Origin of the sequence: Prescottella equi (assembly GCF_020171745.1) — a bacterium.
In the GTDB taxonomy this organism is placed as follows: Bacteria; Actinomycetota; Actinomycetes; order Mycobacteriales; family Mycobacteriaceae; genus Prescottella; species Prescottella equi_A.
Genome location: NZ_JAIVAH010000006.1, coordinates 1 through 115343, shown reverse-complemented (window position 1 = coordinate 115343; position 115343 = coordinate 1). Strand labels below are relative to the sequence as shown.

The 115343-nt window shown below is 68.1% G+C and carries 85 protein-coding genes and 1 pseudogene (1 of these 86 running past the window's edge); 52 read left to right on the top strand and 34 right to left on the bottom strand.

Going from position 1 to position 115343, the window contains the following annotated elements:
* The 6 genes from LCL87_RS04960 to LCL87_RS04935 all read left to right on the top strand — a co-directional run.
* A protein-coding gene (locus tag LCL87_RS04960; protein ID WP_225017295.1) for a glycosyltransferase crosses the window boundary here: on the top strand, positions 1 to 417 show its 3' end. The gene continues 546 nt to the left of window position 1, outside the view; the window shows 417 of its 963 coding nt (coding positions 547–963); its start codon lies beyond the left edge, outside the window; its stop codon occupies positions 415 to 417.
* 110 nt (positions 418 to 527) lie between these two features.
* Complete coding sequence (locus LCL87_RS04955) at positions 528 to 1421, top strand: nitroreductase family protein (protein WP_225017293.1); 894 nt, start codon at positions 528 to 530, stop codon at positions 1419 to 1421.
* 18 nt (positions 1422 to 1439) lie between these two features.
* The gene (locus LCL87_RS04950) at positions 1440 to 2777 is read left to right on the top strand and encodes a hypothetical protein (RefSeq protein ID WP_225017291.1); all 1338 of its coding nucleotides are present in this window, start codon (positions 1440 to 1442) and stop codon (positions 2775 to 2777) included.
* A complete protein-coding gene (locus LCL87_RS04945) occupies positions 2770 to 4014 on the top strand; it encodes an MATE family efflux transporter (RefSeq protein ID WP_225017289.1) in 1245 nt (414 codons plus the stop codon). The genes LCL87_RS04950 and LCL87_RS04945 overlap by 8 nt, the downstream gene beginning before the upstream one ends.
* A 125-nt stretch (positions 4015 to 4139) precedes the next feature.
* Entirely contained in the window at positions 4140 to 5348 is a 1209-nt protein-coding gene (locus tag LCL87_RS25745) for a polysaccharide pyruvyl transferase family protein (RefSeq protein ID WP_225017287.1), read from the top strand.
* Entirely contained in the window at positions 5345 to 6358 is a 1014-nt protein-coding gene (locus tag LCL87_RS04935; protein WP_225017285.1) for an acyltransferase family protein, read from the top strand. Before LCL87_RS25745 ends, LCL87_RS04935 begins: the two co-directional genes overlap by 4 nt.
* A gap of 68 nt (positions 6359 to 6426) precedes the next feature.
* Here the strand turns inward: LCL87_RS04935 and LCL87_RS04930 are convergent, their stop codons facing one another.
* Positions 6427 to 8100 (bottom strand): DUF4012 domain-containing protein, encoded by a 1674-nt coding sequence (locus tag LCL87_RS04930; protein WP_225017283.1) that lies wholly within the window; start codon positions 8098 to 8100, stop codon positions 6427 to 6429.
* Between the two features lie 256 nt (positions 8101 to 8356).
* On the opposite strand from LCL87_RS04930, the gene LCL87_RS04925 reads away from it, so the two are divergent.
* Positions 8357 to 24706, top strand: a complete 16350-nt coding sequence (locus LCL87_RS04925) for a non-ribosomal peptide synthetase (protein ID WP_225017281.1) — start codon at positions 8357 to 8359, stop codon at positions 24704 to 24706.
* 72 nt (positions 24707 to 24778) lie between these two features.
* Positions 24779 to 26197, top strand: a complete 1419-nt coding sequence (locus LCL87_RS04920) for a tyrosine-protein kinase domain-containing protein (RefSeq protein ID WP_225017279.1) — start codon at positions 24779 to 24781, stop codon at positions 26195 to 26197.
* Positions 26198 to 26785: 588 nt separating this feature from the next.
* Here LCL87_RS04920 and LCL87_RS04915 read toward each other — a convergent pair.
* Positions 26786 to 27307, bottom strand: a complete 522-nt coding sequence (locus tag LCL87_RS04915) for an arsenate reductase/protein-tyrosine-phosphatase family protein (RefSeq protein WP_225017277.1) — start codon at positions 27305 to 27307, stop codon at positions 26786 to 26788.
* Between the two features lie 95 nt (positions 27308 to 27402).
* On the opposite strand from LCL87_RS04915, the gene LCL87_RS04910 reads away from it, so the two are divergent.
* A complete protein-coding gene (locus LCL87_RS04910; protein ID WP_237691756.1) occupies positions 27403 to 28569 on the top strand; it encodes a DUF7159 family protein in 1167 nt (388 codons plus the stop codon).
* 11 nt (positions 28570 to 28580) lie between these two features.
* Here LCL87_RS04910 and LCL87_RS04905 read toward each other — a convergent pair whose 3' ends face one another.
* The 4 genes from LCL87_RS04905 to LCL87_RS04890 all read right to left on the bottom strand — a co-directional run bounded on the left by LCL87_RS04905 (position 28581) and on the right by LCL87_RS04890 (position 32233).
* Positions 28581 to 29909: a YibE/F family protein gene (locus LCL87_RS04905; protein WP_225017273.1), complete on the bottom strand. Its 1329-nt coding sequence runs from the start codon at positions 29907 to 29909 to the stop codon at positions 28581 to 28583.
* Positions 29910 to 30193: 284 nt separating this feature from the next.
* Positions 30194 to 31456, bottom strand: a complete 1263-nt coding sequence (locus LCL87_RS04900; RefSeq protein ID WP_225017271.1) for a pyridoxal phosphate-dependent aminotransferase — start codon at positions 31454 to 31456, stop codon at positions 30194 to 30196.
* Positions 31457 to 31546: 90 nt separating this feature from the next.
* On the bottom strand, positions 31547 to 31714 hold the full coding sequence (locus LCL87_RS04895; protein ID WP_225017269.1) for a hypothetical protein: 168 nt from the start codon (positions 31712 to 31714) through the stop codon (positions 31547 to 31549).
* 96 nt (positions 31715 to 31810) lie between these two features.
* Entirely contained in the window at positions 31811 to 32233 is a 423-nt protein-coding gene (locus LCL87_RS04890; RefSeq protein ID WP_225017267.1) for a TIGR03668 family PPOX class F420-dependent oxidoreductase, read from the bottom strand.
* A 48-nt stretch (positions 32234 to 32281) separates the two neighbouring features.
* Between LCL87_RS04890 and LCL87_RS04885 the strand changes: the two genes are divergently transcribed.
* Complete coding sequence (locus LCL87_RS04885; RefSeq protein ID WP_225017265.1) at positions 32282 to 34228, top strand: prolyl oligopeptidase family serine peptidase; 1947 nt, start codon at positions 32282 to 32284, stop codon at positions 34226 to 34228.
* A 105-nt stretch (positions 34229 to 34333) separates the two neighbouring features.
* Here LCL87_RS04885 and LCL87_RS04880 read toward each other — a convergent pair whose 3' ends face one another.
* Together LCL87_RS04880 and LCL87_RS04875 are read right to left on the bottom strand one after the other, a co-directional pair.
* Positions 34334 to 35293 carry a type IV toxin-antitoxin system AbiEi family antitoxin domain-containing protein gene (locus LCL87_RS04880; protein ID WP_225017263.1) on the bottom strand — a complete coding sequence of 320 codons (960 nt, stop codon included), beginning with the start codon at positions 35291 to 35293 and terminating at the stop codon, positions 34334 to 34336.
* A 235-nt stretch (positions 35294 to 35528) separates the two neighbouring features.
* Positions 35529 to 38723, bottom strand: coding sequence for a (Fe-S)-binding protein (locus LCL87_RS04875; protein ID WP_225017262.1), 3195 nt, complete (start codon positions 38721 to 38723; stop codon positions 35529 to 35531).
* Between the two features lie 509 nt (positions 38724 to 39232).
* Here LCL87_RS04875 and LCL87_RS04870 point away from each other — a divergent pair.
* The gene (locus tag LCL87_RS04870; RefSeq protein ID WP_225017260.1) at positions 39233 to 39868 is read left to right on the top strand and encodes a DUF8020 domain-containing protein; all 636 of its coding nucleotides are present in this window, start codon (positions 39233 to 39235) and stop codon (positions 39866 to 39868) included.
* 75 nt (positions 39869 to 39943) lie between these two features.
* Here the strand turns inward: LCL87_RS04870 and LCL87_RS04865 are convergent, their stop codons facing one another.
* The 4 genes from LCL87_RS04865 to LCL87_RS04850 form a co-directional block, all read right to left on the bottom strand.
* On the bottom strand, positions 39944 to 41260 hold the full coding sequence (locus LCL87_RS04865) for a S1 family peptidase (RefSeq protein WP_225017258.1): 1317 nt from the start codon (positions 41258 to 41260) through the stop codon (positions 39944 to 39946).
* 162 nt (positions 41261 to 41422) lie between these two features.
* A complete protein-coding gene (locus tag LCL87_RS04860; RefSeq protein WP_225017256.1) occupies positions 41423 to 42802 on the bottom strand; it encodes a S1 family peptidase in 1380 nt (459 codons plus the stop codon).
* Between the two features lie 82 nt (positions 42803 to 42884).
* On the bottom strand, positions 42885 to 45386 hold the full coding sequence (locus LCL87_RS04855) for a LuxR C-terminal-related transcriptional regulator (protein ID WP_225017249.1): 2502 nt from the start codon (positions 45384 to 45386) through the stop codon (positions 42885 to 42887).
* Positions 45387 to 45389: 3 nt separating this feature from the next.
* Entirely contained in the window at positions 45390 to 47078 is a 1689-nt protein-coding gene (locus tag LCL87_RS04850; RefSeq protein WP_225017348.1) for an Hsp70 family protein, read from the bottom strand.
* Between the two features lie 412 nt (positions 47079 to 47490).
* Between LCL87_RS04850 and LCL87_RS25740 the strand changes: the two genes are divergently transcribed.
* The 3 genes from LCL87_RS25740 (at position 47491) to LCL87_RS04835 (ending at position 53518) form a co-directional block, all read left to right on the top strand.
* On the top strand, positions 47491 to 49983 hold the full coding sequence (locus tag LCL87_RS25740) for an IniB N-terminal domain-containing protein (RefSeq protein WP_510850693.1): 2493 nt from the start codon (positions 47491 to 47493) through the stop codon (positions 49981 to 49983).
* A 146-nt stretch (positions 49984 to 50129) separates the two neighbouring features.
* The gene (locus tag LCL87_RS04840; RefSeq protein ID WP_225017247.1) at positions 50130 to 51974 is read left to right on the top strand and encodes a dynamin family protein; all 1845 of its coding nucleotides are present in this window, start codon (positions 50130 to 50132) and stop codon (positions 51972 to 51974) included.
* An 8-nt stretch (positions 51975 to 51982) separates the two neighbouring features.
* Positions 51983 to 53518 carry a dynamin family protein gene (locus LCL87_RS04835; RefSeq protein WP_225017347.1) on the top strand — a complete coding sequence of 512 codons (1536 nt, stop codon included), beginning with the start codon at positions 51983 to 51985 and terminating at the stop codon, positions 53516 to 53518.
* Here LCL87_RS04835 and LCL87_RS04830 read toward each other — a convergent pair whose 3' ends face one another.
* The gene (locus LCL87_RS04830) at positions 53519 to 55318 is read right to left on the bottom strand and encodes a penicillin-binding transpeptidase domain-containing protein (protein WP_225017245.1); all 1800 of its coding nucleotides are present in this window, start codon (positions 55316 to 55318) and stop codon (positions 53519 to 53521) included. It lies immediately after the preceding gene.
* A 123-nt stretch (positions 55319 to 55441) separates the two neighbouring features.
* On the opposite strand from LCL87_RS04830, the gene LCL87_RS04825 reads away from it, so the two are divergent.
* The 7 genes from LCL87_RS04825 to LCL87_RS04795 all read left to right on the top strand — a co-directional run bounded on the left by LCL87_RS04825 (position 55442) and on the right by LCL87_RS04795 (position 59858).
* On the top strand, positions 55442 to 56338 hold the full coding sequence (locus LCL87_RS04825) for a LysR family transcriptional regulator (RefSeq protein WP_225017243.1): 897 nt from the start codon (positions 55442 to 55444) through the stop codon (positions 56336 to 56338).
* On the top strand, positions 56335 to 57222 hold the full coding sequence (locus LCL87_RS04820) for a serine hydrolase (RefSeq protein ID WP_225017241.1): 888 nt from the start codon (positions 56335 to 56337) through the stop codon (positions 57220 to 57222). Before LCL87_RS04825 ends, LCL87_RS04820 begins: the two co-directional genes overlap by 4 nt.
* Positions 57223 to 57321: 99 nt before the next feature.
* On the top strand, positions 57322 to 57990 hold the full coding sequence (locus LCL87_RS04815; RefSeq protein WP_225017239.1) for a HemK2/MTQ2 family protein methyltransferase: 669 nt from the start codon (positions 57322 to 57324) through the stop codon (positions 57988 to 57990).
* Entirely contained in the window at positions 57983 to 58189 is a 207-nt protein-coding gene (locus LCL87_RS04810) for a CDGSH iron-sulfur domain-containing protein (RefSeq protein ID WP_225017237.1), read from the top strand. Before LCL87_RS04815 ends, LCL87_RS04810 begins: the two co-directional genes overlap by 8 nt.
* A gap of 222 nt (positions 58190 to 58411) precedes the next feature.
* Positions 58412 to 58651: a hypothetical protein gene (locus LCL87_RS04805; RefSeq protein WP_225017230.1), complete on the top strand. Its 240-nt coding sequence runs from the start codon at positions 58412 to 58414 to the stop codon at positions 58649 to 58651.
* A gap of 32 nt (positions 58652 to 58683) precedes the next feature.
* Positions 58684 to 58830, top strand: coding sequence for a hypothetical protein (locus LCL87_RS04800; protein WP_225017228.1), 147 nt, complete (start codon positions 58684 to 58686; stop codon positions 58828 to 58830).
* A gap of 17 nt (positions 58831 to 58847) precedes the next feature.
* Positions 58848 to 59858 carry an iron-containing redox enzyme family protein gene (locus LCL87_RS04795; protein ID WP_225017226.1) on the top strand — a complete coding sequence of 337 codons (1011 nt, stop codon included), beginning with the start codon at positions 58848 to 58850 and terminating at the stop codon, positions 59856 to 59858.
* A gap of 22 nt (positions 59859 to 59880) precedes the next feature.
* On the opposite strand, the gene LCL87_RS04790 is transcribed toward LCL87_RS04795, so the two are convergent.
* Positions 59881 to 61296: a phytoene desaturase family protein gene (locus LCL87_RS04790; RefSeq protein WP_225017224.1), complete on the bottom strand. Its 1416-nt coding sequence runs from the start codon at positions 61294 to 61296 to the stop codon at positions 59881 to 59883.
* Entirely contained in the window at positions 61293 to 61865 is a 573-nt protein-coding gene (locus LCL87_RS04785) for a hypothetical protein (RefSeq protein WP_225017222.1), read from the bottom strand. Before LCL87_RS04785 ends, LCL87_RS04790 begins: the two co-directional genes overlap by 4 nt.
* A gap of 253 nt (positions 61866 to 62118) precedes the next feature.
* Between LCL87_RS04785 and dnaK the strand changes: the two genes are divergently transcribed.
* Genes dnaK through LCL87_RS04765 form a run of 4 tightly spaced genes read left to right on the top strand, consistent with a single transcriptional unit; the run spans position 62119 to position 66176 of the window.
* Positions 62119 to 63957, top strand: coding sequence for a molecular chaperone DnaK (dnaK, locus tag LCL87_RS04780; RefSeq protein WP_225017220.1), 1839 nt, complete (start codon positions 62119 to 62121; stop codon positions 63955 to 63957).
* The gene (gene grpE / locus LCL87_RS04775; RefSeq protein ID WP_225017218.1) at positions 63954 to 64526 is read left to right on the top strand and encodes a nucleotide exchange factor GrpE; all 573 of its coding nucleotides are present in this window, start codon (positions 63954 to 63956) and stop codon (positions 64524 to 64526) included. Before dnaK ends, grpE begins: the two co-directional genes overlap by 4 nt.
* A 34-nt stretch (positions 64527 to 64560) precedes the next feature.
* Positions 64561 to 65733 carry a molecular chaperone DnaJ gene (dnaJ, locus tag LCL87_RS04770; RefSeq protein WP_225017217.1) on the top strand — a complete coding sequence of 391 codons (1173 nt, stop codon included), beginning with the start codon at positions 64561 to 64563 and terminating at the stop codon, positions 65731 to 65733.
* 35 nt (positions 65734 to 65768) lie between these two features.
* Positions 65769 to 66176 carry a heat shock protein transcriptional repressor HspR gene (locus LCL87_RS04765; protein ID WP_225017214.1) on the top strand — a complete coding sequence of 136 codons (408 nt, stop codon included), beginning with the start codon at positions 65769 to 65771 and terminating at the stop codon, positions 66174 to 66176.
* 81 nt (positions 66177 to 66257) lie between these two features.
* Here LCL87_RS04765 and LCL87_RS04760 read toward each other — a convergent pair whose 3' ends face one another.
* Positions 66258 to 66467: a hypothetical protein gene (locus tag LCL87_RS04760; RefSeq protein ID WP_225017212.1), complete on the bottom strand. Its 210-nt coding sequence runs from the start codon at positions 66465 to 66467 to the stop codon at positions 66258 to 66260.
* Positions 66468 to 66812: 345 nt separating this feature from the next.
* Here LCL87_RS04760 and LCL87_RS04755 point away from each other — a divergent pair, with 345 nt between their 5' ends.
* From LCL87_RS04755 to LCL87_RS04735, 5 genes are all read left to right on the top strand, one after another.
* Positions 66813 to 68027: an ABC transporter substrate-binding protein gene (locus LCL87_RS04755; RefSeq protein WP_225017210.1), complete on the top strand. Its 1215-nt coding sequence runs from the start codon at positions 66813 to 66815 to the stop codon at positions 68025 to 68027.
* 46 nt (positions 68028 to 68073) lie between these two features.
* A complete protein-coding gene (locus LCL87_RS04750) occupies positions 68074 to 68931 on the top strand; it encodes a branched-chain amino acid ABC transporter permease (RefSeq protein ID WP_225017208.1) in 858 nt (285 codons plus the stop codon).
* Between the two features lie 2 nt (positions 68932 to 68933).
* Positions 68934 to 70757 carry a branched-chain amino acid ABC transporter ATP-binding protein/permease gene (locus tag LCL87_RS04745; protein ID WP_225017206.1) on the top strand — a complete coding sequence of 608 codons (1824 nt, stop codon included), beginning with the start codon at positions 68934 to 68936 and terminating at the stop codon, positions 70755 to 70757.
* Positions 70757 to 71476 (top strand): branched-chain amino acid ABC transporter ATP-binding protein, encoded by a 720-nt coding sequence (locus tag LCL87_RS04740; RefSeq protein WP_225017204.1) that lies wholly within the window; start codon positions 70757 to 70759, stop codon positions 71474 to 71476. Before LCL87_RS04745 ends, LCL87_RS04740 begins: the two co-directional genes overlap by 1 nt.
* A 96-nt stretch (positions 71477 to 71572) precedes the next feature.
* On the top strand, positions 71573 to 72472 hold the full coding sequence (locus tag LCL87_RS04735; RefSeq protein ID WP_225017202.1) for a TIGR03619 family F420-dependent LLM class oxidoreductase: 900 nt from the start codon (positions 71573 to 71575) through the stop codon (positions 72470 to 72472).
* Positions 72473 to 72539: 67 nt separating this feature from the next.
* Here the strand turns inward: LCL87_RS04735 and LCL87_RS04730 are convergent, their stop codons facing one another.
* Together LCL87_RS04730 and LCL87_RS04725 are read right to left on the bottom strand one after the other, a co-directional pair.
* Positions 72540 to 73415, bottom strand: coding sequence for a TIGR03619 family F420-dependent LLM class oxidoreductase (locus tag LCL87_RS04730; RefSeq protein WP_225017201.1), 876 nt, complete (start codon positions 73413 to 73415; stop codon positions 72540 to 72542).
* 72 nt (positions 73416 to 73487) lie between these two features.
* Positions 73488 to 73739, bottom strand: coding sequence for a hypothetical protein (locus tag LCL87_RS04725; protein WP_225017199.1), 252 nt, complete (start codon positions 73737 to 73739; stop codon positions 73488 to 73490).
* Between the two features lie 150 nt (positions 73740 to 73889).
* On the opposite strand from LCL87_RS04725, the gene LCL87_RS04720 reads away from it, so the two are divergent.
* Entirely contained in the window at positions 73890 to 74594 is a 705-nt protein-coding gene (locus LCL87_RS04720; RefSeq protein WP_225017196.1) for a PadR family transcriptional regulator, read from the top strand.
* Positions 74595 to 74630: 36 nt separating this feature from the next.
* Here the strand turns inward: LCL87_RS04720 and LCL87_RS04715 are convergent, their stop codons facing one another.
* From LCL87_RS04715 to LCL87_RS04700, 4 genes are all read right to left on the bottom strand, one after another.
* The gene (locus LCL87_RS04715; protein WP_225017194.1) at positions 74631 to 75422 is read right to left on the bottom strand and encodes an IclR family transcriptional regulator; all 792 of its coding nucleotides are present in this window, start codon (positions 75420 to 75422) and stop codon (positions 74631 to 74633) included.
* A gap of 198 nt (positions 75423 to 75620) precedes the next feature.
* On the bottom strand, positions 75621 to 76553 hold the full coding sequence (gene bphC / locus LCL87_RS04710; protein WP_225017193.1) for a biphenyl-2,3-diol 1,2-dioxygenase: 933 nt from the start codon (positions 76551 to 76553) through the stop codon (positions 75621 to 75623).
* 43 nt (positions 76554 to 76596) lie between these two features.
* The gene (locus tag LCL87_RS04705; protein WP_225017191.1) at positions 76597 to 77778 is read right to left on the bottom strand and encodes an acyl-CoA dehydrogenase family protein; all 1182 of its coding nucleotides are present in this window, start codon (positions 77776 to 77778) and stop codon (positions 76597 to 76599) included.
* 41 nt (positions 77779 to 77819) lie between these two features.
* Positions 77820 to 78986: a 3-ketosteroid-9-alpha-monooxygenase, oxygenase component gene (locus LCL87_RS04700; RefSeq protein WP_225017189.1), complete on the bottom strand. Its 1167-nt coding sequence runs from the start codon at positions 78984 to 78986 to the stop codon at positions 77820 to 77822.
* 257 nt (positions 78987 to 79243) lie between these two features.
* Here LCL87_RS04700 and LCL87_RS04695 point away from each other — a divergent pair, with 257 nt between their 5' ends.
* The 4 genes from LCL87_RS04695 (at position 79244) to LCL87_RS04680 (ending at position 83613) form a co-directional block, all read left to right on the top strand.
* Positions 79244 to 80053, top strand: a complete 810-nt coding sequence (locus LCL87_RS04695; RefSeq protein WP_225017187.1) for a mycofactocin-coupled SDR family oxidoreductase — start codon at positions 79244 to 79246, stop codon at positions 80051 to 80053.
* Positions 80053 to 80886, top strand: a complete 834-nt coding sequence (locus tag LCL87_RS04690; RefSeq protein WP_225017185.1) for a mycofactocin-coupled SDR family oxidoreductase — start codon at positions 80053 to 80055, stop codon at positions 80884 to 80886. The genes LCL87_RS04695 and LCL87_RS04690 overlap by 1 nt, the downstream gene beginning before the upstream one ends.
* Before the next feature lie 10 nt (positions 80887 to 80896).
* Complete coding sequence (locus tag LCL87_RS04685; protein ID WP_225017183.1) at positions 80897 to 81721, top strand: SDR family NAD(P)-dependent oxidoreductase; 825 nt, start codon at positions 80897 to 80899, stop codon at positions 81719 to 81721.
* A 314-nt stretch (positions 81722 to 82035) separates the two neighbouring features.
* Entirely contained in the window at positions 82036 to 83613 is a 1578-nt protein-coding gene (locus LCL87_RS04680) for an AMP-binding protein (protein ID WP_225017181.1), read from the top strand.
* Positions 83614 to 83689: 76 nt separating this feature from the next.
* Here LCL87_RS04680 and LCL87_RS04675 read toward each other — a convergent pair whose 3' ends face one another.
* The 6 genes from LCL87_RS04675 to LCL87_RS04650 all read right to left on the bottom strand — a co-directional run bounded on the left by LCL87_RS04675 (position 83690) and on the right by LCL87_RS04650 (position 89391).
* Entirely contained in the window at positions 83690 to 84415 is a 726-nt protein-coding gene (locus LCL87_RS04675; protein WP_225017179.1) for a hypothetical protein, read from the bottom strand.
* 173 nt (positions 84416 to 84588) lie between these two features.
* Positions 84589 to 85350, bottom strand: coding sequence for an FAD-binding oxidoreductase (locus LCL87_RS04670; RefSeq protein ID WP_225017177.1), 762 nt, complete (start codon positions 85348 to 85350; stop codon positions 84589 to 84591).
* 46 nt (positions 85351 to 85396) lie between these two features.
* The gene (locus tag LCL87_RS04665) at positions 85397 to 86251 is read right to left on the bottom strand and encodes an NmrA/HSCARG family protein (protein WP_225017175.1); all 855 of its coding nucleotides are present in this window, start codon (positions 86249 to 86251) and stop codon (positions 85397 to 85399) included.
* Positions 86252 to 86311: 60 nt separating this feature from the next.
* Positions 86312 to 86815 (bottom strand): nuclear transport factor 2 family protein, encoded by a 504-nt coding sequence (locus LCL87_RS04660; protein ID WP_225017173.1) that lies wholly within the window; start codon positions 86813 to 86815, stop codon positions 86312 to 86314.
* Positions 86812 to 88029 (bottom strand): ABC transporter substrate-binding protein, encoded by a 1218-nt coding sequence (locus LCL87_RS04655; RefSeq protein ID WP_225017171.1) that lies wholly within the window; start codon positions 88027 to 88029, stop codon positions 86812 to 86814. The genes LCL87_RS04660 and LCL87_RS04655 overlap by 4 nt, the downstream gene beginning before the upstream one ends.
* Before the next feature lie 198 nt (positions 88030 to 88227).
* The gene (locus tag LCL87_RS04650; protein WP_225017169.1) at positions 88228 to 89391 is read right to left on the bottom strand and encodes an FAD-binding oxidoreductase; all 1164 of its coding nucleotides are present in this window, start codon (positions 89389 to 89391) and stop codon (positions 88228 to 88230) included.
* A gap of 244 nt (positions 89392 to 89635) precedes the next feature.
* On the opposite strand from LCL87_RS04650, the gene clpB reads away from it, so the two are divergent.
* Positions 89636 to 92188: an ATP-dependent chaperone ClpB gene (gene clpB / locus LCL87_RS04645; RefSeq protein WP_225017167.1), complete on the top strand. Its 2553-nt coding sequence runs from the start codon at positions 89636 to 89638 to the stop codon at positions 92186 to 92188.
* Between the two features lie 67 nt (positions 92189 to 92255).
* On the opposite strand, the gene LCL87_RS04640 is transcribed toward clpB, so the two are convergent.
* On the bottom strand, positions 92256 to 93200 hold the full coding sequence (locus LCL87_RS04640) for an alpha/beta fold hydrolase (protein ID WP_225017165.1): 945 nt from the start codon (positions 93198 to 93200) through the stop codon (positions 92256 to 92258).
* A gap of 149 nt (positions 93201 to 93349) precedes the next feature.
* On the opposite strand from LCL87_RS04640, the gene LCL87_RS04635 reads away from it, so the two are divergent.
* Together LCL87_RS04635 and LCL87_RS04630 are read left to right on the top strand one after the other, a co-directional pair.
* Positions 93350 to 93493 carry a hypothetical protein gene (locus LCL87_RS04635; RefSeq protein WP_225017163.1) on the top strand — a complete coding sequence of 48 codons (144 nt, stop codon included), beginning with the start codon at positions 93350 to 93352 and terminating at the stop codon, positions 93491 to 93493.
* Between the two features lie 100 nt (positions 93494 to 93593).
* The gene (locus LCL87_RS04630) at positions 93594 to 93992 is read left to right on the top strand and encodes a DUF1801 domain-containing protein (RefSeq protein WP_225017161.1); all 399 of its coding nucleotides are present in this window, start codon (positions 93594 to 93596) and stop codon (positions 93990 to 93992) included.
* A 38-nt stretch (positions 93993 to 94030) separates the two neighbouring features.
* On the opposite strand, the gene LCL87_RS04625 is transcribed toward LCL87_RS04630, so the two are convergent.
* The gene (locus tag LCL87_RS04625) at positions 94031 to 95248 is read right to left on the bottom strand and encodes an alpha-hydroxy acid oxidase (RefSeq protein WP_225017159.1); all 1218 of its coding nucleotides are present in this window, start codon (positions 95246 to 95248) and stop codon (positions 94031 to 94033) included.
* Positions 95249 to 95322: 74 nt separating this feature from the next.
* Positions 95323 to 96993, bottom strand: coding sequence for a thiamine pyrophosphate-binding protein (locus LCL87_RS04620; RefSeq protein ID WP_225017157.1), 1671 nt, complete (start codon positions 96991 to 96993; stop codon positions 95323 to 95325).
* A 256-nt stretch (positions 96994 to 97249) separates the two neighbouring features.
* Here LCL87_RS04620 and LCL87_RS04615 point away from each other — a divergent pair, with 256 nt between their 5' ends.
* Together LCL87_RS04615 and LCL87_RS04610 are read left to right on the top strand one after the other, a co-directional pair.
* Positions 97250 to 98005, top strand: coding sequence for an IclR family transcriptional regulator (locus LCL87_RS04615; protein ID WP_225017155.1), 756 nt, complete (start codon positions 97250 to 97252; stop codon positions 98003 to 98005).
* Positions 98006 to 98087: 82 nt separating this feature from the next.
* Positions 98088 to 98269 (top strand): annotated as a pseudogene (locus LCL87_RS04610) (ATP-binding cassette domain-containing protein); the annotation flags it as partial.
* A 228-nt stretch (positions 98270 to 98497) separates the two neighbouring features.
* Here the strand turns inward: LCL87_RS04610 and LCL87_RS04605 are convergent.
* Entirely contained in the window at positions 98498 to 99997 is a 1500-nt protein-coding gene (locus LCL87_RS04605; RefSeq protein WP_225017153.1) for an MFS transporter, read from the bottom strand.
* A gap of 581 nt (positions 99998 to 100578) precedes the next feature.
* On the opposite strand from LCL87_RS04605, the gene LCL87_RS04600 reads away from it, so the two are divergent.
* The 3 genes from LCL87_RS04600 to LCL87_RS04585 all read left to right on the top strand — a co-directional run bounded on the left by LCL87_RS04600 (position 100579) and on the right by LCL87_RS04585 (position 104576).
* On the top strand, positions 100579 to 101214 hold the full coding sequence (locus tag LCL87_RS04600; RefSeq protein WP_225017151.1) for a TetR family transcriptional regulator: 636 nt from the start codon (positions 100579 to 100581) through the stop codon (positions 101212 to 101214).
* Positions 101215 to 101425: 211 nt separating this feature from the next.
* Positions 101426 to 103768 carry an arylsulfatase gene (locus tag LCL87_RS04595; RefSeq protein WP_225017149.1) on the top strand — a complete coding sequence of 781 codons (2343 nt, stop codon included), beginning with the start codon at positions 101426 to 101428 and terminating at the stop codon, positions 103766 to 103768.
* A 643-nt stretch (positions 103769 to 104411) separates the two neighbouring features.
* Entirely contained in the window at positions 104412 to 104576 is a 165-nt protein-coding gene (locus LCL87_RS04585) for a periplasmic substrate-binding domain-containing protein (RefSeq protein ID WP_225017147.1), read from the top strand.
* Positions 104577 to 104706: 130 nt separating this feature from the next.
* Here the strand turns inward: LCL87_RS04585 and LCL87_RS04580 are convergent, their stop codons facing one another.
* Positions 104707 to 106332, bottom strand: coding sequence for a flavin-containing monooxygenase (locus tag LCL87_RS04580; RefSeq protein ID WP_225017145.1), 1626 nt, complete (start codon positions 106330 to 106332; stop codon positions 104707 to 104709).
* Between the two features lie 264 nt (positions 106333 to 106596).
* Here LCL87_RS04580 and LCL87_RS04575 point away from each other — a divergent pair, with 264 nt between their 5' ends.
* The 7 genes from LCL87_RS04575 (at position 106597) to pyrE (ending at position 112174) form a co-directional block, all read left to right on the top strand.
* Positions 106597 to 106980, top strand: coding sequence for an RNA-binding S4 domain-containing protein (locus LCL87_RS04575; protein WP_510850692.1), 384 nt, complete (start codon positions 106597 to 106599; stop codon positions 106978 to 106980).
* 95 nt (positions 106981 to 107075) lie between these two features.
* Positions 107076 to 108641, top strand: coding sequence for a DHA2 family efflux MFS transporter permease subunit (locus tag LCL87_RS04570; RefSeq protein WP_225017143.1), 1566 nt, complete (start codon positions 107076 to 107078; stop codon positions 108639 to 108641).
* On the top strand, positions 108625 to 109209 hold the full coding sequence (locus LCL87_RS04565; RefSeq protein WP_225017142.1) for a TetR family transcriptional regulator: 585 nt from the start codon (positions 108625 to 108627) through the stop codon (positions 109207 to 109209). Before LCL87_RS04570 ends, LCL87_RS04565 begins: the two co-directional genes overlap by 17 nt.
* Before the next feature lie 102 nt (positions 109210 to 109311).
* Positions 109312 to 110205: a DUF5666 domain-containing protein gene (locus tag LCL87_RS04560; protein ID WP_225017140.1), complete on the top strand. Its 894-nt coding sequence runs from the start codon at positions 109312 to 109314 to the stop codon at positions 110203 to 110205.
* A 62-nt stretch (positions 110206 to 110267) separates the two neighbouring features.
* Positions 110268 to 110939 carry a TtfA family protein gene (locus LCL87_RS04555; RefSeq protein WP_225017345.1) on the top strand — a complete coding sequence of 224 codons (672 nt, stop codon included), beginning with the start codon at positions 110268 to 110270 and terminating at the stop codon, positions 110937 to 110939.
* A 70-nt stretch (positions 110940 to 111009) separates the two neighbouring features.
* Complete coding sequence (locus LCL87_RS04550; protein WP_225017138.1) at positions 111010 to 111555, top strand: LemA family protein; 546 nt, start codon at positions 111010 to 111012, stop codon at positions 111553 to 111555.
* An 85-nt stretch (positions 111556 to 111640) separates the two neighbouring features.
* A complete protein-coding gene (pyrE, locus tag LCL87_RS04545) occupies positions 111641 to 112174 on the top strand; it encodes an orotate phosphoribosyltransferase (RefSeq protein WP_225017136.1) in 534 nt (177 codons plus the stop codon).
* Between the two features lie 77 nt (positions 112175 to 112251).
* Here the strand turns inward: pyrE and LCL87_RS04540 are convergent, their stop codons facing one another.
* Positions 112252 to 112761: a hypothetical protein gene (locus LCL87_RS04540; protein WP_225017134.1), complete on the bottom strand. Its 510-nt coding sequence runs from the start codon at positions 112759 to 112761 to the stop codon at positions 112252 to 112254.
* 155 nt (positions 112762 to 112916) lie between these two features.
* Here LCL87_RS04540 and galT point away from each other — a divergent pair, with 155 nt between their 5' ends.
* Positions 112917 to 114032 carry a galactose-1-phosphate uridylyltransferase gene (galT, locus tag LCL87_RS04535; protein WP_225017132.1) on the top strand — a complete coding sequence of 372 codons (1116 nt, stop codon included), beginning with the start codon at positions 112917 to 112919 and terminating at the stop codon, positions 114030 to 114032.
* The gene (galK, locus tag LCL87_RS04530; protein ID WP_225017130.1) at positions 114029 to 115207 is read left to right on the top strand and encodes a galactokinase; all 1179 of its coding nucleotides are present in this window, start codon (positions 114029 to 114031) and stop codon (positions 115205 to 115207) included. The genes galT and galK overlap by 4 nt, the downstream gene beginning before the upstream one ends.
* Positions 115208 to 115343: the final 136 nt, after the last annotated feature.

Here is a 115343-nt window from a genome sequence, read left to right as displayed (position 1 = left end):
ACGTTCCTTCTCACCGGTAGGGCCCCGGACAGTTGGCGTGAGGCTGCGCCGGCAAACGTCTCGTTCACCGGTTACCTCTCGAATGAGGACTACGACGAGACGATGCGGCGTGCGAGCGTTGTGCTCGCTCTCACTACCCGCGACCACACGATGCAACGCGCCGGCTACGAAGCCCTGATGTGGGGCGTGCCCGTGGTGACATCGGATTTCGCCTTGCTCCGCGACTACTTCGGCAACGCCGCTCTGTACTCGGATTGCTCGGCCGGTGACATTCGCGACAAGGTACTGCAGGCCTTCGAGCAGAACGCTCAGCTTCGTGAGAACTCGGCGCGTGTACTCGAAGAGCGCATCTTCGAGCAGGACCGTCAGATCGACAACGTTCGCCGCGTCATCACCCAGCCGGCAGGGGCCCAGTGAATCCCCGGGCATGGTTGGCAGGCCGGCCGACGCTCCGTCGTGGGCGTGATCAGGTAATGCTTGCGGCGTCGTACTGGGTTGACTGGCGACGCTTCCGCACGCATTCCGGTATGGCCGATCGAGGAGCCCGTGGGCTGCGCGCCGAGATCGTGATGGACGCACACAGGCTCGAGAAGGGGTTGGCCCTGCCACGGCCGCGTGAGTGGTTCGGACGCGACGTGATCGGACGATTGCTCGACAACACCGAGAGGGTCTGCGCCCGCGCGCCCTTGGACGAGGTGGACCAATACGTTGTGACCGCCGCGGTGGGTGCCCTCGACGCCTACTTCGGTTCGAACGATTCGACAGGCGGCGCGGCCCCGGACTGGGTGAGTGAGGCACGGGATCGGGCGGCAAAGCTCGCGGCCAACAACCCGGCCCGTGTCGATGCGCAGCTCGGAGGCGTCGAACCGATCGGGCCGAGTGCGGCTGAGGCGAGCGGTGTGACCGCCGAGTCGTTTGCCAAGTTCGTCCGTTCCCGACACAGTGTGCGCAATTTCGCGCTCGACGTCCCCAGCCGTTCGGTCATCGAGGACGCGGTTGCGTTGGCCGCAACGTCGCCCTCGGTGTGCAATCGGCAGGGGTCCCGCGTGCGAATCTTCGAACGTGGACCGCAAGCCGATGCTGTTCTTGCACATCAGAACGGCAATAAAGGTTTCGGTCATACCGCGAGCCATGTATTGGTCGTTTCCCAGGATATCGAGGCCTTCGTGGCACCTGGTGAGCGAAGTCAGGCATTCGTCGACGGCGGCATGTTCGCGATGTCCCTGATGTACGCGTTGCATGCGGCTGGTCTGGGCACGTGTGCGCTGAACTGGAGCAGGACCGCCGCAGACGACAGGCGACTGCGGGCGGAACTGTCCCTGCCTCCCAACGAAGTCGTGGTCACCCTGATGGTCGTCGGTGCACCGGCAGGAGAGATTCTGGTGACGCGATCGCCTTCCCGTCCGGTAGTGATCTCGTGACCGGACAGAGGTTCTGAGGTGGCATTGGCGAGCGCCGTCCACGAACACGCCGTCGCGTCCGGCGATCCGGCGGAAGCTGGTCCGCCGGTCAAGCAGAGTCTGGGTCGAGTGGAGACCTGGCTTGTGGCCATTGCGATGGCGGCGGTGCCGACGTCGGCCGGATCGGCTCGCGGACTTGTCGTGCCGGGGCTGCGCCTTTCGGAAGTCCTGACAGTCGCACTAGGCGTGTGGTGCCTGATCCGGCTCGGCCCGAGGCTGAGAACATCAGGCCCCGCTTTCGGTGCAGTGTTCGCTTTCGTCGGAGTCAGTTTCGTAGTCGGTCTGACGAGCGCGGTCCACCGTTCGGATCTGCCGTTGTCGTTGCTCGTCCAGGATGCTATCGGCGTCGCCCAGTACCTGATCCTCTTCGTGATCGCGTTCAACTTCGCGAACTTCGCCCTCGTGGCGGAGAGGTTCGTCCAGGTCCTGATCTGGTGCGGCGGCGTGATGGGCACGATTGCTGTTCTCCAGCTGGCAGGGTTCCAGCCCAGCCGGGACCTCGGCACCTTCGTCACCGGAAACGTTCACATCGCTGATCCTCTGTTGTGGAAGGCGCCGCGAAGCTTCGGCCTCTTCTTCGCCTGGCATGCGCTGGGGGGCTATCTGGCGCTGGTGCTGATCCTCGGCATTGCAGTGATGGCCGGAGGACTCGGCATCGTCCGTGCGAGCAAATGGATGTGGCTTCCGATCGGAGCAACCCTCGCCGGGCTCCTGACCACCCTGACCTTTGCGCCGATCGCGGTGGGGCTCGGTGGCGCGGCCGTCGTGGCGCTCCTCCGCGGCAAGCTGACCTACCTGTTCGTTGCCACAGTGGTCTCACTGATCGTCTTCTTCGAGACTCCCGTAGGACAGGAGCTGAACTCGCGAGTCATCGCGCAGAGCGCGAACAGCGGTGGGGAGCTTCCGCAGACGATTGCGTATCGCCTCAACGTCTGGCAACGAGACTTTCTGCCGATCATCGGGGAGCACTTCTGGACCGGTTACGGTCCGACATCGGAGGCGGACGCGGTCTTCGCGTACCCCGAGTCGATGTACATCGCTGTCCTCCTGCGCGGAGGTGTACTGCTGCTTCTCGCGCTGATCGTTCTGTTGATCGTCGCTGTGGTCGTCGCCTACCGGGGTGCCGGCGCATCGACCCCGGAATGGCGTTCGGCGGGTGCTGTAGCGACCGCCGTTGTCGCAGCGACGCCGTTCCTGGTACTTGCCATGGTGATTCATCCCTACCTCAACGACGCGGGAGTTTCACAGCTGTTCTTCCTCTTCGTGGGAGTGGCGGCGGCTGCCGCGGCGAGTCGTCGGCGGTCACGCGATGGCTGACCTGCAGGCGACGCCGACATCCAAGTTGCGGAAGATCGCCAGGCTCGGCTCGTCGGTCGCGGCCCAGACAATCGCCAGTCTCGCGTCGCTGCTCCTTGCGGTGGTGGTTGCGAGGTCGTTGGACCAGACGATGCTCGGGGTGTTCTCGCTGATCACGGCGACCACGGTCATCATGCTCGGCGTGGTGCGGGCATTGTCCACCGAGTTGATCGTCTTCCGCGACGCCACCGCCGAGGATGCCTACGGCACAGGGCAATACGACGGATGTACCAGTGCCAACCTCTTGCTGGGTTGCGCTGGGGGAGTTCTCGTGGCCGCGAGCGGATTCGTGTTCACGGATTTCTCGGCCGCGTTGCTCGTTGCGGGCGCGATCGTACCGATGACGACGCTGCAGGACCACTGCCGATTCATTCTGATTCACGAGCGACGCTCGACCGCGGCGCTCGTGACCGATGTCGTGTTCTTCGCAGCTCAGGCGATCGGACTGGTCGTTGCTGCCGGCTCACTGGATCTTGCGCACTACCTCGTGCCCTGGCTCGCAGCCGCGACGATTTCTGCCCTGCTCGGGTTGTGGTTGTGTCCCGTACGAGTTCGTATTCGCGACGGGGTTCGGTGGGTGCGTGTGACCTGGCCGGGTGGACGCGCGTACCTCGCCGACTTCGTGACCACCAACGGCGTCAGCCAGTCCGCGATGTACATCGTTTCGGCGTTCGGAGGGGCCGCCGCAGCAGGTGCACTCCGGGGTGCGCAGATTCTGCTTGCGCCACTCCAGCTCATCTTGCGGGGCGGGCTGGTGGCACTGGGTTCCGAAGCTTCACTGCTTGCTCGGAAGGGGCGCCACCGTGCGCTCTTCGTGCTGGCGTGTGGATACTCCGCTGCGGGTGCTGTCGGCTCGGCGGTCGTCGTGGCGACGATGTACCTGGCGCCTGATCGCCTCGTGGTCGGACTGCTCGGTGAGACGTCGGATGCGGCGATGGCCGTGCTGCCGTTCGCCGGTGCCGCCTCCGCGGGCCTCTGCATCGCGATGGGTGCCGGCCTTGCGCTCCGTTCCGTCGGTCTCATCCGCAAAGTCGTGCGGGTGAAAGTGATCTTCGCACCGCTCTCGCTGGTTCTCGTGATTCTGGGTAGCTGGTCGGCGGGTGCTGCAGGCTCCCAGGCAGCGCTCGCCGCGGCGGAAGCTGGTCGGGCTGTGGGTAGTTGGCGGGAGTTCGCACTCTGGAACAAAGGACGGAAATGACTTCGGGGACGACGGAGAATATGCGCGCAGCCATGCGGCGGTCAGCGCGCGGGACTGTGGTGCGACTGCGTGACTCGCGGCTCTGGTACCGGATCCTGTGGGATCACGACCGTATGGTCGCGCGGGTGATTCGTCTCCTGGACCGGGATGAAACGAACTCCAGCGACACGACGGTGGTGATCGGTGCAACCGGCCACGGGAACATCGGCGACCAGGCGATGCTGGAAGCGGTCCTCGACAACACGCCTGGCGAGATCGTCGTGATCCTCGACTCCCATAGCGCTGCGGAGATTCCCGAACGGAACCGGTCCAGGACGACCGTCCTGGCGCTGCCGAATCTCATCGACGGGCAACCATGGACCCGTACCCGCGACGTCGTCCGCTTCGTGCGCTTGATCCGCCGTTGTCGGCGTCTGCGGGTCATCGGTGCGGACCTCATGGACGGTTTGTACAACCCGACCGGATCGATCGCCCGTAGCAGTTGTCTACGAACAGGATCGGACTTCGGCGTGGAGGGCCGCGTCCTCGGCTTCAGTTGGTCCGACGCGGCGCATTCGTCGGCCCGGCGAGCTCTCGCCGATGCGGGACCGATGGTGACGTGCATGGCGCGAGAGCCTCTCAGCGCGGAGAGACTGCGCGCCAGTGGGATTCCGAACGTGGAGTCCGTCGCCGACACAGTGTTCACGCTCGATGGAACGAGCCCCTACGCGCCGTTCGACGAGTGGTTCGACGGCGTCGCGAACGGCCGCCGGATCGCGCTGGTCAACATGAGCGCGCTGATCGGTAGCCGAATCGACCAGACCGCCGAGTACCGCTCGATCCTGTCCGAACTGGACCGTCTCGGCTACGCCGTCGCGCTCGTACCGCACGTGATGCGTGAGTCGGGTGACGACAGCCACGAGATCGCGAAACTGTCGGCTGTCGACCTCCCGGCGGGCACTCTCGTCGTCACCGAGTTGCTGTCCCCGTTGCAGATTCGGCATATCGCCGGCCACGCGGACCTGGTGATCACGGGTCGGATGCACCTGGCGATCATGAGTATTGCCCGAGGCGCACTGCCCATCACTCTCGGTACCCAGGGCAAGGTCGAAGGCTTGTACCGGCTGTTCCGCGTCGGCAATCTCGAGATCGAGCCCAGCACAGGGTTCGGTGCGAGGGTGGTCGAGACGATCGCCGGGATCGACGCTCGTCTCGAGTCGCTTCGTGAGCTCCTGGACGAAGACCTGCCGACCGTGCGTGCCTTGGCCGACCGCAACTTCGGTGCGGATTCGGTTGGCGACGCTGGGAACCGGATCGTGTGCGCGGCCCCGGGCGAAGAAAAGGTTGTCGGATGACGCAGACCCTCCCCAAGGGGGCAACCCGCGTCGGTTGGGTGGACGTTGCCAAAGGCGCGGCGATCACCCTCGTAGTACTCCATCACAGCATCCTCTTCCTCGAGGCTGTCGGATTTCCGATGGGGCCCATCACTCAGGCGAACAACGTGCTGGTGACAATTCGAATGCCGCTGTTCTTCCTGGCGTCGGGCTTGTTCGCGTGGAGCCCCGTCTCGGGGACCTGGCGAGGGCTGTGGTCCCGCAAGATTTCTCTGCTGCTGTGGGTCTACGTCGTGTGGTCCGTGATCCGATTCCTGTTCTTTTCCGTCGTTCCCTGGCCACTCCCGGAGAACGACGCGGGAACGTGGTCACGCCTGGCATCGATCTTCGTGCTGCCCTCCGGTGGGTTGTGGTTCGTGTACGCCTTGGCGATCTTCTTCGTCATTGCGCGGGCGACCCGAACGATCTCGCCGTGGATCCTGCTGTCCGTCAGTGGTGTGCTGTCCGCTCTGGTCGGGGCGGGACTTCTCACCACAGGTGTCTACGAGTGGGACAACATGGGGATGTACCTCGTGTTCTTCCTGGCCGGCTGCCATCTACGGTCGTCCATCGTCGACCTCGTAGGACGGTTCACCCTCCCGCGTTGCGCCACGATAGTGGTCGTCTTCGTCGTCGCCTCCGTGGTTTCGTACGTCTGGGACCTCCAGGATGTCCCGGGCGTGCGTCTCGCGGTGAGCGTGATAGGCGTTACCGGAGCTCTGGTTGTCGCTCGCTATGTCTCGGGATCGCGAGCGGGCGACCTGCTGAAGTACCTCGGCCGAAACACCCTGCCGATCTACCTCGTCCACTACCTGTTCATCGCCGCAGTCGCGACCGCGCTTCCGGAGTTCGGCGGCGGATCGATCGTGATCTCGGGCGTTCTGACACTTTCCGTCACCGCCTGCGCCATCGCAGTTTCCCTTGCGGTGTATCGCGTGACGAAGGGTGTTCCGGGACTGTACGACGCTCCTGCGTGGCTGAGCGGCCGTTGATCTCGGCCTCGACTTCCGCCCGCCCTGCACGCGTTACGTGCAGGGCAGGCGGCGCCGTCGTATCTGGGCTAGTCGCAGCGCGGCACATCCGCCGTGACCGTGGCCGGTGCCACGAGGGGCTGGAGCGGAGTGCTCGCGGTACCCGCCGCGGTCGGTTCGTTCAGCTCGAAGGTGACCGTTCGGGTGGCACCACGTGGTACCTCGACATCCACGGTGTAGACAGGGTGCCCCAGCTCGCTCCCGGTCAGTGCGAAGAGCGGCGTCTGCTCGGTACTCGCCTTGATCAACTTCGCTCCCCGAGTTGCGTACAACGACAGAAGCATTCGAGCAGTACCGGGCTGTGCGTTCGAGCTGTTGTCCACCATGCCGGCAACGTAGTCGGGCAATGTCGTTTCCGGTGTTTCGTTTCCGAGGGTCACGGTCACTGTCGACCTGCGCGTATCGGCTTCGCAGGTGCCGGCCGAATACACGATGTCGCGGGTGAGGTAGTAGTCCAGCTTGTTACCCGCCGCGTTGTTCACGACGACGTTGGCGTAGGGCGCCGCGTCGTCCGGCACGGTGTATCCCAGGGGTGTCGTGGCAATGATCTCCTGCTCGTCCGGATGCGCGCTCCAGACTGCGATTCGACGCTCGGAAACTGCTTTGCCGAGCGCCTCGAGCAGGCCGCTCGGATTCTTGACATCGCTGGTCATCTTGGCGACCACGCGTGCGGCCAGTTCCTGCAGGTATGCCTTGCGGGCGTTGTTGTCGTCCGCGAAGCGAACGTAGGCGGTCGACTCGGTGAGCTCGACGACGTTGTCGCCTGTCACGACCTCGCCGTCGGACATCTTGACCGGTCCGATCACGTCGAGGATGTATCCGAGGGCAACGGGGTCGGTGGCGATTGCACCGTCCACGACGGTACCGCTCTCCTGCTCCCAGATCGACTGCCAGATGCGGCCCGCATACGGAAAGTGCGGGCTCAGGTTGCTGTTTCGCCAGTCCGTTGTGGCACGGTGGCGGCCGTAGAGGCGTTCGAAGTCGGGGCCGAGGTCGATCGGTCGCTGTTTCAGCGAGATCTCCTTGTTCGCGGCCATCTCGTCGACCCGTACCGTACCGTCACTCGCGGCGAGGACGGCGAAGCCGCCGATCAGTCCACCCGTACCACGGGCCTCGGCGTTGGTTTGGAACGCCATGAAGTAGCGTCGATCGCCGTCCTGGCCGAGCATGCCGGGCAGCAGCTGTGCGGCCGTTCGGGTGTTTGCGAGCATGGCGGCGAGATCGTGAGCCTGTCGCTGCAGCTCGATTCGAGCATCCTCCACTGCCCCGATGATGTCGGACTTCTCGATGGTATCGGTGTGATCGGCGAGGAGGGTTGCGGCAGCCGCAGCTCGCTCGAGTGCCGGACCGGCGGCAGTCAGCTGCGGCAGATCCACCCGGCCACCCGGATCCAGCAGTTCCCGGGGCGCGAGCGCCGAGCCCGCATCCATCGTCGGCGGGAGTACATTACTGGTGAGATCGGATGCAGCACTCGCGATCTGGTCGACACTGGTGAAGGTGGAGCCCAGGAACGGAATGCCCTCGGCAACCGACCACATGAGCGAGCCTGTGGTGTCCGCAGCGTCGGCCGCGTGCTGATCCGCACGCTCGGCAGCCGTGCGGGCGCCTTCTGTATCGCCCTTGAGCAAAGCGGTTTTCGCGATCATGATCTGGTCGCGAGCGGCCGTGAGTTCGGATTGCGTGTGGAACGCGATGTATGCCATCCAGCTGCCGTAGGCGACTATTGCGGTGGCTGTGACGCCGAGTCCGATGAGTATCGGACGTCGATGGCGGGAAGTGAAGCGGGGCAACGTGATGGACTCCTGTCGAACGTGTCGCCGAAGCGGGTCAGTGGGAAATCGACTCGAGGCGTCGCTGATACGAGATATCGAGAACACGCTAACCACACCGGGGGCTGGTCGACAACTCTTGGACGCCACCGAGACTGTGTGTCCGCCGGTCTCGGCGAGGGAGGGAATCATGACGGATCTTGAAGCAGCTCAGGAATACTCGGCGCACACCAGTGAACTGTTCCCGTTGTCGGAGGCGCAGCTCGGAATCTGGTACGCGCAGAAACTTGCTCCCGAGGTCCCCTACGTGATGGCGCACTACGTGGAGATTCGAGGCGCTCTCGACGTCGACATGCTGGCGCGTGCCACCGATCGGGCCGCCAGGGAGATCGAATCTGGGGTCCTCCGCCTCTGCGAGGTGGACGGCGAACCTTTCCAATTCGTGCACTACAACGTCGTCGACGGTCTGCGGTACATCGATTTTCGCCGTGCTGCCGACCCGGTGAGTTCAGCGCACGAATGGATGGATTCGGATCGCTCGGTACCGATGGACATGGCCGTCGACCGATTGATCGCCGCTACGGTGCTACACCTGGACGACGACCACTTCTACTGGTACGGCAAGGTGCACCACGTTGCGCTCGACGGGTATGGCGCGACGAACCTCATGAACCGCATCGCGCAGCTCTACACGCATGAGCACCGAGGTGAACCCTTTCCGGCGCCGACATGTTCGAGTCTGGACCAGCTCCATTCGCAGGAAGAGGCCTATCGGAATTCGACGCGTTTCTCGCGCGACCGCAACTTCTGGTCTTCGCGGATCGCGGCGATGCCCGTGCCGGCAACTTTGGCCGGCGGCACCACGAGGACTCGGCCTGCGCCACTCGCTCTGGTCTCCAGCGCCCGGACATCAACCGTCTCGACAGTGGATCGCTCGTTGGCGCCGTGGGTGATTGCGGCGTGGGCGGCGTATCTTGCCCGGAAGGCGGATCGGCGGGACGTACTCATGGGTCTTCCGGTGTCGTCGCGCACGACGGCGGTGGCCAAGCGGTCCGGTGGGATGTTGTCCAACGTGGTCCCTCTTCGAATGCGGATCGAGTCCGACACCACTGTGCGTGCACTCGTCGACGACGTCTCTGCCGAGCTGACTGCGGCGCTGCGTCACCAGCGTTACCGGTTCGCCGAGTTGTCCGAATCACCTTCGCGCGCATTCGGGTCCCTGGTGAATATCATGCTCTTCCGCCGCGATGTCAGAGTCGGTGACAGCATGGGCGAGTTCCACGTGCTCGCCACGGGACCTGTCGACGACGTCTCGCTGAACATCTACGACGGTGTGCCGGGCGAAGCAGTGCGCATCGATCTCGAAGCCAATCCGGCTCGCTACTCGCGTCGGACGATCGATCGTCACCTACGCCGATTTCTCGAGTTCCTCGAAAGGTTCCTCGGTGCGGGCGACGCGGAGAGGGTCGAAGGCATCGAACTGGGCTTGTCCGACGACACGGCGCGTGTGGTGGGCGGAGAAGCCGTGCCGGCACTGCCACTGTCGAGCATCCTGACTCGATCGGCCAGGCTCACTCCGTCGGCGCTCGCGATCCGGGCCGGCGCCGACGAGTTGACGTACGCGGAACTCGACATGCGATCTGCGCGCCTCGCGAGGCTGCTCGTCAGATCGGGTGTCGGGCCGGAAACCGTGGTGGCGCTCGCACTTCCGCGCTCGATCGAGCTTGTTGTCGCGGTCTGGGCGGTGGCGCGGTCCGGGGCGGCGTTCATGCCGGTCGATCCGACGCTCCCGTGGAACCGTCGGCGCTACATCCTCGAAGACAGCCAGGCCGCAGTCGGGATCCGCAACAGCGCGACCGCGATGCCCGATGGCCCCTTCTGGATCGATCTCGATTCGCTCGAGACCGCCGAGTATCTGGCGGATGCCGGTGGTGACGCCGATGAAGGGGACGCAGTCCCCGCGCGGACCGACCCCGCTGCAGTTGCCTATGTGTTGTACACCTCGGGTACCACGGGGCGGCCGAAGGGAGTCGCGGTAACACACGCCGGCCTCGCCAATCTGGCTGCGGAGGTTCGTAGTCACTACAGAGGTTCCGCCTCCGCCCGAGTTCTCCACTTCGCGTCACCGAGTTTCGACGCAGCGATTCAGGAATGGCTTCTCGCGTTCACATCCGGTGCCACGCTGGTGATCGCGCCGGACGAAGTGTTCGGTGGTACAGCGCTGCGCGATTTCCTTCTGGACGAGAGGATCTCGCACTTCATCTCGTCACCGGCTGTTCTGTCGGTGACCGACGGGACGGGACTCCCGCACCTGGAAGTTGTCGATTCCGGAGGTGATCGCCTCGCGATGCCGGTCGTCCGGGACTGGGCGGTCGGACGCACGATGCTGAACGCCTACGGTCCTACCGAGACGACCGTGTTGGCAACTCTGTCGTCTCCGTTGGACTCGGCGGGGCATGCACCGATCGGTCGGCCCCTGCGCGGTGTGACCGTGACCGTGCTGGACCGGCACCTACGGATGGTTCCGGAAGGTGCAGTCGGTGAGCTGTACATCGGTGGTGTGGGTCTGGCACGCGGGTATCACCGTCGTCCGGGGTTGAGCGCCGAGCGTTTCGTCGCCGATCCGTATGGCGTGGGCGGCTCTCGCATCTACCGGACGGGAGACCTGGTCCGTTGGGGCGACGACGGACAACTGGACTTCGTCGGGCGCGTGGACACCCAGGTGCAGATTCGAGGTTTCCGGGTGGAGCTCGGCGAGATCGAATCGGTTCTCGAGGCGCATCCGTCGGTCACCCATGCCGCGTGCACGACTCGAACCGGCCCCGACGGTCATCTCGAGATCCTTGCCTACGTCACTGCCCCCGGAAGGGCCCCGGGCGACCTCGACGAGCTCCGTGGTTTCGTGGCAAAGAATCTCCCGCACTACATGGTTCCGGCCTTCGTCGCGGTGTTGCGGGATCTGCCGATCACCGCGAACGGCAAGGTCGACCGAGGCGCGCTCCCGGATGTCGTGGCGATTCAGGCTCGCACGCGCACACCTTTGTCCACGCCCACCGAGATCGCCGTGGCCGACGTCTTCGGCGAGATTCTCGACGTTGCGGTCGATTCGGCGGTCGATGATTTCTTTGCGCGTGGGGGACACTCCCTGGCGGCCACTCGTGTGGGAGCTCGTCTGGCAGAGCGTCTGGGCGTCGCCGTCGGGGTCAAGGACGTCTTCGATCACTCGACTGTGAGTGCTCTGGCCGCTTTCATCGACGGCGGAGCAGCCACCGCCGATCGAGGGGGGCTGCCGACCACGTTCGAGAACCGCCCCGACGTGCTGCCACTGTCGCCGGCACAGGAACAGATGTGGTTCCTGAACCGACTGGATCCGAGCGCGGTGGGCTACCACGTCCCGGTCGCAATGCGGCTGCGAGGGCGACTGGACCTGCGTGCCCTGCGGGCTGCTTTCCGCGACGTGATCAACCGACACGAGATCCTCAGAACCGTGTACCCGGATACCGCCGGGGGCCCGGTTCAGAAGATCCTGACCACGGAACTTGCCGTGCCCACGCTCGAGGTGGTCGACGTCGATGCGGGCGTCGCCGGCGGACTGGATGCCGTGGTGCGCGAACGATCCCTCTTCCGCATCGATGTACGCGTGGATGTCCCGATCGCGGCGCGTCTGTTCCGGATCGGCCGTCACGACCACGTGTTGCTTGTCGGCGTGCACCATATCGCGGCAGACGGTTGGTCGACGGCACCACTTACCGATGACCTGGTCAGAGCGTACGAATCACGCGCTGTCGGAAAGGAACCGGTCTGGGCCGACCCGGTAGTCCAGTATGTCGACTACGCGCTGTGGCAGCAGAAGATGCTCGGGTCGATCGACGACGAGCGCAGTCGGCGATCGCGTGCCCTCGCATTCTGGCGAGACGAACTCGCCAACCTGCCGGGCTCCCTGCAGCTTCCCTTCGACCATCGGAGGATCCGAGACTCGTCCGGTCCGGCAGCGATCGAGCGTGCACGTCTGGATCCCCGCACCGTCTCCGCGCTCGAAACGCTTGCGACCGCACACCGATCGAGTCTGTTCATGGTCGTTCATGCGGCTCTGGCCGTGCTGCTCGCTCGGGTCGGCGACACCGATGATGTCGTGATCGGTGTTCCGGTCGCCGGGCGTGGTGCGCCGGCGCTCGACCGCGCCGTCGGTATGTACGTCGTGACCGTGCCACTGCGAACCCGTGTCGCGTTCGGTGACGCCTTCGTAGATCTGCTCGACCGAGTGCGGTCGGTCGGACTCGAGGCGTTCGCGCATTCGATTCTGCCGTTCGAAGACCTGGTGGCCGACATCGTTTCCGAGCGGATTCCCGGTCGGCACCCGGTCTTCCAGGTCGTGCTGGCCTTCCAGAACCACCTCCAGCCCTCGACCGGCCTCGCGGGGATCGAGGTCGAACACATCGATGTCCCCGCCGTCTCTGCTCGATTCGATCTCGAGTTCACGCTCGATCCGCTCGAGGACGGCAGCGTCGACCTGACTGTCACCTACGCGTCTGATCTCTTCGACGCGGAAACGGTGCGGTCTCTGACGGTGGGCCTCACGAGCGTCCTGGCTGCCGTCGTGGACGATCCACGTGCCCTGATCGGAGACATCTCGGTCGGGGCCTGCGGTCCGACGAGCGGGGAGCTTCCGTCTCCTCAGTCCACCCTTGTCCCGGATCTGCTTCTGCCATCGATCGATCGATGGGTCGAAGCATCGCCGAACGCGGTGGCCGTCGTGTCGCGGGACGACCAACTGACCTATCGCGATCTCGACCGGCGGTCGGCCGCGCTGGCGGCCTGCCTGACGGGTGCAGGGGCGGGCCCCGGGCGACTTGTCGCGGTCGCGGTCCCGCGGGGCTGGGAATTCGTCGTCGCAGTGCTCGCGGTGTTGAAGACCGGGGCTGCTTACCTCCCGTTGGACCTGGCGAATCCTGCTCGGCGCCTGCGGGACATGGTGGCCGACGCGGGGCCTGTCTGTGTCGTCACCACGTCGGTGTCGGTCGGCCGGATCGCAGGAATCAACATCCCGGAGGTGGTGCTCGACCCCACGGCGGAGGCCGACGGCCGTCCCGCGCACATCCCGACCCGGGACGAGGCGGCGTACGCGTTGTACACGTCCGGTACCACCGGCCGCCCCAAGGCGGTGGTGGTCACCCATGGCAACATCGCGTCCCTGGTCGCTTCGGCAGTCGGTCGTCTCCGGCCTCACGTCGCCGGAGTCTGGACGCTTTTCCACTCCTTCGCGTTCGACTTCGCCGCTTGGGAGCTGTGGGGTGCATTGTGCAGCGGGGGAACGGTCGTGATCGTCGATGCGGACGTCGCTCGCAGCCCCGAGGAGTTCGTGGAGTTGCTGGAGCGGGAGAAGGTGACCATCCTGTCCCAGACCCCGGCGGCCTTTCACGAGTTGACGCGGGTTGCACCGCACCTGCCTGCTTCGGTCGAGCAGGTGGTGCTGGGGGGCGAAGCGGTCGACATCCGCCGCATTCGTAGATGGCAGTCCGTGGCGGGTCCGACTCGTCCGCGCCTGATCAACATGTACGGAATCACCGAGACGACTGTTCATTCGAGCTTCATCGTCCTCGACGACGAGTCGACCGCTGTGGGCAGTCGGATCGGTAGCCCGATCGGCCGGCCACTGCCCGGCGTCGACCTCGTCGTCCTCGACGCACGCCTCCATCCGGTGCCGATCGGGGTCGCCGGCGAGCTGTACGTCCGTGGCGAGCAGGTTGCGCGCGGATACCTCGCCCGGTCGGCGATGACCGCGGGGCGCTTCGTGGCAGACCCGTTGGCGCGGAACGGAACCCGAATGTACCGGACCGGTGATCGTGCGCGCCGGCGCGGTGACGGTTCGCTCGAATACCTGGGCCGAACGGACCGGCAGGTGAAGGTTCGTGGTGTTCGAATCGAGCTCGCTGAGGTCGAGGCCGGGTTGCGGCGTCTGCCCGACGTCGAGGAGGCGCTCGCGGTGGTCCGGACTTCGGACACCGGAGGGATGCTGGTCGGCTATGTGACAGCTGTGTCGGGGCACACCCCGGATCCGGAAGTCGTGCGTGCGCGTTTGCGCACCGAGCTGCCGGACTACCTGGTCCCGGCTGTGATCGTCGTGCTCGAGCAGTTCCCCATGACGCCCAACGGCAAGCTCGATCGGGAGGCGCTTCCCGATCCGGCGATCCTCCCGGTCGCGCCGACGGAGCGCCCTCGGACCGCGCTCGAAGTCCACATCGCTGAACTCGTCACAGAACTGACCGGTGTCTCGGCGGTCGGCAGCGGGGTCAGCCTCTTCCGATTGGGGGCGGATTCGCTCGCCCTCGCTCGGCTGGCATCCCGACTGAGTGCACTCACGGGGCGCCGGATCGGCGTCCGTGAAGTATTCGAACATCCGACCGTGGAGCAGCTGGCGCGCGTGGTCCGGGGACCGGGCGATTCGTTGCCGACGCCGACGCGCGAGGTGCGACCCGAACGCGTCTCGCTCGCACCGGCGCAGGCGCGGCTATGGACGATCAACCGAATCGCCCCCGAGTCCGGGGCGTACAACCTTCCGATTGCGCTGCGGCTGAACGCCGAAACCGATCTGACGGCATTGAGGATCGCGTTCTCGGATGTCGTCCGGCGTCACGAAGCTCTTCGAACGGTGTACCCGCAAGACGCCGAGGGGACGTATCTCCACGTCACGGACGACGTGGTGATCGACCTCCTTCCTCGGCCGGTGGGTGACCTGTCCGCCAAGTTGGCGGACACTGTTGCCAGGGGCTTCGACCTCACTACCGAACTCCCGTTTCGGGTGTCGTTGTTCGACGACGGTTCTGCGGGCTTCGTTCTGGTGCTCGTCGTGCACCACGTCGCGGCCGACGGATGGTCGGTGCGAATTCTGGCGTCCGATCTGGTCGCGGCCTATCACGCACGGCTTCGCGGGACCGAACCGACGTGGTCTCCGGACCCACTCCAGTACATCGATTTCTCACTCTGGCAGCACCGAATCCTCGAAGGTCGAGGCGGATCCGACGGCGCTGCCAATGCTCAGTTGGCGTACTGGGTTCATGCACTCGACGGGCTGCCGGAGGAATCGACGTTCCCGGCGGATCGGCAGCGTCCACCCATCCAGACCGGAGCCGGAGCGACATTCGAGTTCTCCATCCCGCGCTTGCTGCACGGACGAATTCGTGAACTCGCCCACGACCACGACGTCACTCTTTTCATGGTCGTTCAATCGGCGTTGACACTGCTGATTCACCGTTTCGGCGGGGACGCGGACGTCGCCATCGGCACCCCCACTGCCGGGCGTGGGCATCCGCACTTCGACGACGTGGTGGGCATGTTCGTCGGAACACTGGTGCTGCGGGTCCGGTTCGATCCGGCAGCCGGATTCGACGATCTGCTGCGGCGGGTGCGGCTCGTCGACATCGATGCGTTCGCGAACGCCGACGTTCCCTTCGACAGGATCGTGGACGCGGTCGGTGGGTCGGATTCGCTGTCCAGGCATCCGCTGTTCCAGGTGGCGCTGTCGTTGGAGGACCCGGCGGTGCTCGAACTACCCGGTGTCGAGATCATCGAGCTTCCGACTTCCACCACGTCCTCCAAGTTCGACATGCAGTTGACGATTGCTCCGGTGGACGACGGCGGCGTCGACTGCCGCCTGGACTATGCAACCGACCTGTACGACGCGTGGAGCGCACGCGCGATCGCGGACTCGCTGGTTCGGGTACTCGAAGCTGTGACGGCGGACGCGGCAGCGCCCGTCGGCTCGATCGACCTGACCGATTCGGATGTGCCATCTGTGTACTCGGGTCCGTCGGCAGAGTCGATCCGAACTCTTTCCGAAATCCTCGATTCCGGCGTGACCGTCAACCCCGACGGGGTGGCCGTGCGCCACGGCGACGACGAGTTGAGCTACCGCGAGTTGGATGCGTACGCGAACCGTCTCGCACGGCTGCTCCTTGCCTCCGGCAGGCTTCCCGAGGACGTCGTGACGGTGTTTCTGCCGCGTTCGCTCGAGTCGGTGATCGCGTTGTGGGCATGTGCTCGAGCGGGTGTGGTCTACAGTCCGGCAGATCCGTCATTCCCCCGAGATCGGATCGAACGGCAGATCCGTGCCACCGGTGCGGCGGCCGGCCTGACGTTGCGCCGCTACCTCGAAATGCTGCCGTCGGATCTCGAATGGATCTGTCTGGACGATGAGAACTTTCGTGTTCGGCTCGACGAGATGTCGCCGTTCCCTGTCGTCGCCGGCAGGGATCGGCCGCGGATCGAACTCGACCATGCGGCGTATCTGGTATTCACTTCCGGATCGACCGGGAGTCCGAAGGGCGTGCTCGCAACCCATCGGGGACTGTGCGCCTTCGCAGAGGAGCAGCGCGAGAGATACCGGGTCCATCGAGATTGTCGAGTGCTCCACTTCGCGGCGCCCACGTTCGACGGTGCACTTCTGGAGATACTCCTCGCCACCGCGGCAGGGGGGACACTCGTCGTTGCACCGTCCGAGATCTACGGTGGATCTCAGCTCGTGGACTTCATCGGTGGCGAGCGTATTACGCATGCCTTCGTCACCACTGCAGTGTGGTCGGACCTGCCGGCCCGCCCAGAGGACCTTCCCGAGCTGAGGACACTCGTGGTGGGCGGTGATGTGCTTCCCCAGAGTGTGATTCGTGCCTGGGCGCCCGGCCGCGACATGTTCAATGCCTACGGTCCCACGGAGACGACAATCGTCACTGTCGTCGGCGACCCTCTCGATGCGAACAGTCCGGCAACGCTGGGAGGTCCGATCCGCGGGGTGACCGCGCTGATTCTCGATACACGTCTGCACGCGGTCCCCCCGGGGGCAGTCGGAGAGCTGTACCTGGCCGGGGACCAATTGGTGCGTGGCTACCATTCGGCGCCCGGGGCCACGGCCTCCGCGTTCGTGGCACGGCCGGGCGGGGCACCCGGTGAGCGTATGTACCGCAGTGGTGATCTGGTCCGGCGGACGGCGCTCGGAATCGATTTCGTCGGCCGGGTGGACAGGCAGTTGAAGATCCGCGGGTATCGGGTCGATCCGTCGGAGATCGACGCTGTGCTCCTCTCCCATCCCGAGGTTCGTGTCGCCGTCACGACGGCCGGTAAGGCGAGCGCCGGCGACCGGAGCCTCGTGTCCTATGTGGTTGCGTCGCCGGACACCGATCTCGATTCGGTGCGGGAACTCGCGCGGCACCGATTGCCTGCAGCACTCGTCCCGGCATTCATCGTCCGCCTGGACACGCTTCCGGTGACGAACCACGGCAAGGTGAACTACGGTGCCCTCCCCGCGCCGCACTTCGACGGTGGTGCGGGCCGATCACCCAAGGGCGTCGACGAGATCGCGGTCGCACAGATTTTCTCGGAAGTCCTCGGTGTTCCGGTTACCGGAGTCGACACCGACTTCTTCAGTTCCGGAGGGAACTCCCTCAGTGCAACGAGGGTGGTCGGAAGACTGCGCGACGACCTCGGACGGGATGTGACGGTCCGAGACGTCTTCGAATCCCCGACGGTGCGAGAACTGGCGGTCCGCATCGGAACGGCGCGGACGGCTGTGCCCTCGCCGCTTGTCCGAGATCGACCGGCACTCGTGCCTTTGTCTCCGGCACAGCGGCGTTTGTGGATCCTTCATCGAATGGAGCCTGACTCGGGGGCGTACAACATCGCCTTCGGTTTGCGACTGCGCGGCGACCTCGACTCGGGAGCCCTAGCGGCCGCACTCGTCGACGTGTCGGAGCGGCACGAGGTGCTGCGCACGTTCTATCCGGAGGGAGAAGACGGTCCGCACCAAGCAGTTCGGCCCCGGACCGAGCACACGCTGCCCATCCACGAAGTGGAGGCGACGGAGGTGCACCGTCGGGCGAGGGCATTGACGGCAGCGCCGTTCGATCTGGAGTCGGAGGTTCCCGTCCGCTGTGTTCTGCTCCGGATCGCGAGTGACCACCATGTGCTCGTTGTCGCCGCCCACCACATCTCGTTCGACGGGTGGTCCACCGCGCCGTTGGCCGCGGACATCGCTCACGCGTACGCGGCTCGGATGGAGGGGCGCCCCCCGCTCTGGTCGGATTCTCCGATCCAGTACGCCGACTACACCATCGGCAGGTACGAGCAGCTTGGTGAGATTTCGGATCCGACATCCTGCGGGGGCCGCGAACTGGCCTTCTGGCGGAAAGCGCTCGAGGGGGCGCCGTCCGAATCGACTGTGCCCGGAGACCGGCAACGGCCGGAAGTCGCAACGTTTGCCGGGGGCACGCACCGTGCGTCGGTGTCGGCTCACCTGCACCGGGAGATCGTTCGATTGGCGACCACGCACCGAGTGACGGTGTTCATGGTCGTGCATGCTGCCCTGGCCGTGGTGACGTCTCGGCTCGGCCGCAGCCGCGACGTCACGATCGGGACGGCACTGTCCGGACGTGGCGAGCCACGATTGGACTCGGCGGTGGGCATGTTCGTGAACACGGTCGCGCTCCGGTCGGACGTGGACCCAGCGGGGTCGGTGACCGATCTGCTCGAGGCAGTGCGGGAGCGCGATCTCGCTGCGTTCGAACATGCGGACTTGCCGTTCGAGCAGGTTGTCGAGTCGGTGACTCCGCAGCGTTCGTCCTCGTCTCACCCGCTGTTCCAGGTGATGCTCGCGTTCCAGAACTTCACGCCGGCGTCGAACGATTTGGCCGGCCTGGCGATCGACGTGGTCGATCTCGCGATCGAGAGTGCACGGTTCGACCTCGAATTCGCGGTGACCGAACAGTTCGGGTCGGACGGTCGGCCGGGCGGACTCGACGTCGTCGCCGGCTACGCGAAGGACCTCTACGACCCAGATACCGTCGGGCGGATCGTCGAATCGCTGACAGCGGTCCTCGCGGCTTTCGTCGCTGACGCATCTCGGCCCATTGGCGATATCGCGTTTCCCTCAGCAGTGCCAAGACAGTGGGGAGAGACCGTCGCAGACTCGGTGCTGCTCCCGAGCCTGATCGCCTCCGGCATGTCCGCGGGCGAGTCCGCGGTTGCCCTCCGCAGCGACGGCTGGGAAATGACCTACTCGGAACTGGACGAAGCCACGAATCGACTGGCGCGGAGGCTCATTGCTCGCGGTGCGGGCCCCGAGCAGGTGGTTGCGCTGTGTTTCGGACGGTCGCCGGAGTGGGTCGTTGCGATGTGGGCGGTGGCCAAGACTGGTGGCGCGTTCGTCACGATCGACCCCGAATACCCTCGCGAACGCATCGACTTCATGCTGGCGGACAGCGGCGCCGCTCTGATCCTCGACACTCGGGATCCGGATCTGATCGATGCGTTCGTGGGATCCGAGCCGGCAACCGCTCGGCGCGGTTCGGCGGAACCGATCACCGATGCCGACCGCACGACGCCCCTGCGTCCCGGCCACGCCGCCTACCTGGTCTACACGTCCGGAACCACGGGTCGCCCGAAGGGCGTGTGCGTTACTCACACGGGCCTGGCCGCGCTCGCGTCGCTGGCGACGACTGTGTACGAGGTCGATGCGAGATCACGTGTTCTGCAGAACTATTCGGCCAATTTCGATGCTGCGCTACTGGAGGTGCTGCTGGCCCTCACGACGGGCGCCACTCTGGTGTTCGCGCCCGATGGCGTGTTCGGTGGACGGGACCTGAGCCGATTCCTGCGTGAGGAACGCATCACCCATGTCCTCTCCACGCCTTCCGCGCTCTCCACGGTGGCCCCCGGCGGACTGTCGGCGCTCCGGGTCGTGGCCGTGGGTGGTGAGCCGTGTCCGCCAGAGCTCGTACGGGAATGGTCGGCTTCGCTGGGCGAGATAGTCAATGCGTACGGGCCGAGCGAGACCACTGTGGTGGCGGCGCTGGGCCGAATCCGTGGGGGATCCGCGGTCAAGGTCGGGCGCCCGTCGCCAGGGGCCGGAATCGTGGTACTGGACGAACGACTGCATCCCGTCGCGCCCGGCGTTCTCGGAGAGTTGTACGTCTCTGGATCGAGTGTGGCACGTGGATATCTCGGAGTTCCGGCACTGACGGCCGCTCGCTTCGTCGCCGATCCCGGCGGCTCGGGTGACAGGATGTATCGGACGGGAGACCTCGCCCGCTGGGACAAGTACGGTGACCTCGAGATCGTCGGCCGTGCGGATGACCAGCTCAAGGTGCGTGGGCATCGCATCGAGCCGGGAGAGATCGATGCCGCCCTGGCCGCTGTCGACGGAATCATGTTGTCTCGTACCGTCGGTGCCGGTGACATGTTGATCTCCTACGTGGCGCTGCACCCGACGATCCGTCTCGACCCCATTGCGATCCGGTCCGCCGTCGGGAAGAAACTCCCGGCGCACCTCGTGCCCGATCAGGTGCGCGTGCTCGATTCGATGCCCATGACGCCCAACGGCAAGATCGACGTGGCGGCATTGATCAAACCTCTTGCCGTCGAGGATCGGCCCATCGCGCCGGGCGATCCTCTGCAACAAGCGATCGCCGAGGTGTTCGCCGATGTTCTCGGCCTTCGGCCGGTCGGGATCGATCAGGACTTCTTCGCACTCGGTGGGAACTCGTTGTCGGCTACGCGGGTAGTGGCACGAATCGAGGCTACGACCGGACGGATGATGACGGTCCGTGACCTGTTCGACGGGCCGACGGCGCGCGAGTTGGCGGAGGCAGTGAGCCGGACGCGGCCCGAGTATGCATTCCCGCTCGCGCGACGTCCCCGACCCGAGCACATCCCGCTGGCGCCGCAGCAGCGACGGCTCTGGATCGCGAGTCGGCTCGAGCCCCGTTCCACCGCGTACAACAGCGCCTTCGCCCTACGGGCGGGCGCCGAGATCGAGAGCTGCGCGTTCGAACGTGCGGTCGCCGACGTACTGGAGCGTCACGAGATTCTGCGGACGATCTATCCCGACCGGGACGGTGTGCCGTACCAACGGGTGCTGGCCTGGCCGAAGGTCCCGATCGTTCACAGTGCAGCCCGCCCCGTGCCGAAGCCGTTCGACGTGACGGCAGAGGTGCCGCTCCGGATCACCGTCGTCGCAGAGTCCAACGGAACGACGCTGCTCGTGTTCGAGTTCCATCACATCGCGGTCGATGGGTGGTCTATGGTGCCGTTCGGACGCGATCTGACGCATGCCTACCGGTCGCGGCTGGCGGGTCGAGCTCCGGACTGGAGCCCGCTTCCTGTGCAGTATGCGGACTACAGCCTGTGGAGTGCAGAGCTGCTGGGCTCGGAGTCGGACCCCGCGTCGACTGCGGCCCGGTGCATCGCCTTCTGGCGAGATGCCCTACTAGGCCTCGGAGACCGGCTACCGCTGCCCTGGGACGCGGTGCGATCCGGACCCCCATCGCTGCGGGGCGCCTCGATCGACCACTCATGCGACTGTGACGAACTTGCCCTGGCCCGCGCTGCCCGCGTACACGGCGTGAGTGAGTTCATGGTCGTGCATGCGGCGTGGGCCGCGGTTCTCGCTCGATTCGCCGGAACGTCCGATGTCGTTGTCGCCACACCGACAGCAGGCCGGGGGCGCCGGGAACTGGACGATGTCGTGGGCATGTTCGTGGGGACGACGGTGCTCCGTACGCCTGTCGACACTGCCGGGTCCGTCGCCGAGTTGTTCGCCTCCGTGCGTGATGCCGATCTGGCGGCATTCGAGCACAGCACCCTGCCGTTCGACGCGGTCGTCGAGGCGGTCCGTCCGGCGCGGTCGGCGGTGGCCCACCCACTCGTCCAGGTGATGCTCACCTACGGTGCGCCCACCGGGCCGGTCGAGACGGATCTCGCCGAACTGGGTCTCGAACCGGTGGTGGTCGAGAGCGACAGCATTCGATTCGATCTGGAACTGGACGTTCACTCCGGGGAGACGGGATCGCAGGTTCGGCTGCGTTACGCGACGGACGTGTTCGCCGAATCGACCGCTGAACGACTCGTCGATGCGTTCGACCGCATGCTGACCGTGGTGTGCACCGATCCGTCGGCAATCGTCGGCGACGTGGATCTCGACGGATCCGGCACCGGCCGGTCGGGTGATGCGGCGGATCGTGCCGACGCCCCCTCGGCCACGCTCTCCGAGGTCCTGCGGGATACCGTGGCCGCGCACCGGTCCGATACGGCGATCCGCTTCGAAGACCGGGAATACACGTACGGTTGTCTCGACGAATGGTCGGATCTTCTCGCCTCGCGAATGGCTGCAGCGGGCGCCGGGCCGGAGGCGACGGTCGCACTGGTCCTGGACCGATCGCCCGAGTTCGTGGCGGCTCTGTGGGCAGTTGCAAAGACCGGGGCCGCGTTCGCCGCTCTCGATCCGAAACAGCCCGGCTCGCGGATAGCGTTCATGCTCGCGGACTCTGGCGCGGTCATGGTCGCTACGACCGCGGACCATGCGTCTTCTCTCCCGACCGACCTCCCTCGGATCGAGTGTGCTCGCTCCGGAGGGGTGCCTCCGGAACCGATGTCCGCCCCACGGGTGCACCCGGACCAGACTGCGTATGTCGTCTACACGTCGGGGACGACAGGCAAGCCCAAGGGCGTTTCGGTCTCTCATCGTGGCGTCTCTAATATGATTGCTGCGCAACGCAATTTGTACGAAGTGACGAGTTCGTCGAGGGTGCTGCACGTGGCATCACCGGGATTCGATGCCGCGATCTTCGAACTCGTCATGGCTGCCGCCAACGGGGCTGTGACGGTGATCGCCGCGGCACACGAGTTCGGCGGTGCGGGCCTGCGTCGACTGCTGGCGGCCGAGCTGGTCAGCCATGCAGTCCTCACTCCCGCCGTGTTGGCGACGCTTGATGAAGTCGGGCTCGACGCGCTCCGTGTCCTCGTCAGCGCCGGCGACGTCTGCCCACCGGAGCACGTCCGACGCTGGGCGAGAGGGCGACGCTTCTTCAACGCGTACGGACCCTCCGAGGTCACTGTGATGGCCACGGGTACTGCAGCATTGACCGCGAACGATGCGAACGGCATCGTGCCGATCGGGCAGGCGATTCCCGGTGTGCGCACGACCGTACTCGACCGCCGGTTGCGTGTGGTGCCGACGGGCGCGGTGGGTGAATTGTACTTGGGTGGTGCCGGGCTCGCACGGGCGTACCTGGGACTGCCCGGGTTGACGGCATCCCGGTTCGTCGCCGATCCGTCCGGTCGCACCGGCGAACGCCTCTACCGGACAGGGGACTTGGTTCGGTTCGACAGCAGGGGAGAGCTCTTGTTCGTCGGCCGTTCGGACTCCCAGGTGCAGGTTGGCGGTGTCCGAGTCGAGACGGAAGAGATCGACGCGGTGCTGATCGGGCACCGGAGCGTGCGTGCGACCGCCACGATCCTCCGAGATGACCGACTGGTTTCGTTCGTCGTCACCGACGATCCCGACGAGGACCTGCGAGCGTGGGCGATGTCCAGGCTGCCAGGGCGTCTCGTGCCCTCGCGGATCGTCGAGGTCGGGGCGCTACCCCTCACCATGAACGGAAAGGTCGACCGCGCAGCACTCGCCACCGTCGAATGTGTCGACCAAACGATCTACTCCGCACCGGAGGGGGCGTTGGAGCTGACCATCGCGGACGTCTTCGGCGAGGTTCTGGACGTGAGAGAAGTGGGGCGTGACACCGGGTTCTTCGACGCCGGAGGTACATCCCTGAGCGCGCTACGCGCCGCGCATCAGCTCAGTGACCGCCTCGGCTGTGAGATCCCGGTCTCCTGGCTGTTGCCTGATGCCACTCCGGCAAGCCTCGCCGAGATGGTCGAACGTGGGGTCGCAGAACCGGTGCAGGCGCTCGACATCGTTCTGCCGCTGTACACGTCCGGTGAACGCGGAGCGATCCTCTGTGTGCATCCCGCCGCGGGGGTCGCGTGGAGCTTTGCCGGACTGTCGAGACACCTCGGCGGGGGATGGTCGGTGTACGGACTGCAAGCTCCAGGACTTGCCTCCGGGCAAAGCTATCCGCGAGCCATAGACGATCTGGTGGACCGATACGTTCTCGAGATCCGCGATGCAGTACCGCACGGGCCCTACCGATTGTTGGGTTGGTCCCTCGGCGGAGTGATCGCCCATGCCATCGCGACCCGGCTGCAGGAACAGGGAGAGTCCGTGGTGCTTCTGGCCATGTTGGACAGCGTGATAGATGTCGAGCAGTCCGTGGACTCCGTGGACCTGGACATGGCGGGACTGGTCCGTGAGCTGGAGCCCTCGGTCGTGATCGGCAGTAGCTCGCGAGAAATCGACGGCGCGTCTGCTGCCGCACTTCTCCGTGAAGCCGGAAGCCCGTTCTCGTTCCTTCGACCAGCGACGATTACTGCAATGCACGAGAACTCGCTACTCGCAGGTAATTTGGTTCGCCGCCATCGACCGCGCACATTCGAGGGCGATCTCGTATTCTTCACTGCAGCGAACGACTCTCGTGGCGGAGTCGCTCCGCCTCGGCAGTGGGATCCGTACGTGTCGGGTTCCGTCCGGGAGACGCGGATCGATTGCACTCACGCTGAGATGACCACTCCGGCCGCACTGTCGGAGATCGGTCGTGTTCTGGCCGCCGAACTGGAGGATCGAGGCCAGGCAGAGCGTTCCAGGTCGGAGGTGTCCGGATGACGTGACGTCGCGTGCGGGGACGAACTGACGATTACGAGCAGGCGAGGGCCTGACCTGACAGGAGTGTATGGGGTGGAGATTCAAGATTACGTCCGCATCGTGGCGGCACGGTGGCGAATAATTGCGGTTACCACGGTGGTCGCGATCCTGGTGGCATTGGTCGCATCGTTGATCTCGACACCGATTTACGCCGCGAAGGCGCGGTTGTTCGTCTCCACGAGTGGTTCGTCGGTCATGGAGGCCATGCAGGGCAATCAGTTCTCGCAGCAGCGAGTTTCGTCCTACGCGAAGTTGGCCACCGGACAGGAGGTTGCTGCGGGAGCGATCGCCGCGCTCGGCGTCGATCTCAGTCCTTCGCAGTTGGCGTCACGAGTAAGGGCAACCCCGGTGGTCAACACCGTGCTCTTCGACCTCGAAGTCAGTGACGCCGACCCGGCCCTCGCACAGCAGTTGACGAACGCAGTGGCTACTTCGCTCACCGCCAAGATCGAGGCGCTCGAATCGAACTCGACCGGCCAGTCGTCCGTTGCGAAGGCAACTGTCGTCGAGCCGGCGAAGGTTCCGTCGACACCGGTGAGCCCGAAGACCAAGAGGAACCTCGGTCTGGGATTCATCATCGGCCTCCTGGCCGGCGTGATTTTCGCCGTCGTTCGTGATCGCCTCGACAACACCGTGAAATCGCGGGAGACGCTCGACGAACTTGCAGGTGTCGGGATGGCGGGTTCGGTTCCCTTCGACAAGGAGCGGGAGCAGAAGGCTGCCATTTCGTTCCAGGACGGGTACTCGTCCAGTGCCGAGGCGTTCCGTGAGCTGCGGACCAACCTGCAGTTCCTCGAGGTCGACAATCCGCCGCGGGTCATCGAGATCACCAGTTCGCTTCCTGGTGAGGGCAAGACCACCACGGCGATCAATCTGTCGTTGGCTATGGCCGAGGCGGGATATTCGGTCTGCCTGGTGGACGCCGATCTGCGGCGACCACGGGTCGCGAAGTATCTCGACCTGATCGGATCCGTCGGCATGAGTACGGTCCTCTCGGCTCAGGCCGACCTGGACGATGCTCTCCAGACGAGCGCCTTCGCGAATGTTTCCGTCCTGGCCGCAGGTTCGCTTCCGCCCAACCCGAGTGAGCTGCTCGGATCAACCCATGCAGAGAAGCTGTTCGACGAGCTGCGGGCCAAGTTCGACTTCGTCATCATCGACGCCTCTCCACTGCTGCCGGTAACCGATGCCGCAGTGTTGGCGGTCAAGGTCGACGGATGCCTGGTTGTAGTGCGTCACGGGAAGACGAAGCGTGAGCAAGTGTCCCGGGCGATCGGCAACCTTCGAAGCGTCGGTGCCACCGTGCTCGGCACGATCCTCACGATGACACCTTCGAAGGGCCAGGGGAGCTACGAGTACACGTACTACTACGACGCCGACATGCCGGTGGAGAAGGTCTCGGTCGATCGAAAGGTGGAGCCCGCCGAGGTGGCGGCGCCCACCGCCGGCTAGCTCGAGAATGTGGGCTGTCACGGCTCGTCTCCGGATTCATCGGCGACGAGTCGTGACACTCCGCTGCGATGTTCCTTCATACGGGCCGGGAGCCGTACCGGAGATGAACGTACTGAGAGAGCCCCGACCGCGCGTTCTGCGGTCGGGGCCCTGTCGGCTACGGCTGTCCTCAGCCGATGGCGCTCAGACCGCCTAACCGGCTCACGAACGTGCCGAACTCCGTCAGGACACCCCCGACGCTGCCGAAAAGGAAGTCGATCAATGCAAAATCGCTGGAAGAACTCATGATTGCTCCTTCGTAAGGGTCAACTCGACCTCGACGCGGTGCCGAGGCCGTCGACTGTGCGCTGGGTGATCGATGAGACCGCCCAGCGTGCAGCACTGCTCGGGGCACAGCCACGCGAGAATGTTGAAGGTGAATCAAGCCCCGACGGCGCCCTGGTCGGAAGTCCGGATACCAGGACATCGCATCGTCCGGATGCGATGGCCTACACCGTAATCGACGGGGCGGTTCGTGTCATGCACTCGGACAGAAAGGATTGGCTCCCGGAGTCTTCGGTCCCTGTATCCAGGGTACTTCGGCGGTACTCAGCCGTTGGAACGGAGGTTTCGCAGAAGGCCCTCCAACGCTCGCTCGATGAGGTTGCCGGCGTCTTCGAATACGCTTGTGCTCTGCCTGATCGGATCCGGGACGTCGATCATGCCAGCGCGTGTGACGGCGGCTCGCGCGGCGGCGAATTCGGCGACGGTCGCAGGCCCGATCGCCCGCGCGATGTGCGCCGCCTCCAAGAGCGTGAACGTACGTTTGAGTTGGCGCGGGCTGATCTTGAGCACGGCGTCGCGATGCGCCTCCGTCATCGTCAGGACCAGGTCCGCCGACGACGCGATGACCGGATTGATCTGACGTGCAACGAAACCGGCCGGCGATCCGCCGAGATCGGAAAGAACCTGTGCTGCTTTGGGTTCCATCGGTGACCCGACCACTGCGCGGGTTCCGGCACTCGACGCTGTGATGTCGACGCTGTCGGTGCCCGCGGACCACGCCGCGCTGAGCCTCTCGGCGATAGGTGACCGGCAGATGTTTCCGGTGCACACGAAGAGCAACTGCATGCCGCTGAGTGTAGGTCCGACTGTATAGACTCGGCTTGTTCAGTTCGCACCGGGTTCGAGCGTCGACCGGGTGCGCCCTCGATCGAAGGCGGCTCATGGGTGGGGTTCTGGGAGTGTCGGTGGGATCCGGATTCGTCCGGATCGTGCGCCGCCGATCGCCCGATGCCCACAGCGCCGCCGGATTGCTCGAGCGCCGGACGCTCGTGGTGGACGACCACAACCCGGAGACGCTGGCCGCGGAGTCGATCGGTGTCCTGCTCGCGGGCGACGAGGAGTCCGGATCGCTGCCGTCTGTCGGCATCGCGTACACCGACGAGTCGCAGGCCGCGGCCCTGGATGCCGCGCTGCGCCGGGAGGGGATCACCGACTGTCGGCTGATTCCCGAACTGTCCGCGCTCCTCGCGTATCTGGGGGCCACGCGGGCTCTCGCCGGATTTGCCGCTGTCGTGGTACTCGATCTCGGGCGGTCGGGCACGACCGTCAGTGTCGTCGATGTGGAGACGGGGAGTGTCCATGCCGCCGAACGGATTGCCGCCGACGCCGCGGGAATCGAGGAAGCCGTCGACCTCGCGGACGAACTGCTGACCCAGTCGGGCCGTGGTGCCGATGCGGTAGTACTCGTCGGTGGGGGTGCCCACGTCGCGGGGGTTCGTGAGCATGTCGCCGATCTGGCGGGACTTCCCGTCGTCGTGCCGGACGATCCTGAGTTGTCTGCGGCGTCCGGTGCGGCGCTACTCGGCAGCGGTGGGCGGGCCGCGGCCACGCCATCGCAGGGACCGGAAGCCCATCGACCGATAGCGCGTCGACCGAAAGCGCATCGGCGCGGATCACGCGGCGACGTGTCCCGCCGTCAGGTCCGCAGTGCCGGGGCGGCCGGGGTGATGCTCGCCCTGCTTGCCGTCATCGGTTTCGGACTCGGCTACGGCAGAACTCTTTTCGGATCCGCGCCGGACGAATCGGAGGGCAAGCCGATGACGTCGTCGGTAACGGTCGCGAGTGTGCCGCCGTCGGTTCCTCCGTCCACTCCTCCTGAGGTTCCGGTGTCGACTCCGGAATCCGCCCCGGCGGAGATGCCGCGGACCGCACCTGTGGGTGACACGCTCCCGGTCGTGAACGGCACGGATCGGCCGGCCCGGCCTGTGCCGTCCGTACCGGATTCCCTCGATGCCGTCCTCGACGCTCTCACCGGACTGCCGCTCCCGCAGCTGCCGCCGCTCGAGTCGTTGCCGCTGCCGCCGGTACCGCAGATCCCTCGACTCTGATTCGTCGTCGGTCAGCGCGCGTGGCGTCCGCCGCGGCGTCGCGCGGGCGGGTTCGCACTGCTGCGGGGGCGTGCGAGCAGCGCCGCGATCGCGGTCGTGAGCGGCACCGAGAGGGCGAGGGCGATACCGCCCACCGACGAGCGCACGATCTCGATCGCGACGGCGTCACCGGTCAGCACGTCTCCGATCGATCCGCCGGCCACGCTGAAGAGCAGCAGTAGGGGGAGCGCGCCACCGGCGTACGCGAGCACGAGCGTGTATACGGTGCTCGCGATGTGGTCGCGTCCCACCCGCATGGCCGAGGCGAAGATGGTGCGTCGCGTGGCGGATTGGTCCATCGACGCGATCTCGAACGCGGCGGACGCCTGTGTGATCGTGACGTCGTTGAGGACACCCAGCGAGCCGATGATGAAGCCCGCCAGCAGGAGTCCGGTGATGCTCACGTGCTGGACGTAGGCCTGGACGTCGGCGTTCTGTTGCTCCGAGAGTCCGGTGAGGTGCGTCATCCGGATCGCGATCACCGACAGCACCGCCGCCACCAGCATGGACGCCAGCGTGCCGAGGAGCGCCGAACTGGTGCGCAGGTTCACCCCGTGTGCCAGGTAGAGCACCGCGAAGAGAATCGCGGCTCCCGAGACGAGGGCGACCGGCATCGCGGGTTTGCCGTCGAGCAGCGCCGGCAGTGTGAAGACCACCAGGACGCCGAAGGCGATACCGAGTCCCAGCAGCGCACGCACGCCGCGCCACCGGGCGACCGCGACGATCGCGACGACGAAGGCGGCGACGACGAGGAGCAGCGGGAAGCCCCGGGCGTAGTCGTTGAACGAATAGATCGGGGCGCCGGACGAATCCGTCTGCCGCACCAGCCGGAGGTGTTCGCCCACGCTCAGATTCGGCTGCCCCGGACCGGGCACGATCTCGAGGAGCGTGCGTGTACCGGCGTGGGGCCCGGAGTCGATCGTCACGACGCTGCGGTGGCAGTCGAACCCCGCTCCCGTGTCCGGCGGCGGGGCGGGTTCGCCCGGGAACGCCCGACCGGCGGACGGGCTGCCGCACGGCGCGATGTCCTGCGCGACGACGGTGCCGGCCTCGGTCGTCACGGCGCCGCCGCCCGAGTTCTGGAACGGCAACGGAATTTCGATCTGCTGTTTGTTCGGCCAGAGGAACACAGCCCCGGCGACGACGGCGATCGCAATGGCCACGAGCAATCCGACGACGACGCGGGCCGCGGTCGGTCCGACGGGTGCCGGTCCGTCGAAGTGTCCGTGCCCATGCCCATGCCCGTGTCCGTGCCCACGATCGGGGGTCTGCTCGCGACGGGAGAACAGTTCGGATGTCATCGGATTCGTCTCCGCACCGGACCAGGCTAGCGAGGACGGCGGTAAGCGTCGGTGGCGGGGAGCAGGGGGGGTCGTCCCCGCCACCGGTACCTCGCCGCCCAGGGGGGGAGGGGGCAAGACGAGGCGCTTACGGGCACACGATGGTGCCAATCGGTCAATCTACCTATAGCGCAGCAATCTCGCAGTATTGGGGGTCAAGTATTCGTGTCGTGTCAGCTCGTAACGACACGACGCGCGGGCGCCCCGCCCGGGACAAGGCCCGAACGGGACGCGCGGCGCGCCCGCTACTGCTTGTAGCTCGACAGGAAGTTGCCGAACCGCTCGATCGCGACCGCGAGGTCGCGCGCCCACGGCAGCGTGACGATGCGCAGGTGGTCGTGGTTGGGCCAGTTGAAGCCGGTGCCCTGGACCATGAGGATCTTCTCCTGCAGCAACAGGTCCTGGACCAGCTTCTCGTCGTCGTGGATCTCGTACACGTTCGGGTCGAGGCGCGGGAAGGCGTACAGCGCGCCGCGCGGCTTCACACACGAGACGCCGGGGATCATGTTGAGCCGCTCCCACGCGACGTCGCGCTGCTCGAGCAGACGCCCGCCCGGGAGGATCAGATCCTCGATGCTCTGGTGGCCACCGAGCGCCACCTGGATGGCGTGCTGACCGGGCACGTTGGGGCACAGGCGCGTGGACGCGAGCAGATCCAGGCCCTCGAGGAAGCCCGCCGCGTGCTCCTTGGGGCCGGTGATCGCGACCCAGCCCGACCGGTAGCCGGCGACGCGGTACGCCTTCGACAGTCCGTTGAACGTCAGACAGAGCATGTCGGGCGCGAGCGTCGCCAGCGAGATGTGCTTGGCGTCGTCGTAGAGGATCTTGTCGTAGATCTCGTCCGACAGCAGCAGCAACTGATGCCTGCGGGCCAGGTCGACGAGCTGGGTGAGCACCTCCGCCGAGTACACCGCGCCCGTCGGGTTGTTCGGATTGATGACCAGCAGCGCCTTGGTCTTGTCGGTGATCTTGGACTCGATGTCCGCGATGTCCGGGTTCCAGTCGTTCTGCTCGTCACACAGGTAGTGCACCGGCGTGCCGCCGGACAGGCTCGTCATGGCCGTCCACAGCGGGTAGTCCGGCGCGGGGATGAGCACCTCGTCGCCGTCGTCGAGCAGGGCCTGCATCGTCATCGTGATGAGCTCGGAGACGCCGTTGCCGAGGTAGATGTCGTCGACGTCCAGCTCCGGGAAGCCGGGCACCAATTCGTAACGCGTGACGATCGCACGCCGCGCCGAGAGGATGCCCTTCGACTCCGAATAGCCCTGTGCGTAAGGCAGAGCCGCGATCATGTCGCGCATGATCACATCGGGGGCCTCGAAGCCGAACGGCGCCGGGTTACCGATGTTGAGCTTGAGGATCCGATGCCCCTCCGCCTCCAGTCGCGCGGCGTGCGCGTGTACCGGCCCTCGGATCTCGTACAGCACGTTCTGCAGCTTGGTGGACTGCTCGAGAGCGCGGTGCGGCCGACGGGGACGGGCGGTTTCTGGAGTGCTCACGGCCTCCATACTTCCACTCGAGCGCAAACGGATATCGGAGGGTGCGCTCGGGGTCCGTCGCAAATCGCCACAAACGTCGCACGTGCGACGTGGGCGGGGTCAGATGCAGATGGGGTACACCAGCGATCCGAGCGGGATGACGAGGCACAGCCCCACCGACCCCTGCGCGGGCGTCGCTTCCTCGGCCGATGCCGCCGGTGCGGCGAACGCGGCCAGCGAGAGCGTCATCGCGAGCGCGGCGAGAATTCCGGCAATCCTGCGTGTCATGAGAAAACCGTCCTTCCAGGACGAAATACAGACAGGGTCCCTTCATCGTGAACCCGATGTGCCCTGTGTCACAAGGGTGTCCGACGTGCGAATCGACTACGACGCCGACCATTCACGCCAACCGGACACCCGCACGGCGATCACAGGGCCGGTCGGCCGCATCGACCGGTACTGGCCGTACTTCGCCACCAGCGCGTCGATCCCGGCGGCGCCGACGTCCGAGTCCGGATCCAGTACCTCGGCGGCACCGTCGACCCGGATCCACCACAGGCGCGACCAGTCGTCGTCGTAGTGGTCGACGAGCAGGCCGACTCGCCCCGTGGCGGCGATGTTCGACAGCCGACGCAGACGCCGGGTGGTCTTCGGTTTGTCGTCCACCGCGGTGTAGACGACGTCGCCGAGCACGGCGAACACGACCGGGACCAGGTGCGGCGCGCCGTCGGCCGACACCGTCGCCATCCGCGCGACCGGTGCGTCGACGAACCGCGCGGGCAGGTGCCCGGGCATCTCCGGAGCCATGAGGAAACGCTACGTCGTGGGAGCACGTCCGTGGCTAGGGTTGTCCGCATGACGACTGCCGCGCACACCACCGCCCCCTTCGGATCGTGGATCTCGCCGATCAGCGCCGCCGACCTGGCCGCGAGCGGGCACCCGGTGGACGGTGGGCGATTCGTCGGCGACCAGGTCTGGTGGTCGGAACTGCGTCCCACCGAGGGCGGACGCACGTCGATCCGGCGCCGCGGCGACGACGGCGAGGTGATCGACGTGCTGCCCGCGCCGTGGAACGCGCGCACCCGCGTCCACGAGTACGGCGGCGGCGCGTGGACCGTGACCGACGGCGGGGTGCTGGTGTTCGCCGAGTTCAGCGACCAGCGGCTGTGCCGGTTCGACCCGCGCACCGACGTCGCGCCGGTGCCGATCACGCCGATCCCGCCCGCCCCGTCCGCGGACCGCTACGGCGATCTCGCGATCGTCGGCGACGAGGTGTGGTGCGTCCGGGAGCGTCACGTCGGGGGAGCGGTGCTCCGCGACATCTGCGCGGTGCCGCTCGACGGGGCAGCCCAGGACGATCCGGCCGCGGTGCGGTCGATCGTCGGTGGCTCCGACTTCCTGGCCTACCCGCGGCTGTCCCCGGACCGCACGCGTCTCGCCTGGATCGCCTGGAATCACCCGCAGATGCCCTGGGACGGAACCGAACTCCGCGTGCTCACCCTCGCAACAGGCGAGGTCGACGTCCTCCTCGGCGGCACCGAGGAGTCGGTGCTGCAACCCGAGTGGGCCGACGACGAGACCCTGCGGGTGATCAGTGACCGGAGCGGGTGGTGGAACCTCTACCGCGTCGCCCTGTCCGGCGAGGTTGCACCGGTCCGCCCTATCGATGCGGACTTCGGTGCGCCCCTGTGGCAGTTGGGTGCGGTGTGGCACGTCGCGCTCGACGCCGGCACCCTGCTCACCACCCGGACCGTCGGCACCGACACGCTCGCGCTGCTCGACCCGGCCACCGGAGCACTGCGCGACATCGAACTCGAGGACATCTCGTCCGTGCAGATCTGCGACACCCGAGGCCGTCGAATCCTGCTGCGCTGCGGCGGTGCCCGCGTCGCGTCGGGTCTGCGGTTGCTCGACCTCGGTGCCGGCACGCTCACCGACGTCCGACTGTCGGTCGACGACCTGCCGGACGTCGAGTACCTGCCGGAGGCGCAGTCGCTCACCTTCGAGGGTCCCGAGCGTGAGGTGCACGCTCTCGTCTACGCGCCGCGCAACCCGAACTTCACTGCACCCGAGGGGGAACTGCCGCCGTACGTCGCGTTCGTGCACGGCGGTCCCACCGCGCACGTCGCTCCCGCGGTGCACCTGGTGTACGCCTACTTCACCAGTCGGGGCATCGGCGTCGTCGACGTCAACTACGGCGGCTCGAGCGGATTCGGGCGCGAGTACCGCAACCGACTGCGCGGGCAGTGGGGCATCGTCGACGTCGAGGACACCGTCGCGGCGGTCCGCGGCCTCGCCGATGCCGGACTCGCGGACCCGGACCGTCTTGCGATCGAGGGTGGTTCGGCCGGCGGTTGGACGGTGCTGTCGGCGCTCACGACGGCGGATGTGTTCGCGTGCGGCGTCTCGTACTACGGCGTCGCCGAGCTGATCGAGTTCGTCAAGGAGACCCACGACTTCGAGTCCCGCTACATCGACGGCCTCATCGGCCCGCTGCCCGAGGCCACCGACCTGTACGTCCGGCGCGCGCCGGTCAACAACGTCGACGGACTCTCGTGCCCGGTGCTGCTGTTGCAGGGCCTGTCCGACCCGATCGTCCCGCCGTCGCAGGCCGAGCGTTTCCGTGCCGCACTGCTGGACAAGGGGATTCCGCACGCCTATCTCGCCTACGAGGGGGAGGCGCACGGCTTCCGGCGCGTCGAGACCATCGTCAGTGCCCGGGAGGCGGAGCTGTCGTTCTACGGTCAGGTTATGGGCTTCGAGACGCCCGGAGTGCCGCGGCTGGAGCTGTGGCGGCCGTAGTGCGGTCGTCGTCGCGTGGTCACGCGTCACACACCTTTTGCCGGCATGACACACGATTTCGATGGTGAAAGGGTGTGTGATGCCGGCATTCGGTGTGTGATCCGGTCACGGCCGCGGGGTGTGTTCGACGCGTCCGGTCGGCGGCGGTGAGAGCCGCGCCCGGCTGACGGCGTCACGGATCCGGCGGGCGACCAGGTTCGGGATCTCGAGCTCGTCCCAGATCCACCGCACCACCTGCCAGCCGGCATCCCGGATCGCGTCCTCACGTAGCTTCTCCGCCCACACCACGTCAGCCGGAACCTGTCCGTCCGGTACGAGGCGGCCGTACTTGCCACGCCCGTCGAATTCGCCCACCACACCGAGCTCCTCGAAAAGGAAGTCCACTCGTCCCAGATGATCGCCGTTGGAGGCGTAGAGGTTCGGCTGGCAGTCCGGGACCGGCAACTGCTCGCGCAACATCAGGACCCGACTGCGGGATTCGCCGACGCTCTCGGACCGACCGTCGAGTTGGTCGAGGACCCGGAGGACGCGCCGACGTCCGGCATGGGGAGCGATCGTGTCCGCCGCGGCAGCCACATCGTCGGACGTGATTCCCGTCGCATGCAGCGCGTGATCGCCGACGACGACGGCCTGCTCGAACGGCAGTGTCCGCGCTAGATCCGCCACCGTCCGGGCCACGGTCGTCACCGTGAGTCCGTCGACCTCGGTGATCTCGTCGGGCCGCAGTGTCGCGGAGTGGACGTGGCGGTGCCGGGTGCGTCGGCCGCCGGTCGGACGGCTACGGGTCAGATGCGCGACCGCAAGGGGGGTGTTCCACAGATCCAGCCCATGGATGACGGCCGCGGACTGGTGGCTGAGAACCGCGTCCTTGGATGCAGCCCGCAGGGTTTCCGCCGCCCGGATCCCGTGCCGTTCGTAGGCGTCCAACGCATCGAACTCGGCCCGCGGTGCGTACCGACCCGGCCGGAGCCGTCGCCACGTCCCGGTCCGGCATTGCCGCTGCAGTTGATGGTCGGCGGCCCCGCGTTGAAGGGCCTCGCCGCGTCGGATGATGTGTGAGTCCACATTCGGCATCGTGCCGCCGTCGGCGTGGGGTGGACGTCGCTGATGCTGGTTCAGAGGCTGGGCTGTGGATGACCGAGGACCTGTGGATGGTTCGACGGCACACCAGTTTTCTCGAGTTCACACACATTCTCCACCCCGAATTCGTGTGTGATGCCGAGAAAGGGTGTGTGGCATCGGGGATGTGCAGAAACGACTGCGCCCCCACCTCGAAGGGTGGGGGCGCAGTCGGATCGAACTACTTCTTGCGGCCGGGGGCCTTGGCGCCGGCCTTGAAGCCCAGCGCGCCGGGCTTGGCCTGCGGCGGAGGCGGCGTCGACGCCTCCTGCTTGGGCGCCGGAGCCTCGGCCGGTGCGGCCTCGGCCTGCGGCTCGGCAGGCTGTTCGGGCTCCGAGACGGGCTCGGCAGCAGGGGCAGCCGGGGCAGCCGGGGCCGGTGCAGCGGCAGCGGGAGCGGCCTTGCGGGCGCCCGGTGCCTTCGCGCCGGACTTGAAGCCCAGTCCACCGGCCTTCGCCTGCGGCACAGGCTTGGCCTCGGCAGCCGGTGCCGCCGGAGCCTCGGCGGCCGGAGCGGCCGGAGCCTCGGCGGCCGGAGCCTCAGGCTCGGCAGCCGGAGCGGCAGGCGCGGCGGCCTTGGCGCCGGGAGCCTTCGCCCCGCCCTTCATTTGCAGGCCCTTGCCGCCGGGTGCCTTGGCCCCGCCCTTCATGGCGAGTCCGCCGGGCTTGGCGGCAGGTGCCGCGGGTGCGGCCGGAGCCTCGGCAGCAGGTGCCTCCGCAGCCGGAGCAGCCGGTGCCGGTGCGGCAGCCTTCGCGCCGGGAGCCTTGGCGGCGCCCTTCATCTGCAGGCCCTTGCCGCCGGGTGCCTTGGCCCCGCCCTTCATGCCCAGTCCGCCGGGCTTGGCGACCGGTGCGGCCGGTGCCTCGGCAGCGGGAGCAGCCTCGGCGGCCTGTGCGGCGGCCTCGGCCTTGGCACCGGGAGCCTTGGCGGCGCCCTTCATCTGCAGGCCCTTGCCACCCGGAGCCTTCGCGCCGGGAGCCTTGGCCAGACCCTTCATCTGCAGGCCCTTGCCGGCGGGGGCAGCCTGGGCGGACGGGGTGGCCGCGGCCTCCTCGACCTCCTGTACCCGCTCGGCTTCCTTGACCTCGGCTACAGCCTCGGCGGCGACCGGTGCCGCGGCGACCGGAGCCTTCTCCCGCGGCTCGACCTTGAGGTTCGCGGTCAGCTGCGCGGAATCGAGACGCGTGACGGTCTCGAGCATCATCTGCGCGACGTCGACGACCTCGACGCCCTCGCCCTGGCCCTGCTCCTGACGGGCGGTGACGCCGTCGGTGAGCATGACGCGGCAGAACGGGCAGCCCGTCGCGATCTTCTTCGGCGACGTGGTCAGGGCCTCGTCGACGCGATCGATGTTGATGCGCTTGCCGAGCTGCTCTTCCATCCACATGCGGGCGCCACCGGCACCACAGCACATGGACCGCTCGCCGTGACGCGGCATCTCCTTGAGCTTGGCGCCCGACGCCTCCATCAGCTCACGCGGCGCGTCGTACACCTTGTTGTGACGGCCCAGGTAGCACGGGTCGTGGTAGGTGACGTCCTCGTCGAGCTTGGCGACCGGGACCAGCTTCTTGGCCCGGACCAGGCGGTTGAGCAGCTGCGTGTGGTGGACGACCTCGTAGACGCCGCCGACCTGCGGGTATTCGTTGCCGAGCGCGTTGAAGCAGTGCGCACACGTGACGACGATCTTGCGCTTGTTGTCCGGGGTGCCGTCGAACACCGTGTTCAGCAGTTCGATGTTCTGCATCGCGAGCTGCTGGAACAGGAACTCGTTGCCCGCGCGGCGAGCCGAGTCGCCGGTGCAGGTCTCGTCGGCGCCGAGGACCATGAACTTCACGCCCGCGGTCGCGAGGAGTTCGGCGACGGCCTTGGTGGTCTTCTTCGCGCGGTCCTCGTAGGCGCCGGCGCAGCCGACCCAGAACAGGTACTCGTAGTCCTCGAAGGAATCCGCGTCCTGGCCGTAGACCGGGATCTCGAAGTCCATCTCGTTGATCCAGTTGAGGCGGTCCTTGGAGTTCTGGCCCCAGGGGTTGCCCTTGTTCTCGAGGTTCTTGAACAGACCCGCGAGCTCGGACGGGAACTCCGACTCGATCAACACCTGGTAGCGGCGCATGTCGATGATGTGGTCGACGTGCTCGATGTCGACCGGGCACTGCTCGACGCACGCGCCACACGTGGTGCACGACCACAGGGTCTCGGGGTCGATGATCCCGCCGAGTTCACCCTCGACCGATTCGCCGACGAGCGGACGCTCGGCCTCGGCGCGGGCGGCCTCCGGGATGGCTGCGAGCTTGTTCTCGAGGGCGTTGCCCTCGGCGTCGACCAGGCCGACCTCGTCGCCGCCCATATCCTTGCGGCCGCCGGCCAGCAGGTACGGGGCCTTGGCGTAGCCGTGGTCGCGCAGCGACATGATGAGCAGCTTCGGCGACAGCGGCTTGCCGGTGTTCCAGGCGGGGCACTGCGACTGGCAGCGGCCACACTCGGTACACGTCGTGAAGTCCAGCCAGCCCTTCCACGAGAAATCCTCGATCCGGCCGGCACCGAGCGTGTCGGTGTCGGGGTCGACGTTCTCCATGTCCAGGGCGCGGCCCTTCGACATCATCGGCTTGGCGGCACCGAGGGCGACGCCGCCGTCGTCCTCACGCTTGAAGTAGATGTTCGGGAAGGCCGAGAAGCGGTGCCACGCGACACCCCACGTGATGTTGCGGCCGACCACGTACAGCCAGATCATGCCGGACATCAGCTTGACGAACGCGAAGCACGAGACCATGACGGCGCTCGACGGCAGCAGCTCGGCGACGCGCATCGTGAAGAAGTCGGTCCACGGGTTGGAGTGACCGGTCATCGCGATGCGGCCGGCCTTCACCATGATCATGCCCAGACCCTCGACGAGCACGACGACCTCGACGAAGTACGCGGCGCCGAAGCGGGAGCCGCCGAAGCGGGACAGCCGCTCGGGGATGCGCGGGTGGTTGAGCTGGCGGATCACGATCAGCGTCAGGATGCCGACCACGGTGCCGATGCCCAGGAGCTCGTCCCACAGGTGCCAGACCCACGTGTTACCGAACAGCGGCCAGTGGAACTCCGGGTTGAACGTCTGGCCGTAGGCCTCGAACCACAGGAGGAAACCGCCCAGGAAGCCGATCATGACGAGCCAGTGCGCCCAGCCCACGGTGCGGAACTTCTGCATCCGGGTGTGCGCGATGAACTCGACGATCATCTGCTTGAAGCGCGGGAAGAACGGGCGCCAGCGGTCGGGCGCGGACTGCCCGATCTGCACGGTCTTCGCCATCCGCCAGGCCCCGCTGAGGAACGAGGCCCAACAGACAAGGCTCAGCAGTACGCCGACGGTGCCCAACGTAATCGTCAGGGCATTCATGTCGAAGCCTTTCGTTTCGGGGCAGCACACGTGCCGCCTGTGGGTCAGCCCACAGATCCTAACCGCTCACAAGTTACCCGCCGGTAACTTATCGCTTCTACTAATCGGTAACATAGCGCGTAGCGCGGTTTCCTGCATCTTTACCCCCGATTGTGGTGTCCGGTGGGTGTGGTGGTGCTGTTGACGCAGGTGTCGCCAGGCGGGCTGAACCTCGCGATCCGGGATCTATTCAGTTAACGGTATGTGGTGCCGCTGTGACTGGTGTCGCGTAGGTAGTCCTAACTCGTCCGGGCGGGGTGAAATCTCGCGCACATTCGGACGTTTGTTCATCGAATGGAGCGGATTCATTCACTGATCGAATTGCGTATTCCTGAGTTATGCTTCGCCCGGAATTGGGTGTTCTTCCGCCTCGTTCGCGCAGGTGGGGAGGCATCGACGCTTCCGTGATCGGGAGATCGAAATCGGTCGGGGGGCCACTGTCGGTAGCCACAGAATGGAATGACCGTCCTATGAAGCTGAAGAAATTTGCCGCGACGTCGGCACTCGTGATTGCCGCGATGGGGGTTGGGGCCGGCACGTCGTACGCGGATCCGACTCCGGCACCGAACCAGATCGGTTACCAGGCCCACGTCGACGGGCGCAGCGTCGTGACCGTGCTCGACGCCGGGGGATTCCACGTCACCTCGGACGGCAAGTTCGTCGAGATCCGCAACGACGGCGGTCAGGTGCTCCAGAAGCTGCCGCTGACCTACCGGATCGGGGACCGCGAGTTCTCGATCGCTCCCGTCATCGAGGGCCGTCAGCTGACGCTCACCCCGGAGACCGATCCGGCGAAGGCGACCATGACCGACATCGCCGGCCCGACTCTGCCGCCGCTGCCGATCGACCTCTCGATGCTCGACAAGCTGGCCGAGGGCGTCGACTCCGCGGTCACCGTCGGTTCGTTGATCGGCACGATCGTCGGTGCACTGATCGGATGTGTTGCGTCCGGTTCTGCCGCTCCTGCAACATGCATGGCGGGCATCACCACCGGCGCTGGTATCGGAGGCGTCATCGGCACCATCGTCGCCGCCGGACCCGTACTCGCCTACAACGGCTTCCAGGTGTATCAGACGATGAACGCCCCGGCCCCCGCCGCGGGCTGATCGAGTAGACAGAGCAGAACAAGAAGAAGGGGTTCGCTTCCCGGAGGAAGCGAACCCCTTCTTACTTGTATGGAGTTACGACGTGCGGACCTTCAGCCCCGGATTGGCACCCAGGATCGAATTGATCGGCGTCGCCGACAGCACCGGCCCGGCGCCGCCCGTGGCCTGCTGGACCGCGGTGGCGTCACACGTGCCGACGCCGGCGAGGTTCGAGGCGCTCGAGATGCCGAGGGCCTCGGTGCCGGTGATGATCGGGCCACCGCTGTCGCCGCGCAGGGCGCAGATGTTCATCTTGAAGCCGTTGTCGATGACACGATCGCGGACCTTGATGGATCGGCCGACCTCGGTCACGGTGCCGCAGTTGAAGCCCGTGGTGTTGCCGGCCTTGCACGCGGGCATGCCGACGACCGGGTTCGCGGTGCCGGTGATGCGCAACGCCTCCGCGTTGGGAACCCGGACGAGGTTGTTCGCCAGCAATGGCGCCGACGCGGCATTCGGCCGGATGATCGAGAAGTCCAGGCCCTGGAGGACGGTCTTCTCGAAGGTGCCGACGGTCGGACCTGTCAGATTGCCCACCATGGAGTTGGCGACGGAGGCGGACTGGCTTCCCGCCGACGCCGGGTTGGGGTCGCAGTGTCCGGCGCTGATGTTGACGGGCGCCCCGGCAGCATCGACGGCGTTGAAACCGAGCGAGCACTGCAGGCCGTCGCCGCCACTGCGGGCTTCGTAGGCGTCGCCGCCGAGGAGTTCGTCGGTGCTGAAGTATGCAGCCTGGACACCGGTCGGTGCGGGTTCGAGAGAGCCGAGCGCCGGGCCGAGGACCACACGCGCCGCTTCGCGGAGGGCGGGGGGCAGCAGATCGAGCAGGGGCTCGGCAGCATCCTCGGTGCGGACGACGACCGTGTTGGCGGCGATGTCGACGGAGACGCCGTGGACGAGGTTCGCGATCTCCGGCGGCAGCGTCGCGATCCAGTCGGTGAGCGCGGTGTGGTCGGCGTCGAGTCGCTGCGCGCTGCGTGCGACGTCCTGCGGCGTGAAGCCGGCCTGCGTCACTGCGTCACGGAGAGCGGTGCTGTTGGTCCCCGTCACGCCGACGACGGGGATGCCCGCCGCGTCGAGCCAGGTGCCACCGAACGCGTCGGGGAATTCGACGCCGGCCATCGCCGCGAACTCGGCGAGCCTCTGCGCGGCCTCCGACCGTTCGAGGTACTGGCCGGGGGTCAGCTGCAGATCCCGCTGCAACGCGTCGATCAGTTCGATCGGCAGGTGCGCTGCCTGATCGGACACGCCGGAGGTGTCGGGCCCGGGAACTGCCTGGGCGACGGCAGGAGTGACGAGAAGAAGTGCTGCGGAACCGAACACCGCGGCACGACGTGCGAGCGAGCTTCGCATGTGGGCCTTTCTATCGTCTGCCCTGCGGCCCTGGACCCCGAGGCACGCAGAGAGGAACACCCGGCAGATGCGGGTGTTCCGAGTCGCGTACGACTATATGGTCCGTGGACCGAAGTGCCCACCCGATTCGCCCGATTACTGTGGGCAATTCGCCAATGTCCGTCAGCGATCGGCTGTTCCGGTACGCACCGTCAGTCCGGCACCGAGTCCGCCACCGGACGTCGCGTTCGCAGACTCGAGGATGCTCTGGATCGGAATGCCGAGATTGGTGGCCCCGCCGTCGAACGCGTAGACGAGGTTGGCGTCGCCGCAGGACGGCGCGTCGGTGCTGTTGGATCCGCTGGTGATACCGAGCGCCAGCGTGCCGGTGACGATCGCCCCGCCGCTGTCACCGCCGAGGGTGCACGCGGTGCCGGAGAAGCCGCGGACCACCCGGATGTCGTTGGGGGCGACCGCCAGCAGTGCCTCGACCCGCTCGGCCGTCACGACACCGCACGTGAACGACGACGTCTGCCCGGACTTGCAGATCGGTGCTCCCACGACCGGGACGGCCGTGCCGGTGATGGTGAGGGCGCTGCCGGCGGCGCCGCGGACCACCGGGCGGTCCAGTCCGACACGGACACCGGTGTCGTTGAGGCGGATCAGCGAGTAGTCGAGGCCGTCGACGTCGCCGACCTCGGAGCGCGCGAAGCGGCCGATCTCGAGGCTCGCGGGGACGTTGGCGCGATCGGGCAGGAACACGCTCGCGCTACGGCCCGGCGCGGGGTCGCAGTGGCCCGCACTGATGTTGACGGCGTTTCCGCCTCGGTCGACGGCGTTGAAGCCGAACGAGCACACGCTGATGCCGCCCTCTGGAGTGTCGGCCAGCGGCTGCGGGGACGTGATGTACGTGTCGCCGCCCAGCGGTCCGCGCGCGACCGGCACCGGGCCGAACGACTGCACCTGCACCTTGACGTTGGCGAGCAGCGTGGGCAGGTCGAGCGCGCGGCCGACGGGGCTGTTGGCGACGTCGACGACGATCTGGTTGTTGAGGACGTCGACCGTCGCGCGGCCGATCTGGGACGAGATCTCGCGCGGCAGGTCGGTGACCCAGTGGTTGAAGTCGGCGAGCGACTTCTCCAGGCCTTCCGAGGACACGGCCGCCATCTGGGTCCGGTAGCCGTCGCGCGCCGCGGTCAGAGCGGCTTCGGTGGTGGTCACCGAGACGACGGGGTGTCCGTCGAGGCCCATCCAGGCACCGGCGAACTCGTCCGGCCGTTCGGCGCGGAAGTCGTCGGCGTACGAGACGAGTTCCTGCGCTCGGGCGGCGCGGTCCAGGTACTCCTGGGGGCTGATCTTCAGATCCCGGGTGATGGCCTCGACCAGCTCGGCGGGCAGTTGGTCCGCCGACAGCTGAGAGACATCGGACCCGGAGGAAGTGGCCGGTTCGGCCTGCGCGGACGCGGTGAACGGTACGAGGACGAGGAGCGCAGACGATCCGACGACGGCGACGCGGCGGGCGAACGAATGCACAGCGGCGCGCGGCGCCAGCGGGATACGCATTGAATTCCTTCGGGTCTTCGGGATCAGCTGTCAACAATAGGGCACGTTGCGGCCGACCCGCCGGGGAACAAAGTCCCGAAGTTCAGGATGCGGACGTTTCCGGGCTGCCGTGGCCGAGCGCCCGCAGCATCGACAGCAGTTCCGACCGCGAGTTGGCGCCGAGGCGTCGCCGGATCCGCGCGACGTGATGCTCGACGGTCTTGGGCGCGATGTAGAGGCGGGCGCCGATCTCGCGGTGAGTGAGGCCCAGGACGAGCAGTTCGGCGACGTCGGCCTCCCGCTCGGTGAGAGTGCCCACCGCCGGATCGGTGGCGGCGATCTCGCCGCCGGACTGCGCTGCCGCGGCGCCGCGCAGCGAACGCGCCACCTGGAGCAGCGTCGTCGCGCCGCGGGTGTCGGATACGCGCAGGGCCGCTTCGCCTGCGAGTCGTGCTCCGTCCCAGGGAAGTCCGATGCGGTCGAGGGTGCGCGCTGCGGCCTCCACCTCGGCCGCATCCGCCTCCTCGCGCAGCACGCGCAGCCACACCCGGCCCGCCGCGGCGAGCCCGGCGGCGTACGAGCTGACCTCGGCCGACGCGGCCAGTGCCCGCGCGTGCGGGAGCAACGCAGCCGGATTCTCGCCGAGGATCGCGGCCTGCACCCCGTACCAGTGCAGCGCGGCACCCCACAGCGCGGGTTCGCCGAGCCGGACGAGCAGCTCCTGTGCCTGCTCGACGAGATGCAGGATGCGTTGCTCGTCGCCCAGACGGACCGCGGCCAGCCACAGTTCGCCCAGCGGCAGGAGACCGAAGAGGTCGGCCGAGTATCCGGCGACGACCGGCTGTGCCTGCATCCATTCGCGCTGCAGCGCACCGACATCGCCCTGACGTCGGGCGAGACCGATTCGCAGGCCGTGCAGGAAGAACGATTCCCGGGCGGGGAGTGCCCGGTCGGTGGGCAGGGCGTCGAGGATCGCGGCTGCACCGGCGAGGTCGCCGCCGATCATCGCGGTCCACGCCGACAGGACCAGGTGGCGGGATCGGGTGACGCCGGCGGCGGGATCGAGTTCGAGGGCCTGCCGCAGCACTACCTCGGCGTGGGCGAGTTCGCCCGAATGCAGGCACAGCAGTGCCGTCACGGCGGGTGCGGTATCCGGAAGGATGCGGCTGCGCGCGCTGTTCGACAGCATCGTCATCGCGCGGGTGAGCGAATTCATCGCCATGGCACCGGATCCGGCGATCGACTGGGCCAGGCCGTCGGCGAGCAGCGCGGTGCCGGCCGCAGTGGATGTGGGCGGGCCCTGGTGTCCGCGCGCCAGCATCGCCGCGGCGGGCTCGGGGCGTCCGGCAGCGAGCAGTACGGTTGCGGCGATCGTCGCGTCGACGCCGGCGCGGTCCGGCCCCAGCCACTCGTACAGGTCGGCGCTGTGCCCCAGCTCGCCGCGTTGGGCGGCAATACTGGCCGAGACTCGCACGGCCGCAGTGAGTTCCGAGCGGTCGAGGTCGTCGGCCCGGGTGAGCAGGGCATCGGCCAGCGCGTGCGCTGTGTCCAGGTTGCCGCTGAGGGCACCGGCCTCGCAGCGGCGCAGGGCGAGGGCGTCGGCGTCCGCGCCGGCCAGGATCGCGGAGTCGTAGATCGCGTAGGCCTCCGACGGATCGGCCGAATGGGCTCGGGTGCAGAGGAAGTCGGCAAGGCGGGGATCGTCCAATCCGGATTCTGCGAGCGTACAGGCGGTTTGCACGTCGAGCGTGCCGGCGTCGAGACGCGTCGCGAGCAGCCGGGTCTGCAGGTCGCGCAGCCGCGTCACGCCGACAGCGGATGCCAGCAGCGGGCGGGCGAGGGGCAGGACGGTATCCGATCGCGTCACCACGGAACTCGCGCGGACCCGGTCGGCCAGCGCCTGGCCCTGCGTGGGTGACACTTCCAGGGCCGGGGCCAGGTCGCCGCCGTCGGTGCCCCGTCCGTGCAGGTACAGCGACAGCGCGGCGACGAGATCGCCGTCGAGGTGTTGCAGCACGTCCTGCAGGTGCGAGGTCACCGCCGCGAGGACGGCCGCTTCGCCGTGCCGAACCGCGGTCAGTCCCGCGTCGACGTGGGCGAGTGCGCCCCCGGTCCAGTCGTGCAGCGACCGGGCGAGCGCGGGCGTGAGTTCGAGGCCCCGGGCGCGGGCCCGGTCGGCGATGTCGGCGGGAGTGAGAGCGCCGAGATCGAACACCGAACCCAGTGTCTGCATCGTGGTGCCGAGGGCGCACAGCGCCGGGTCGTGCGGCCTTGGCTCGGTGGCGACGACGATGCAGCGGTCGCCGTTCTGGACGAGGCGATGCAGCGTGGTCACGTCGTCGGTGGACAGGGTGTGCGCGCCGTCGACGACGAGCATCGTGTCGCCGGTCTCGGCGGCGGCGACCGTGGTGACGACGTCGAGGCCCTGCGCGATCATGCGTTCACGAATGGCACTGAGCACCAGTGACTTACCGCTCCCGGAGCGGCCGCGAACCAGGACGATTCCTGTCGATTCCGAACCGACGGTGTCGAGAAGGTCCTGCGCCCCCCGGATCCCGGCGAGGACGTCGGTGCCGGGTGGGCTGGTGGTGGGTCCGGTCGGCATCGGCTACTTACCGATCAGCAGGCCGGTCACCGGATCCACGACGGCCCCGACGACTCCGCCGACGCCGTTCAGGACCGCTCCGACGCCCTTGCCGAGTCCCTCCGCGGCATTGCCGAACCCGGTACCGATCTGGGCCGGGGAGGGGCCCTGGACCGGAGCGGGCGCGGTGCCCCCACCGGCTGCCGGGGGAGGGGTGTACACGGGCTGGGTGGGAGTGTTCGGTGCCGGGTTGTCCGCGGTGGGTGCCGTCGCCGAGACGTCTCCGGGTGCGGGAGCCGGGTCCGCGGCACTCTGCGGCAGTGCCCGTCCGGTCGGGTCGACGCCCGAGGCGGCGGAACCGCCGCGCGCGGCGACCGTCGCGGGGCTCATGGTGGTGCCGCCTCCGGTGCTGCCGACGACGGTCACGGTCCCGTGCGGCGAACTCTCTCCGGTGGGGGCTGCGCCGGTCCCGGCCACGGCGTTCTCGGCGAGCGGCACCGACGATGCCGGTGGAGTGGACTGCGCGGGAGCGGGATTGGCGGCGGTGCCGATCGACAGGCCACCCGCGGCGAGCACGCCGATCGCGGCCGCCGACGACGCGATGATCGCGATCCGGCGCCGGACGTTCGAGCCGCTGCGGGTCGAGTGCAGGCGGGACGGAAACACCGGGTTCAGCGGTTCGGAGGGGCCGCCGTCGCGCGTGCCGGCCGCGGGTGCCGCGGAGGCCGGGAGGCTGGTGGCGGTGACGCGGGTGCCGGCGTCGGCCGCGAGCAGTGCGGCGCCGAGGGCCGCCGTGTGCGCCGGGTTCGGTGCGGCAACCACCGTCAGTCCCAGTTCGGACGAGACGAGTTCGGCGACGAGCGGGATGGCGCCGCCGCCCCCGGCGAGCAGTACGTGGTGCACGTCGCCGGTCTCGACGTCGGCGGCCCGCAGCGCCTCGCGGATCAGGTCCAGAGACGTGGTCAGCGGCGCCCGGACGAGGTCCTCGAGTTCGGATCGGACGAGTCGTACGTCCGTCTCGAGGTCGGGCAGCGTGACCGGGATGACGGTCTCGGTGTCGGTGGACAGGGCCTCCTTGGCTGCGGAACAGTTGCGCCGCAACGCCGTCAGACCCTCGACGACCGCAGGATCGAACGGGTCGAATCCGGCTGCCTTGCCGGTGAGGTCGTCGAGCACGTGTCGGGTGACCAGGTGATCGAACTGTGCGCCGGTCACGTCCTCCGACCGGAGCGTCCGCCCGAGCAGTCCCGCCTCGGCGCCGGTGCGCATCACCGAGACGTCGAGCGATGCGGCGCCCAGGTCGTACACGACGACGACCCCGTCGTCCTGCGGGCCGCGGGTGGACTCGAGCCAGCGCAGGCAGGCAGTGGCCTCGGACGCCAGGATCACCGGCGGCAGGCCGATGCGCTCGAGTGCCGCCTCGAGTGCTCGAACCGTGTGGCCGTTCCACGATGTCGGATGGGTGACGACGATCGGCGTCCGCTCGTCGGGGGCCGAGCCGTCGTCCGCGCGGATCTCGTCGGCGAGGCACGTCACGGCCGCCGCGAACAGGTCCTCTCCGGGATGGGCTCGACCGTCGGGACCGAGAAGTCCGACCGGATCCCCGACCCGTTCGACGAAGCCGGTGAGGCCCGGTCGACTCGTCCCCGAGGAGCCGAGCGTCGCGGTGCCGTCGGGGGACAGCTGGACGATCGTCGTCCGGGACGCGATCACCGAGGCGGTACCGTCTTCCCCCGACCCCCCAGACTCGCCCGACCCTCCGACACGAGTGACCGCGGCGTCCGAATTGGCCGTTCCGACAGCAATTCCGAGCCCTGCGATCATGTCGTTCTCCGATGCTTTCGGGGCGGGGTGCGGCACCGCCGGTGGTAAGCCGATTGTCGGCGGCGCGGCACCGAGCGTTACGGGAATCGCCTGCGGCCGCCGCAGGTTGGGGGCTCTCCCCCTATCTGCCGACGATCCCCTATACGGGGTCGACGGGGTCCCCCTCGCGGCACTCGGGGGGATCTGCCCCGTTACCCGCCGGCCGCCGAATTCGTAGCGTGGAAGGCAATCTCGCCGCGGTTCCCCGTCGGTCCTCACGGAATCTGTGGCAGCCTGCTTTTCTACTGTCAGGAGCTTTCCCATGGCCAGCAACGCGGTTCTCGACTTCATCCTCCGGCTCCTTCGCGACGAGGAGGCCGCCGCTGCGTACTGCGCGAATCCGCAGGCGTCGCTCACGGCGGCGGGTCTCGGCGACCTGTGCCACGCGGACATCGCGGCCGTCGCGCCGATGGTGGCCGAGTCAGGACTGTTCGGAAACGCGGCCGGCGACCTCGGCGCGATCCTCGCGGCGGGTACCACCGCGGCCGGCACCCTCGGTGCGGCTACCGGCGGCGGCCTCGGTCTCGGCGGCGGGCTCGGCGGCAGCGCCGGTCTCGGTCTCGGTGCCGGAGCGGGTCTCGGCCTGGGGGCCGCGGCCGGTGGTGGCTTCTCCGGCGACTTCGACTTCGGCGGCGACATCGCCGCCGCGCTCGGTGCGGCGCTCGCGGCCGGCGGCTCGATCGGCGCGCAGTTGGGTGCCGCGCTGGGCGGTGCCTTCGAGGCCGCCCTCGGTCTCGGCGGCGGCCTGGATCTGGGCAGCCTGACGGACGTCGGCGGCTCGATCGACCTCGGTGGCGCGCTGGCCACGGCCCTGGGCGGTGTGCTCGACGTGAACGGGTCGCTCGTGACCGATCTCGGTACCGCGCTGAACGCTGCGTTCGCGGGCGTGGGCAGCCTGGATCTGGATGGACTCCTGTCGGTCGACGGCGGGTTGAGCGCCGCACTCGAGAGCGCATTCGGGATCGGAGGTGCGCTGGGTGGGGAGCTCGGCGCCGCCCTCGGTGCGCTCCTGGATGCGGCAGTTGAGGCCGGCGCTGAGCTCGGTGGGGGGCTCGGCGCCGGTTTCGACGCCGCACTCGACAGCGCATTGGCGCTCGGCGGCAGCCTCGGTGGTGCACTCGGCGGCGACCTGGCGGGCCAGCTGGGTGCGTCGCTGAGCGGCCTGCTCGAATCGGCCCTGTCGATCGGTGGATCGATCGGCGGGGACCTCGGTGCCGCGCTGGGCGGCGCCCTCGAACTGGGCGGCATGGTAAATGTCGCCGACCTCGTGAACATCGACGGCGCACTGGACCTCGGCGCCTCGCTCGGCGGTCTGCTGGGCGGCTCGCTCGGCGTGGACGGCGCCCTCACCGCGGAACTCTCCGCCGCGCTGGGCGCGGCCCTCGACGGTCTGGGCAGCCTGGACCTGACCGGCCTGCTCGCGACCGGCGGCGGTCTGACGGCCGCGCTCGAGAGCGCGTTCGGCATCGGCGGCGACCTGGGCGCGCAGCTGGGTGCGGCCTTCGGCGGCGTCCTCGACGGCGCGGTCGAGGCCGCCGGTGGTCTCGGTGGCTCGCTGGAAACCGCTCTCGGCGGCGCCCTCGGCATCGGCGGTGACCTGTCGGCGGCACTGAACGGTGCGCTCGAGTCGGCGCTGTCGGTGGGCGGCAGCCTGGGGACCGAGCTGGCCGGCAACATCGGCGGCGACCTCACAGCGGCGCTCAGCGGCGCGCTCGAATCCGTGCTCGCCGCAGGCGGTTCGGTCGGTGCGGACCTCGGCGCCGCGCTGGGCGGTGCGCTCGAGGGCGGGATCGGCGGAAGCCTCGACCTCGACGGCCTGCTCGGTGCGGGCGGGGATCTGGGCGCCGCGATCAGTGCCGCGCTGGGCGGTGCCCTCGACGTCGACGGTGCGCTCACAACGACGCTCGGCACCGCGCTGAACAGCGCACTCGCGCTCGGCGGCAGCCTCGAAGTGGGTGCCGGCGCCGACCTCGGCGGACTGCTCGAGGGCGCGTTCGGAGTCGGCGGTTCCGCGGGTGCCGACCTCGGTGCGGCCCTGGGTGGAGTGCTCGGCGGTGGCCTCGAGTCCGGCGGCTCGCTGGACCTGGGCAGCGTGCTCGCCGGGGATGGCGGGTTCGGCGCCGAACTGGGCGGTGCGTTGAGCGGACTGCTCGGCGGCGGCGGCTCCCTGGGCGGCGACCTGGGCGCGGCGCTCGACGCGGCGATCGGTGCCGGCGGCGGGCTGGGCTCGACCGGAGACCTGGGTGGCCAGTTGGGCGGCGGCGTCGACCTCGGCGGGAACCTCGCGGGCGACATCTCCGGCGCGCTCGACTCGGCGCTGGGTGGTGGCCTGGGTGCCGGACTCGGCGCCGGTCTGGGTTCGACCGCCGGTGCGGATCTGGGCGCGAGTCTCGCCGGTGCCCTCGACGGCGCGGTGGACGCCGCGACGACGGCGCTCGGAAACGCCCAGATCGGTGGCGACTTCGGTTCCAGCGCGGGCTTCGACGCGGGCTTCGACGCCGGGGCCGCGGGGACCGGCATCTCGGGCACGGGCGACATCGCGGCCGACCTGACCGGTGAGGTGAACTCCGCGCTGCAGGGCGCGCTCGACGCTGCCGGAAACGCGTGGTCCTCGATCGACGTCGACGCGTTCGGTTCGGGCCATTCGGATGCCGGCCTGTTCGCGAACGGCCTCGGTGACCTGGGCGGACACATCGATCCGGTCGTGGTCGATCCCGCTGCGCTGCTGGATCAGGGACACGATCTGCTGCCGTGACGGCCGGACACGGTCTGTAACGAACGGGGTCCCGTACGCGCTAAGGCGAACGGGGCCCCGATTCGTATCCAGCGGAGCGGCGGATCAGTCAGTACGCGGACGTCGGTGCGCGTGCAGGTCGGAAGAGAAGCGGGGCAGCGGGACTCATGGACAACGTCGATAGCGCCACCTCGGAATCAGCCCTCACGAGCCTGCTCGATCGGACGTCGGAGATCGCGGCGTCCGCGGCCAGGGCGGATCTGGTGGATCGTCTCGCCGTGGTCCGGCGCCGCGTCGTCGACCCGCGGTTCCGCGTCGTCGTGGTCGGTCAGTTGAAACAGGGCAAGAGTCAGTTCGTGAACTCGCTGCTCAATCTGTCGGTGTGCTCGGTGGGCGACGACGAGACCACCGCGGTGCCGACGGTGGTGCAGAACGCCGAGCACGCGTCCGCGGAACTGGTCCTCGCCGAGCCCGGTGGCGAGACGCGCCGGGTGGACGTGCCACTCACGGAACTGGATTCGGTGACGCCGTCGACCCCGCTCGCTCAGGGCCGCGAGGTGCTGCGGCTCGAGGTGAACGCGCCCAGCCCGCTGCTCGCGGACGGGCTCGTGTTCGTCGACACTCCCGGCGTGGGTGGTCACGGAAACCCGCACGCGGCAGCCACTCTGGGGCTGCTGCCGGGAGCCGACGCGGTGCTCGTGCTCTCCGACGCCAGTCAGGAGTTCACCGAACCGGAGATGGCGTTCCTGCGGCAGGTTACGGGTTTGTGCCCCGCGGTGGCGTGCCTTATCACCAAGACCGACCTGTACCCGCACTGGCGGCGGATCGTCGACGCGGACGCCGAGCACCTGACCCGCGCGGGAATCGACGTCCCGCTGCTGCCGATCTCGTCGCTGCTGCGCTCGCACGCACTGCGCCTCGACGACCAGTCGCTGCACGACGAGTCCGGGTTCGCGGCACTGTACGACTTCCTCCGGGAACGGGTCATCGACCACGCGGCGGGCGGACTGCGCCGGGCCGTCTCCCTCGACGTCCACTCCGTCGTCGAACACCTCATGCTCTCGCTGGGCAGCGAGCTTGCGGCGCTGCGCGATCCGGCGAAGGGGGCCGCGGCCGTCGCCGAGTTGCAGCGCGCGAAGGCCGTCACCGAGGAACTGCAGAAGAAGACGTCGCGTTGGCAGCAGACGCTCGCCGACGGCGTCGCCGATCTCGCGTCGGACATCGATCACGATCTGCGCGATCGGCTGCGGCAGGTGACGCGGGAAGCCGAACGCGCCGTGGACGAGTGCGATCCCGGCAAGGAATGGGACGAGCTGGGGGAGTGGCTCGAACAGCAGATTGCGCAGTCGGTGGGCGACAACTTCGTGTGGGCGCACGAGCGCGCGCTGTGGTTGGCGGAGGTGGTGGCCGAGCACTTCGCCGACGCGGGCACCGTCGAGCTTCCGCACCTGGACGTCGGCGACCTCGACAGCGTGCTCGATCCGGTGGTCGCACTGTCGGACCTCGAGTCGGGTCGCATCGGCATCGCCCAGAAGGTGCTGGTCGGCATGCGCGGCTCGTACGGCGGCGTGCTGATGTTCGGTCTCATCACGACGCTGATGGGCATGACGCTGCTCAACCCCGTGTCGGTGGGTGCCGGTGTTCTGCTCGGCACCAAGGCCTATCGCGACGACCGGGAGACCCGGGTGGTGAAACGGCGCGCCGACGCCAAGGTCGCGATCCGGCGCTTCACCGATGACGTGAGCTTCCAGGTGGGCAAGGAGTCCAAGGACCGGTTGCGGCTGATCCAGCGCCTGCTGCGTGACCACTTCACGGCCATCGCGGAGCAGACGCTGCGTTCGCTCGCGGACTCGTTGCGGGCCGCTCAGGAGGCGGCGAAGGTCGAGTCGACCGAGCGCACCCGGCGCACCGGTGAGGTGGAGCGGCAGATGGCCGCTCTCGGGACGTTGAAGGGCCGTGCGGCGCAGCTGTTCCCGGTCGAGGCCACCGCGAACGAGGAGCTGTCCGCGTGACCGCCGCGATGACGCTGGGCCGGGCCCGGGATCTGATCGCGGCCGCCAAGGTCGCGTACTCCGACAACTTCGAGGCGCGCGCCCAGTTGGCCGAGTGCGCGGCCCGGCTCGAGGAGCCGCTGCGGATCGCGCTGGCCGGATCGCTCAAGGCCGGCAAGTCGACCCTGCTCAACGCGTTCGTCGGGCAGGACATCGCCCCCACCGACGCGACCGAGTGCACGCGGGTCGTCACGTGGTACCGCAGCGGCACCACTCCGGCGGTCACCGCCCGGTACGACGGCGACGCATCGGCCAACGTGACGGTGCGGCGGCACGAGGGACGGCTGACGTTCGACCTCGGCGACCTCACCGCGGACCGCGTCGACCGCCTGGACGTGGAGTGGCCGGCCAGTGCGCTGGCACAGACCACGGTCATCGACACCCCGGGCACGTCGTCGCTGTCGAAGGATGTCTCTGCCCGCACGTTTCGGATGCTCACCCCGGAGAACGCGGTGTCCGGGGCCGACGCCGTGGTGTACCTGCTGCGCAGCCTCAGCGCGTCCGACGTCCAGTTCCTGGGTCGGATCGGCGCGCACGTGGGCGGCGAGTCGGGGCCGCTCGGGGTGGTCGGTGTGGTCTCCCGTGCCGACGAGGTGGGGGCCGGCCGGGCCGACGCGATGATGTCGGCGCAGGAGGTCGCGGCGCGGTTCACCGACGAACTCGAGCTCACCGGGCTGTGTCAGGCCGTGGTGCCGGTCGCCGGGTTGCTGGCGCTGGGCGCGCGCACGTTGCGGCAGAGCGAGTTCGCGGCGTTCGAGGCGCTCGCCCGGGTGCCCGACGCCGACCTACAGCTGGCGATGCTCTCCGCCGACCGCTTCTGCCGGGACGACGCCGCGCTGCCCGTCGACGAGGCGATGCGACGTCAGCTGGCAGACCGGTTCGGGCTCTTCGGAATTCGGCTCGCGATCATGCTCGTCCGGCTCGGCGTGAGTGATTCGCCGAGTCTCGCAGCCGAACTGGTCGCGCGCAGCGGACTCGACGAACTCCGGCAGGTGATCGACGTGCAGTTCGGCCAGCGCGCCGAGCAGTTGAAGACGCACTCCGCTCTGGTCGCGCTCGAACGGGTGCTCACCGCGCATCCGACGGACGCGACGGCGCGCCTGCTCGACGAGGTCGGACGCCTGCTTGCCGACGTCCACGGGTTCCAGGAACTGCGGATGCTGGGACGGCTGCGCAGCGCCGAGACCGGGCTTTCCGCAGAGGATCTCACCGAACTGCAGCGGCTCATCGGCGGTTTCGGCATCGATCCGGCACAGCGTCTCGGACTGGGGGCGGACGCGTCGATCGAGGACGGCCGGGAGGCCGGGCTCACCGCGGTGCGCAAGTGGCGCGAGCGGGCCGCGCACCCGCTCGTCGACCAGTTCACCGCGCGGGCGTGCCGCGTCGCGGCCCGCAGCGCCGAGGGCGTGCTGGCCGATCTCGGTGGTACCGGCGGCGCCGGTGGGTACGGCGGTGCGATGCGCCTCGACCTCGACACCGGGTCGGTGCGGGTGACGCCGGCCTAGCTACTGCTCGTCGAGCGGCCGCAGAAAGTGCCCGGCGATGTCGAGCGCGGGACCGGAACTCTCGCCCGAGACCACCAGCACCGCGAACGCGACGGTGCCGCGGATCCCGACGAACCAGCCGTGGGAGTGCTTGCCGTCGCCGAACTCCGCGGTACCGGTCTTGCCCATCAGCCCGGAGATGTCGGAGAGGCTCGTGGCGGTGCCGCTCCGGACGGCCTCGGTCATCATGGCTTTCAGATCCCGCACGTGCGCCGGGTCCAGCTTGTCAGGCTCGTGGTCGGCGGTGGTGGTCTCGCCGCCGATGAACTGCGGCAGCGGGGCGCTGCCGCGGGCGATCGCCGCCGCCACCATCGCCATGCCGAACGGGCTCGCCAGGTTCTCGCCCTGGCCGATCGCCGCCTCGACCCGCTTCGCGGGGGTGTCCGCGGACGGCACCGAACCGGTGACGGTCGTCAGCCCCGGCATCACGTAGTCGACGCCCAGACCGAACTCGCGCGCCTGATTCTGTAGGGCGTCGGCAGGCAGACCGACCGCGAGCCGGCCCATCGTCGTGTTGCACGAGTGCGCGAACGCGGTGTGCAGCGGGACCCGGCCCAGATCGAACTCGTCCTCGTTGGGGATCACGCGCCCCTCGATGTTCGCGGTGCCCGGGCAGTCCACGACGCTGTCCGCATTCACGGCGCCGCTGCGCAGCGCCGCCATCGTCGTGACGGTCTTGAACGTCGACCCCGGCGGGTAGAGGCCGGTGAGGGCGATCGGGCCGGACCGGTCGGCGGTCGCGTTCTGCGCCACCGCGAGCACCTGGCCGTTGCCGGAATCGAGGGCGACCAGCGCGGCCGCGCGGGGTTCGGTGTCCACCGCCCGCTGGGCCAGATACTGCATCCGGGGATCGAGCGTCGTGCGCATCGCCGTCCCGTCCGGCGGATCGCCGCCGGCGAGGGTGCCGGTCACACCGCCGTCGGCGTCGACGGCCTGCACCCGCCAGCCCGCCGAATCCTTCTGTCGCGCCTCCCACGTCGCCCGCAGCCCGGCCACGACCGGGGACGTCATCTCCCGATCGACGGTGAGTAGCCGCAGCTGGTCGGACAGGTGGATGCCGGGAATCCGTTCGAGTTCGGCGCGGATCGGTTCGACGTCCTCCTGCCGCAGCGTCACCAGGTTGACCCGCTCGTCCGGCTTCGCCGGCTGACCGGTCTTCGGCGGCGCGAGTTCGAATCCGGGCACGGCCTTCGCCAGCAGCGCCGTCAGCCGGGTGCGGACCGCGGGGACGAGCGCGCTCGATTCGACGTCGACCACTGTGACCGTCCGCGGTTCCATCAGCGCCATGCCGTTGGCGTCCAGCACGGCCCGGGTGTCGGTGACCGGCGTGTACTGCAGCGCCTGGTCGCCGCGGAGTCGTTCGTTGACCACGGCCGCCGACCAGGCGACGCGCCGGGACCCGTCGGCGCTCGTGAGCGGCACCGTCGTCGAATAGCTCCACGTGCGGCCGCTGCCGAAGTCCCAGTCGGCGCGGTACGTGAACGCGGAGTCGTCGGCGTGCTCGACCGTGAAGTCGGCGTCGGCCTGCTCGCCGAGGCCGTCGAACGTGCGGAATAGCACGTCGCTCGCGCCGTCCGGATCGTCGGTGAGTGCCGCGGCCGCGGCGACGTCGGCGTCGCCCAGGGCGCCGACGAACCTCTTCGCCACCTTCTCACCGGAGTCCGGTCCGCCCAGCACCCCGCACGACGTCAGCGTCACCACCGCCGCGAGCACCAGCGCGCCGCGCTTCCACCTGACCGGGTTCGTCCCGACGGGGGCCATCGTCACTCCGCTCGTTCGACTGCGATACCGAATGGCAGCGAAGCATCGATCCGGCGGGCCAGTCCAATATGCTATCGGGGTGAGCGCAATACTCGATAAGTATAAGAGCAGTTCAGAGTCGTAATGAACCTGCTTCTGCATCTCGAGTTCTTCATCGCCGTGGCCGAGGAACAGCACTTCGGCCGCGCCGCCGCGCGCCTCGGGATGACGCAACCGCCGCTCAGTCAGGGCGTGAAGAAACTCGAGCGCGAACTCGGCGTCACGCTGTTCCACCGGGGATCGAAGGGCGTCGTGCTCACCGCGAGCGGGCAGGCGCTGCTGCCCGACGCGATCGACCTGGTCCGCCAGGCCCGACGGTTCACCGACACCGCGCGACGTCGCCGTGTCCAGGACCGCACGCTCCGGGTCGGGGTGATGCCGAAGGTGCCGACCGCGCTCGTCGCGGATCTCGCCGCCACCATCCGAACGTTCGACGAACCGGCGCGCGTCGAGGTGAGCATCGCCCCCAGCACCGACCTGGTGGACCAGTTGGCCGCCGGCGCGCTCGATCTCGGGGTCATCGAGCACCCCGCGCTGGTGGACCCGCTCACCGGCACCGACGTCGTGCCGCTGCCGTTGACCCTGTTGGTGCCCGCGTCGCATCCGGCCGCCGGGCACCACCCGTGCGGACTGTCCCGGCTCAGGGACCTGCGGTTCGCGTCGCCGCCCCGCTCGGACGGCCCGGCCGCGTACGACCTGCTGGACGACGCGTTCGCCCGCGTCGGCGCCGATCTCGACGTCGTCAACGCTCCCGACGACCGATGGGCGCTCGCACTCGTCGCGGCCGGGCAGGCGTTCGCGCTCACCGCGGACAGGGGCCTCGCCGCGCCCGGCGTGGCGCGGGTCCGTCCGGACGACGACTCGATCCGACTGCGCCTGCGCTGTCTGCGGTCGTCGTCCGCGGACGTGCCGGACGGCGTGCTCGACGCGGTCGCCGACCGGATCGCCGCGTACGCGGCGGACGGGGAGGGGGCGTCGTGACCGGGACGAGTCGCGTCTCGGACGTGTTCGCCGACGCCGCCGTCCGCGGATGGATGCACGCGATCCCCGTGGGGGACGGGCGCGCCGAGGTCGCGGTGGCCGCCGACGACCCGGTGGTGATGGCTTCGGTGTACAAATTGCCGCTCGTCGTCACGTTCTGCCGCCTCGTCGAGGCCGGTGACCTCGACCCGCGGCAACAGGTGACGCTCGACCCGTCTACCCGCACCACCGGACCGACCGGCGTCTCGCAGATGTCGGATCCGGTGCGAATGTCGCTGCGTGACATGGCGCGGTCCATGATGGCGATGTCCGACAACGCCGCCGCCGACGAACTGCTCCGGCGCGTCGGTGTCGATCGGGTGAACGAGACCATGCGGTCACTCGGGCTGTCGTCGACGCGGATCATCGGTGGCACGTCGGAGATTCTCGAGTCACTGGTGGCCGACACCGGCACGCGGTCGCCCGCCGAGGCGTTCGCGGCGATCGGCGACAATGACAGTCTCGTCTTCCCCAGTGGATACGACCCGGTGTTGTCGAGCGCGACCACGCCGCGCGACATGACCACGCTGCTGTCGGCGGTGTGGACCGGCGCGGTGCTGTCCGCGGATCAGACGGCGTTCGTGCGCGCGGTGATGGCGAGTCAGGTGTTCACCGCGCGACTGCGGTCGGGATTCCCGTTCGCGGACGTCGTGGTCGCCGGCAAGACCGGAACGCTCGGTGCGGTTCGAAACGAGGTGGGCGTCATCGAATTTCCCGACGGCGACGCCTTCGCGGTCGCGGTGTTCACCCGCGCGGCGCGTGCGGATGCGTTGTTGCCCAGGGCCGATGCGGCGATCGGCCTCGCCGCCCGCACCGCGATCGCGGAACTACGACGGCGAGGCTGATCCGGCCGTTCCGTCGGTTCCGTGCAGCACTTCCGTGGGTCCGCAATACTCGAGGGAGGCGTCGGTGCTCCGACGTCACGAGGATCGAGGAGGTCCTTCGTGCTGCTCCGATTACCGGGTGTTTACCGACCACAAGCGGACAGTTTCCTTCTGGCGCAGGCGCTGCGCGCGGAACGTATCGGACCGAGGACGCGGGTCCTGGACCTGTGCTCGGGCACCGGTGTGCTGAGCGCGCAGGCCGCCGACGCGGGCGCCGAGAACATCACGGCCGTCGACATCGGGCGCAGGGCTCTGATGAACACCCGGATGAATCTGTGGCTCAGACGCACTCGGGTGCGTGTCGCTCGCGGTGATCTCACCGCGCCGGTACGGGACGAACAGTTCGATCTGGTGGTGTCGAATCCGCCGTATGTTCCGGCGGCGAGTGACCGAGTGCCGGCCAGCGGTGTGGCGCGCTGCTGGGATGCGGGGCGCAACGGCCGATCGCTGTTGGACCGGATCTGTGTCGAGGTCCCGGAGATCCTCTCCCCGAGCGGGGTGCTGCTGTTGATGCAGTCCGCGCTCGCGGACGTGGGGAAGACCCACGTGATGCTCGAGGAGCAGGGGCTGGAAGTGGAAGTCGTTCGTACCGAGGAAATACCGTTCGGTCCGGTCACGATCGGGCGCCGTGACATGTTGCTCCGCCGGGGACTCATCGACGCCGGGCAGGACCACGAACGTTTGGTCGTCCTCAGGGCGGGACGTCCGGGAAGGGCGGAACATGACTGATGTCGTCGACCCCGATGTGGTGGTCACCGTGTGTCCCGACGGGCCGCTGCTCGTACGCGGTCCGGTGGCACTCGTCGACGGTGCGGGAGCTCCGATCGCGAACGAGCGAGCCACAATTGCGTTGTGCCGCTGCGGTCGTACGGCCCGGCCGCCGTTCTGTGACAGCTCCCACAAGCGGAAGAAGATCTCGAGGTCCTGAATCCCGGCCTGCGTCAACTCGAGTCGGGCAAACGTTCTCGAGTGGATCCGAGTCGGGGCGTCCCGGTGAATCATTCACAGATCTGTCCACAGGTGTGAGTAGTCGGCTTCGGGTTCGTTCCGGAGACGCGCTGTCCGGCAGAACAGTCCGTCTGCAGTCATGATGAAGGTCCGGCCGGAAACCTTGCGAACGACGAACAGACGGAAACGAGGTGGAGATCTGATGACGACTCGAGAAACAGGAAGTCGCGCCGAGTCCGACCGAAAGACGTTGAACGCGATCGCCGCGAGTCTCGACGCGATGATCGGGAGCGGAGAGAACGTCGAGAACGCGAGAGTCTCGCGCACCGTGTTGCGGCGTGACTTCGGCCTGGTGCACAAGTTCCTGACGGCATACGACATCGGGCAACCGGGTCTCGTCGACGCGGACGAGTTCGATCGACTGGTGGCGCAGTACACGTAGCCGATCCCCACACGAACGGAGGAACGAGACGAATGACCCCACAGGAGAAGAAGGACCGTGTCCCCGCTCAGGAGGACGCTCAATCGGATCCGGGCGGACGCGACACGTGGGCAGAGGAAGGCGGGGCGACGACACGCGGGCCGGCGACCGACACCGACTCGGACGCCGGACACGACTGATCGGACGACCGATGCCGATGCCGATACCCGAACCGCGCGGTCCCGTCAGTGCCGCGCTCGTCGCGGTGCTGACGGGGGCCGACGAACCGGCCGTCGTGAACACCGTGGCCCGCGGGTACCGGGCGGAGCCGGTGGGTGACGTGCTCACCGACGACGACGCCCAGCTGGCCCTGACGCTGCTGTACGAACTGCATCTGCACGGCGTGGACGGCGCGGACGACGGACTCGAGTGGGCGCCGGAGCTGATCGCGGCTCGCGCCGAGCTGGAGGCGCCGTTCGAGGCCGCCGTTTGCGACCTCGTCCGCCCCCGAGTGGAGAAGGTCGACTCGTCCGACGTCGTGTCGGCGCTGTGGGAGATGACCGCGCCCACCGCCGGTCCCGGGTTGTCGGGCTTCATGGCAGCGGAGGCGACCGAAAGCCAGTTCCGGGAGTTGCTGATCCACCGATCGCTCAACCAGCTCCGTGAGGCCGACGTCCACACGCTCGGGATCCCGCGGCTCGCAGGTCATCCGAAGGCGGCGCTCGTCGAGGTGCAGGCCGACGAGTACGGCGGCGGGCGGTTGGAGCGGATGCACTCGCAGCTGTTCGCGACGACGATGCGCGAGCTCGGACTGTCCGACACGTACGCCAATTACCTCGACGACGTTCCCGCGGTGACGTTGGCGTCGCTCAATGTGCTGTCACTCTTCGGGCTGCACCGCCGGCTGCGGGCCGCGCTCGCCGGGCACCTGTGCGCGGTGGAGACCACGTCGGCGCTGCCGAGCAAGAAGTACGCCGCCGGGCTGCGCCGTCTGGGTTTCGGCGTCGCGGCCACCCGGTTCTTCGACGAGCACGTCGAGGCCGACTCGGTGCACGAGCAGATCGTCGTCCGCGATCTCGCGGGCGGGCTCGTCGAGCAGCGGCCGGACTGCGTCGGCGACGTGTTGCTCGGTGCCGCGGCGTGCCTGGCATTCGACGACCTGGTCGGCGACCACATGGCCGATGCGTGGGGTCGCGGCGCCAGTTCGCTGCGGGTCCGCGGGGGTTGAGAACGCCCCGCTCGGGCCTTCTTTACCGCTCGAGCCTGCGTAGCGCCGACAGTGCCGCGTTGTGCCCGCCCATCCCGTGCACGCCGCCGCCCGGCGGTGTCGATGCGGAACAGATATAGACGCCCGGAATGCCCGTCGCGTACGGATCGAGCGCGATGCGGGGGCGCGAGAGCATCTGCACCGGATCGTTGGCACCCGACGCGATGTCGCCGCCCACGTAATTGGGGTTGTACCGGGGCATCTCCACGGCCGACCGGGCGAAGGTGCCGACGATCCGCTCGCGTAGGCCGGGCGCGAACCGCTCGAGCTGCCGCAGGATCGCCTCGGTCGCGTCCCCGGTGTAGCCGTGAGGAACGTGCGCGTACGCCCACACCGGGTGCACGTCGCCCGACGAGCGCGAAGGGTCGGCCAGGTACTGCTGGGCGACCAGGACGAACGGACGCTCCGGCATCCGGCCGCGGTGTACGTCCCGTTCGGCGGCGGTGATTTCCTCGAGCGTGCCGCCCACGTGCACGGTGCCGGCCCGCCGGCATGCCGGGTCGCGCCACGGGACACCGCCCTGCACCGCCAGGTCCAGCTTGAACGCGGCCGGGCCGTACCGGTAGCGGCGGTACGCCCGCGCGACCCGGCCGGGCAGGCGGTCCCCGGCCAGGTCGGCGACACCGGTGGGGGACAGGTCGAGCATCGTGACGTCGGCGCGGGGCAGCTCGCCCAGTGAGCGCACTCGGCGGCCGGTCTCGATCCGCCCGCCGTGCGCCCGCAGCAGCGACGCCAGCGCGTCGGTGATCGCCCGCGAGCCGCCCTTCGCGACCGGCCAGCCGTAGCGGTGCCCGGCGCCGAGCATCAGCAGCCCGGCGGCCGCCGTCGTCGGGCGGGTGAGCGGGTAGTAGGCGTGCGCGGCCACCCCGGCGAACAGCGCCCGGGCCTGATCGGTGTGCCAGCGCCGGGCCGTGAGCGTCGCGGGCGCGAGCGCACCGATCCCGAAGTGGGCCAGCGTGACCGGATGCCGGGGCACATGGGCCATCGGCCGCAGCACTTCGGCGGCGATGTCGTCGAACCGTTCGGCGATCGGGCCGAACAGCCGAGACCACGCCCGGCCGTCGGGGCCCAGGCGCCCGGCCGTCTGTTCGAGGGAGCGTACGAACACGCCCGCGACCGCGTCGTCGAGCGGGTGCGCCAGATCGATCTCCGGGTAGCACCATTCGAGGCCGTGCGCGGTGAGATCGAGCGAGCGGAAGAACGGTGAGGCGACGCCCATCGGGTGCACCGCGGAGCAGTCGTCGTGCAGCAGACCCGGTGCGAGACGCTCGGTGGTGCGGGTGCCGCCGCCGATCGCGTCGGCGGCCTCGTAGACGGTGACGCGGACCCCGCGCAGCGCGAGCGTGACCGCCGCGGCCAGTCCGTTGGGCCCGGCGCCGACGACGACGGCGTCGGTCATCGGACCGCCGCGGCCCTGCCGCGGAGCCACGCCGACACGGACCCGGTGAAGAGCGGTGCGGTGCCGACGACGACCAGTCCGGCCTGCAGCAGGGGCGCCCAGGTGAGGGCGTGCAGTGCGAGGTCGCCGGCATCGGAGAGCACGCTCCACGAGGTCACCGCCGCGGCGACGGTGAGGACGGCGACGACCGTGAGCCATACGCGCCCGCGCCCGGAGCGCAGGCGGAGGATCCCGAGCAACGCCGCGAGGACCAGCAGCAGGCCGACACCGCCGACGCCGAGGACGGTGAGTCCCGCGACGGACTCGATCGTCGAATCGTCGGCCGTCGGGTTCCGGGAGGCGAGCCCGGAGTCGAGGGCGCCGACGACGGCGTCGTACTCGAACCCGAGGACGCCCGCCACCACCGTGAAGGCGGCGAAGGACAGGCCCCATGCCGTGACCGCCGCGCGCAGACTCGGCGGCGCGGCACCCGGATCGTCCTCGCGGACGTGCAGTGGCGCGACGACCACGTCCGGGCGGGGCGGTCGGGGGCGATGCGCAGTCGCCTCGGGTTCGCCGGTGGTGTCCACGTCCGAATCGTATCCAGCGCGCCTGCGGAATCGGGGAGATCTGCACCGTGCGAAGAGCCGCGGGAACAAACCGGAACCGCGGCCCGTTGAGCCTATCGAGAACCTGAGTGTGAGTGACTCAAGTTTGGAATTGACTTCGACCGGGGTCGGATGCAAACTTGAGCCGGATACGCTCACCCGAGGTTCATCGGATCAGTGTAAAGAACAGAAACTGCAGCTCACGAAGCTGCAAAGAGGGAAGTGAGGGATCACTATGGCTCGTGCGGTCGGAATCGACCTCGGGACCACCAACTCGGTCGTGTCTGTGCTCGAAGGCGGCGAAGCTGTAGTGGTCGCCAACTCCGAGGGCGCGCGCACCACCCCGTCCGTCGTGGCCTTCGCCAAGAACGGTGAAGTGCTCGTCGGTCAGCCCGCCAAGAACCAGGCGGTCACCAACGTCGACCGCACCATCCGCTCGGTCAAGCGCCACATCGGCACCGACTGGACCACCTCGATCGACGACAAGAACTACACGCCGCAGGAGATCAGCGCCCGCACGCTGATGAAGCTCAAGCGTGACGCCGAGGCGTACCTCGGTGAGGAGATCACCGACGCCGTCATCACCGTCCCCGCGTACTTCGAGGACGCGCAGCGCCAGGCCACCAAGGAAGCCGGACAGATCGCGGGCCTGAACGTCCTGCGCATCGTCAACGAGCCCACCGCGGCCGCGCTCGCGTACGGCCTCGACAAGGGTGAGAAGGAACAGACCATCCTGGTCTTCGACCTCGGTGGCGGCACCTTCGACGTGTCCCTGCTCGAGATCGGCGACGGCGTCGTCGAGGTCCGCGCGACCTCCGGTGACAACCACCTCGGTGGCGACGACTGGGACGAGCGCGTCGTGTCGTGGCTCGTCGAGAAGTTCAAGGCGCAGAACGGCATCGACCTCACCAAGGACAAGATGGCCCTGCAGCGTCTGCGTGAGGCCGCGGAGAAGGCGAAGATCGAGCTGTCCAGCTCGCAGAGCACCTCCATCAACCTGCCGTACATCACGGTCGACGCGGACAAGAACCCGTTGTTCCTCGACGAGCAGCTCACCCGCAGCGAGTTCCAGAAGATCACCTCCGATCTGCTGGACCGCACCCGCGCGCCGTTCCAGGCCGTGGTCAAGGACTCGGGCATCGCCGTCAAGGACATCGACCACGTCGTGCTCGTCGGTGGCTCCACCCGTATGCCGGCCGTCTCCGACCTGGTTCGTGAGCTCACCGGTGGCCGTGAGCCCAACAAGGGCGTGAACCCGGACGAGGTCGTCGCCGTCGGCGCTGCCCTCCAGGCCGGCGTCCTCAAGGGTGAGGTCAAGGACGTCCTGCTGCTCGACGTCACCCCGCTGTCCCTCGGTATCGAGACCAAGGGTGGCGTGATGACCAAGCTCATCGAGCGCAACACCACGATCCCGACCAAGCGCTCCGAGACCTTCACCACGGCGGACGACAACCAGCCGTCGGTGCAGATCCAGGTGTTCCAGGGCGAGCGCGAGATCGCCTCGCACAACAAGCTCCTCGGATCGTTCGAGCTGTCCGGCATCCCGCCGGCCCCGCGCGGCGTGCCGCAGATCGAGGTCACCTTCGACATCGACGCCAACGGCATCGTGCACGTGACCGCGAAGGACAAGGGCACGGGCAAGGAGAACACGATCAAGATCCAGGACGGCTCCGGTCTGTCCAAGGACGAGATCGATCGCATGATCAAGGACGCTGAGGCGCACGCGGAGGAGGACAAGAACCGCCGCGAGGAGGCCGAGGTCCGCAACCAGGCCGATTCGCTGGTGCACCAGACCGAGAAGTTCATCAAGGACAACGAGGACAAGGTGCCCGCCGACGTCAAGGAGAAGGTCGAGGCCGCGATCACCGAGGTCAAGACCGCTCTCGCCGGCGCCGACATCGCCACCGTCAAGGCTGCGGTGGAGAAGCTGTCCACCGAGTCGCAGGCCCTGGGTCAGGCGATCTACGACGCGCAGGCCGCTGACGCAGCCACGTCCGGCGACGGCCAGGCCCAGGACGGCGACGTCGTCGATGCCGAGGTCGTCGACGAGCCGACCGATCAGGACAAGAAGTGACCGCCGAAAACCCCGAGCGTGAACCGGTGACGACCGACGACCAGGTCGTCGACGCCGCCGACACCGCAGCCCCGGCCGCCTCTTCGGAGGCGGCCGAGGCCGGCGCGCCGGAGGCCGACGAGCTGAGCACCCTCACCGCCGAACTCGAGAAGGCCAGCACCGAGCTGGGCTACGCGAAGGCGGAGATCGCCAACATCCGCCGCAACGCCCTGGCCCGGATCGATCGGGCCGTCGAGGACGAGCGGGTGTCGGTGGTGTCGAAGTTCCTCGACCTCGTCGACGACCTCGATCGGGCGCGCGCCCACGGCGACCTGGAGACGGGTCCGCTGAAGGCGCTGTCGGACAAGCTCTCCGGCGTGCTCGACGGACTCGGCCTGGCCGGGTTCGGCGAGGAGGGCGACGCCTTCTCCGCGGATCTGCACGAGGCCGTGCAGATGGAGGGCGACGGCGACAACCCCGTGCTCGGGGCAGTGCTGCGCAAGGGTTACCGCCTGGGCGACCGGGTTCTCCGGACGGCGATGGTCACCGTCACCGACGGCGAGCCTGCCGCCGATGCGGCAGCCGAGTAGATAGACAGACAACAGTGGAAGGAGGAGGCGCTCAGTGAGCCAACGGGAGTGGATCGAGAAGGACTTCTACAAGGAACTGGGCGTCTCCTCTGACGCGTCCGCCGACGACATCAAGAAGGCGTACCGGAAGCTGGCGCGGGATCTGCACCCCGATGCCAATCCCGGTGACACCAAGGCGGAAGAGCGGTTCAAGGCGGTCAGCGAGGCCAACGCGGTTCTCTCCGATCCCGCCAAGAAGAAGGAATACGACGAGGCCCGTCGCCTGTTCGCGAGCGGCGGCTTCGGCCCCGGCGCCGGGTATTCCACCGGTGGTGGTGGATTCGGTGGCGGCGGCTTCGACATCAACGACCTGTTCGGCGGCGGTGCCGCCGGCGGTGACGGCGGGCTCGGCGACATCTTCGGTGGCCTGTTCAACCGCGGCGGCGGCGGTGGTCGTTCGACCAGCACCCGCCCGCGCCGCGGCAGCGACGTCGAGACCGAGACCACGCTCGAGTTCCGCGAGGCCGCGCAGGGCGTGACCGTCCCGCTGCGGCTGACCAGCCCGTCGGCCTGCACCACCTGCCACGGCAGCGGCGCCAAGCCGGGCACCAGCCCGCGAGTGTGCCCGCGCTGCAACGGCACCGGCGTCGTGAGCCGCAACCAGGGTGCGTTCGGATTCAGTGAGCCGTGCGACGACTGCCGCGGCACCGGATCGATCATCGACGACCCGTGCAGCGACTGCCACGGCAACGGCGTCACCAACCGGACCCGCACCATCACCGTCCGTGTCCCCTCCGGGGTGAGCGACGGGCAGAAGATCCGTCTCGCCGGTCAGGGCGAGGCCGGACTGCGCGGCGCGCCGTCCGGCGACCTGTACGTCACCGTGCACGTCCGTCCCGACAAGGTGTTCGGACGCAACGGCGACGACCTGACGCTCGTGGTCCCGGTGAGCTACGGCGAACTGGTGCTCGGCACCACGCTGTCGGTTCCGACGCTGGACGGCCGTGTGGGCGTGAAGGTTCCGGCCGGTACCGCGGACGGACGAATTCTCAGGGTGCGAGGGCGCGGTGTGCCCAAGCGCGGCGGAGGCGCCGGGGATCTGCTCGTCACCGTGAAGGTGGCGGTTCCGCAGAAGCTCGACGATCCCGCCACCGAAGCCCTCCAGGCGTACCTGGAAGCGGAGAAGGCCAGCGGATTCGATCCGCGGGCAGGATGGGCCGGGGCCTGAGACGGGCTCCGAACCGATCGGACAGGTGAACCATCATGAGCGACAAACCACGCAAGACGTCGGAGGTCCCAGCGGACCCCGATGCGCGGGTGTTCGTCATCTCGGTGGCCGCCGAACTGGCTGGCATGCACGCGCAGACGCTGCGCAACTACGACCGGCTCGGACTGGTCACCCCGCACCGCACCACGGGAGGCGGGCGCCGGTACTCGCCGCGGGACGTGGCGCTGCTGCGTGAAGTGCAGCGCCTGTCCCAGGACGAGGGCGTCAACCTGGCCGGCATCAAACGCATCATCGAACTGACCAACCAGGTCGAGGCGCTGCAGAGCCGCCTCGACGAGATGGCTGCCGAGATCGCGCGGGTCCACGCGAGCTACCGGCGCGAGCTCGTCCCCATTCCGCGCAGCAGCGCGCTGGTCGTCTGGAAGCCGCGCAACCAGCGCTGACCTTCGGTCTCGAACGCCTCGAACGGGAATCCACGGCACACCTTCCGCCCGGAAGCGTGCCGTGGATTCCCGTTCGTCGTCTCACACGGGGGCACCGGCGTCGCGCAGGACCCGAGTGACCTGGGCGATCAGGGTCGCCCGGCCGTGGATCAACTGCCTGGCCTTCACCAGCATCACCTGCCACCCGGCGGCCTCGCGCGCGTTCCAGCGTTCGACGTTGGAGTGCGACGGGAAGTGTCGACGAAACTCGCGCTCGAGTATTCCTGTGGATAGCGCCGGAGCTGTGGACAACTCCGCGGCCGACCGCCGAACGGGAGTTGACGGTACGTCTTCGGCCCCGAAGTGTGTCGCACCTTCCCGCTAGCCGCTTTCCCGCCCCGTGGGGCTTCCGGTTGACGTTACCTGTGTCACACCCATATGCTCGTTATCAATCAAGTGCTTGGTGAATCAAGCAAGTGCTTGATGGGAAGTGCTCGGTCGGTGAGACGGTGCAGTTCGACGTGTCGGGGCGTCTGCTGTGCCACTACCGGATTTCCAGGTAGGGCCGCTTGCGGTCGCCGGCCGGGCATTTCTGCGTCCCATGACGCCAAGCGAGCGCTTGGTTTTGTACGTAGCGGGTGTCCTAGGAGGGCAGTCATGAAGAGTCGGCGTCCAGTTTTCGTCGCGGCAGTTGCCGCGTCGGTCTTGACGATTGCCGGGTGTGGAAGTGCGGATTCTGCCGAGACCGGCGGCGCCGATCAGCCGTACCGCGTGCTCGTCACCGGCGGCATCAGTGCGCAGGGTGTCCTCAAGGCCAACGCGGACACGTCGATCCTGGCGACCAAGGCCGGCGTCGAGGTGCAGAACCAGGCCGGTGGCATCGGCGGCCGCAAGATCGAGCTGACCGTCGTCGACGACGCCGGCGACGCGACGATCGCGGTCACCAAGGTGCGCGAGGCGATCAACAAGCAGAAGCCGGACCTGGTCCTCAACTCCGGTCCGTCGTCCGTGGGCGCGGCCGTCCTGCCGATCCTCAAGCAGAACAAGATTCTCTCGTTCAACGTTGCGCCGACGCAGGATTCGACGGATCCGTCGAAGTTCCCGCTCAACTTCGACCTCGCGCCCGGTGCCGCCGACAACGCTCGCGGCATCGTCGGCCACGCGAAGGAGAAGGGCTACGACAGCATCGGCGTCATCCACGGCAGCACCGCCTACGGTGAGCTGTTCGGCAAGGAGATGACTACCGCACTCGAGTCGGCAGGTCTGAAGCAGGCCGGCAACGAGGAGTACGAAGCCACCGCCCTCGACATGACCGCGCAGCTGCAGGCCCTGAAGAATGCCGGTGCCAAGGCCCTCGCGGTCGACGCCTACGGCGCTCCGCTCGGCTACCTCCTGCAGAGCATGCAGCGACTGGGCTGGGACGTTCCGCTGATCGGCAACACCTCGGTGGCCAGCACCAGCCTCGTCGCGAACGAGCCGCCGAACGGTGTCCTGGGCACCCCTGAGGTCAAGAACCTTGTCGCGCAGGTCTTCACGAGCACCGTCTACGACCCGAACAACGCGGCCGTGAACCAGATGGTCGACACGATGGCTTCTCTGGGCACCATCCCGTCGACGCTGATCATCGCCGACAACTACGACGCGTTCCCGCTCGTCGCCGCGGCCGCCGAGAAGGCCGGTACCACCACCGACGCCGAGAAGCTGGCGCAGGCGCTCGAGACCGAAGAGGTCCAGAAGAACGCCGCGACCGCCTTCCTGTCGCGCTACAACTTCACCGCAGACAACCACGGTCCCAACCCGGACCAGGACGAGATGAAGTTCATCGCGCCGACCAAGGTCGTCAACGGCCAGTTCGGTAACCCGGCGGCATGATCTCCCTGATCAACGCCCACTACACGACGCGAAGGAGGTTCTCGCAGTGACGATTCTGTGGTCGGGGCTCGCCCTCGGCGCTGTCTACGTGCTCGTTGCCATCGGGTACAACATCGTGTTCGTCTCGTCGAACACCTTCAACTTCGCACAGGCGCAGTTGATGATGGTCGGCACGTTCGTCGCTTACACGGGTCTGGTGACCCTGAAGCTTCCCGTGCTGGTGGTGGCCGTCATGGCCACCGTGACAGTGATGATCCTCGCGGCTGTCGAGGAGATGGTCGCCATCAGACCGGTCGCTGACCACCAGAACCAACTCGTCACCACATTGGGCGCGGCGACGCTGCTCAACGGCGCGACGCAGTTGATCTGGGGCAGCGAGCCGCTCACGGTTCCGTTCTTCGGGTCCAACGACCCGATCACCCTTCTCGGTGGCCGCACCTACCCGGTCGAGATCGCGCTGCTCGTGCTGTCGATCGTGCTCGTGATCGCACTGGGCCAGCTCAGCAAGCGGACCATGACGGGTCTGGCCCTGATGGGTGTCTCGGAGGATCGCGAGGCCGCGATGCTGCGTGGCGTGAACGTGCGTCGAATCGCGATGGGCGCGTTCGCATTCTCCGGTGCGCTCGCCGGCGTCCTCGGACTGTTCGTCGGTCCCAAGACGTTCGCGGTCGCGACGCTCGGTGCCGCACTGGCGCTCAAGGGCTTCGTGGCGCTGGCCATCGGTGGATTCGGTTCGCTGCCGGGTGCTCTGATCGGTGGTCTGACCGTCGGCCTGGTGGAATCGTTCACCGCGCTCTGGTTCGGTAGCCAGTACAGCAACATCGCGGTCTTCACGGTGTTGATCGTCATCCTGATGGTCAAGCCGGCCGGATTGTTCGGCACGGTGAAAGAACGGGTGGTGTAGCCATGCAGATCTGGCGGACTCTCCGCGCGATCCCCAGCTGGATCTTCGCGCTCGTCTTCGGTGCCGCGGTCTTCCTCGCGCCGATGCTCGGAATGGACGCGACCAACACGCGTCAGCTGCAGCTCGCGTGCATCCTGGCGCTCGTCGTCAGCGGCCTGAACCTCAGCCTCGGCTACGCGGGTGAACTCGCACTCGGCCAGGCCGCGATGTACGCGGCCGGTGCCTACACCGCCGGTCTGATGTCGCAGGCCGGGCACACCGAGATCCTGCTGCAGCTGGTCGCGGCGGGTGCGGTCGCGCTCCTGGTCGGCATCCTCACCGGTATTCCCGGTCTGCGACTGGGCAGTTGGTCGCTCGCGATGACGTCGTTCTTCCTGATCCTCCTCGTGCCCGACATCCTCGCGATCTTCGGTGGCAACACCGGCGGCCGCAACGGCCTGTCCGGCATGGAGCCTCCGACGCTGTTCGGTCAGGACATCGACAAGGACTTCTACTACGTCGTCGTCGGCGTCACGATCCTGTGGTTCGTGGTGATGCGCAACCTGGTGGTCTCGCGTCACGGCATCGCGTTCCGCACGCTCAAGCAGTCGCCGGTCCTCGCGCAGTCCCAGGGCGTCTCGGTCTACCGGATGAAGCTGCTGGGCTACGCGATCGGCGCGCTGCCGGCCGGCCTGGCCGGTGCGTTGTTCGCGAACACCGACCTGTTCATCTCCCCGGAGGCGTTCGGATTCACGTTCGCGACGGCGGTGCTGGCGGCGTCGATCCTCGGTGGTTCGGCGAGCGTGTACGGCGCGGTGATCGGTGCGGCCATCATGCAGTTCGGCCCCAACCAGTCGACGGCGTTCCAGGAGTACTCGCTGCTGTTCTACGGCGGCTTCCTCATCCTCGGCGGTGTGCTGCTCTCCGGTGGCCTCACCAAGGTCTTCCGGAACCTGGCCACCAAGCTGGACCGCAAGGCCGGCATCGGGGCGATGGAGCGGCCCGCGCCGCGGGACCCGAACGAGGTGCCCGTCGTGGCGCCGATCGCCGGCTCCACCCTCGTCGTCGACGGCATCTCGAAGGCCTTCGGCGGCAACCAGGCCCTCAAGTCGGCGACCCTGCGGGCCGAGCCGGGCCAGGTGACGGCGCTGATCGGGCCCAACGGTTCCGGCAAGACGACGATGCTGAACATGATCTGCGGCTTCTACACTGCGGACGCGGGGCGAATCGTCATCGGCGACAACGAGGTCCAGAAGTTCTCGTCGCATCGGGTGGCACGTGAGGGCGTGGCCCGCACGTTCCAGACCCCGAACATCCCCGAGAACGTCACCGTGCTCGAGGCCGTCGCGTCGGGTCGCTACATGACCAACCGCGCGTCGATGATCTCGGCGATCCTGCGGCTGCCGAGCTTCAACAAGGTGGCCAAGGCGGACATCGCCGAGGCCGAACGGGTCCTCGAACTCGTCGGCATGACGCACCTGAAGAACGAGGTCGCGACGTCGCTGCCGCTGGGCATGCGCCGCATGCTCGAGGTCGCCCGCGCGGTGATCGCCGAGCCGCGGGTACTGCTGCTCGACGAGATCGCGTCCGGCATGGACGAGGACGAGCTGGTGCGGCTCGCGGTGCTGATCCGGGCACTGCGCGACGCCGGGGCCACCGTGCTCCTGGTGGAGCACAACTTCCGACTGGTCCTCTCGCTCGCCGACACCATCGTCGTGCTGGCGCAGGGACAGGTCATCGCGTCCGGTCCGCCCGAGGAGATCGAGCACCACCCGCGGGTGCTGAGCGAGTACCTCGGTGTCGATCCCGACAGCGGTACGGCCGCCGAGCTGGAGAAGGTGGAGTGATGAAACCGGTTCTGAGCGTTCGGAATCTGCAGTCCGGTTACGGTGACCTGCGGGTGGTGTGGGACGTCTCGTTCGACGTCTTCCCGGGTCAGGTCACGGCGCTGCTGGGCCGCAACGGTGCCGGCAAGACCAGCACGCTGCGCGCCATCTCGGGCCTGAACAAGGTCCACGGCGGCACCATCGAGATGGACGGACAGGACATCTCCGGTGTCGCGGCGCACCAGCGCGTGCGTCGCGGGATGGCGTACGTGCAGGAGGGCAAGCGGGTCTTCCACAAGCAGACCATCGAGCAGAACCTGCTGCTCGGCGGCTACACCCGGAAGATGCGGCGCAGCGCACTCAAGCCCGACGTCGAGCGCATCTACGAGATGTTCCCGATCCTCGGCGAGAAGCGGAACCTGTTGGCGGGCTCGATGTCCGGCGGTCAGCAGCAGATGCTGGCGATCGGTGCGGCGCTGATGTCCAACCCGACGCTGCTGCTCCTCGACGAGCCGTCCGGCGGTCTGGCCCCGGTCATCGTCAACGAGGTCATGGAGCGGGTGCAGTTGCTCAAGGAGACCGGCCTGGCCGTGCTCCTCGTCGAGCAGGCCGTCGAGGCGGCGATGAGCGTCGCCGACCACGTCACCGTCCTCGACATCGGCAAGGTCGTCATGGACTCGCCGGCGTCGGAGATCGACGACATCGCGGTCCTCAAGGACGCGTACTTCGGACGCGTCTGACACATACCGTCGAACGGGAGTTCACGGCACGCTTCGCTCGCGAAACCGTGCCGCGGACTCCCGTTCGGCGTTTCACGGATACGAGGAGAGGGACACATGAGGATCGGACTGGACGTCTTCGGCGCCGAACGGTTCTACGACGGCGACCACCGCGGGGTGCTGGACCTGGCGGCGGAGGCGGACCGTCGGGGCGTCGACCTGATCACGACGTCGGACCATCTCGGCTTCTCGCGGGAGGCGCATGCCGAGCGGGTGCGGGACAACGGCTTTCCGTTCGACCTCGAGCACCCGTGGCTCGAGCCGATGTCGCTGCTGTCCGCGGTGGCCGCGGTGACCGAGCGCGTCGACCTCGGGGTGTACGTGCTGGTGGCGCCGTTGCGTCCGGCACTGCTGCTGGCCAAGCAGATCGCGACGCTCGACGTGCTCTCCCGCGGCCGCGCCCGGATCGGGGTGGGCGTCGGCTGGCAGGAGGCCGAGTACGCAGCGGCGGGCGTCCCGTTCGAGCGCCGCTTCGGCCGGCTCGAGGAGATGGTGGCCGCGTGCCGCGAACTGTGGGGAGCGCCGCCGGCGTCGTTCACCGGGACGGGATACGCGTTCGACGACTTCCACAGCCTGCCGCGGCCGGTGCAGGCCCGCGTCCCGGTGATCTTCGGGATGGCGCCGTCCAAGCGGAACTTCGACCGGATCGCGCGCGTCGGCGACGGCTGGACCGCGGCCCCCGCCGACATGGATCGGCTCGAAGCGAGCATCATGCTGCTGCGTAGCTGCTTCGAGGAACAGGATCGCGACCCGGCCGAGGCCGAGGTTCAGATCATGCTGCCGGGCATCGGTGACGGTTCCGGCGGCGTCGACTTCGACGCGATGACGGCGTCGGCCGAGCAGGCGCGGGAACTGGGCGTCGACACGGTGCTGGTGCGGCCGTCGGCGTTGGATATCGGACCCGGCGACCTGGACGGATTCCTGACATGGGCGGTCGGGCTGGGCGGACGGCAGTAGAGCCGTCGAACGGGAACTCACGACACGGTTCGGTGCCGACGCCGTGCCGTGAGTTCCCGTTCGGGTTTCAGGAACGGGAGGCGGCGTCGTCCGCGAAGCGGCGGACGGCGTCGAGGCGTGCCCGCGGATCGGACGGGTCGGTGTCGTAGAGCCGCCACGGGGTGACCCGGCAGCGGGTGACGCCGATGTCGGCGAGGGCCCGGTAGCCGTCGATGTCGGAGACGTCGGTGGGGGAGACGTCGATCTCGAACGGCTCGTTCTCCCGGCCGAATTCGGTGCGCAGTTCGGTCAGACGCCCGATCGCTTCCTTCAACTGGGCAGTGTCGGTGTTGACGGAGATCCAGCCGTCGGCGAAACGGGCGGCGCGGCGCAGTCCGGCCTCACTGTGGCCGCCGCCGTACACCGGGACGGGGCGGTCCGGGGCCGGGCTGATCATCAACCGGTCGAAGTCGTAGTGCTTCCCGTGGAATTCGACCCACTCGGGTCCGTTGCCCGCGCAGACGGCCCGGAGGATCTGGATGGCCTCGTCGGTACGGGCGCCGCGGGTGCGCATCGCGGTGCCGGTGAAGCGGAACTCCTCGGGGATCCACGACAGGCCGACGCCGATCGCGATCCGATTGCCCGACATCACCGCCATCGTCGAGACCTGTTTCGCGGTGAGCAGCGGATCACGCAGGGGGAGCTTCAACACGTTGGTGTAGAAGCCGATTCGCTCGGTGACGGCGGCCATCGCGGTCATCGCGATGAACGGGTCCGGCATCGGGGTCTCGGGAGACCACATGCGTTTGCCGTCCGGCGAGTACGGGTAGTCGGCCGAGACCTGTTCGGGGTAGAACACCGAGTCCGGCATGGCGATGGCGTCGTAGCCGCATTCGTCGGCCACCCGCGCCAGTTCGATCAGTTCTGGGGTCGCGATCATCGCGCCCGGCAATGCCCACTTCATCGCTCGAACGTAGGGCACGAATCGGTGTGTGGGCGTTGCAATCCCGGTAGCAGGGACTGCAACGCCCGAGAGTCACTCGAGGCGACCGGGCACCGGGTAGCTGCGCAGCGACAGGCCGATCTGTCCGGAGATGATCAGGTCGTCGATCGTCTCGCGCAGCTTGTGGCAGGTGGGCACCCATGCGCGACCGTCCTGGGTCCGCGATTCGGCGAACTGGGGGCACGCGTTGTCGGCGTCGTCGAGCCACTGGATGCTGGTGTGGGCATCGCTGTACTTCTCGACGAGCACTCGGTTGCCGCAGGTGTTGCAGTTGACGCTTTCCATGGACGGACCTCCTGATTCCTCCGGTGACGGTAGTCACTATTCGGACGACGCGTCTGCACTTCTCCCACCGAGCGGGAGGGACGCTCCCGGTGAGTGGGCATGTGCTACTCGGCTGTAACCCCCCTCTACCTGGGCTGTTAGGCTTCGGCCATGTCCGAAACCGCGCCCGTCACCGACGCCGACGACGCCGGCTACCCGTCACTGCCCGCGACCAGCTGGGCGGTCCTGGGGATGCTGACCCTCGGCGAGGGGCTCACCGGATACGACCTCAAGAAGTGGGCCGACTGGAGCATCGGGTTCTTCTACTGGAGCCCGTCGATCAGCCAGGTGTACGGCGAACTCAAGAAGCTCGAGGCCTCCGGACTGGTGGAGTCCGAGATGGTCTCGGAGCCGGGCGAGCGCGGTCGCCGCGTCTACACGATCACCGAGCGGGGGACGCGCGCCGTGCGGAACTGGTCCCGCGATGCACCCGTCGATCAGCCGGTGCTCAAGCACGGTTTACTGCTCCGGTTGTGGATGGGGCACCTCAACGAGCCGGAACAGCTGAAGGCGTTGGTGCAGTCCCACATCGAGAACATGGAGGAGCTGCGGCAGCGCGCGCAACTGCACGGCGACCACGCCACACGCGAGCCGGCGTGGGCCTTCTCGAAGATGAGCCTGAAGTGGGCGCAGCGCTACTACCAGGCCGAGATCGACCTGGCGAAAGAGCTGCTCGACGACATCGACGACGCCGCCGAGACGCTCTCGCGCGTCCGTGAGCGCGACGAGCTCGGCAACCCGATCCCGGAGGTGGCCGGATCCTGGCGTGATGTCGAGGATTTCGTCGAGGGCCTGGGGAAGGGCGAGCAGGGCTGACAGCCCTACCCTCCCTCGGGCCGGTCTGATTCGGGCTCAGGCGTACTGCAGGCGGGTGCGGGGCGCTGCGGTGGGCAGGCTCTGCAGCCGATTGCGATGGGTGATCGGCGCGGCGCCGCGGGTGCGTCCCGTCATCGTCTGCAGGATCGAGGCGGCAGCCATCCGCACCGGCGCGGTGTGCCGGTGGTCGAACTTGAGGTGGGTGGTGGGTCCACAGATCGAGATGGCGGCGGTGACGCCACCGATGGGGCCGATCGGGACCGCGATCATGCCGATGCCGCCGGAGATCTGGCTGACCTCGTACGCGACGCCCATCTCGCGGACCTTGTGCAGCTCGGGCGTGAAGTCGAGGAGATCCTCGTTGCCGCCCGGCGTGTACGCGAGCAGCGCCTTGCCGATCGCGGAGTTGCGGGCGGGGTAGCGGCTGCCCACGCGCGTCGGCAGTTCGGCGGCGAGACGGCCGCCGACCTTGTCGAGGTAGAGCACGTCGGAGCCGTCGAGGACACCCAGGTGCACGACGTATCCGGTGACCCGGTGCAGTTCCTGGAGGATCGGCGCCGCAGCGGTGTGCAGGCGATTCTGGTGGACGGCGATCGATCCGAGCTCCATCAGCCGGGTGCCCAGTTCGTAGTCGCGACCCTCGCGTCGCAGCCACCGCATGTCGACGAGTCGTTCGAGAATCCGGTGCGCCGACGAGCGCGGCAGTCCGGTTCGCTTGACGACCTGGGCCAGCGTGAGGCGGCCGGGGCCGTCGAACGTGTCCAGGACGAGCGAGACTCGCTCGAGAATTGCGGTCGGAGCCGCGTCTGCGGAGTCGTGTGCGGTCATCGATGTCTCCCTCACTGTTGTCGAGCATCGCGGCGAGACCCATCTGACGTGGGTGTTTCGATTAGAAATAATGGCACACGATTCGAGATTTGTGAAGTGGATCACCAAGATCGGTAAACGCCGAAAGGGGGAACCCGGCTGTCCCTGGTGGGACGGGGTTCCCCCTGACGGGAGCGATGTGCGGTTGTGGAGCGGGTCTTACATCGCGGCGAGCGGCTCGCTACCGGACCAGTCGTGGCCCCAGTAGCTGTCCGCGGTGATCTCCTCGGACGTGTAGAACGACTCGTCGACCAGGCTGCCTTCGGTGCCGAACTCGATGTCCCAGCCGCCGGGGGCGCGGACGTAGAAGGACACCATCTTGTCGTTGGTGTGGCGGCCCAGCGTCGAGGACACCGAGAAGCCGTCCTTCATGACGCGGTCGAGGGCCTGGCCGACGGCGTCGAGCGTGTCGACCTCGACCATGATGTGCACCAGGCCGGGGGCGCCGCCGTGCGGGGCCGGGCACAGCGCGAGGCTGTGGTGACGCTGGTTGACACCCAGGAAGCGCACCCGCAGCGGGCCGAACTCCGGCGGTGCCGGGATCCGGAAGGCGCCGCGCGGCAGGAAGCCGAGGACGTCGGTGTAGAAGTCGAACGTGCCGTTCGGATCCATCGTCGGCAGCACGACGTGGCCCAGACCCTGTGCGCCGGTGACGAACTTGGCACCGAACGGGGTGACGACCGGGCTGTGGTCGAGGACCGCACCGTGGAAGACCTCGAGTGTGGTGCCGGCGGGATCCTGGAAGGTGATGACCTCCTCGACGCGGCGGGCGTCCGCCTCCTCGAGCGAGAGCGGCTTGACCGCGATACCGGCGCGTTCGACGGCCTCCTGCACGCGGACCAGGGCGGCGTGGTCGCGGACCTCCCAGCCGACGGTGACGACCTCGTCGGTCTCACCCGGCACGACGACGATACGGGCGGCGCGCTCGTCCACGCGCAGGTACAGGGCGTCGGGGTCGGGGCCGGAGCCCTCCGCGAAGCCGAGCACGTCGAAGGCGAAGGTGCGCCAGCGCTCGATGTCGTTGGTCTGGACCTTCACGTAGCCCAGAGCGCGGATGTCGGTGCCGAAGCCGCCGACATTGGGGTTCGTCATGGTTTGTCTCCGTTGTGGATTCGAAGTAATGGTGATCCGCGGATCAGATCATGGAACGCAGTGGGCCCTGCGGATCCACGCCGAGGCCGCTCAGCGTCGCGGCGTGGTACACGGTGCCGGGGACGTGGATCGCGTGGTGCAGCCCGGCGTGCGCGTCACGCCAGAAGCGCTGCATCGGCTTGTCCATGCGCAGTGCATTGCCGCCGCAGCGGGCGTACACCGCGTCGATGGCCTGCACGGCCTGCCACGCGGCGTTGACCTGGGTCTCGCGACCGAGGGCGCGCTGCTCGAACGTCGGGGTCTTGCCGGCGTCGACCAGATCCCACATGCGATCGACGTTGGCCAGGAGGGAATCCCGGGCCGACTGCAGCTTCGCGGTGGCCTCGCCGACCGCGAACATCGTGTACGGATCGTCCTTGACGGCGGTGCCCTGCGGGTTGATCCGCTCACGCTGGTACTCGTTGGCGTGGTGCAGCACGCCCTCGCAGATGCCGATGGTGGCCGACGTGATGCCGAGCGGGAACATGTTGGACCACGGCATCAGGTACAGCGTCTCGGTGCGGCCATACTTGCGGACCGCGGTCCCGTCGATGACCTCGTCGCAGTCCATGACGCGGTAGTCCGGCACGAACGCGTCCTTGACGACGACGTCCTTGGACCCGGTGCCGCGCAGGCCCACGACGTCCCACGAGTCCTCGATGATCTCGTAGTCGGTGCGGGGGATGATCACGTGCAGCATCCGGGGCGGCATCTCCATGCTGCCGTCCGGGTTGCACGCCATCGCGCCGAGGAAAGCCCAGTCGCAGTGGTCCGTTCCCGAGGAGAAGGACCACTTGCCGGAGAACTTGTAACCGCCGTCGACCGGCACGCACATGCCGCCCGGCATGTACGGCGACGCGAGCCACGTGTCCTGATCCTGGCCCCAGACCTCCTGCTGGACCTTGGGATCGGCGAACGCCAGCTGCCACGGGTGCACGCCGACGATGCCGTGGACCCAGCCCGCGGACGGGTTCAGCGACGCCATCCGCATGACGGTCTCCGCGAACTCGCGCGGGTGGACCTCGAGGCCGCCGTGCTCCTTCGGCTGGAGCATGCGGATCGAACCGGCTTCCTTCATCCGCTTGGCGGTCGCGTCGGCGACCTTGCCGATCCGCTCGGCCTCGACGCCCTCGACGAAGATGTCGTCGGCGGCAGCCTCGATGCGGGACAGGACTTCGTAACTCATCTGGATTTCCTTCTGGTGGGTGTGGTTCTACGAACCGGGGACTAGGAGTTCGCCGGCGAGTTCGGGGCCTGCTTGGCCATGTTCTCGGCGACTTCCTTCTCCCAGCTCGCGACCGCCCGGGTGGTGTCGATCTCGAACTCGAAGCGCTTGGTCATGTCGTCGGTGATGTCCTCGACATCGACGTAGAACTGCTGGTACCAGCGGCGCAGCTGGTAGACCGGGCCGTCCTCCTCGGAGAGCAGCGGGTTGTCGATGGGCGCCTTGTTCTTCCAGATCTCGACGTCCTGCTCGAAGCCCATCTCGACGCCCTCGGCGAACTGCGCCGCCATGTGGGTCGACTCCTCGTCCGACAGGCCCGGCAGCTTCTTGACGATCGCGCCGTACTGCAGCACGAACTCGTTGTTGCTCACCGGGTAGTGGCAGTTGATGAGGACGGTCTCGATGGTCTGGCCGTTGGCGTCCGACTCGAGCCAGTCGATCATGTACGACGGGCCGAAGTACGTGGCCTCCGAACGCAGCTCGGCGTTGGGGTCGTCGTAGTTGGTGCCGGAGATGATGTCCTCACGGCCGGTCGAGTTCATGTACTGCGTGGCGGTGTGGCCCTCGAAGACGTTCTTGAAGTAGCGCGGGAACGAGTAGTGGATGTAGAAGAAGTGCGCCATGTCCACGACGTTGTCGACGATCTCGCGGCAGTGCGAACCCTTGATGCGCAGGGTCTTCCAGCTCCAGTCGGTCCACTCGTCGCTGCCGTAGCCCGCGATCTCGGGGATCGTGACGTCGGCCGGCGGCGGGTTGCCCTGCGGGTCGTTCCACACGTACAGCTGGCCGTTGCGCTCGAGCGTCGTCCACGCGCGGGTCTTGGCGACCGGGGGAACGCGGCGGGCGTAGGGAATGTCGGTGCACTTGCCCTTGCCGTTCCAGCGCCAGTCGTGGAACGGACACGCGATGGTGTCGCCCTTGATTTCGCCCTGGCTCAGGTCACCGCCCATGTGGCGGCAGTACGCGTCGAGGACGTTGAGTTCGCCCTTGCTGTCGGCGAACACGACCAGCTTGGTGCCGAACGCTTCGATCGAGTGCGGCTTGCCGTCCTTGAAGTCCCTGATGAGACCGATGCAGTGCCAGCCGCGCGCGAAACGCGTGGGCGCCGCGGCGGCCACGATTTCGCGGATCTCTTCGGTCTCGTTGGTGGGGGCAGCGTCGAATGCCATGTGTTCCTCCGTGCAGTGAGGGGTCACCGTCCTGTGATGCGCCTCATAGAACTCTGCGGCGTGTCGCTCGAGAAGGGTCTCTCCCGCTGGGTGGAACACCGTGGATTCCGTGGTATAGCGGCAGGTCGGCGCGGTGCCCGCGACCAGTGCTGAATCGAAAAGTGCCTGATTCGGTCCATGCCTCCCACCACGCGGGAGCATCTCTGCCGTCGCCTCCGCCCCGCTGGTTAGCGTCGCGAAGGGCGAAAGGACTGACCATGACACGAATGGCCGGCAAGGTCGTGCTCATCACGGGCGCAGGCAAGGGCATGGGCCGCACGCACGCGGTCCGTCTCGCAGAGGAGGGCGCCGACATCCTCGCGATCGACCTGCCCGGGGAGCAGTCCGAGGCCGACCTGGCCGAGACCGCCCGCCTCGTGCGGGAACTGGGCCGCCGCGCGGCGACCGGCACCGCCGACATCCGCGACCTCGACGCGCTCACCGCGGCCGTGCAGGCCGGCGTACGCGAGCTGGGTCCGCTCGACACCGTCGTCGCGAACGCCGGCATCTGCGACAACCCCGGACCGTCGTGGACCATCGACGACGACATCTGGAACCGGTCGATCGACGTCAACATCACCGGCACGTGGCACACCGTCAAGGCCGGTGTCGCCGAACTGAACCCGGACGGCGGATCGGTCGTCATCGTCAGCTCCACGGCTGCGATCAAGGCTGTGCCCGGGGCGTCGCACTACTCGGCGGCCAAGCATGCGATCACCGGACTGGCCAAGACGCTCGCGAACGAGCTGGGCAAGCGGTCGATCCGCGTCAACACGATTCATCCCGGCGCCGTCGCGACACCCATGACGATCAATCCCGCGACGTTCGCCCGGCTGCGACCGGACCTCGAGAACCCGACCGAGGCTGATGTCGCGGAGGTGCTGTCGCAGCGGATGCTGCTGCCGGTGCCGTGGGTGGAGTCGATCGACGTGAGCAATGCGGTGCTGTTCCTGGCATCGGACGAATCCCGGTACGTCACAGGCCTGCAGATGGTCATCGACGCCGGTCAGACCCAGAAGGTGGCGTGATGAGCGGACGTCTCGAAGGCAAGGTCGCGCTGATCACCGGCGCGGCGCGGGGCATGGGCCGTGCGCAGGCGGTGCGGTTCGCGGAGGAGGGTGCCGACATCATCGCGGTCGACGTGTGCGCACCCGTCGAACATTCGACCACCCCGGGTGCGTCGCCGGAGGATCTCGCCGAGACGGTGCGCCAGGTGGAGTCGCTCGGTCGCAAGATCTGCGCGTTCGAGGCCGACGTCCGTGACCAGCAGGCGCTCGCGGCCGCGGTCGACGCCGGTGTCGAGGCGCTCGGCCGGCTCGACGTCATCTGCGCGACCGCCGGCATCAGCTCGGCCGGACCCGCCGTCGAGATGGGGGCCGAGCGCTGGCAGACGATGCTCGACGTCAACCTCACCGGCGTGTGGCGCACGTGCAAGGCCGGTATCCCGCACATCGTCGACGGCGAACGTGGCGGCTCGATCGTGCTGATCAGCTCCATCGCGGGCCTGCGCGGACTGGTGAGCGTCGGGCACTACACGGCCGCCAAGCACGGCGTCGTCGGCTTGATGAAGTCGCTCGCGAACGAGCTTGCGCCGCACAGCGTGCGGGTCAACACGATCCACCCGGCGAACACCCGGACCACGATGATCCAGAACGAGTCCACGATGCGGACGTTCTGCCCCGGCGTCGAGGAGCCGACGCAGGAGCAGTTCGAGGCGGGTACGCAGTCGATGCACCTGCTGCCTGTCGCGATGATCGAACCCGAGGACATCGCCAACGCGAGCCTGTTCCTCGCGTCCGACGAGTCCCGCTACATCACCGGCGTGACGCTGCCGGTCGATGCCGGCCACTGCGTGAAGTAGGAGGAGACCTGTGAGGCTCGAGGATCTGCGAGGCCGCACCGCGGTCGTGACCGGTGCCGGTAGCGGGATCGGGGAGGGCGCCGCGCGGTACGCGGCGTCGCTCGGCATGAACGTGGTGCTCGCCGATGTCGCGGCCGCGCGGTTGGACGCCGTCGCGGCCGATCTGCGGGCCGGCGGCGCTGCCGTGCTCGCGGTGCCGACCGACGTGCGCGACGCCGCCGCGGTCGACGCGCTCGCCGACGCTGCCTATGCCGAGTTCGGCGAGGTGACGGTGCTGCTCAACAACGCCGGTCTCGAGTCGCTCGGTTTCACGTGGGAGGTGCCCGCCGACGAGTGGCGGCGGGTGATCGACGTGAACCTGCTCGGCGTCTTCCACGGCATCCGGTCGTTCGTTCCGCGGATGGGCGCCGACCCGCGGCCGTCGCACATCGTCAACACGTGCTCGGTGGGCGGCATCGCGATCACCCCGCGGATGACCGCGTACGCGGCGTCCAAGCACGGCGTCCAGGCGCTCACCGAGTGCGTGTATCTCGAATGCGCCGAGGTGTTCCCGCAGATCGCTGTGTCGGTGTTCAGTCCCGGTCAGGTGGCGACCCGCATCTTCGAGGACGCACCCGTGCACGAGCAGACGGCCGACGACGCCGGATTCTGGCGCGACCAGATCCGGGAGGGCATGACCCCGGACGACGCCGCGAAGCTGCTGTTCGACGGCATCGCCCGCGACGAGTTCTGGATCCTCACGCACCCCGACGCGTTCGAGCGTCTCGCGTCCAAGCGTGCGCGGGTGCTCGGTGAGAAGTTGCGTCCCGACGCGCTGTTCGACGGCCGCAACTGACCGTCTCCCCGCCGATCGGGTCCTCCCTGCCCCTCCTTCCCCCCCGCGTTTTGCGCACTTGTCGCGATTTTTCGCGCGGCGGGGGCGCGATAAGTGCGCAAAACGCGAGGGGTGGGGCGGTGGAGGCGCGATAAGTGCGCAAAACGCGGGAGGTGGGGGCGGGGGCGGTGCATAGTCGGTGCGGGTGGGTGTAACAGGTTCCAGTTCTGCGGAAATCCGGTTATCGTGTCGGTGACCCGGGCCACACTGGCCGACCCGGCGCGACGGGCGCGCGCAGCGCTGCCTTCGCATCCGTGCACGCAGAAGGAACACATATGACCGACGAGTTCGCCGACCTTCTCCACCGCCCGCGTTTCCTGGCTGACCTGCTGATCACCGCGCTCGAGCGCAACGCCGACCGGCCGGCGCTCTACCTCGGCGACGTCGTGCTCACCGGTGGCCAGATGCGCGACCAGATCAGCAGTTTCGGGCAGGCCCTCGAATCGCTGGGCGTCGGTAAGGGTTCCACCGTCGCGATGCTGTCGAAGAACCGTCCCGAGGTCCTCATCAGCGTCGGTTCGCAGATGATCCTCGGCTGCCGCAACACCGCGCTCGCGCCGATGGGTTCGGTCGACGACCACAGCTACATCCTGGGCGACGCCGAGATCGAGACGCTCATCTTCGACCCGACCGCCTTCGAGGGCCGGGCCGCGGAACTGCAGGCCGCGGTGCCGTCGCTGAAGAATCTGTTCTCCCTCGGCCCGTCCGAGGTGGGCGTCGACATCCTCGAACTGGCGAAGACGTTCGCGCCGCAGCGCCTGGTGGCCGCGGCGGTGGACGGCGACGACCCGTCGAGCATGGTCTACACCGGCGGCACCACCGGCAAGCCGAAGGGCGTCGTCAACACGTTCCGCTCCGGCGTGACGCTGCCGCAGATCCAGATGGCCGAGTGGCAGTTCCCGGACGAGATGCGCTTCCTCGCCTGCACGCCGCTCTCGCACGCGGGCATGGCGTTCTTCGTGCCGACGCTGATGCGTGGTGGCTCGCTGGTGGTGCTGCCGGCGTTCGAGCCCGGCGCCGTGCTCGAGGCGATCGAGAAGTACAAGATCACCTCGACCATGTTGGTGCCCACCATGATCTACATGCTGCTCGATCATCCGGACCTGGAGACCCGCGACGTCTCCAGCCTGCAGACGCTGTTCTACGGCGCCGCCGCGATGTCGCCGACCCGCCTGCAGGAGGGCATCGCGAAGCTCGGCCCGATCTTCTTCCAGTACTTCGGCCAGAGCGAGTGCGGCATGACGATCACCGTCATGCGCAAGGAGGAGCACGACCCGGAGAACGTCGAGCGGCTCGCGTCGTGCGGTCGCCCGGTGCCGTGGCTCGACGTGCGCCTGCTCGACGACGACCTGAACGAGGTGGCGCAGGGCGACCTCGGCGAGATCTGTGTCCGCGGCCCGCTGGTGATGAAGGAGTACTGGAAGAAGCCGCAGGAGACGGCCGAGGCGCTGCGCGGCGGCTGGCTGCACACCGGCGACATCGCCCGCGCCGACAAGGACGGCTTCCTCTACATCGTCGACCGCAAGAAGGACATGATCGTCACCGGCGGTTTCAACGTGTTCCCGCGCGAGATCGAGGACGTCATCTCCGGGCACCCCGCGGTGGCGTCGGTCGCGGTCGTCGGTGTGCCCGACGAGAAGTGGGGCGAGGCCGTCAAGGCGTGCGTCGTGCTGCGCGACGGCCAGACGGTCGAGACGGCCGAACTCGTCGAACGCGTCCGCAATGCAAAGGGTTCCGTGCACGCACCCAAGACCGTCGACTTCGTCGACGCGCTGCCGCTGACCCCGCTCGGCAAGCTCGACAAGAAGGCCCTGCGCGCGCAGTTCTGGGAGGGCGCCGCGCGCTCGGTGTGACACGCGCTCGAGACATGGGAACGCCCGGCCGACGAAATGCTCGTCGGCCGGGCGTTTCTCGTGCCGGCGTCGGTGGTCAGCTACCGAGCGCCGCGCCGATGATGGGGCCGAAGTCGATGCCGTTGATGACGTCGGAGACGGATCCGGTCGGATCGGTCAGCGAGCCGAACATCGAGGTGCTGGCCGTGTTGACCGAGCCGAGACCGGCCGAGTCGAGGCTGCCGCTCGCGTTCTCGACCGGGTTCTTCTCACGGACCTTCACACACGCGCCGTTGGTCGGCCACTCCTGGCTGTTCCACCCGAGGGGCTTGGCCTGCACGCCGCTGACCAGTGCGGTACCGGGCTGGGCGTCGTCGGAGACCCGGTAGGTCATCTCCAGGATCGCGTAGTTCCCACCGGTCATGTCCCAGCCGGTGCCGCTCTCCCAGTACAGGTTCTTGGCGGGATCGTTGTTCAGGTGCGTCCCGCCCCATTTCTGGCCGCCGCTCAAGTACCAGACGTTCAGCCGCGAGTCGTCCAGCGTCAGCGCCGGGTCGTGGAACTGCCCGATCTCCTTGAGCATCCAGATCCCGCTGCCCCGGCTCACCTTGGTCTGGTATGTGACGGTGCCGCCGGGTGCGACCTCGGCCTTGTCGACGGTCTGCTGAACAACGATGCCGTCAGCACTGAAGTTCTTGGTCTGCTGGCAGGTGGGCTCCTGGGCGGCGGCGGTTCCGGCACCCAGGGAGAGCGTCGTGCCGGTGGCAATCATCGCGGCACTCGCGCCGGCGGCGGCAACTCGTCGAAACGTCGTACGGTTCACGAAAGTGCTCCATTCGATCGGGAGTGGTGTCAGCTACGTAAGCCTTTCGGACGCGTACCGCACCGCATCACCTCGAGCCGTACCCCCGAACACGTCCTGGCCGAACTATATGGACGCCTGTACAGATCGGTGGGGAGATTCGCGCTTTTCACCCACGCCGGACCCGTGAAGTGCTATTGGAACGGATCGAACCGGATCGCGTCGGCCGGAGTGCCGGTGGCGATCAGGCGGTCCCGGGTGGTCTGCACCATCGCCGGTGAACCGCACAGCAGCACCTGGTGGTCGACGAACGCGCCGTGATCGGAGACGACGTCGGCGAGAGTGCCCTCGAGCAGATCGTCCTCGTGGAAGTTGACCGGGCCGACCTCGGCGACGATCCGGGCGTACCACTCGTCGGGCCCGCCCGGATCGGTGACGTCCTCGACGATGGGAACCGTGGTGAGCCACGGCAGTTGGTGGGTGAGGTCCCACAGCATGTCCGACGCGTACAGGTCGGTGGCGGTGCGGCCGCCGACGAACAGGTACACCTGCGGCGGATTCTCGACCTGCGTGAGGTCCAGGATGAGCGAGCGCAGCGGGGCCAGACCGGTGCCGCCCGCGACCATCACCACGACCGACGGCCCGTCCTCGTTCACTGCGAGATCGCCACGCGGCGAGGAGATCCGCCACTGATCGCCGGGCCGGGTGTCCTCGACGATGCTGCGGCTCACCCAGCCGCCGGGCACGGTCCGGACGTGGAACTCCAGCTTGCCGTCGAGCGACGGGGGCAGGGCCGGGGACAGCCGGCGCGGCAGCCTCGGATGCTGCGGCACGGTGACGTCGACGTACTGTCCGGCACGGAACGGGACGGGCTCGCCGATGAGACGCACGACCGCAAGATCGTTGCGGAGGCGGTGGTGTTCGACGACCGTCGCGGTCCAGGAATCCTGCTGCATGCCGATCATTGTTCCCGGTCCGGGCGAGCGGCGCTCGATCCGTCCCTCAGCCTGCTGGGGCGAACGCGCGGGCCGCCCAGTCCGCGAACGACGTCCAGCCCACATCCGGGAACTCGGCGTGCAGCCCGGCGAGGTCGACCTGGTAGCCGGGCCCGTTGAGGAACCACCACATCGCGTGCATGTCGGGGCTGGCGATTGCACCCAGTGGAGTCTGCTCGAACCGGACCGGCGAACCGACGGCCTGCGTGAGTGCCGCGGCCATGGCCTCGGGCGTGGGTGCGTCGCTTGCCAGTTCGATCCGCCGTCCGGCGAAGCGCTCGGGGGAGAGTAGGACGTGTGCGGCGAAGACGCCCAGATCGCGGCGATCGAGCTGCTGCAGCGGGCGGTCCGGCGGGAGGGGCAGGTCGAGCACGCCGTCGGTGCGGATCCGGTCGGCGCCGCCGAGCGCGTTGTCGTAGAAGTACGTGGGCCCGAGGATCGTGTGCGCCAGGCCGCTCGACGTCAGCTCCGCTTCGATCACTTCCTTGCTCTCGAAGTGCGGGACGCCGCTGTCCTGGTTCGCGCCGGCGACCGAACTGAACACCAGGTGCGGCACCCGGGTCCGCCCGGCCGCCTCGATGATCGTGTGGCCCTGCGCGATCTCGGCGTCCACACCGGACTCGAACGGCGTCGTCATCGCGAAGACCGCCGCGACGCCTGTCATTGCGGCGGTCAACGAGTCCACGTCGTCGAGTGACCCGGTGACGAGCTCGGCGCCGCGTTCGGCGAGGGTCCGCGCACCGGCGGAGGCCGGATTGCGCACCAGGGCCCGCAGTGGAGCGTCGCGTTCGAGCAACGCGCCGCTCACCGCGCGCCCCTGACCTCCGGTGGCGGCGAGGACGAGTATCGGCTGGTCGGGCATCGGATCTCCTCCGGTCGAGGACACGGGTGCTGCCGACGCGAGCCTACCTCCGGGCCGGGGTCAGTACTCGTGGAACCAGCTGCGGTCGCGCCGGACCGCCACCTCCCTCCGGTGCGCCATTCGCCAGCCGTCCGGTGTGCGCCGGTACCGCACGGTGTAGTGGCCGGCGACGTGCGCGTGGCGTGTCTCGCCGTCGTTCGACGCGCCCGAGCGGAACTCGAAATGCATTCGGGCCGTGGCCTCGTCACCGTCCAACACGATCGAGGGGGTGTTGAGCAGGTGGATGCCGGACGTGGCCGCGGTGAACTCGACGCAGAAGCGTCGCAGCTCGTCGCGTCCACGGATCGTCGTGCCGGGGACGGCCCCGACCTCCGCCAACTCGAACACGCCGTCCGCGGTGAACAGGCCGGCCCACGCGTCGGCGTCGCCGGAATCCCACGCCGGTGAGTAGGCGCCCTCGAGTTGCAGGATGGCGAGGGTGTCCTCGACGGCCGCGAGCCGGTCCTCGACGGAGCCGCCGGGCACCGGACGCGGCGCGTGCAGCTGCGGCAGCGTGGTCGTCATGCGGCCGGGCTGCCGTACTGGCCGTTGACCAGCTTGCTCGGCGGCACGAACCGGTAGCCGTCGTCGGCGAGGTTGGGTGCGTGCGAGTCCGCCGAGTAGTGGTAGCGCGGCAGGAACGCGGTCTTCGCGTTGTCGAGCACCTGCTGGTTCTCGAGTGCCTTCGCGAGTCCCTCGGCGTCCGTAATCGATCCGGCCTTCTCGGCGGCGGCAGCGACCAGGCCGAACGGGTCGTAGTTGTCGGCGAGGATCAGCGTCGACGGGATCGAGCCCATCGCGGCCATGGCGTCGACCATCGTGTTGACGGCGGTGTCGGCGGGGTCGTGGACGGTGCTCGGGAACACCTGCATGACGAGGTTGGACGCGGCGCGGGTGCCGAGGGCGCCCTCGGGGGCCGGCTTCGCGATCAACGGTGTGCCGGAGACGGACGTGTTGCCGATCAGCGGGATGTTCCAGTCGAGGCGCTCGAGGCTCCCGAGCAGGTAGCCCAGCGGCGCACCGTACGCGTCGATGACCAGTGCCTGCGTGCCCTTGTTCTTCAGGGCCTGCAACTGCGCGGTCATGTCGAGGGCGGCCACGTCGTACTCCTCGGAGCCGGACCTGCTGACGCCCTCGGCGGACAGTGCGTCGTCCATGGACTTGCCGAACGCCTCGCCGTACGCGCTGCTGCCGTGGATGACGCCCACCTGCTGGTAGTTCTTGCTCTTCGCGTACCGGGCGATCGACACCGCGTACTCGGTCGGCGACGGGGACAGGTCGAAGTTGAGCGGGAACTGCGCCGGATCCGAGGAGTCGTTGGTGGGGCCGACGTTGAACGAGAGGATCTTGTTCTGCTTCAGGATCGGGAGCGTCGCCGCCGACACCGTCGACGGGCCCGAGTTCAGGTACAGGTCCGGCTTCTTGCCGGAGTTGATCGCGTCGCGCAGGTTCGACACGGCCTTGGTGGCGTCACCGCCGTCGTCGGTGACGGTGAGTTCCACTTGGCGACCGCCGATTCCGCCGTCCTTGTTGACCTGCTCGACGCCGGCCTTGGCGGCGAGGATCGAGGTCTGCGCGTTGGCGGCCAACGATCCCTGCCCGCTGATCGCGCCGGTGACGAGGACCCGGAACGGCCCGCTGTCCGACGTCTCGTCGCCGGACGCCGAGCCCGAACAGCCCGCGAGGGCCAACGCGGACACGGCGACTGTCGCCACGAGCGCTGAGTGCCGAATCTTCATGCCAGTTACCTCCAGTGGAGACACGACGGATGGCAAGCGAATGCTTGGATGCGCCGACACTAGGGGTGTGACGTGGGCTACGTCAACGATTTCACCCAACCGGATGCGCGTCGAATGAAATTGCGCGACATGATGTTTCGGATTCAATAGTCTCGCGGGTGGACGGATTCCACAGGCACTCCCGCTGGGTGGGCCGTTTCAGCGCAGCGGGTCGTACGAGATCGACTCGACCGGCGTGCCCGCCCGCTGCAGCGCGTACGCGGTGGTCTTGACCATCGACGGCGAACCGCAGATCTGGATCTGACGATCGGCCCACGTGCCGAAACTGCTCACGACGGCGCCCATCGGTCCACGCAGCCGCTGGTGCAGCCCGTTCGGCGGCTCGGGGCTGGGATACGGGTGCCACCACGGGTTCTCGTCCTCCTCCGTGACGGGGACGACGGTGAGCCACGGATTGCTCAGCGACAGGTGCCAGAGCGTCTCGATGTCGTACAGGTCGCACGGGTAGGCGCCGCCGACGAACAGGTGCACCCGCGGATTGATCCCGCGGTGCGCCATGTCCATCACTTGGGCGCGCAGCGGCGCCAGGCCGGTGCCGCCCGCGATCATCAGCACGTCCTGGTCGCTCTGCAGGTCCACCCGCAGACCGCCCAGCGGCGAGCTGATCTGCCAGCGGTCCCCGATGGCGGTCTCGTTCACCATCGCCGGGCTCACCCAGCCGCCGGAGACCCGGCGCACGTGGAACTCGATCTGGCCGAACGGGTTCGTCGGGATCGCGGGCGAGAGGTAGCGCCACATCTGCGGCCGCTGCGGAATCTGCACGCTCACGTACTGGCCGGCCGCGTACGGGACCGGCGAGTCGCACTCGAGTCGGATGACCGCGAGGTCGCGGAGCACTCGCTCGTGGCTGACGACGGTCGCCCCCCACAGCGCGGGGAAGTCGTCGGCGTCGGCGGCATCGGACATCGTGGTGGTGATCAGTGCGATCAGTTCCCGCCACGCGGCGTCGCTCGCCGGGCTCCACGGCTCGTCGGAGTCGACGTCGCGCACCGCGTCGAGCAGCGCGTTGCCGGCCGCGGCGTAGTGCTCGCGCTCGACGCCGTACTTGCGGTGGTCGCGGCCGAGCTGGGCGAGGAACGGCAGCAGTCGGTCGGTGTCGTCGATGCCGCGCACGATGAACTCGACCGCCGAGACCAGCTTGGCGCGCTGCGCGTCCATGCCGGCCGGGAACAGTGACCGGCACTGGGGGAGTCGTCCGAAGAACTGTGTGTAGAAGGTGCGGGCGAAGCGGTCGCGGTGGTCCGGGGACGCGGTGACGGTAGTGAAAAGTGAGCGGATGTGCCCGATCTCGGCCGTGTCCACGTCGTCCTCCCTCGCGTGTTGCCTGGCCCGGGCGTGGGAAACCGACCGGCACCGCTTACCAGTGTGCACCGCTCCGGGCGGGGTCCCGCCGCTGGCCTCGCCGACCGTGGGGGAAATCTCTTCGAGAATCTAGAAGTTGAGCGGAACAGACTCAAGGTTTCGTTCGTTGAGGAGAACGACAGCCGTACGGATGCGTCCGGCACGGCACAATGCTTACGTTCGTTCGTCGCAAGGAAGGTGACCAGTGGACTCGTTCTCTCCCACCACCAAGACCCAGGCCGCGCTGACGGCTGCGCTGCAGTCGGCGTCCGCGGCGGGCAATCCGGATATCAGGCCCGCGCACCTGCTCGTCGCGCTGCTCGACCAGACCGACGGCATCGCCGCACCGCTGCTCAAGGCCGTCGGGGTCGATCCGACGGTGGTGCGGCGCGAGGCCCAGGTCATCGTGGACCGCCTGCCGAGCGCCACCGGCGCCACCACGCAGCCGCAGCTCGGCCGCGAGGCGATCGCCGCGATCACCGCGGCGCAGCACCTCGCCACCGAACTCGACGACGAGTACGTCTCCACCGAGCACGTCATGGTGGGGCTCGCGTCCGGCGACTCCGACATCGCCAAGCTGCTCGTCGGGCACGGCGCCACCCCGGAGGCGCTGCGGGACGCGTTCACCGCGGTCCGCGGCAGCGCGCGGGTCACCAGCCCCGACCCGGAGGGCAGCTACCAGGCGCTCGAAAAGTACTCGACCGATCTCACCGCGCGGGCCCGCGAGGGCAAGCTCGACCCGGTGATCGGCCGCGACACCGAGATTCGTCGCGTCGTGCAGGTGCTGAGCCGGCGCACCAAGAACAACCCGGTGCTCATCGGCGAGCCCGGCGTCGGCAAGACCGCGATCGTCGAGGGCCTCGCGCAGCGCATCGTGGCCGGTGACGTCCCGGAGTCGCTGCGCGGCAAGACCGTCATCTCGCTCGATCTGGGCTCGATGGTGGCCGGTGCCAAGTACCGCGGCGAGTTCGAGGAACGCCTCAAGGCCGTGCTCGACGACATCAAGAACTCCGCCGGCCAGGTGATCACGTTCATCGACGAGCTGCACACCATCGTCGGCGCCGGTGCGACCGGCGAGTCGGCGATGGACGCGGGCAACATGATCAAGCCGATGCTGGCCCGTGGTGAGCTGCGGCTGGTCGGCGCGACGACGCTCGAGGAGTACCGCAAGTACATCGAGAAGGACGCCGCGCTCGAGCGCCGCTTCCAGCAGGTGCTGGTCGGCGAGCCGTCCGTCGAGGACACAGTCGGCATCCTGCGCGGCCTCAAGGAGCGGTACGAGGTGCACCACGGCGTGCGCATCACCGACTCCGCGCTCGTCGCCGCGGCGACCCTGTCGGACCGCTACATCACGTCGCGTTTCCTGCCGGACAAGGCGATCGACCTCGTCGACGAGGCCGCGTCGCGGCTGCGCATGGAGATCGACTCGCGCCCCGTGGAGATCGACGAGGTGGAGCGCACCGTGCGCCGCCTCGAGATCGAGGAGATGGCGCTCTCCAAGGAGACCGACGCCGCGTCGAAGGACCGTTTGGTCAAGCTGCGTGAGGAACTGGCCGACGACCGGGAGAAGCTGCGCCAGCTCACCGCTCGGTGGCAGAACGAGAAGACCGCCATCGACTCGGTGCGCGAGGTCAAGGAGCAGCTCGAGTCGCTGCGCGGCGAGGAGGAGCGCGCCGAACGCGACGGCGACCTCGGCAAGGTCGCCGAGCTGCGCTACGGCCGGATCCCCGAGCTGGAGAAGCAACTCGAGGCCGCCGCGGCCGTGTCGGACGGCGCGTCCGACGGTGCCGTCATGCTCAAGGAGGAGGTCGGACCGGACGACGTCGCGGACGTCGTCGCCGCGTGGACCGGCATCCCCGCCGGCCGCATGATGGAGGGCGAGACCGCCAAGCTGCTGCGGATGGAGACCGAACTCGGCAAGCGGGTCGTCGGGCAGGACGAAGCGGTGCAGGCGGTTTCGGACGCGGTGCGCCGTGCGCGGGCCGGCGTCGCCGACCCGAATCGGCCCACCGGCTCGTTCCTGTTCCTCGGCCCGACCGGTGTGGGCAAGACCGAGCTCGCGAAGGGGTTGGCGGACTTCCTGTTCGACGACGAACGCGCGATGGTGCGGATCGACATGTCCGAGTACAGCGAGAAGCACTCGGTGGCGCGGCTCGTCGGCGCCCCTCCCGGCTACGTCGGCTACGAGTCCGGCGGACAGCTCACCGAGGCGGTGCGACGACGTCCGTACAGCGTGGTGCTGTTCGACGAGGTCGAGAAGGCGCATCCGGACGTGTTCGACATCCTGCTGCAGGTGCTCGACGACGGCAGGCTCACCGACGGCCAGGGCCGCACGGTCGACTTCCGGAACACCATCCTGATCCTCACCTCCAACCTCGGTGCGGGCGGCGACCGGGACCAGGTGATGGCGGCGGTCCGGTCGAAGTTCAAGCCGGAGTTCGTCAACCGGCTCGACGACGTCGTCGTCTTCGATCCGCTGTCGGAGGAGCAGCTCGAGTCGATCGTCGACATCCAGCTCGACCAGCTCGCCACCCGTCTCGCGGCGCGGCGGCTCACGCTGGAGGTGTCGGACTCGGCGCGGTTCTGGCTCGCGGTGCGCGGCTACGACCCGCTGTACGGCGCGCGGCCGCTGCGTCGGCTGATCCAGCAGGCGATCGGCGACCAGTTGGCCAAGCTGCTGCTCGCGGGCACCGTCCGCGACGGCGACACCGTGCCGGTGACCGTCTCCGAGGACGGCGATCACCTGGTGCTCGGCTAGCAGTCGTGGTTCCGCCCCTCACCGGCTTCCGGTGAGGGGCGGAGTCGTTCAAGTCTGTTCGGCTCGTTCAGCCCGTGAACGGCGGGACGAAGAAGCACGGCACCGGGCGCGGGTGCGCCGGGTCGAGCGCGTTGAGCACGTGCGTCGCGGCGATCGGGTCGGCGGCGATGCCCGCGTGCTCGGCGTAGTCGAGGGCGCAGCCGTCCTGCACCACGATGTTGGTGGCGTTGGGGGCCTCGACGAATCCTGCCGTGTACGGCACGACGGCCTCGTCGTAGCGGGTCATGATGTTCGTGTACGTCACCTGCGGCACGTACGGCCCGCCCTCGTTCATCTTGTTCATGAAGTCGGTGCCGGCCGCCATCTGGAAGCACGCGCCGCACAGCTTTCCGAGGGTGTCCGCCTGGGCCTGCTCGAGTCCCATGCGTTTGACGGTCGGGGCCAGCTGCGAGACGCCGAGGGCGTCGACGCCCTTCCACAGCGGCGCCAGCGAGACGTACTTGTCGACCTTGTCGGCGCCGCCGAGGAACTTGACGTAGTAGCTCGGCATCAGCGTGCCCTGCGAGTGCCCGATCAGGTTCACCTTCCGCGCCCCGGTCGCGGCGAGCACCCGGTCGACGAACGCGCCGAACTGCTGCGCGCTCTGCTCCATCGGCAGCATGCCACCGATCGCGCTCACCGGCCACGGCATCCCGGGCACCCCGCCGTACGTCAGCGCGAATACGCAGTAACCCTCGTTCGCCAGGAGCGGCGCGTACTTGCCCCAGTTGGTCTGCTGCCCACCGCCGGTGCCGTGCACCAGGATCACCGGTTCGGGATGCTCCGCAGTCGGCTTGCACGAGAAGTCGTTGGACCCGGGCAGCGAGCCCGCGGGATTGAACAGCTCCGGTGGGATGCCGGAGAAGAAGCCGTCGGGCACGGGCAACGGGGGCGTCGGCGAGGCCTGCGCGGTCCCGGCGGCCAGGAGTATGGTCGAAGCTGCTATTGCAAGTCCTGCGAACAACTTTCGCATGTGAGCTCCTTGTTTTCGGCGTAGCGTCCCGACCGCTCGAGGGAACCTAGCACGGGTGGTACCGCCCGTAACGCGAAATGCGAGGACTGAAACGTCCGGGTCCGCATCGCCGACACACAGGGTGAATCGACTACGAAGGGGTGGCAACAATGGGTTCGGCTGCAGACATCACGTCCTGGCTCGCGGAGGGATATCTCGCGGGCGACCCGATCCGGTATCCGTTGTACGTGGGCTCGATGTTCCTCGCGATGCCGCTCCAACTGCTCGGCGTCATCATGGGGAATCCCTTCTGACGGGACGGCCCGTTCGATTCGTGGTGCGCTCCATCGGTTCTTCGTCGATACTCGATTCGAATCGGGGCTCGACTACCAACTCGAAGAGAGCGACCGCGACATGGCCGGAACCAGTTCGACGCACGACAACGGCGGACCTGCACCGTCCGATCTGATCGATCAGCGCATCGAGGAACTCGGGGACTGGCGCGGCGAGAGGCTCGCCGAGATCCGGGATCTGGTGAAACGGGCCGATCCCGAGGTGGTCGAGGAGTGGAAGTGGCGCGGGGTGCCGACGTGGTCGCACGCCGGAATGATCTGCACCGGTGAGACGTACAAGAAGATCGTCAAGGTCACCTTCGCCAAGGGCGCCGCGCTGGCGGATCCGTCGGGCCTGTTCAACTCCAGCCTCGAGGGGAACACGAGGCGCGCCATCGACTTCCACGAGGACGACCCGATCGACGGTGAGGCCTTCATGGCGCTCGTGCGGGCCGCGGTGGAACTGAATCTGTCGAAGTGAGTGCGGATGCCCCGGAATCCGGGGCATCCGCGCGGCACTCAGGTGCCGGACCGGCCGATCAACGACCCGTCGAGGTCCGCGGTGGTGGTGACTCCGAGCAGTCGCATCGTGCGCGCCATCTCCGCAGCGAGGATGTCGATCATGCGTTCCACACCGGCCTGGCCGCCCGCCATCAGACCGTAGAGGTAGGGGCGACCGACGAAGCATGCCTGCGCGCCCAGACACAGTGCCGCGACGATGTCGGCGCCGGTGCGGACGCCGCCGTCGAGGAAGACCGGCGTTCCGGCGCCGACAGCCTCGACCACGGACGGCAGCACCGCGAGCGGTGTCACCGTCCGATCGAGCTGACGGCCACCGTGATTGGACACGACGATCCCGTCCGCGCCGGCCGAGACCGCGCGGGCCGCGTCGTCCGGACGGAGAATTCCCTTCACCAGCAGCTTTCCCGCCCACTGTTCCCGTACCCACGCGAGGTCGTCGAATGTGGTGGACGGGTCGATCATCGACTTCCCGGCGCCGTACCCGGCGCCCTCGTCGGAGGACGCGAACCGGAGCGGCTCGGTGGTGAGGAGATTGAACCACCACTGCGGGTGACGTCCGATCTGCGCGATCGTGCGGGCCGAGAGAGTGGGCGGAATGGTCAGCCCGGAGCGCAGATCGCGGCGACGGGCGCCGGCGACCGGGACGTCGACGGTGAGCACGAGGGTCTCGTAGCCGGCATCTGCAGCACGCCGGATGAACGTCCGGCTGCGGTCCCGATCCCGCCACAGATACAGCTGGAACCAGTTCCTTCCCTCCGGGTTCCGGGCCGTCAGATCCTCCATCGAGACGGTGCCCATCGTCGAGAGCGCGTAGGGAATGCCGGTGGCCCCGGCTGCGGCCGCAACGGCGGACTCGCCCGCGTGATGCATCAGGCGGGTGAACCCCGTCGGCCCCAGAATCAGGGGCAGAGCGCTCGTGCGGCCGAGGATCGGCGACCCGGTGTCGACGTCTGCGACGTTCCGCAACACCCGCGGGTGGAACTCGATTGCATCGAAGGCGCTGCGCGCCCGTCGCATGCTGATCTCGTCGTCCGCTCCGCCGTCGACGTAGTCGAACACCGGTCGGGGCGTGCGCCGCTGCGCGATCGTGCGCAGGTCGTCGACCGTGTGGGCGCGAGCCAGCTTCCGGTCCAGCCGGGTGCCGGTGCGCGGTTCGCGGCGGAGTAACGGAGCGATGTCCGCGACGCGGGGAATGCGGCGAGGGGTGACGGTCAAGATGCCTCCAGGCGGGCGGATTGCTGACGGACGACAGCGGCGCAGTGGTGCGGGGTGCGCCTCGTGTGCACCCGTCACGGGCGCATGGATTCGAGCGACCGCATGTCGATCTCGATGAGCGTCGGCCCCTCGACCGTCAACGCCTCCGCGAGAGCCGCATCGAATGCGGCCGCGGAGGTGACGTGGGCCGATCGGGCACCGAAGGATTCGGCGAGCCTCGTGAAGTCGGGCGTCGCCAGCTCGACGTCGTGTAGTTCGCCGTCGCCGATCCGGGACTCGATGTTGCGGAGCATCTGGTAGCCGGCATCGTTGAAGAGGCAGATCACGACCGGGGCCTTCGCCTGGACCGCCGTCGCGAGTTCCCCGACGCTGAGCATGAACCCGCCGTCGCCCTGCAGCACGATCACGTGGTTGCCGGACGCGAGACCCGCCCCGATCGCGAGCGGCAGTCCGGGACCGATCCCGGCCGCTGTGGAGCGGATCGACGTGCGCGGTTCCCAGATCTCCAGGAGGCCCTCGCCCCACACGTACGCGGGCACGGTCGCGTCCCGGACCACGACACCGCCGCGCGGGCGCCTGCGGTTGATCGACTCGCAGATCGCGCTCTGATCGCGACCGGCTCTGGCGCGCTGCTCAGCCCGCATGGATGACACTGCCGCGCGCCCGTGTTCGAGATGAGCGGCGCGTGCGGAGGCCTCGTCCACGGCTCGCTCGGGGAGCGCCTTGGTCAGCATCTCCAGTCCGACCTCGGCGTCACCGATCACGGCGACTTCGGGCGGATAGCTGCGACCGATCACCGCCGGGTCGACGTCGAGATGGACCATGCGCGAGGGGAAGGGGACGGTCCATTCGCCGGTCGGATATTGCTGGAACCGGGTGCCGACCGCGAGGAGAACATCGCACTGGGAGATGAACTCCCGCATCTCCGAGGTGGTTGCGACGGCGCCCAGTGACCGCTCGCCGTCCTCCGGCACGGATCCGCGACCCTCGCGGCTGGTCAGGATCGGGGCATCCCACTTCTCCGCGAGGCGGCGCAGCGCCGTCTCCGCGCCCGACCGGATGACGCCGCCACCGGCCCAGATCAGGGGGCGCCGCGCGGACGAGAGGACCGCGGCCGCGCGGTCGACGGCCACCGGGGCCGGCCGCGTCCGGGGCGTCGACGCCGCCGCTTCCGCGTGCAGCGTGGCGACGGGAATCTCGAGCCCCTCCTGCTCCTGCAGGTCTGTGGGAATCTCGACGGCCACCGGTCGCGGGCGGTCCCGCACCGCCGCCCGGCCGAGCTGCACGATCGTCTCGGCGATCTCGTCGGCCCGCTCGATTGTCCGCACGTCGCGGCAGACGGCCCGCAGCATCGACGCCTGGTTGTCGGCCTCGTGCACGTAGCCGAAACCACGCCCGAGATAGCGGGATTCGACCTGACTGGTGATGAGCATGACCGGCGCAGACGCATGGTGCGCTTCGTACATGCCACCCATCGCGTTGGCCGTTCCTGGTCCGGTGCTCACGATGCCGACCGCCAGCCGGCCCGTCGTGCGGGCATACCCGTCCGCCGCGTGTGCGACACCCTGCTCGTGACGGCAGCCCACGACGCGGATCCGGCCTCGTCGGTGGATCGCCTTCAGGATCGCCAGATTGTGGGCACTCGGTATCGCGAAGACGCATTCGACGCCGAGCGCCTCGAGGGCCAGGGCGACCGCCGTTCCACCGTTGCCGACGACCGCCTCGGGGACGTTGTTGTCCGTCATGTTCGCTGATTCCCTCCACGGTAACGACATCGAGCGTGTCCGCGCCTCTGCCTGGTTGATCCGACGCTAGCCAGGGCAGATTGTGTGGCGAAGGACTCGAACCGGTGAGCGGGACGCGCATCCGGGGGTTCGAGGCGCCGCGGCCGGCGGTACCGACCGGTAGCCAAGTCCGTTGACCAGGTGGTGGTTTCGAGGGCGACGACACCTCCGGTGCGTGGTATGACGTTGTTCGAGCATCGCGCAGTAGGAGGTTGGTATGAGGACCGAGGCAGGCAGCACGAGGGAGACACCGACGTCGACCGTCGACCGCATCTCGATGGTGCTGGACAGTTTCGACGGACGACCCCGCATGACGCTCGCCGGTGTTGCGCGCCGTACCGGGATACCCCGGTCCAGCGTCCACCGCCTGCTCGAACGGCTCACGGTCCTGGGATGGCTGCATCGTGAAGGCATCGAGTACGAACTCGGCCCCAAGTTGATGGAGTTCGGCGCGACCGCTCTGCTCCAGAATCGGCTCAATGCGGCTGCGGCGCCGATGTTGCGGGAACTGCATCGGGTGACCGGGCACGTGGTCCATTTCGGCATTCTCGTCGGAAGCGACGTGCTGTACCTGGACAAGGTCGGCGGACGAATGGCCTCGGATCTTCCCACCCGGGTCGGCGGTCGGCAGCCGGCCGCGCTGTCGGCGATCGGAAAGGTGCTCCTGGCATCCAACGGACGTTCCGAGGACTCACCCCGTGAGCTCCGCCGGGAACTCGACTCCGTGCGCGATCGCGGCGTCTCCTACGAGGTGGCCGAATGTCGGCCGGGCTTCGGTTCCATCGGGGTGCCGGTCGGATCGGTCGGTGGCGCTGTTGCGGCGGTATCGGTCTGCGGGCCCATGACTCACTTGAAGTTCGACCACCGCCACGCGGCGCCGGTTCGCATGGCCGCCTCCGCGCTGTCGCGGTACCTGACCACCGAGGAACTGATCGGGACGGCTGGCCGCACGAGTGATACCCCGGCGGTGTGACAGCCGGGGACTCCCGGCGACGATGCTGTTCGAGGTCGACTACCCGTACCAGGACACCACGTGGATCGGGTCCCGGTATCTCGGCCGGTATCCGGCCGAACTGTCCGGCGGGCAGCTCCAGCGCGTCGCAATCGCCCGGGCGTTGGCGTTGGAGCCAAGATGATCGTGTGCGACGAACCCGTTGCCGCGCTCGACGTCTCGGTCCGCGCACAGGTACTCAACCTCCTGCGGGACCTGCAGGAAGAACGCGGCCTGGCGTACCTTACGGCAACACAATATGGAGGACTCACACCGCGCTCATTCCGGTGTGAGCCATCCATATCGGGTTCTGTACAGGTCACCCCCCGGGCGAGTAATTGGTCCACCGGATGGCCCTGTCGGCCATGGAATCTGCACCTCGAAGGTCGTGGAGCCCCGACGGTCCAATGAAGGACACCGAGCCGAACACAGCGTGCCGAAGCTTCTCCCCAGAGGCGCATCTGGAGCGGTCGGTCAGTGCACCGAAGCCGCCGACGCCTCGGATTCGACAAGGCTCTGTCCGGAGGCCAGTCCGCCGGTTGCCGGCGTCCGCCCGTGCTTCATCGCGAGCGTGACGCCGATCGCGACGACGGATGCGACGGCGCAGACCAGGTATGCGTAGTGGAATCCCTCCATGGAGGGAATCGGCTGGCCTGTCTTCGGATTGAGCATCAGGATGTAGTTGCCGACGACGACGCCGAGGAAGGCGCTGGACAGTGCGCTGACGACCTGCTCGGACGTGAACTTCATCGAACCGGTGACCGCCTGGGTATTCGCGGGCACGGCTTCGATCAGCAGGTTGGTCGACGACGAGTAGAAGAAGCCGGCCGCGACACCCATGAAGAATCCGAGCACGATCGCCATGCCTGCGGTGGTGACCAGGCCGAAGCCGACGAGGAGCGAACCGGCCAGTGCGCCGACCATGCCGAGAAGCATCGCGAGGCGCGGCGAGTACTTGCGCGCGATCCATCCGGCGAGCAGACCGCATCCGGCAGCGGCCAGACCCTGGGGCAGTCCGTAATGGAGTGCGTATCCGAGGGCGGAGAATCCGAGTCCGGAGTCGTCGTTGCCGGGAATGGCCGGTGCCCGCAGCATCTGGGGCAGCAGCGCGCCGTTGGCACCGTTGACGACACCGTAGGAGCCGGCGATGGCCAGGGTCATCCACACCCCAGGGCGGGCGAGGAGGGACATCGAGATCAGCGGTTGTTCGATCCGGCGCTCGGCCAGGACGAAGACCACCAAGAGGACTGCGCCGACGATGAGCGCGACGGTGCGCAGGTCCTCGTTGTTCGCCCCCAGGATGAGAGAGCTGGCACCGAGGCCGAGTAGCGCGGCACCGACATAGTCGACCCGGTGGGCGATCCGAACGGTGCTCTCCGGCACGAGGATCGCGATGGCGACGATGACGGCTGCCGCATACGCGAGCAGGAACCAGAAGGCGCTACGGAAACCGTAGGAGTCGATGAGCCAGCCGCCGAGGAGCGGACCGATCAGTGCCGACGCGCCGATGCCCACTCCGATGCCGCCGACGCCGAGCGGAACCCAGCGCGACGGAATCAGATCCCGAACCAATCCGTAGCAGACGACCGACGATGCGAGACCACACGCCTGCAGCCCGCGACCGACGAGGAACAGCGGATAGGACGTGACCGTCGCGCACACGAGGGTCCCGACCAGGAACGTTGCCCCGGCGGACAACAGGACCTTCTTCTTGCCGTACACGTCGGCGAGCTTGCCGATGATCGGGACGACCACGCCGCCCACCAGCAGCGGGATGGTCATCACCAACGTGATCTTGGTAGTGCCGAAGTCGACGGCCATGTCGGTCAGGCCGGGACTGATGAGAGTGAATTCGAAGGCGACGATCTCGGTCATCAACGCGATCAACACGATGATCAGGATCGATTGTCCTTTGGACCGGTTCTCGGTCTCGGCGGACTTCTGACTTGGTTGCGACTGTGTGAAACCGGCCATGGCAGAACGGCTCCAATCTGTGCGAAGGCGATCGAGCCGCCTTGTCGTGGGCGATGGGGGCGGGCGTCCGTCGTGTTAACGAAGTGGTTGCACGCGAGAGGGTGTCTACCTGTCCGGCTTGGCATGCGAGCGGGACAGAGTCACCGAAATACGTTGAAGAACAATGCTATTGAACGCGTCACTGGTCTACCAAACACTTGCTGCAAACGGCGGACCGACCGATGCGGGGGAGAGTATCAAGCAGGCACCGCGCAGGGAAGAGCTTCGGAGCATCGGCCCGCTCAGTGGGACGCATCGACATGCGAAGCAGTGCGCGGCACCCCGGTCGTGGCCGGTGGTGGGTGCATGCAGGAGCGCCGAAACTGTCCTCCATGTGAATGATTGTTCCCGAACAGGTTTCGTTGTCGATGACTCGTCACGCGAGCTGTGTCACCCGTAGTGACGACAGACGTCGGAAGGGGTCGAGGATGGCAGGAGCGCCGTGACCGTGAACCGTCCATCGGCGCAGGTGTGGAACCGCCGGGCGAAGCGAAAATGGCAGTCTATTGACAGTTGGCAGTCGAATGCCTAAATTCTCCGACATGGCTTACGGCGTGGCGGAAGAGCATGAGGTCTTGTCGCAGCGAGAGCGGAACAAGCAGCGCACGCGGCGTGCGCTGGAGAGTTCCGCGTTGGACCTGTTCGCCACAAAGGGTTTCGACTGCACGACGATCGAGGATATTTGCGAACGCGCGGCCGTGTCACCGCGCACGTTCTTCCGGTACTTCGCCGGCAAGGAGGCTGTCATCGTCGAGCAATGGACTGACCGCCCGGACACCTACCGGGCAGCGGTCCTTTCGCGACCTGCTGGTGAACCATTGCTGGTTGCGCTGCGAGAGGCTTACGCGGACTTCGTCTCTCGAGAGGAAGACGGTGCCCGACGTCGTATGTTCCTGCGCAACCGAGTGATACATCTAACCCCGAGCCTGCGAGGGGCGGTGGACGATCGTGTCGGCGTGAAATGGCGCGCAGCGGTTGCGGACGCGATCGCTGTACGGCTCGGTGCGCCCGGTCCGGGTCCAGACCACGAACTCATGGCGGATGTCGTGATGACCATCATCGGCCAGGCCACGGCCGCGTGGGTAATGCGTGGGGAGAACGTGCCACCAGAGGACCTGGGACGGCAGGAGTTCGACCGCTATACCGTGGCCCTTCGTCTCCTGCTTGCCGACTCCTGACCGGAAGCGGGCCAACGGTCTCCAAACTTCCAAGTTCGGTTCCGAGGCGTTGTCCGAATCGATCGCCCTGTGGGACAACAGATGCACGCTTCAGCACACGGTTGCAGACCGGGCGCGGCGTGGCCGTGCACGCCTAGGCGTGATCGAAGGCTATGCGCCGACGCGATGGTACGGAGCAACCTCACAATCATCCTTGAAAGGGTCTCGTCAAATGAGTCTCAACCGCTACTCGATTCCGGTCGTCCGTGAGGTCGATCAGCCGGCACCGGCTGTGTTGATCGAGAACCAGACCACGAAGTTCCGTCAGGTGGATCCGGTCCGGCCTCCTGTGGGAGCGCCGAACGTTCTCCTCGTCATGCTGGACGACGTGGGCTTCGGTGCGGCCTCGACATTCGGTGGACCGTGCCGGACCTCGACCGCGGACCGACTGGCGTCGAACGGTCTGAAGTACAGTCGATTCCACACCACCGCCCTGTGCTCGCCGACGCGTGCCGCCACGTTGACCGGCCGTAATCATCACAGCGTCGGGATGGGTAACATCGCTGAGGTCTCGACGTCCTCGCCGGGCTACAACGGCATGCGCCCCGCGAGTGCGGCCACCGTCGCGCGGGTTCTCCAGGGCAATGGCTATGCCACAGCAGCTTTCGGGAAGATGCACCAGACACCACCGTGGGAGAGTACGGCGGCCGGCCCATTCGATCACTGGCCGCTGCGTGAGGGCTTCGACAAGTTCTACGGCTTCCTCGGCGCGGAGGCGGACCAGTTCGCGCCGGTGCTCCACGACGGCTTCACGATGGTCGACCCGCCCCGGACGGCGGAGGAGGGCTACCACCTCTCCGAGGACCTCGTGGACCAGGCGATCCAGTGGATCGAGGGCGTCGACGCCATGGACCCGGAGAAGCCGTGGTTCTGCTACCTGCCGTTCGGTGCGGTCCATGCGCCGCTGCAGATCCCGGATTCATACCAGGGTAGGTACCGGGGCGAATTCGATCAGGGTTGGGACGCGTTGCGCGAGAGCACGCTGGCTCGGCAGAAGGACCTCGGCGTGGTCGGCGCCGACACGGTCTTGGCACCGTGGACGCCTGGTGTTCCGCACTGGGACGAACTGACCGACGTCCAACGGGCCGTCGCGGCACGGTTGATGGAGACCTATGCGGCGTTCCTGGAACACACCGACGACCAGGTCGGACGTGTGATCAGCTATCTCGAAGACCGCGACATGCTCGATGACACGCTGGTGATCTACATGGTCGGCGACAACGGCGCCTCGGCGGAGGGCGGTCTCGACGGATCATTCAATTACCTCGCCACGCTCAACGGGTTTCCGCAGACCCCGGAGGAGATCTTCGAACGTCTCGACGAGATCGGGACCGAGCGCAGCTATGCCCACTACCCGGCGGGATGGGCGGTTGCGCTGGACACCCCGTACCAGTGGGCCAAGCAGGTCGCATCGCACTACGGCGGTACGCGGAACGGTCTGGTGATCCACTGGCCCAACGGGATCGAGGCCCGTGGCGAGGTGCGGAACCAGTGGCACCACTGCGTCGACATCACCCCCACGATCCTCGAGGCGGCGGGAATACCCAGCCCGACGACGGTCGACGGGGTGCAGCAGCAGCCGGTCGAGGGTGTCGCGATGAACTATTCGTTCGACGCTGCGGGGGCACCGGATCGGCACGTCACGCAGTACTTCGAGATCTTCGGCAACCGCGGCATCTACGACCGGGGTTGGACCGCGGTGGCGATGCACCGGAGGCCGTGGGAGCTGATGGCGCCGCCGCCGAACTACGCGGACGACGTGTGGGAGCTGTACGACACGTCGGTCGACTGGTCCCAGTCGCAGGACCTTTCGGCGCAGCACCCGGAGAAGCTTGTCGAACTGCAGGAGATGTTCCTGCTCGAAGGAAGCCGCTTCCAGGTCTTCCCCTTGGACGATCGTACGAACACACGCAACCTCGACCCGGAGACGCGGGCGCCCCACGTGCTGCGAGGACGCACCGGCCTGACGTTGTACCCACACATGGACGGGATCGGTGAGAAGGCCGCGCCCCGGGTGTTCAGCAGTTCGTACACGATCACCGCGAAGGTCGAGATCGGCGACGACCTCGTGAACGGCGTGTTGATGAGTATCGGTGGGCGCTTCGGCGGATTCGCGCTGTACGTCGTCGACTCGGTTCCGGTTTTCTGCTACAACCTTTCCGGTCGGTCCTCGACGTACGTCCGGTCACCCCAGGCGCTCGCGAGCGGGGTGCAGGACGTCACGGTCGACTTCGAGTACGACGGGGGCCGGCCGGGCAGCGGCGGCGTCTTCACCCTGTCGGTCGACGGCGCCCCGGTGGCCGAGCAGCGGATGTCGGCGACCACGCCGTTCCAGTTCAGCCTCAACGAATGTCTCGACATCGGAGTCAGCCGAGGCACACCCGTGACCGACGAGATCCCGGTGGGTGGGTTCGCTTTCGACGGCAAGCTCCACCACGTCCGGCTGGACGTCGAGACGGCGCGCCCGCGTCGGGAGTCGAGCGAGCTGGAGAGGATCGCCCGAGCCACACAGTGATTCACGACCTTTCCGCTTGCTCGATCAAGGCGTGTGGCAGGCGGAAAGGCGTGACCCGTGAGCACCGCCAGATGCCTGCGTCCAAGGTAGGACAGTGCACAGCTGGTGTTGCTCGAGTTCCACACGCAGGGGCTGACACAGGGGTCGTGGCGGCGCATCTGGCCTCACAACCGAAGGGACGTCACCCGGATCTCACCAACAGCTCCAGGAACGCGAGAGGTAGCGATGAGCTTGACTGCCCTACAATCAAATCCGCTTCGTGCGCCGAAGAACATGGTGTGGATCCCCGGCGGGACGTTCTGGATGGGCTCCGAGGATTTCTATCCCGAGGAACGCCCCGTCCACGACTCTGGATCCTGCCACGATTGGGCAGGTTGCGAGTTGGTAGGCATCACTCGTCGACACTGTGCTCCCCAACCTGTCCGGGGAGAGTTTCGAACCATTCCTACTCGGTCGTGTCGATGGCGCGGAGCGTGGCATCGGACGGCCTGCCGACTGAGGATGCCCGTGATCGCTCAGCTTTTCAGCTTCCTTCCTCGGATGAGGCTCTGTGTGATGGGCCGCATCAGCGGCGAAGGAGAGGTTCAAGCCCCCCGGTGGCGGACAGACTCTTGATCCGCACCTGCAGGACACTCTCGGAGGCATGGCGTTCCTCACGCCTCTCTACGGCCGCCTGAACACCGTCGACGAGAAGTGCAATCCCGTAACTGGTTTGGCGAAGTGGACATTCGCCGACGATGGCTCGTACCTCGAACTGGTGCTGCGCGACGACGTCGACTTCAATGACGGCACGCCGTTCAGGATCTGACGGCGCATTTCCCGGTCGGCCGCAAGGAAGTCTGGGTCTGGTGGACAATCTGACATAGGGAAGAGCTTGGGGCGGAACGGATCAATATCCGTTCCGCCCCAAGCGTTTCTGGTCGTGCTGGCGGGATCGCTCAGCTCTCGATGATCGCGAAGCCCTTGTAGCCGGAATCGGCGACCTCGCCGATGATCTGGCGGTAGGCGGCGAAGCCGCCGAGGAACGGCATGAACACGCGCGGGCGGCCGGGGATGTTGGCGCCGAGGTACCACGAGTTGGCGGTGTTCAGCAGCGACGCCTCGGCGCGGGTGCGGCATTCCTCGACCCAGCCGGTGACGGCCTCGGCGGTGCCCTCGATGGCGGTGGCGCCGCGGTCGTCGAGGTAGGCGATGGCGTCCGCTACCCAGTCGACGTGGAGTTCGGAGTGCAGCACCATGTTCGCGAGCACCGACGGGCTGCCGGGCCCGGTGAGGTTGAAGAAGTTGGGGAAGCCGTCGATGCCGAGTCCGAGGTAGGTCTCGGGGCCGGCGGCCCACTTGTCCTTCAGCGCCTGTCCGCCGCGGCCGACGATGTCGAGCTTCTCGAGCGAGCCGGTCATGGCGTCGAATCCGGTGGCGAGGACGATCACATCGAGGTCGTAGTGGGCGTCGGTGGTGTTGATGCCCGTCTCGTCCATGCCGACGATCGGCGCGGCCTTGAGGTTGACCAGTTCGACGTTGTCGCGGTTGTAGGTCTCGTAGTAGCCGCTGTCGGTGACGATGCGCTTGGCGCCGATCGCGTGATCGTTGGGGATGAGCAGTTCGGCGATCGCGGGGTCGTCGATGACGGCGCGGACCTTCTCCTCCCAGAACTCGCGGGCGGTGTCGTTCGCGGCCTGGTCGGTGAGCTGGTCGGCGAACGTCTTGGAGTACAGGACGCCGCCGAGCTTCCAGCGCTCCTCGTAGGCGGCGCGGCGCTCGTCCTCGGACGCCTCGAGCGTCAGCTTGGGGTGTGCGCGGTGCGGGGATCCGCCACCGGACTCCCGCGACAGGCGACGACGTTCGGCATAGGTGGCCTTCTGCTCGGCGCGGGTGGCGTCGTCGAGCGGGGCGTTGCCGGCGGGGACGCTGTAGTTCGCGGACCGCTGGAACACGAACAGCTTGTCGGCCTGTTCGGCGATGTGCGGAATCGACTGGATGCCGGACGATCCGGTGCCGATCACGCCGACGCGCTTGCCGGTGAAGTCGACGCCCTCGTGCGGCCAGTACGCGGTGTGGAGGACGTCGCCGGTGAAGGTGTCGAGGCCGTCGAAGTCGGGAGTGTTGGCGTTCGACAGCGGTCCGGCGGCGACGACGAAGAAGCGGGCGGAGACGGTCTCGCCGCGGTCGGTGCGCACGGTCCAGCGCAGGGTGTCCTCGTCGAGGGTGGCGGAGGTGACGCGGGTGTCGAACGTGATGTCGCGGCGCAGGTCGAAGCGGTCGGCGACGTGGTCGAGGTAGGCGAGGATCTCGGGCTGGGTGGCGTACTTCTCGCTCCAGTCCCATTCCTGCTCGAGTTCGGGGGAGAACGAGTACGAGTAGTCGACGGACTCGACGTCGCAGCGGGCGCCGGGGTAGCGGTTCCAGTACCAGACGCCGCCCACACCGGACGCGGCTTCGAAGGCACGGACCGTCAGGCCCTGCTGCCGGAACCGGTGTACCGCGTAGAGGCCCGCGACACCGGCCCCGACGACGACGACGTCGTACGAGGTGGTGGTCTCGGGTGCCGAATCCTGTCCGTTCACGAATATGTCCTTCCACGAGCGTGAGCCGTCCCGGCCCGGAATCGGACCGGACCTCACGGTTCTTGCGATGAATTCACGCTATGGCGGTGCGAACCACGTGACAGCGGGCCATCCCGCCCAGCGGGTTGTTTCCCGGGAACAGGGACTTTCGGCAGGTCGCGAAACCGGTATCTTGCAGGGAGTATGCGGCTTCGCGTCCGCCGCGGGAGGCTCCCACCACGAGGGACGATTCCGGCCCCCGGCGGCCTCGGTAATCTGGGCGACGTGCCAACCCCGACTCCTGACCCGACGAGCGCCCGCCTCGACAGCTGGATGTGGGCCGTACGGCTGTTCAAGACTCGGTCGCAGTCCGCGTCGGCGTGCCGATCCGGTCATGTCCGGGTGAACGGCGTCGCCGCGAAGGCGTCCGTGCAGGTCAAGCCGGGTGACGAGATTCGGGTCCGGGTCGCCGGCCGCGATCGGATCGTCGTCGTGGTCCGGCCGGTCGCCAAGCGTGTCGGCCCGCCGATCGCCGCCGAATGCCTGCAGGACAACAGTCCGCCCGCGCCTTCGCCGGAACTGGTGGCGTCGATTCCGCGGCGCGACCGGGGTGCCGGACGCCCGACGAAGCGCGAGCGCCGGGACATGGAGAAGTTTCTCGGGCAGTAATGCCCCCACGATCGTTACCTCGGTGGCCGTTGACGCCTTCGTAAATGCGGAAGACACTGTCAAAAGACATGAGATTCCACATTGGAGGCGCTCTCATGATCTCGACACTTCACGCCGACGCGACGACCGTGTCCACCACGTCCCGGCGCTGGTGGGCCCTCGCCGCCCTGTCCATAGCGGTGTTCGCGATCGGCATCGACACGATGGTCCTCACCGTCGCGCTGCCGACCCTCGCGCGGGACCTCGATGCGACGACGTCTGCGCTGCAATGGTTCTCGACTTCGTACACCCTGGTGCTGGCCGCCGCCCTCCTGCCGCTGGGCAGCCTCGGCGACCGGATCGGCCGGCGCCGACTGCTGCTGGCGGCGATGGCTCTCTTCGGCATCGCGTCACTCGCGTGTGCCTATTCGCAGACCGCGGCCGAGTTGATCGGTGCCCGGGCAGTCCTCGGGCTGGCGGCGGCCGCGATCATGCCGATGTCGATGGCCGTGTTGCCGATCCTGTTCCCCCGGCAGGCCGAACAGCAACGCGCGCTGACGATCTGGGTCACCGCTACGGCCCTCGGGCTGCCGCTGGGCCCGATCCTCGGAGGCTGGCTGCTGGAGCACTTCTGGTGGGGATCGGTGTTCCTCGTCAACGTCCCGCTCGTGTGCGTCGGACTGGTCGCCGTCGCGCTCCTCGTTCCAGAGTCACGGAGCAGTGATCCCGGTCGGTTCGACCTGCCGGGCGCGATCCTCTCGTCGACCGGGCTACTGGCGCTCACCTACGGCTTCATCAGCGCCGGCAGCGACGGTTGGGGCGCCGCGCACGTGCTCCTCACACTGACCGTGGGTGCCGCCCTCCTCGCGGTGTTCCTGTTGTGGGAGAAGCGAACCGACCACCCGTTGATCGATCTGGCGCTGCTGTCCGACCGCGACTACGCCTCGGGTGCCGGCCTGTCCACGCTGGTCAACTTCGTGATGTTCGGGCTGCTGTTCTCGCTGCCCCTCTACCTGGGGGCCGTGCTCGGCGCGGACGCCCTCGGGATCGGTGTGCGACTGCTGCCGATGATCGCCGGTCTGGTCGTGGGAACGCGACTGGCGGACCTGCTGGCGCGGGTCCTCGGCGCGGGGGCGCTGATCGCGCTGGGGTTCGCGGCCCTCGTCGGCGCCTGCCTCCTCGGCGTCACGATGACCGTCGACACCGGCTACGGGCTGACCGCGGCGTGGCTCACGATCGCCGGGCTGGGACTCGGACTCGTGATGCCGACCGCGATGGCGGCCGCGATCGGGGAACTCACCCCGGAACGGTCGGGTGCGGGTTCGGCGCTGATCCAGGCACTGCGGCAGGCCGGCGGCACGATCGGTGTCGCGGTGCTGGGCACCGTGCTGGCCGCCGGGTACCACGTACACCTGCCGTCGACGTCGCTGCCGGAACCGGCCGCGTCCGCGGTCTCCGACTCGGTGAGCAGCGGGGTGACGGTCGCGCGGCAACTCGGCCTGCCCGCGCTCGAGGAACAGGTGCAGGCCGCGTTCGTGCACGGCATGGTGTCGGCGCTGTGGGTCAGCGGCGCGCTCGCCGTGATCGGCGGGATCGTCGCGGCGGTCGTCCTTCCGCTGCGGCGGCCGGATGAGGCGTCCGACGAAGAGGAACCGGACGGTGTCCATGAGCACGTCGACTGAGCAGACAGGCCTGCGGGAACGCAAGAAGCGGCGCACGCGGGAATCGATCCGCGAGCACGCGATGCGCCTGTTCACCGAGCAGGGCTACACGCAGACCACCGTCGAACAGATCGCGGCCGCGGCCGACGTGTCCCCGAGCACGTTCTTCCGCTACTTCCCGAGCAAGGAACAGCTGATCCTGATCGACGACCTGGACCCGCCGATGCTCGCGGCGATCGCGGCGCAACCGCCGGACGTGCCGCCGCTGACCGCGTGCCGGCGGGCCTTCGAGGAGGTCCTGTCGTCGCTGACCCCGGCGGAGACGGCCGCCGAGCGGACCCGGCAGCGACTGTTGTTCACCGTGCCCGAACTGCGGTCGGCGATGCTCGGGGAACTCACCCGGTCGATCGGGATCCTGGCGGCCGCGATCGGCGCCCGCGTCGGACGTCCGGTCGACGACTTCGAGGTGCGGGTGTTCGCCGGGGCGCTGGCGGGAGCGGTGCTCGGCGCGGCCGGCGACGACCCGCCGGAGCTGGCCACCTTCCTCCGGGCGATCGAGTTCCTCGAACGCGGTATGCCGCTCGTTTGACGTTTCAGACGGATCTCAGAGTTCGGCTCTACGCTGTGGTGTCGGCTGCAAGCAGCCGCATCGACCTGTCGGATCCGCCGACGGAACGGGAGAAGGCCCACCATGACGAACCCCGACGACCCGCGCACCCCGCAAGAACGCGCGTACGACCCTGCCGAGCAGCAGGCGTCGGACGAGACCGTCCAGTGGGCCCGCCCGGGGGACGGCCCGACCCAGCAGATCGGCCCGGTCGGCACGCCGGCCCCGGAGCAGCCGACCGAGCAGTACTACACGGCCGACCCCTATCAGGCGTACGGCGCGCAGGCCCCCGACCCGACGCAGACATACCCGACCCAGGCGTATCCGACCTACGACCCGCGATACGACCCGCAGGCCGCGCCGCCCAACGCGACGCAGGCGTACCCGACCTACTACGGCGCCGGCGGCTATCCGCCGGGCGGTTACCCGCCGCCCGGACAGCCGCCCACCGGTGAGGTCCCGCCGCTCGGGAACGGTCCCGAAAACAAGCCCGGCCGGAAGGTGGGTCTGTGGGCCGCGGCCGGCGCGGGCGTCGTGCTGCTGGCCCTCGGCCTGATCGTCGGGCTGATGCTGAGCGGGAACTCCGACGAGAACAACACCGCGGCCGCCCCGTCGCCGCGGACCTCGGCACCGGCCGTTCCGCCGCGCGCCGGCGCTCCGGCCCCGACGCCGGAACCCGACACCACGTCGCCGTTCGAGAACCTGCCCGGCGGCATCGGCGACGTCATCGCCAACGCCGGCACCGCGATGGGCACCATCACCGCCAACGACGGCGGCACGCTCACCATCGACGGGCTCGGCGGAACCAAGATCACCGTGAAGACCACGCCCGACACCTCGCTCATCTCGTTGACCGCGGACAGCATCGCCGAACTGAAGCCGGGCGAATCGGTGCTGGTGCAGGGGGACAAGGTGAAGGACGGCACCCTCACCGCGAAGTTGATCATCGGCACGACGCTTCCCGAGTTCGGTAACTGACGCGCGGCACCGGATGCCCGGAACTGCGCCGGGAGTGGCTAGGCTGACCCTCGATGACGGCTATGTGGTTCGGATTGGCAGTGATAGCGCTCGCGGGTGCTGTCGTGCTGCTCTATGTCGATCGTTCGCGTCGTGACCAGACCGGTCGGGTGCGGCAGATCTGGGCGAAGGCGCAGGGATACACCTACAACACCGCGGACGAGCATCTGCCGTCGCAGTGGCATCGGGCGGCCCTCGCGAAGCAGGAGTACCTGGGCGCCGTCGACGTCGTGCGCGGCGTCCGCCGCGGCGAACAGTTCGTGCTGTTCGACCTCGAGGACACGGCGACGATCGTCGCGGTGCACCGGGAGGTCGGCTCCGACGTCGACATCGATCTGCGCCTGAAGTCGACGCCCCCGCCGCGGGACAACGACCTGAACCTGCTGGGCGCGATCGGCCCGCGCGTCGTCTTCGCGACCGACCTGGAGATCGCCCGCCGCGTGTGCGATCAGCGCATGGTGACGTTCACCGAGTCGGTGCCGCCGCAGCTGCAGATGCTGTGGAGCGAGGGCGAGTGGACGCTGGGCTCGCTCCCGATCGGCAGCACCGGTCGCGACTGGGACGCCGCGATCGAGGTCGTCGCCCGGCTGTCGGGGATGCTGCGGGTGCTGCCGCCGGCCGTCGAGCCGCCGGCGATGCAGCCGGCCGCCCACGATCCGGGCCGTCCGATCGCCCCGGAACCCGTTCCCGAATAGCGGCCCGGAGCCCGCCGCAGTAGATTCCGCACCTGTGGTTGTTGTGTCGGGTGTTGTTCTTGTTGCTGTCGTGATTCTTGTGGCGTGGGTGGTGTCGGAGTTCCGGCAACTGCGCCGCGTCGATGCGAATCTGCGTACCGCGCTGTCGCTGATCCACGCCGAGATGGACCGACGGTACGAGTACGTGCCCGGGCTCGTGCTCGCCGTCGCGGACACCGTCGGTCGCGAACTGGTGAGCACGGTGTCCGGGGCGCGCTCCCTGGCGATGCGGGTCCGCGAGGAGGGCCTCGACCTCGGCAGGCAGGCCGGTGCCGAGAACACGCTGTCCGCGGCGCTCGCGTCGCTGCTCGGCACCGCACGCAGCTATCCGGCGCTGCGTCGCGACTGGGCGTTCGTCCGTCCGGCGCACGAGATCGACCAGACCGAGACGCGTCTGGCCGGTGCGGTCACCGTCTACAACGATCTCTGCCGGAGACACAACGACTCGCTCGGAAGCTTCCCCACCGGACTCCTCGCCCGTGTCGGCGGGATCGCCGCGGCGCCGCTGTTCGAGGCGACGATTCTCGAGATGCCGGTGAGCGCGGAGGACGAGTCGGCCGCCGAGCGCGCGGCCTGAGGGCCGCCAGCGCTGTGACCTGGCCGCCTCGCTAGGCTCGACATGACGAAATGTCACTGACTTCGAACGATGATGGGAGCGGCCGATGACGGATCGCGACGAGCTCGCTGCGCTGGTGCGCGAGCTGGCGGTGGTGCACGGAAAGGTCACCTTGTCCTCCGGCAAGGAAGCCGACTACTACGTGGACCTGCGCCGCGCGACCCTGCATCACCGGGCCGGCCCGCTGATCGGCAAGCTGCTGCGCGAACTGGTCGCCGACTGGGACTTCGTCTCCGTCGGTGGCCTGACGATGGGCGCCGATCCCGTCGCGATGGCCGTCATGCACGCCGAGGGCCGCCCGATCGACGCGTTCGTCGTCCGCAAGGCCGCCAAGGCGCACGGCATGCAGCGTCAGATCGAGGGCCCCGACGTCGTCGGCAAGCGCGTCCTGGTGGTCGAGGACACCACCACCACCGGCAACTCGCCGCTCACCGCCGTCCAGGCGCTGCGTGACGCCGGCGCCATCGTCGTCGGTGTCGCCACCGTCGTCGACCGCGCCACCGGCGCCGACGCCGTCATCGCCGCCGAGGGGCTCGAGTACCGCTCGCTCCTGGGCCTCGACGACCTGGGTCTGAGCTAGCCAGTTCTTCACGGCCCAAGGGACCCTTCATGCGCTCGCGGCGCGTGAAGGGTCCCTTCAGCTGTAGTGGCGTCCGGCTAGGGGACGAGGAAGTAGGCGCTGACCACGCCGAGCGATGCCTGCGGGCGGAGCTCGTTGTACCACGGGCTGACCCAGCTGGCAGCCATCGATACGGCGGCGACGCCGGGACCGGGATTGATCTCGGTCCGGACGGTCTGGCCCGGGACCGCGTTGAGCTCGACCTCCTTGACCTGTCCGGCGAGCACACCCCAATTCCATCCGACGGTGATCTTCATCCGGCAGACCGGGTTCTGGGCCCAGCCGGGACCGATGCCGTTCAGGACGCGCGGCGTGAACGCGATGGTCGCGAGGCCCGGTCGCGTCGGATCGGTCTCGACGACGGTGTCGATTAGACCGTTGCAGAAGTCGTTCTGCCCGAGCACCGGCAGCGTGGGCCCGTTGATCGACGTGTGCACGAGCGGTGCGGGCGCCGGCGCGGCGCTCGCGGTGCCGGCGACGCCCGTGATGGTGGCGGTCGCGATGGCCGCGGCGCCGAATGCGCGCACGGCAAAGCTGCGAAGCTTCATGTGAATCCCCCGTTGTATCGATGTGTTTCGTGCCCCCGGCCGTCCGTGACTCCCCGTCACGGCGAAACAGCCTCGAGCATGCTCACACAGAAGGCGCTGCGACACCAAACCGGGTGGTGGCGGCGGGGATCGGGGCAGTCGCCTATCGTGGTCCGATGCCGATTCGGAAGACGCGGACGCACCTGTCCGACGGGCGCGAGCTGCTCTACTTCGACGACACCGAGCCGTACGCGAGCGGCGCGGCGACCCGCGAGCTGCGCGACAGCCGCGACCTGGCACCGGTCGAGGCGGCGTCGACGATGCGCTACGACGTCCTGACGGGGGAGTGGGTGACGCTCGCCGCGCACCGGATGAACCGCACGTTCCTGCCGTCCGACGACGAATGCCCGCTGTGCCCCAGCCGGCCCGGACGTCCCGCGACCGAGATCCCGGCCGACGACTACGACGTCGCGGTGTTCGAGAACCGCTTCCCGTCGCTGGGGTCGGCCGCTCTGGATGTCCCGGAACTCGTTGACGGTGAGGATCTTTGGCCGCAGCGAGCCGCCGACGGTCGATGCGAGGTGGTGTGCTTCACCAGCGATCACGACCGCGGCTTCGCGCAGTTGTCGACTGTCCGGGTCCGGACGGTGCTCGAGGCGCTGTGCGACCGGACGCGGGAGTTGTCGGCGCTGCCGTCCGTCGCGCAGGTGTACTGCTTCGAGAACCGCGGCGAGGAGATCGGGGTGACGCTCTCGCACCCGCACGGCCAGATCTACGCCTACCCGACGCTGCCGCCGCGCACCGCCGCGCTGCTCCGTCAGGCCGAGCAGCACCGTGCCCGCACCGGACGGTCGCTGCTGCGCGACGTCCTCGACGCCGAACGGCGCGCCGGCACCCGGGTGGTGGTCGAGGGCGAACACTGGACGGCGTACGTGCCCGCCGCGGCCCGCTGGCCCGTCGAACTGCACGTCGCACCGCACCGGGACGTCGCCGACCTCACCGAACTCGACGACGCCGAACTCGACGAGCTGTCGCACCTGTACCTCGATGTGCTCGGTCGGTTGGACCGCTTCTTCGACGGCGTCGAGAAGCTGCCGTACATCGCCGGGTGGCACCAGGCTCCGGTCGGTCCCGGCCGCGAGCTGGGAAGGTTGCACCTGCAGGTGTTTTCGCTGATGCGCTCGCCGCACCGGATGAAGTTCCTCGCCGGATCCGAATCCGGGATGGGCGCGTGGATCAGCGACACCACACCCGAACGGATCGCCGCGCGATTCCGGGAGGTCGCGCCGTGACGGTCCGGTGGCTCGACGCTGGGTCGGAGTCCGATCTCGCTTCCTCGGCGGCGGATTCGTTCCGCCGCGAGTTCGGCGGCGACGCCGAGGGTGTGTGGGCGGCGCCCGGGCGGGTCAACCTGATAGGCGAGCACGTCGACTACGCCGGCGGCCTGTGCCTGCCGATCGCGTTGCCGCACAGCACCGCGGTCGCGGTGTCGGGTCGGACGGACGGGTTGATCCGGCTGCGGTCGTCGGACGGCGACCCGTGGGAGGGGCGCCTCGACGACATCGGCCCCGGTCGTCCCGCCGGATGGGCGGCCTATCCGGCCGGCGTGGTCTGGTCGCTGCGTGAGAAGGGCTTGATCCCAGACGATTTCGGTGGGCTCGACGCCGCGTTCGTGTCCACGGTGCCGATCGGCGCCGGACTGTCGAGTTCGGCGGCGCTCGAATGTTCGCTGGCGCTCGCCCTCGCCCCGGATGCGGATCGGGCCGACCTCGCGGTGGCGTGCGTGCGGGCCGAGAACGACGTCGCGCTCGCACCGACCGGTGGCATGGACCAGGCGGCGTCGCTGCGATCCTCGGAAGGCCATGCACTGCTGCTGGACTCGGCGTCGGGTGAAGTGTCGCACGTACCGTTCGCCCCGGAGGGCCTGTCACTGTTGGTGATCGACACCCGCGCCCCGCACCGACTGGTCGACGGGCAGTACGCGAAGCGTCGGGCGGCGGTGGAGCGGGCGGCACGACGGCTGGGCGTCGAGTCGCTGCGGGTACTCGCCGACCGCGGTCGGGACGGAGCGGACGCGGTCCGGTCGCTGAAGGACGAGATTCTGCGGCGCCGGGCGTGGCACGTGATCAGCGAGATCGCCCGCGTGCGAATCGCCGTGGCGGCGTTGGAGTCCGGGGACTTCGCCGAGTTCGGACGGCTGCTCTACGCGTCGCACATGTCGCTGCACCGCGACTTCGAGGTTTCGTGCCCCGAACTCGACTCCGCCGTCGAAGCCGCGATGGTCGCCGGGGCACTCGGCGCCCGGATGACCGGCGGCGGCTTCGGCGGATCCGCGATCGCACTGCTCCCGACCGAGAAGGTCGACGACGCGATCGACACCGCCCGCCGCCTGGCCGCGGATCGGAGCCTGCCCGACCCGGCCTTCGCCGTCGTCGCCGCCTCGGCCCCCGCCCGCCGTCTCACCTGACCTCCCCTGCCCGCCCGCCCTTTCCTCCCCTCCCCCTCCCCTCCCTCCCGCGTTTTGCGCACTTATCGCGGCTCCGAATCCACCACGGTGGCGGCGTCGGCATGGGCCGCTCGATCCACGCCGGTCAGGTGTGCAT

Excerpts from the sequence above, each read along its gene's own strand:
- LCL87_RS04955 (WP_225017293.1), top strand. The coding sequence starts at position 528 with ATGGCCGATCGAGGAGCCCGTGGGCTGCGCGCCGAGATCGTGATGGAC.
- LCL87_RS04945 (WP_225017289.1), top strand. The coding sequence starts at position 2,770 with ATGGCTGACCTGCAGGCGACGCCGACATCCAAGTTGCGGAAGATCGCC.
- LCL87_RS04935 (WP_225017285.1), top strand. The coding sequence starts at position 5,345 with ATGACGCAGACCCTCCCCAAGGGGGCAACCCGCGTCGGTTGGGTGGAC.
- LCL87_RS04930 (WP_225017283.1), bottom strand. The coding sequence starts at position 8,100 with ATGGCATACATCGCGTTCCACACGCAATCCGAACTCACGGCCGCTCGC.
- LCL87_RS04925 (WP_225017281.1), top strand. The coding sequence starts at position 8,357 with ATGACGGATCTTGAAGCAGCTCAGGAATACTCGGCGCACACCAGTGAA.
- LCL87_RS04915 (WP_225017277.1), bottom strand. The coding sequence starts at position 27,307 with ATGCAGTTGCTCTTCGTGTGCACCGGAAACATCTGCCGGTCACCTATC.
- LCL87_RS04910 (WP_237691756.1), top strand. The coding sequence starts at position 27,403 with ATGGGTGGGGTTCTGGGAGTGTCGGTGGGATCCGGATTCGTCCGGATC.
- LCL87_RS04905 (WP_225017273.1), bottom strand. The coding sequence starts at position 29,909 with ATGACATCCGAACTGTTCTCCCGTCGCGAGCAGACCCCCGATCGTGGG.
- LCL87_RS04900 (WP_225017271.1), bottom strand. The coding sequence starts at position 31,456 with ATGGAGGCCGTGAGCACTCCAGAAACCGCCCGTCCCCGTCGGCCGCAC.
- LCL87_RS04895 (WP_225017269.1), bottom strand. The coding sequence starts at position 31,714 with ATGACACGCAGGATTGCCGGAATTCTCGCCGCGCTCGCGATGACGCTC.
- LCL87_RS04890 (WP_225017267.1), bottom strand. The coding sequence starts at position 32,233 with ATGGCTCCGGAGATGCCCGGGCACCTGCCCGCGCGGTTCGTCGACGCA.
- LCL87_RS04885 (WP_225017265.1), top strand. The coding sequence starts at position 32,282 with ATGACGACTGCCGCGCACACCACCGCCCCCTTCGGATCGTGGATCTCG.
- LCL87_RS04875 (WP_225017262.1), bottom strand. The coding sequence starts at position 38,723 with ATGAATGCCCTGACGATTACGTTGGGCACCGTCGGCGTACTGCTGAGC.
- LCL87_RS04870 (WP_225017260.1), top strand. The coding sequence starts at position 39,233 with ATGAAGCTGAAGAAATTTGCCGCGACGTCGGCACTCGTGATTGCCGCG.
- LCL87_RS04865 (WP_225017258.1), bottom strand. The coding sequence starts at position 41,260 with ATGCGAAGCTCGCTCGCACGTCGTGCCGCGGTGTTCGGTTCCGCAGCA.
- LCL87_RS04860 (WP_225017256.1), bottom strand. The coding sequence starts at position 42,802 with ATGCGTATCCCGCTGGCGCCGCGCGCCGCTGTGCATTCGTTCGCCCGC.
- LCL87_RS04855 (WP_225017249.1), bottom strand. The coding sequence starts at position 45,386 with ATGCCGACCGGACCCACCACCAGCCCACCCGGCACCGACGTCCTCGCC.
- LCL87_RS25740 (WP_510850693.1), top strand. The coding sequence starts at position 47,491 with ATGGCCAGCAACGCGGTTCTCGACTTCATCCTCCGGCTCCTTCGCGAC.
- LCL87_RS04840 (WP_225017247.1), top strand. The coding sequence starts at position 50,130 with ATGGACAACGTCGATAGCGCCACCTCGGAATCAGCCCTCACGAGCCTG.
- LCL87_RS04835 (WP_225017347.1), top strand. The coding sequence starts at position 51,983 with ATGACGCTGGGCCGGGCCCGGGATCTGATCGCGGCCGCCAAGGTCGCG.
- LCL87_RS04830 (WP_225017245.1), bottom strand. The coding sequence starts at position 55,318 with ATGGCCCCCGTCGGGACGAACCCGGTCAGGTGGAAGCGCGGCGCGCTG.
- LCL87_RS04825 (WP_225017243.1), top strand. The coding sequence starts at position 55,442 with ATGAACCTGCTTCTGCATCTCGAGTTCTTCATCGCCGTGGCCGAGGAA.
- LCL87_RS04810 (WP_225017237.1), top strand. The coding sequence starts at position 57,983 with ATGACTGATGTCGTCGACCCCGATGTGGTGGTCACCGTGTGTCCCGAC.
- LCL87_RS04805 (WP_225017230.1), top strand. The coding sequence starts at position 58,412 with ATGACGACTCGAGAAACAGGAAGTCGCGCCGAGTCCGACCGAAAGACG.
- LCL87_RS04800 (WP_225017228.1), top strand. The coding sequence starts at position 58,684 with ATGACCCCACAGGAGAAGAAGGACCGTGTCCCCGCTCAGGAGGACGCT.
- LCL87_RS04795 (WP_225017226.1), top strand. The coding sequence starts at position 58,848 with ATGCCGATACCCGAACCGCGCGGTCCCGTCAGTGCCGCGCTCGTCGCG.
- LCL87_RS04790 (WP_225017224.1), bottom strand. The coding sequence starts at position 61,296 with ATGACCGACGCCGTCGTCGTCGGCGCCGGGCCCAACGGACTGGCCGCG.
- dnaK (WP_225017220.1), top strand. The coding sequence starts at position 62,119 with ATGGCTCGTGCGGTCGGAATCGACCTCGGGACCACCAACTCGGTCGTG.
- LCL87_RS04765 (WP_225017214.1), top strand. The coding sequence starts at position 65,769 with ATGAGCGACAAACCACGCAAGACGTCGGAGGTCCCAGCGGACCCCGAT.
- LCL87_RS04755 (WP_225017210.1), top strand. The coding sequence starts at position 66,813 with ATGAAGAGTCGGCGTCCAGTTTTCGTCGCGGCAGTTGCCGCGTCGGTC.
- LCL87_RS04745 (WP_225017206.1), top strand. The coding sequence starts at position 68,934 with ATGCAGATCTGGCGGACTCTCCGCGCGATCCCCAGCTGGATCTTCGCG.
- LCL87_RS04740 (WP_225017204.1), top strand. The coding sequence starts at position 70,757 with ATGAAACCGGTTCTGAGCGTTCGGAATCTGCAGTCCGGTTACGGTGAC.
- LCL87_RS04735 (WP_225017202.1), top strand. The coding sequence starts at position 71,573 with ATGAGGATCGGACTGGACGTCTTCGGCGCCGAACGGTTCTACGACGGC.
- LCL87_RS04730 (WP_225017201.1), bottom strand. The coding sequence starts at position 73,415 with ATGAAGTGGGCATTGCCGGGCGCGATGATCGCGACCCCAGAACTGATC.
- LCL87_RS04725 (WP_225017199.1), bottom strand. The coding sequence starts at position 73,739 with ATGGAAAGCGTCAACTGCAACACCTGCGGCAACCGAGTGCTCGTCGAG.
- LCL87_RS04720 (WP_225017196.1), top strand. The coding sequence starts at position 73,890 with ATGTCCGAAACCGCGCCCGTCACCGACGCCGACGACGCCGGCTACCCG.
- LCL87_RS04715 (WP_225017194.1), bottom strand. The coding sequence starts at position 75,422 with ATGACCGCACACGACTCCGCAGACGCGGCTCCGACCGCAATTCTCGAG.
- bphC (WP_225017193.1), bottom strand. The coding sequence starts at position 76,553 with ATGACGAACCCCAATGTCGGCGGCTTCGGCACCGACATCCGCGCTCTG.
- LCL87_RS04705 (WP_225017191.1), bottom strand. The coding sequence starts at position 77,778 with ATGAGTTACGAAGTCCTGTCCCGCATCGAGGCTGCCGCCGACGACATC.
- LCL87_RS04700 (WP_225017189.1), bottom strand. The coding sequence starts at position 78,986 with ATGGCATTCGACGCTGCCCCCACCAACGAGACCGAAGAGATCCGCGAA.
- LCL87_RS04695 (WP_225017187.1), top strand. The coding sequence starts at position 79,244 with ATGACACGAATGGCCGGCAAGGTCGTGCTCATCACGGGCGCAGGCAAG.
- LCL87_RS04690 (WP_225017185.1), top strand. The coding sequence starts at position 80,053 with ATGAGCGGACGTCTCGAAGGCAAGGTCGCGCTGATCACCGGCGCGGCG.
- LCL87_RS04680 (WP_225017181.1), top strand. The coding sequence starts at position 82,036 with ATGACCGACGAGTTCGCCGACCTTCTCCACCGCCCGCGTTTCCTGGCT.
- LCL87_RS04670 (WP_225017177.1), bottom strand. The coding sequence starts at position 85,350 with ATGCAGCAGGATTCCTGGACCGCGACGGTCGTCGAACACCACCGCCTC.
- LCL87_RS04665 (WP_225017175.1), bottom strand. The coding sequence starts at position 86,251 with ATGCCCGACCAGCCGATACTCGTCCTCGCCGCCACCGGAGGTCAGGGG.
- LCL87_RS04660 (WP_225017173.1), bottom strand. The coding sequence starts at position 86,815 with ATGACGACCACGCTGCCGCAGCTGCACGCGCCGCGTCCGGTGCCCGGC.
- LCL87_RS04655 (WP_225017171.1), bottom strand. The coding sequence starts at position 88,029 with ATGAAGATTCGGCACTCAGCGCTCGTGGCGACAGTCGCCGTGTCCGCG.
- LCL87_RS04640 (WP_225017165.1), bottom strand. The coding sequence starts at position 93,200 with ATGCGAAAGTTGTTCGCAGGACTTGCAATAGCAGCTTCGACCATACTC.
- LCL87_RS04635 (WP_225017163.1), top strand. The coding sequence starts at position 93,350 with ATGGGTTCGGCTGCAGACATCACGTCCTGGCTCGCGGAGGGATATCTC.
- LCL87_RS04630 (WP_225017161.1), top strand. The coding sequence starts at position 93,594 with ATGGCCGGAACCAGTTCGACGCACGACAACGGCGGACCTGCACCGTCC.
- LCL87_RS04620 (WP_225017157.1), bottom strand. The coding sequence starts at position 96,993 with ATGACGGACAACAACGTCCCCGAGGCGGTCGTCGGCAACGGTGGAACG.
- LCL87_RS04615 (WP_225017155.1), top strand. The coding sequence starts at position 97,250 with ATGAGGACCGAGGCAGGCAGCACGAGGGAGACACCGACGTCGACCGTC.
- LCL87_RS04605 (WP_225017153.1), bottom strand. The coding sequence starts at position 99,997 with ATGGCCGGTTTCACACAGTCGCAACCAAGTCAGAAGTCCGCCGAGACC.
- LCL87_RS04600 (WP_225017151.1), top strand. The coding sequence starts at position 100,579 with ATGGCTTACGGCGTGGCGGAAGAGCATGAGGTCTTGTCGCAGCGAGAG.
- LCL87_RS04595 (WP_225017149.1), top strand. The coding sequence starts at position 101,426 with ATGAGTCTCAACCGCTACTCGATTCCGGTCGTCCGTGAGGTCGATCAG.
- LCL87_RS04585 (WP_225017147.1), top strand. The coding sequence starts at position 104,412 with ATGGCGTTCCTCACGCCTCTCTACGGCCGCCTGAACACCGTCGACGAG.
- LCL87_RS04570 (WP_225017143.1), top strand. The coding sequence starts at position 107,076 with ATGATCTCGACACTTCACGCCGACGCGACGACCGTGTCCACCACGTCC.
- LCL87_RS04565 (WP_225017142.1), top strand. The coding sequence starts at position 108,625 with ATGAGCACGTCGACTGAGCAGACAGGCCTGCGGGAACGCAAGAAGCGG.
- LCL87_RS04560 (WP_225017140.1), top strand. The coding sequence starts at position 109,312 with ATGACGAACCCCGACGACCCGCGCACCCCGCAAGAACGCGCGTACGAC.
- LCL87_RS04555 (WP_225017345.1), top strand. The coding sequence starts at position 110,268 with ATGTGGTTCGGATTGGCAGTGATAGCGCTCGCGGGTGCTGTCGTGCTG.
- pyrE (WP_225017136.1), top strand. The coding sequence starts at position 111,641 with ATGACGGATCGCGACGAGCTCGCTGCGCTGGTGCGCGAGCTGGCGGTG.
- LCL87_RS04540 (WP_225017134.1), bottom strand. The coding sequence starts at position 112,761 with ATGAAGCTTCGCAGCTTTGCCGTGCGCGCATTCGGCGCCGCGGCCATC.
- galT (WP_225017132.1), top strand. The coding sequence starts at position 112,917 with ATGCCGATTCGGAAGACGCGGACGCACCTGTCCGACGGGCGCGAGCTG.